Origin of the sequence: Pseudomonas sp. UYEF17 (genome assembly GCF_040546125.1) — a bacterium.
Taxonomy (GTDB): domain Bacteria; phylum Pseudomonadota; class Gammaproteobacteria; order Pseudomonadales; family Pseudomonadaceae; genus Aquipseudomonas; species Aquipseudomonas putida_Z.
The window spans coordinates 57672-172197 of sequence record NZ_JBEPNE010000010.1 but is presented as its reverse complement, the minus strand read 5'-3'; the positions used below and the strand labels follow the sequence as shown (position 1 = coordinate 172197).

Sequence of the window (114526 nt, the reverse complement as noted above, 5' to 3'; positions counted from 1 at the left end):
AGATCAAGATCAAGATCAAGATCAAGATCAAGATCAAGATCAAGATCAAGATCAAGATCAAGATCAAGAGCAAGAGCAAGAGCAAGAGCAAGAGCGGCGCAGCGCAGCGCAGCTCTAGGTTTGGGCCAGCACAGACAAAACTCTACAATCCGAGTAAAGTGCCGCCCCCCGCCGTTTTCAGCAAAAGGATCCCTTCCATGACACACCCTTTGGACATCGCCGTCGTCGGCGCCACCGGCAGCGTCGGTGAAGCCCTGGTGCAGATCCTCGAAGAGCTGGATTTCCCGGTCGCCACCCTGCACCTGCTGGCCAGCATGGAATCGGCGGGCAGCAGCGTGATGTTCGCCGGCAAGAAGCTGAAGGTGCGTGAAGTGGACAGCTTCGACTTCGCCCAGGTCAAGCTGGCCTTCTTCGCCGCAGGCGCCGCCGTCAGCCGCAGCTTTGCCAGCAAGGCGCTGCAGGCAGGCTGCACGGTCATCGACCTGTCCGCTGGCCTGGACGACGCCCTCGCCCTGGTGCCAGAAGCCAACGCCGAACGCCTGGCCGGCCTGGCATTGCCCGCCCGCATCGTCAGCCCGTGCTCGGCCGCAGTTGCCCTGGCCGTTGCCCTGGCACCGCTCAAAGGCCTGCTGGATATCGAGCGGGTGCAGGTAATGGCCGCGCTGGCAGTGTCCGCACAAGGCCGTGAAGCGGTCAACGAACTCGCCCGGCAAACCGCCGAGCTGCTCAATGCCCGCCCCCTGGAACCACGCTTCTTCGATCGCCAGGTGGCGTTCAACATGCTGGCCCAGGTCGGAGCCGCCGATGAGCAAGGCCACACGGCCCTGGAGCGCCGCCTGGTCAGCGAGCTGCGCGTGCTGCTGGGCCTGCCGGAACTGAAGATTTCCGTGAGCTGCGTTCAAGTCCCGGTGTTTTTCGGCGATAGCTTCAGTGTGGCGGTGCAGAGCCGTCGCCCGGTAGACCTGAACGCGGTCAACCAAGCCCTCGAGGCGGCCGACAGCGTGGAACTGGTGGAGCGCGATGATTATCCGACCCCGGTAGGCGACGCAGTAGGCCAGGACGTGGTCTATGTTGGTCGTGTACGGCACGGTGTTGATGAAGACCAGCAACTCAACCTCTGGCTGACCACCGACAACGTGCGCAAAGGCGCCGCGCTCAATGCCGTGCAAGTGGCGCAATTGTTGATTAAACACATGCCGTAAAAGATACTGGCGAGCACTATTGTCCTGCTCCGCATGCAGGTTTCAGGACGCTTCATACAAGGGAAGAGGTCATGCTTCGAATTCGCAAACTGGTTCTGGCCATGGCTGCAGCATCGGCGCTGTCGTCGGGCATGGCGAATGCCTTGGGCCTGGGGGAGCTGACCCTCAAGTCGGCACAGAACCAGCCCCTGGACGCCGAGATCGAGCTGCTCGACGTGCGCGACCTCACCGCCGCCGAAGTGGCGCCGAGCCTGGCGCCGCCGGAAGAGTTCAGCAAGGCCGGGGTGGCGCTGCCGACGTACCTCGAAGACCTCACCTTCACGCCGGTGATCAACCCCAACGGCAAGAGCGTGCTGCGGGTTACCTCCAGCCAGCCGCTGCCTGAACCGGTGGTAAAGTTCCTGGTCCAGGTGATGTGGCCGCAGGGCCGCCTGCTGCGTGACTACAGCGTGCTGCTCGACCAGGCCAAGGCCCAGGGCGACAAGCCGGCGGCAGGCAATGTCGCGCCAGCGGTGACCGCTGCCGGCAGCTACACCACCCAACGCCGCGACACCTTGTGGCAGATTGCCGCGCGCAACACCCAGGGTGGTTCGATCCAGCAGACCATGATCGCGATCCAGGCGCTGAACCCGGACGCCTTCATCGGCAACAACATCAACCAGCTGAAGGTTGGCCAGGTGCTGCGCCTGCCCGACCAGCAGCAGATCCAGAATATCGCGCAGGGCGAGGCGACCGCTGAGGTGGCCGAGCAGTATGCCGCCTGGCGTGAAGGCCGCCGCCTGGGCCCGCGTGCCCGCCAGCTGGACGCCACCCGTCGCGGTGCCGCCGAGGCAGCGCCGGCGCGTATCGCCCAGGGCGACAACCTGCGCCTGGTCAGCCCGGGCAACCAGGCCGGTGCCGACCAGGCCAAGGCCCTCAACGACAAGTTGGCGGTGGCCCAGGAAAGCCTGGACACCAGCCGTCGCGACAACGAAGAGCTCAAGAGCCGCATGGCCGACCTGCAGAGCCAGCTGGACAAGCTGCAGCGTCTGATCGAGCTGAAGAACAACCAGCTGGCCCGCCTTGAAGCCCAGGGTGCGGCGGCACCGGCCCAACCGGTCGCCAAGCCTGCGCCTGCCGCCGCCGATACCGCACCCAAGCCGGCGCCCGCCGCCGAGGCCGCACCTGCCGGCCAGCCTGGCAGCATGGTCGACGAAATCATGGGCAACCCGCTGCTGCTTGGGCTGATTGCAGGTAGTGCCTTCCTCGTACTGCTGCTTCTGCTGTTGCTGCTGGCGCGCAAGCGCAAGGCCCAGCAGGAGGCTGAAAAGCACCTGCGCATGGCGCGGGCGCTGGAAGAAGAGCAGGGCGCAGGCTTCGACAGCGATAGCGCAAGCTTCGATGGCGTCGAGGTCTCGGCCCCGAGCGTGACCCTGTCGCCGGCCGTGGTCGCTGCTTCGGCTGCCGCCGCCACCGCCGCGGAAAAAACATCGGCACCCGCCGTCGAAGCGCAACCTGAACCGCAAGCCGACCCCCACGCCGCACTGCTGGCGGAGGTCGAGCAATGCGTGGCCGAAGGCCGCCTGAACCGCGCTACCGACCTGCTGGAGCCTGCCGTGGCCGCCGCGCCGCAGCGTGACGACCTGCGCCTGAAACTGATGGATGTGTACGCCCGCCAGGGTGACCAGAGCGCGTTCGTCGAGCAGGAACGCAAGCTGCTGGCCAGCGAGCCGAACAGTGCAGCTGTTGCCGGGCTGAAGGAGCGCTACCCGGCCATGCTCGGCCTGGCCGCTACCGGCCTGGGCGCGGCGGCCCTGGCTGCCGAGATGGATGAACAGTACGTGCAGGAGCTGCTGCAAGATCAGCCTGAAACGCCAGTGGTTGCCGACGTGGCACCCGAGGAAGTGCCGGCGTTCGAGCCAGAGGAGGCGGTTGAACCAGAGGCCGTTGCCCAGGCGGAACCTGAGGCAGTGCTCGAGCCCGAAGTTGATCTGGATGCTGAGCTGGATGCCTTCGATGAAGTGCCGACCCTCGATGCGCCGGGCCTGGACGAGCAGGACCTGGACAGTGCCTTCGACCTGAGCCTGGGTGACGACTTGCCCGAGCAAGACCCGCTGGCGACGCCGCTGCTGGACGAATCGGTGGCCCAGCAACCTGTCGTCGACGAGCCGGTACTGGATGAACCGATGCTGGAAACGGCTCAGCCGGAAGACGAGCCGTTTGCCGTGGATGCCGAGCTGCAGGCCGACGCCGAGTTCGAGGCCATGCTGGCCCAGGCCGAGACACAGCCCGCTGTGGACCTGTCCGACTTCGACCTCGACGTCAGCGAACCGGTTGTCCCGGCCGCCCCGGCAGCGGTGGACGAAGCCCCGGTGGATGTCGCCGCCGAGCTGGCTGCCTTCGACAGCGAGCCAGCGTTCGACCCGCTTTCCGAGTTCGACCTGCCATCCGACTTCGATCTTTCGCTGTCGCTGGAAGATGATTCGCCGGCAGCCAAGAGCTTTGCCTCGGAGCTGAACGACGTCAACGCCGAACTGGACAAGCTGTCGCAGAGCCTCGAATCGCCGTCGCTGGAGCCGCACTTCACCAGTGAAGACGCGGTTGCCCAGCCAGAGCCCGAGCCACTGGACGACCTGGACTTCGACTTTTTCTCCGGTAGCGACGAAGTGGCCACCAAGCTTGACCTGGCCCGCGCCTATATCGACATGGGCGACAACCAGGGCGCGCGCGACATCCTCGATGAAGTGGTCAAGGATGGCGACGACAGCCAGCGCCAGGAAGCCGAGGACATGCTCTCCCGGCTGGTCTGAGGTTGCCTGCTCCGGCCTCTTCGCGGGTAAACCCGCTCCCACAGGTTCATCACAGGTCCGAATTCTGTGCGGGCCCTGTGGGAGCGGGTTTACCCGCGAAGAGGCCCTGAAAGGCAGTGCATATTCAACGGCAGCCCTACACGGCTGCCGTTGTCGTTATAATCCCCGCCATTCCGTACACCCCACAGGTTTCATGCTCTTGGACATCATCGACACCGCCGCCGCCGAGTCCGCGGCCGAAGGCTACTCCCGCATCGCCCTGGGCGTGGAATACAAAGGCGCGCGCTATCGTGGCTGGCAGCGCCAGGCCAGTGGCGTGCCCAGTGTCCAGCAGGCCCTGGAGCAGGCCCTGTCCAAGGTGGCCAACGAGCCGATCTCGGTAATCTGCGCCGGGCGCACCGACGCCGGCGTGCATGGCTGCGGGCAGATCGTGCACTTCGACACCCGCGCCGTGCGCGATGAGCGCGCCTGGACCATGGGCACCAACTTCAACCTGCCCCATGACATCAGCGTGGTCTGGTCGCGGCCGATGCCGGCCGACTTCCATGCCCGCTTCAAGGCCTGCGCCCGGCGTTACCGCTACGTCATCTACAACGACCCGATCCGCCCGGCGCACCTGGCCGAGGAGGTTACTTGGAACCACCGCCCGTTGGATGTCGAACGCATGGCCGAAGCCGCGCAGTCCCTGCTCGGCACCCATGACTTCAGTGCCTTCCGCGCCAGCCAGTGCCAGGCCAAGTCGCCGATCAAGCACATCTACCACCTGCGCGTCACCCGCCATGGCCAGATGATCGTGCTGGATGTGCGCGCCACGGCCTTCCTGCACCACATGGTGCGTAACATTGCCGGTGTACTGATGACCATTGGTGCCGGAGAACGCCCGGTCACCTGGGCGCGTGAGGTGCTGGAGGGGCGCAACCGCCGCGAAGGCGGGGTCACGGCGCACCCGTACGGGCTCTACCTGGTGCAGGTGGAGTACCCCGAGGAATACGCGCTGCCCAAGCGTTACATCGGCCCACACTTTTTGACCGGCTACGAGGCATTGGCAGACTGACGGGCGAAAAGTCATTTGCTAACATCCGGCCTTTCACCGTAACAACCAGGGTTCGCTGTCCATGAGCAATGTTCGCAGCAAGATCTGCGGGATTACCCGCATCGAAGACGCACTGGCCGCTGCCGAAGCGGGCGCCGATGCCATTGGCCTCGTCTTCTATGCCAAGAGCCCGCGCGCCGTGGACGTGCGCCAGGCGCGGGCGATCATCGCTGAGCTGCCACCGTTCGTGACCACGGTCGGGCTGTTCGTCAACGCTTCGCGCTGCGAGCTGAACGAGATCCTCGAAGTGGTTCCGCTGGACCTGCTACAGTTCCACGGCGATGAAACCCCGCAGGACTGCGAAGGCTACCACCGCCCCTGGATCAAGGCCCTGCGCGTGCGCCCGGGCGACGACCTGGAGGCGGCCTGCCAGCTTTACGCCGGTGCCCGCGGCATTCTGCTGGACACCTATGTGCCAGGCGTACCCGGAGGCACCGGTGAAGCGTTCGACTGGTCGCTGGTGCCGGCGCGCCTGAGCAAGCCGATCATCCTGGCGGGCGGGTTGTCTGCCGACAATGTCGGCCAGGCCATCGCCCAGGTGCGGCCGTACGCGGTGGATGTCAGTGGCGGCGTGGAGCAAGCCAAGGGCATCAAGGACGCGGCGAAGATCGAGGCATTCATGCGTGCGGTGAAACAGGCGTGATGGCAGATGTGACGGCTGGCTGCGCGCCATCGTCCATAGCTTTCGCAGCCCTGCGGGGCAGCCGCCTGCGCCTGTGGCGGCAAGACAACACATTAGCGGTGGGGTGGCGCGCTGGAAGTCCCGGCGGCCGGTCCATCATCGTTTCATAAAAGATTTTGAGCTCAAGGGCAGGGCAGGGCCGGCGACACCGGCCCACGCCTGCCAATACTGGAGAAAGAAAGCATGAGCAACTGGTTAGTCGACAAACTGATCCCTTCGATCATGCGTTCCGAGGTGAAGAAGAGCTCGGTGCCTGAAGGCCTGTGGCACAAGTGCCCGGCCTGCGAGGCCGTGCTGTATCGTCCGGAGCTGGAAAAGACCCTGGATGTCTGCCCCAAGTGCAACCACCACATGCGCATCGGCGCACGTGCGCGCATCGACATCTTCCTCGACGCCGATGGCCGTGCCGAACTGGGCGCCGACCTGGAGCCGGTCGACCGCCTGAAGTTCCGTGATGGCAAGAAGTACAAGGACCGCCTGACCGGCGCGCAGAAGCAGACCGGCGAGAAGGACGCCCTGATCTCCATGAGCGGCACCCTGATGGGCATGCCGATCGTGGTCAGCGCCTTCGAGTTCTCGTTCATGGGTGGTTCCATGGGTGCCATCGTCGGCGAGCGCTTCGTGCGCGCGGCCAACTATGCCCTGGAGCACCGCTGCCCGATGGTCTGCTTCTCCGCTTCGGGCGGTGCACGCATGCAGGAAGCGCTGATCTCGCTGATGCAGATGGCCAAGACCTCGGCCGTGCTGGCGCGCCTGCGCGAAGAAGGCATCCCGTTCATCTCGGTACTGACCGACCCTGTGTACGGTGGTGTTTCCGCCAGCCTGGCCATGCTCGGTGACGTGATCGTCGGCGAGCCAAAGGCACTGATCGGCTTCGCCGGCCCGCGCGTGATCGAGCAGACCGTGCGCGAGAAGCTGCCGGAAGGCTTCCAGCGCAGTGAGTTCCTGCTGGAGCACGGCGCCATCGACCTGATCATCTCCCGTGGCGAGCTGCGCCCGCGTCTGGCCCGCCTGCTGGCGCAGATGACCGGCCAGGAAACCCCGGAGCAAGCGCGTGAGGCGGCTGCCGTCGCGTGATGAAACAACGATCCCTGGGCGAATGGCTCGCCTACCTCGAGCAGTTGCACCCCTCGGCCATCGACATGGGCCTGGAGCGTTCGCAGAAGGTGCTTGCCCGGCTGGCGCTGGGCAAGCTGGCGCCACGCGTGGTGACGGTGACCGGCACCAACGGCAAGGGCTCGACCTGCGCCTTCGTGGCCTCGCTGCTGCGTGCCCAGGGGCTCAAGGTCGGCGTGTACAGCTCGCCGCACCTGTTGCGTTACAACGAGCGGGTGCTGATCGATGGCCAAGAAGCCAGCGATGAGGCCCTGTGCGAAGCCTTCGCCGCCGTCGAGGCGGCGCGAGGCGATATTTCCCTGACCTACTTCGAGATGGGCACCCTGGCCGCGTTCTGGTTGTTCTACCAGTCGCAGCTGGATGCCGTGGTACTGGAAGTGGGCCTTGGTGGCCGCCTGGACACCGTGAACGTGGTGGATGCCGACCTGGCCCTGGTGACCAGCATCGGCGTCGACCATGTCGATTACCTGGGTGATACCCGCGAGCTGGTGGCCTTCGAGAAGGCCGGCATCTTCCGTCAGGGCAAGCCGGCACTGTGCGGTGACCTGGATCCGCCTCAGCCGCTGCTGGACAAGGCCGCCGAACTGGCTGCGCCGCTGTTCCTGCGTGGTCGTGACTTCGACCTGGCCAGTGCCGATGGCAGCTGGAACTGGCGGGGTACTGCGGCTGATGGTGCGCAGGTAGAGCTGCGTGGCCTGCCTTTGCTCGACCTGCCCATGGAAAACGCTACGCTGGCCCTGCAGGCCTACCTGCTGATGGGCCTGCCCTGGGACGCCGGGCAGATTCGCCAGGCGCTGCTGGATACCCGCATCACGGGTCGCCTCGACCGCCGCCTGCTGAGCTGGCAGGGCAAGCCGGTGGAGCTGTTGCTGGATGTCGGGCACAACCCGCATGCCGCGGAGTACCTGGCCCGGCGCCTGGCGGCCCGGCCGCTGAAGGGGCGCCGCCTGGCGGTGTTCGGCCTGCTCGCCGACAAGGACCTGGACGGTGTTGTCGCGCCGCTGCAGGGGCTGGTCGACGACTGGGCAGTGGCGCCACTGGATACCCCGCGCAGCCGCCCGGCTGCGGAGCTGGCCACGGCCTTGACGAACGTCGGCGCCGCGGTGAAGTCTTATGCCAGCGTCGATGCTGCCCTTGAAGGGCAATGCGCGCAGGCAACGGCGGATGACCAGATCTTGCTGTTCGGTTCGTTTTTCTGTGTTGCCCAGGCACTGGAATGGCTGGAGCGGCACGCCCAGGAGGGTGGAGTAGATGGCAGTGCTGGATAAAGGGATTAAACAGCGCATGGTGGGTGCGTTGGTGCTGGTGGCGCTGGCGGTGATTTTCCTGCCGATGCTGTTCACCCGCGAGGACGAGATGCGTCAGGTGCGCGTCGAGGCCCCGCAGGCGCCGGCCATGCCAAGCCTGCCGGAAGTGAAGGTGGAACCGGTCGCCGTGCCGGAGCCGCAGGCCGTTGCGCAGGAGCCGCAACAGCCACCGGTGGTGGTGGACGAGTCCACCGCGCCGGCGAGCGCGCCCAGCCAGCCGATTACACCGTCACCGCAGACCCAGCCTCAGGCGCAGGTGCAGCCCCAGCCCCAGCCCCAGCCCCAGCCCGCCAAGCCGCAGGCGCCCGTGGCCAAGGTCGAGCCTCAGCCGGCAGCCAAGCCGGCCACGCCGGCGGCGCCATCGAAGATCGACGTCAACGGCCTGCCGGTCAGTTGGTCGATCCAGTTGGCCAGCCTGTCCAACCGTGCCGGGGCCGAAAAGTTGCAGCAAACCTTGCGTAGCCAGGGTTACAACGCCTATATCCGCTCGGCGGGTGGCATGAACCGGGTGTACGTGGGGCCGCTGATCGAGCGGGCCGAGGCCGAGCGCGTGCGTGACGCCATCAACCGCCAGAACAGCCTCAAGGGCTTCGTGGTGCGCTTCCAGCCTGAGCGCAGCTGAGTCTGGCTGACTCGGGCCCTTGTAGGAGCGGCCTTGTGTCGCGATCGGGCCGCATGGCGGCCCCAGCGATTTTGGCTGTGTCCGAGACCCTTGGGGCCGCTGTGCGGCCCGATCGCGACACAAGGCCGCTCCTACAGAAGTCCGCATGCTAATCCACCCGACATTCCGCTTACTCCCAGCCCGCCGCTCTGTTAAAATGCGCCGCCTCAAACGTCTGCAGGCAGCACCGTGGCATTTACCTTGGTTGATTGGGCGATCATCGCGATCATCGCCGTCTCCACACTGATCAGTCTCAAGCGCGGCTTCGTCAAGGAAGCCTTGTCCTTGCTCATCTGGATCATTGCCGGTGCGGTTGCCTGGATGTTCGGTGGTTCGCTCTCGGTGTATCTTGAAAGCTACATCCAGACGCCGTCGATGCGCGTCATCGCCGGCTGCGCCATTCTTTTCGTCGCCACCTTGCTGGTGGGGGCCATGATCAACTTCCTCATCGGCGAGCTGATCCGCGTGACCGGGCTGTCCGGTACCGATCGTTTCCTGGGCATGGCCTTCGGCGCCGCGCGCGGGGCCTTGCTGGTGGTGGTGGCCATCGGGCTGATCAGCCTGGGGCCGGTTCAACAGGACACCTGGTGGCAGGAATCACGCCTGATACCACAATTTCTCTTGGTCGCCGACTGGTCGAAAAACCTGATCCTGGGTTTTACCGGCCAGTGGACACCCAGTGGGCTGATCGGCACTCCAGCTGATCTTCCGTTCAAGGAACAGTTGCTCGGGCCGGCAAAGCCCTGAGCGCTATTCACTCAAGTTTCGTCAAAGTAGGGGTTGCGTCGCATGTGTGGCATCGTCGGTATCGTCGGTAAGTCGAACGTCAATCAGGCGCTGTATGACGCGCTTACGGTCCTCCAGCACCGCGGCCAGGACGCTGCCGGTATCGTGACCAGCCATGACGGCCGGTTGTTCCTGCGCAAGGATAATGGCCTGGTGCGCGACGTGTTCCAGCAGCGCCACATGCAGCGCCTGGTCGGCAACATCGGCATCGGCCACGTGCGCTACCCGACTGCGGGCAGCTCGACCTCGGCCGAGGCCCAGCCGTTCTACGTCAACTCGCCATACGGCATCACCCTGGCACACAACGGCAACCTGACCAACGTCGAGCAGCTGGCCAAGGAGATCTACGAGTCCGACCTGCGCCACGTCAACACCAACTCCGACTCGGAAGTACTGCTGAACGTGTTCGCCCATGAGCTGGCGGTGCGCGGCAAGCTGCAGCCGACCGAAGAAGACGTGTTCGCCGCGGTTTCCCACGTGCACAGCCGCTGCGTCGGCGGTTACGCCGTGGTGGCGATGATCACCGGCTACGGCATCGTCGGCTTCCGTGACCCCAACGGCATCCGCCCGGTGGTGTTCGGCCAGCGTCACACCGACGAAGGCGTGGAATACATGATCGCCTCGGAAAGCGTGGCCCTGGACGTGCTCGGCTTCACCCTGATCCGCGACCTGGCGCCCGGCGAAGCGGTATACATCACCGAAGAAGGCCAGCTGTACACCAAGCAGTGCGCCGAAGCACCGAAGCTGCAACCGTGCATCTTCGAGCATGTCTACCTGGCCCGCCCGGACTCGATCATGGATGGCGTGTCGGTGTACAAGGCCCGTCTGCGCATGGGTGAAAAACTGGCCGACAAGATCATGCGCGAGCGCCCCGAGCACGACATCGACGTGGTCATCCCGATCCCGGACACCAGCCGCACCGCGGCCCTGGAACTGGCCAACCGCCTGGGCGTCAAGTTCCGCGAAGGTTTCGTCAAGAACCGCTACATCGGCCGTACCTTCATCATGCCCGGCCAGGCCGCGCGCAAGAAATCGGTACGCCAGAAGCTCAATGCCATCGAGCTGGAGTTCCGCGGCAAGAACGTGATGCTGGTGGACGACTCGATCGTGCGCGGCACCACCTGCAAGCAGATCATCCAGATGGCCCGCGAAGCCGGTGCCAAGAACGTCTACTTCTGCTCCGCAGCCCCTGCGGTGCGCTACCCCAACGTCTACGGCATCGATATGCCGAGTGTCCACGAACTGATCGCCCACAACCGTACCACCGAACAAGTGGCCGAGTTGATTGGCGCCGACTGGCTGGTCTACCAGGACCTGCCGGACCTGATCGACTCGGTCGGTGGCGGCAAGATCAAGATCGACCACTTCGATTGCGCGGTATTCAACGGTGAGTACGTCACCGGCGATATCGACGAAGCCTACCTCGACCGTATCGAGCAGGCTCGTAACGACCTGGCCAAGGTCAAGAACCAGGCGGTCAGCGCGATCATCGACCTCTACAACAACTGATTTCGGGAGCGACGGCATGACGGATCAATGGGATGCCGGACGACTGGACAGTGACCTCGAGGGTGTCGGTTTCGACACCCTGGCGGTGCGTGCCGGTCAAAACCGTACACCGGAGGCCGAGCACAGCGAAGCGCTGTTCCTGACCTCCAGCTATGTGTTCCGCACGGCTGCCGATGCCGCCGCGCGCTTTGCCGGCGAAACGCCGGGCAACGTCTATTCGCGCTACACCAACCCGTCTGTGCGTGCTTTCGAGGAGCGCCTGGCGGCCATGGAAGGCGCCGAGCAGGCCGTGGGCACCTCCACCGGCATGGCGGCGATCCTCGCCGTGGTGATGTCGCTGTGCAGTGCCGGTGACCATGTGCTGGTGTCGCAGAGCGTGTTCGGCTCGACCATCAGCCTGTTCGAGAAGTACTTCAAGCGCTTTGGCGTGCAGGTGGATTACGTGCCACTGGTCGACCTCGCCGGCTGGGAAAAGGCCATCAAGGTCAATACCAAGCTGCTGATCGTCGAGTCGCCGTCCAACCCGCTGGCCGAGTTGGTCGATATCACCGCCCTCAGCGAAATCGCCCATGCCCACGGTGCCATGCTGGTGGTGGACAACTGCTTCAGCACCCCGGCGCTGCAGCAGCCGCTGAAGCTGGGTGCCGACATCGTGTTCCACTCGGCCACCAAGTTCATCGACGGCCAGGGCCGCTGCATGGGTGGCGTGGTTGCCGGCCGTGCCGAGCAGATGAAAGAAGTGGTGGGCTTCCTGCGTACCGCAGGCCCCACCCTCAGCCCGTTCAACGCCTGGATCTTCACCAAGGGCCTGGAAACCCTGCGCCTGCGCATGCGTGCGCACTGCGAAAGCGCCCAGGTACTGGCCGAATGGCTGGAGCAGCAGGAGGGCGTGGAGAAGGTGCATTACGCCGGCCTGCCGAGCCACCCGCAGCACGAATTGGCCAAGCGCCAGATGAGTGGCTTCGGCGCGGTGGTCAGCTTCGAGGTCAAGGGTGGCAAAGAGGGCGCCTGGCGCTTCATCGACGCTACCCGGGTGATTTCCATCACCACCAACCTGGGTGACAGCAAGACCACCATCGCCCACCCGGCCACCACCTCCCACGGTCGCCTGACGCCACAGGAACGTGAAGCCGCCGGCATCCGCGACAGCCTGATCCGCGTTGCCGTGGGCCTGGAGGATGTGGCCGACCTGCAGGCCGACCTGGCGCGTGGGTTGGCGGCACTGTGATCGAAATCCGCGGCGGTACGCCCGGCCATAACGGCCGGGTAGCCCTGGTGACCGGTGCCGCGCGCGGCATCGGCCTGGGCATTGCCGCCTGGTTGATCTGCGAAGGCTGGCAGGTGGTGCTCAGCGACCTTGACCGCCAGCGCGGCGCCAAGGTGGCCAAGGCCCTGGGTGACAATGCCTGGTTCATTACCATGGACGTTGCCGACGAGGCCCAGGTCAGCGCCGGGGTGTCCGAGGTGCTGGGGCAGTTTGGCCGCCTGGACGCGCTGGTGTGCAATGCGGCCATCGCCAATCCGCACAACCAGACCCTCGAAAGCCTGAGCCTGGCGCAGTGGAACCGGGTGCTGGCGGTCAACCTCAACGGCCCGATGTTGCTGGCCAAGCATTGTGCGCCGTACCTGCGTGCGCACAACGGGGCGATCGTCAATCTCACCTCCACCCGAGCGCGGCAGTCCGAGCCCGATACCGAGGCCTACGCGGCGAGCAAGGGCGGCCTGGTGGCCTTGACCCATGCCCTGGCCATGAGCCTTGGCCCGGAGATCCGCGTCAATGCGGTGAGCCCGGGCTGGATCGATGCCCGTGACCCGTCGCAGCGCCGTGCCGAGCCGTTGACCGAAGCGGACCATGCCCAGCACCCGACGGGCAGGGTAGGGACGGTGGAAGACGTGGCGGCCATGGTTGCCTGGCTGTTGTCTCGGCAAGCGGCGTTCGTCACCGGCCAGGAGTTCGTGGTCGATGGCGGCATGACCCGCAAGATGATCTACACCTGAGCCTTTGGCATATCCTGTACCGGCCTTTTCGCGGGTAAACCCGCTCCCACAGGTACTGCGCAGTTCTCAAGGCCTGTGCAGTACCTGTGGGAGCGGGTTTACCCGCGAAGAGGCCGCCACAGGCAACCGCACCGCTTTTGCGCTTTTCTGAAAAAAATTCAATGGGGCTATTGACTTAGCTTCGCCACCTGCGTAAATTTCGCGGCCTCAGCGAAGCAAACGCAACAAGCAACATCGCGAGGGTGATTAGCTCAGCCGGGAGAGCATCTGCCTTACAAGCAGAGGGTCGGCGGTTCGATCCCGTCATCACCCACCACTTCCTGAGATGTTCCTGGTGCTTCGGGTTTCGCAAGAAGCCGATAGCCAGAGAGGAACGCACTGCGCAGCGGTAGTTCAGTCGGTTAGAATACCGGCCTGTCACGCCGGGGGTCGCGGGTTCGAGTCCCGTCCGCTGCGCCATTTTTCAGTAACAGATGGGTGCATGGCACCGGTCTGAAGCCACAAGGCAAACGCCTTGGGCTGATCCCAGTTTCAATCGGGCGAAAGCCTGAACGATACGCAGCGGTAGTTCAGTCGGTTAGAATACCGGCCTGTCACGCCGGGGGTCGCGGGTTCGAGTCCCGTCCGCTGCGCCATCTTCGTTTCAAGGTCCCTTGAACACCTTGAAGCAAACACAAGAGAAGCGATCACGTTATCGCTTTTTTTGTGCCTGCCCTGAGGCCATCGCGCCGGAAGGGTAGACCCAGGTTTCAATCGGGCGCAAGCCTGAATGATACGCAGCGGTAGTTCAGTCGGTTAGAATACCGGCCTGTCACGCCGGGGGTCGCGGGTTCGAGTCCCGTCCGCTGCGCCATCTTCGCCTCGAGGCCCCTTGAACGCCTCGAAGCCACGAGAAAGCGACCTTCGGGTCGCTTTTTTCGTTTTTACGCCTGGCAATTGCCGCCCCTGACCCAGATTTACACGAACCTGACAGACTCTTCACCGATCAGCGGTTCCTGTGCCTGCCTGCTGTGTTGCACAATAGGCACCTTCTTGACTTACCCGGAATTCGCAATGACCAGATCTTCCGTCTTTGGTGCGCTCGGGCTGGCCCTGGTGCTGGCGGGCGTGACCGGTTGTTCCTCGAAAAAAGCCGCCGTCTACGAGCACGAGAACTTCGATGACTCGGGCACCTTCTCGCGCAGCTTCCCGGTGAGCGATGCCGGCTCCTGCGAGGCCGCCCGGCGCGCCTTGCTCAGCCAGGGCTACATCATCACCAGCAGCGGCGCCAACCAGGTGGTGGGCAACAAGAGCTTCCAGCAGAACAGCGAGAACCACCTGCAGATCAGCTTCAACGTCACCTGTGCGCCGGATGTGAGCGACGAGCAGCGTTCGACCATGTTCGCCAACGCCCTGCAGGACCGCTACGCCCTGAAAAAGTCCAACACCTCCGCCAGCCTGGGCGTTGGTGTACTGGGGTCGGTGTCGATGCCGATCGGCTCCAGCGACGACTCGATGGTCAAGGTGGCCAGCGAGACGGTGACAGCGGCGCAGTTCTATGACCGCTATTTCGCCCTGGTGGAGAGCTACCTGCCAAAGCCCAAGCCTAAACAGGAGAGCAAGGCCAAGGTCGAGGAGCCCGCGCCGAAGGTCGAAGCGCCCGCGGCTGCCCTGGGGCTGCCAGAGCAGGCCGCGGCAGCGCCGGTGGCGGCGCCTTTGGTTGAGGCGGCACCAGCCCCGGCCCCTGTTGCCCCGGCCAGCGAGGCGGTAGCCGCGCCGGTGGTGGATGACAGCCAAGGCTCGCAGCCGGTGGCACCGCCAGCGGAGGCGGCACCGATCGAGGTGCAGCAGGAAGCCCAGCCTGCCGAGGCCGCAGCGCCCGCTCTCTGATTTTCAGCCTGTACCGGCCTCTTCCCACCTGATCGGTTATCGCGAGCCCTTGTAGGAGCGGCCTTGTGTCGCGAAAGGGCTGCGAAGCAGCCCCGGCAATTTGTGCATCTGCGCTGAAACCCCGGGGCTGCTTCGCAGCCCTTTCGCGACACAAGGCCGCTCCTACAAGGGCCTGCGTGGGCTGGCTTGCCGGTGATAACTTCCTGAACACCTGCTACGTTTACCACTCAGGATTTCCGGAGCTCTTATAACGGTTAACTGGTATTTTTCATCTAGAAATCAGACGCTTAAGAAATCTAACTTTTTTTGAGATTTTTCGATAAAAGGACGATTTTTTGCGGACGGGGGACAGGTCCGCTTAGCAGTGCGATGTCATGGCAAAGCATTGACCCGCGCCCTGCGTCGGCTTGAACGTAACGGCGTCCTGGCAAGGCGTGTCATTCCGTCCTCGCATGTGGCGGTGGAGTACAGCATCACCCCACTGGGAACGACGCTTGAGCACCCGTTCAAAGCGTTGTATTTCTGGACGCTGGAGTACCTGGATACCGTCATGAAAGCCCAGGCAGATTTCGACTCCCGAGACGTGAAGACTGCATAGTTTCGCGTGGCAGAAAACTTTCAGCCGGGCACACGCTCGCGTAGGCTAGAAAGCTTGATCAGTCGTGTCAGTAACCCACCTCGCGAAAGCCACCCGAAGCACGGATGGATTCACCGGGTACCTAATGCGAATCTTCAGACGCCAAAAACACCCCCAACGGCGCGATGTCCTCGGGTTCTCCGAAGCGCCCTAGGGGAGTTCCAGCAAGCAATGTTTCACCGAATGCACCGGCGGAATTCCCTACGGTGGCTGGGGGAGAGGCTCGGAGCCTCTCTAGATCACTAGCCGAATCGGGTGATTGAGCGCTATTGTTGGCACAGTGCCACCCGTGAATGGACCTGAGTGCCATTGCGCTGCAAGCCGGTAAGGATGGCCAACAAGGAGAGACTATGAGTCAGGCTTGGCCATACGCCGGCGCCCGTTGGTGGAAATTCGATTTTCACACTCACACCCCGGCTTCAAAGGATACGAATGCTTGGCAAGCCGCGATTGGCACCTCCGATGAGCTGACTCCGCAAAAATGGCTGCTCAAGTACATGGCTGCCGCAATCGACTGTGTGGCGGTCACCGATCACAACAGCGGTGAATGGGTAGACCGGCTCAAGGCCGCTTACTCGGACATGAAGCGTCAGGCAGATGCCGGTAATCCACCTGAAGGCTTTCGCGAACTCCATTTATTCCCTGGTGTTGAGGTTTCTGTTCAGGGCGGCTTCCATTTGCTCGCTATCTTCGATCCTTCGGCCTCCAGCCAAACCATTAGTGATTTGCTGGCTAAAGTGCATTACTCGGGAACACGTGGGGATAGTGACGGAGTGACACGTGAGGGTGCTGCCAAGGTGATCGAGCATGTCATCGCCGAGGGCGGATTAGCGATTCCTGCTCATGTGGAAGGTGACAAAGGGTTGCTGCAGGTTGAGCAGGGAACCCGAAAATGTTTGCTCGATACGAACACGGTAAAGCAAGTTCTGCAGGAGCCGGGCATCTTGGCCCTGGAGTGGACTTCGGGAAGCATCTCATCACCCATCGTGCTTGAAGAACTGAAGCTTCGCTTTGCCAGTGTGGTTGGAAGCGATTGCCACAGTTTCAAAGGTTCTGCGGTTCCAGGCTCGCGCTTCACCTGGATCAAAATGGCCAAACCCAACATGGAAGGTCTGCGCCTCGCGCTTCTAGACGGGCAGGAGGTTTCAGTTCGCCGTAGCGACCAAAGCGATGGGTTTGCACCATTCACTACCCCTGACCACTTCATCGAATCTATTGAAATTCAAAATGCACGCTACATGGGACGCGGAAAAACGGTTGCTTCTCTACCCCTCAATCCGTATTTCAATGCACTGATCGGCGGTCGAGGAACAGGGAAATCAACCATCGTGCACGCCCTTCGCTTGGCCTATCGGAGGGAAAAGGAACTGTCGCAGGCTTCCGAGGCCGGACAAACCTTTAACAAGTTCAACGTTGTAGCGAAGTCCAAGAACGACAACGGCGGTTTGCTCGACGACACAGTGGTACGTGTGCAGGTTCTTCGCAATGGCTCCCCCCATCGCCTTACTTGGCGAAAAGACGACACCGAAAACGTGGTGGAAGAATGGGATATCTTATCTACTGATTTCACACCCTCCGACAGCCAGGTCATCAACGAGCAGCGCTTTCCCGTAAGACTTTTTAGCCAGGGGCAGATTGCTGCCTTAGCCGGCGACAGTCAGCAGGCTTTGCTGAAAGTGATCGATGATGCTGCTGACACTCGATCGCAGAGAAGCGCATTTGAAGACGCAAAAAGCGCATTTCTGGCGTCCCGGGCACGGATGCGCGAGATGGAAGGGAAGTTATCAGGGCTCGAATCCCTATCGCTAGCATTGCAAGACATAAAGCGAAAACTTGAACGGTTCGAAGGCTCGGACCACACGGTTGTTTTGAAAAACTACCAGCGCACCAGCCAACAAAATCGAGAGCTTGAACGTCAGTTTGACGCGGCGGCCAAGCTTGTTAAGGATCTGGAAAATGTCGCTGCGACTTTGCAGCCAGAGGATCTGCAAGCAGGGTTATTTGATGCCAATGATGACAGTCCGGCGCTGGCCTCCCTTCAGGCCTTGAACACGGTTATAGGAAAAGTAAAACAGGACGTCGAGGCATCCGCTGCCGAGTTGGCAATATTTGGACAAACGCTGAAAACAGACCTTGTGTCATCGCCTTGGTTTACCGGAATCGCAACTGCTAGAGAAGCCTACCATCAGCTGAAGGAGAGTCTTCAGCAGCAGGGTGTCAACGACCCGAGCGAGTACGGCCGCTTGGTTCAAGAAGCTCAGCGGCTGGAAACCGAGCTGAGGAACTTGAACACGTTGAAGTCGCAACATACTGACTTGCGCAATACTGCGATGTCACAGCTGGAGCAAGTCCAGGTGGCACGACGGGCAATCAGTCATCGACGCAGCGAATTCCTGCAGGCCACCTTACATGACAACCTCTACGTGAGGATCGAGCTCATTCCCTATAGCCGCGATACGCAGGGGATCGAGCGATCATTGCGCGAAGCGCTGGGTGTGGGAGACGGCAAATATGCGGATGACCTGTACCAAGAGCAGGAAGGCTCGACGCCAAAGGGGCTAATAGCGGACCTCATGTTGGCAGCCGAGTTACTTGGGGACACGCCCAGTTTTGAAGAATCGCTGAAGACGTTGAGGACACGGTTATCACAAGCCTGCCGTGGGAAGGTTGAGTTTGGGGGCTGGTTCAACAAATTCTTGAAAGGTGAAACCGACAGACGACCTGAATACATGGACCACCTGCTGTGCTGGTTCCCTGAGGATGGTCTACAGGTGGAATACAGTCGCAAAGGCAACGGACGGGACTTCCAATCCATCGGTCAGGCCTCCGCGGGGCAGCGCGCAGCTGCGATGCTGGCTTTTTTGCTGGCCCATGGAGGTGAGCCTTTGGTGCTCGACCAGCCTGAGGATGACTTGGACAACCACCTTATCTACGGACTGGTCGTTCAGCAAATCCGATCTAACAAGCAGCGCCGTCAGCTAATCATCGTCACCCATAACCCCAACATCGTAGTTAACGGTGATGCTGAGCTGATCCATGTACTGGATTTCAACAACCAGTGTCATGTGAAGCAGACCGGTTCCCTGCAGGAACAGCACATGCGGCAGGAGGTTTGCCAAGTGATGGAGGGAGGCTCGGAGGCGTTTGAGCGCCGTTACCAGCGCTTGGGAAGGGAGAATTGATTAAAGTCTTGAGCCCCCACATTGGGTGTGGAAGTCCAGAAAAACAAACCCCCTGGTGCGCAGTACAGGTCCTGAGATCTGCCCGAGGCGTGGGGGCTATTCCTACCGTGGAAAATAACACGGCATAGTCGATGGCGGCAGCCAGCTCTGACAACAGGTCATACGGCCGAGAGATCGCGTTGGGCTGCCGAGTCTTAAAAAAAAGCAGATTGGCCCCGCGAAAGCAGACTTGGACCGGACCGAGGAGACGGCTATCAAACTGAAACTCGAGGATTGGATTTATGCTTGAAGAGTTTGGCGCGCAGTTCAACAGCGGTTGGACCGCCGTTGCAGCGGTCGTAGGTGTTTTGTGTCTCGTACCAACGAGGGCAGTCCAGTTACTACACTTGTACGAAAGCCTGGTGAGGGCTGAGTAGATGTGCCTGGTCTGGTCCACAGGCCAGACCAGCATCACCATCAGCCGTTCTGAATGGATCGGACTCTCTCAGTGGTGATAGGCTCGCCACCGATGCCCCAGTCGCCGCTCTTCACTTCTTCGAAAATTACCCAAGTCACAGCACGCATTTTCTCTCCCTCGACGGAGACCATGGCGTCGGTAATCTTGCTGATGATCTCGGCTTTTTGCTCCGAAGAGAAAACACCTTCAATGCCTTTTACAGTAACCAGTGGCATGTCGGGACTCCTACAGTAGTTGAATAACACCGTGGATCAACCGAGATGGTTATCCCTGGTAGGTCTCATAATCGGTGTAACCCTTCGCGCCAATCACACCGTAATAGGTGGAGTGGTCACTGGTCGCGAGTGGCCAGCCATTCTGCATCCGCTCGACCAGGTCAGGGTTCGCGATGTACGAGGTTCCGAAAGCGATCAAGTCGTGGTCGCCGTTTTCCAGCTCAGCTTCTGCCAACTCAGCGGTAAAGCCTCCGGCGCCGATGACCGTGCCTTTGTAGAGCGAGCGGAAATGCTTGTAGAAGCCCTCTGGGAATGGAACCGCGTCCAGCGTTGGCTGGTAGTTCACGTGAACGAAAGCCACCTCGCGCTTGTTCAGTTCAGCGGCAACGCTGTTCCAGGTCGCCTCTTCTTCCGGGTAAGGGCGCAGGTCGTACAGACGCCCGAACGGAGAGATGCGCACACCAACGCGGAAGCCACCAATCGCGTCTGCGATCGCATCGACCGTTTCCAGCAGGAAGCGCTGACGGTTTTCGATCGATCCACCGTACTCATCGGTACGCGTGTTGATCTGGCTGCTCAGGAACTGGTCGAACAGGAATGCGTTGGCTGCCATGAGCTCCACGCCATCGAAGCCCGCGTCCACCGCGCGCAATGCGGCGGCAACGAAGTCGTCGGTGACACGGTGAATCTCGTCGACAGTCAGCGCACGCGGTACGCTCGGTGCAACCGGGCCAGCTACACCAGGGCCAGTCCAGGCGTAAACCGTGGTGCCTACAGCTGGCTCGGCACTTGCCGAAACGGGTGCAGCATTGCCTGGCTGCAGCGACACGTGCGACATGCGGCCCACATGCCACAGCTGGGCGAAGATCTTGCCGCCTTTGGCATGAACGGCATCAGTCACTGCGCGCCACGCGCGGGTCTGCTCGTCGGTGTAAATACCTGGGGTGTACAGGTAGCCACGCCCCTCGTCCGAGATCGGCAAGCCTTCAGTGATGATCAAGCCCGCCGAAGCACGCTGCGCGTAATACAGTGCGGTCAGCTCGGATGGCACGTTGTCTTCCGTCCGGGTACGGGTCATTGGGGCCATCACAACGCGGTTGGCCAGTTTGAGGCCGTCCAGGTCGTATGGGGAGAACAGCTTTTTCATAATCTACCTCTACAAACAAATACGTGAATCAGGCAACGGCTTGGCCAGTGATAACTTCCAGGTTGGGCACCATGCGGATGGCCCTCGAGAAGTTGGCGAGGTTCACGGAAGTCTTGGTGACGATGCGATGCAGCTCTTCCACCTTGTCGGCAGGCGCATCAGTGTGGATGCGTACCACGTAGCTCATCTCGTCGAAGCCTGGGTTGACGTTTTCGTCCAGGCCCAGGAAGCCACGCAGATCCAGTTCACCACTGGTCTCGATTTCCAGGCTGTGGATGGTGATACCCATGACTGACGCGTTCACCACATAGCCAACGGAAAGGCAGGCGTTCAGACCGGAGATCAGCAGTTCCTGTGGGTTGGGGGCAGAGTTATTACCCAACAGCTCCAGTGGTTCATCAGCTGCGATCTGGACATTTCGTGGGTAGTCGGTACCGCTCAAATGAAAGCGGTCGACGGTGGCCACGGTGCGGGTCTGATGCTCCCACTTGGTGTTGATTTTGAAACGTGCGTGACGCTTGGCAGGATCCTCAGCGACGCCCTGTGCAAAGGCTTGCAGAGCAGCGATATCGATACCGTTGAGATGCTTGTCCATTTTCAAATCCTCTTAAATTCGTGGATAAAAGATCAAAATCACGAGGCACCCGAAGGTGATCACTTGGTTAGTGCGAACAGCCAGTGATTGAACAGCTGGTGGCACTGATTGCCTCTTCATCACTCGAAAGTTCTTCCATCGCAGCACGGAGCACTTTGGTAAACACTGCCGGCTCCTGTGCACCGGAGATGTAGCGGTTGCCGTTGATCATGAACAACGGAATGCCGGTACCTAGTCCGTTCACTGCTGCTTCATCACTCAGGATTGCGGCTTCAGCCGAATCGAAACCAACGAGGTCGGTAGCACCCACCTCCGTCGCCAGGTCCCACAAGACCCGTTCGTTGAAGATATCCTTGCCCTCTGTCGTTCCAGCCAGATGAAGCCGTTCGACATAGCGCTCCTGCAGAGCCGGAGCAGAAATAGCCTTTACGTACTGGTGAGCAGCGGAGGTATCCCCGAAGCGCATGACGTGAAACTTGTACTCCAACCCTTCAAGCGCAGCACTTTCTCGCACGGCGTCCATGAACATGTCCGCTCGTCCTTGGCTACCGGTTTTCTGTACCAATGCCTGGTTGAAAGAGACCGGGGTCATGCCTTTTGCCAAGCGGTATGCACGCGGCACGATTTCAACTTCGACCTCATCCTTGAGATCATCAATGGCCTTCTCCAAGCGCTTCTTTGCTATCCAGCACCAGGGACAAACAAAGTCGGACCAGACCTCAACCGTAATTTTCTTCATGGAATCTCCTCTCTATCTGTCTCTGCTGGATAAGCTGCGAAAGCCACTCAGCTCTGAGGTTTGCTGTCCATAGCGTCCAGGACATGCGTGCTGTAAACCACCGCTGCACCGGCGTTCATGTTCACGGCCACACCAAGTGCCTCGGCAACTTCCTCGGTGGTGATGCCGAGCTTCTTGGCTTCCGCAGCGTGGAAAGCAATGCAACCATCGCAGCGCGTGGTGACAGCGACAGCCAGCGAGATGAGCTCACGGGTCTTGGCATCGAGGTGATTGGTTTTGTTTCCGGCATTACCGAGCATTGCCACTCCCCGCAGGGTGTCAGGCGAATGTGCGCCGAACTCTTTCAGGCGGGCGCTTACGTCGGTGACGGTTTGTTGCCAGTTAGGCATGCTAGACATGATTACCACCCTACTAGTTGATAGGTAAGACTTGCCAAAAAATGGGCCGAAACGGGTCGCGTATCGGCCCCCTTGTGCACAGAGATCAGTACTCTGCGATCATCCGAAGAACTGCCATATTTACCGTCTCACCATCCTTGGTAGCCCAGTTAATGAAGCTCGACCCTTCGAGGATGCTGAGCAACAAATAGGACTTCTCTCTGGACCCTCGCCCCTGGGCTAACTCACCAGCGGCAATGCCTTCGTCCATCACTCTGGTCAACCAGGACAACTGCACGTCGAAAAACCTTCGGGTTAGACGCTGGAGCCCATCGGGCAGGGCTGCCATTTCAGCCGCCAGCGCACCACACAAAGGCAAAAGACCACCTTCAGTGCTGGAATAGAAAAGCACATAGAACGCCTTGAGCCTTTCAACTGCACCTTTCTGGTTGATCTCGATGCGCTCGAACTCAGCTTGCACTCGCGAAACGTACTCTTCGACGATCGCAATCCCTAGATCTTCCTTGGTTGGGAAGTGATAGTGGATGCTTGCCTTGCGAATACCGACTACATCAGCAAGATCCGCATAGCTGAACGCTGCATAGCCTTTGGTCCGCATCAGTTCTTCAGCGGCTTGAATTAACGCGTCCCGTGTTGCCAGTGTCATACATTCTCCTGCCTTCATCGCCCGACCAGAAAAGAGCGATTCCGGCCACTACGCGGCCAGTTTACTTCCCTTGCTTACGAGCGGCCATGACCCCACCGTCTACGTCCCACACTGCGCCGGTCACCCAGGACGCTTTGTCAGAAAGCAAGAACACAATGGACTCAGCCACATCACGTGGGGTGCCGTTGCGACCCAGCGGGTGGAAGTTGTTGAAGTCCTTCAGCGCACCTTCCAATTGTTCACCAGGGATGAAACGCTCGAAGATCTTGGTTTCCACAATGCCCGGGCTGACCGAGTTCACGCGAATACCATGTTGCGCCAACTCGCCTGCAGCGTGCGTGGTCAGGGCATCGAGACCCATCTTGGCCATGGAGTACGCCGAGGCTGGAACACCTTCGACAGCTTGGCGCGCAGCCACAGCAGTGACGTTCACGATCGAGCCAGGTTTGCCCTGAGCTACCAGCTCTGCTGCTACCTGACGGGTCAGGAAGAAGACAGCACGGTTCAGGTTGAGGAAGTTGTCGTAATCCTCAAGCGAGTGCTCGATGAATGCTTTCGGGTAGTAGATACCCGCGGAATTGACCATCAGATCAATGTCCTTGTGGCTTGTGGCCAATTTCTCGATCAGTGCCTGGACACTGACAAAATCAGTCAGGTCAACCGCGTAGGCTGCAACCTTGTCTTCGCCGGCAACGGCAACCAGTTGTTGGCGTGCTGCTTCGGCTTTCTCGGGGCGGTTGCCGACGATCACCACCGAACCACCTTGCTCGGCGACCATCTGCGCGGTTTCCAGACCGATACCGCTCGTGCCACCTACTACCAAAAGCTTGCGACCTTTGAACTGCATGATGATGTCCTCTGTTCGTTTGTCTATCTACTAGTAGGTAGACTATGCCTCGAGCCGACGGGTGTCAAGCTACCGCTGATCGACAAGGCTAAGTGAAGGGAGCATCGGATGCCTTGGGGATGTGGTCGCGCTGTGCACTTCAAGGCCGTGGCTCAGCACATGGGTAGCGTTAACATCACATCCTCTTTCGGCCGTACCGAACTACAGGTACAGATACCGGTTACGCCTGCAGCGCTCGTAAAATATGCCTTGGCACACGGCCTGATCTCGATTTGAGCTAGCCCGGCTTAAAGGGATACCTAGAGTAGGGGAATCGTGTACGTGATAAACACTCGATTCTGGTCCTGGTTGCGCGAAACCTCGCTGTGATATTTCGCATTTCGCCAGCCAAGACCCACACCTTTCAGCACCCCACTCTGGATGGCATAGTCCAACGTGAAGTCACGCTCCCACTCGGACGCATTACTAGAGTCGCTGGTCCGTATCTGATCCCCCGTCACATACGCGACTGAGGCTTTCAAGCCCGGTATGCCCATGGCGACAAAGTCGTAGGCGTATTGGGCAAAAACCGTCTGCTCGCCGGCGCGGTTGAACGAATGAATGATTCTGTCAGTGGCCAGGTAGGTACTGGCACCTCCTGCTCCTTTACCTTCCAAACCGCTCTGGCTGGGCTGAACGAAGTCGCTGCCTGTCGAAACGCGTTGATAGCCCAACATCAAAGCGTGACCGCCATCAGCGTAGGTTCCGCTCAGAGACCACGTATCATTGTCAATCGCACCTGTCCCACCTTGGGTGTATCCGTTGACGCGGTATCCTGCAGCACGCCCATCGGCGGAACTGTTCGCGCCCGTCGCGTCGGTTTTGAAATAACGGAGATCCGTCGTGAACGATTTAGACTCATCGAGCGCTAACCGATGGACCATCCCAGCGAAATGCTGGGTGTAAAACTCGTCCAGCTTGGCAAAGTAATACTGCGCCTTGAGATCACCGGTTACCGCCCAATCGCCACCGGCGAAGTAAAATTTGTTTGATTCGCGGTTGCTTCCAGGGATTGAAAAGCCGGTGCTGTCCGTTGATCCGCGACCGACAACGTGCTCAAGTACACCACCAGTCAACGTAAGACTCTTGAAGGCGGTCGAGGTGATTTGCGTTCCCACAAAGGTCTGGGGGAGAACACGCCCATCATTGGCTACGAGAATCGGTAACTTTGGGATCAGAGTGCCGTAGCGAATCTCAGTTTTACCAATACGTGCCTTGGCGGTGGGGGCGAACCGAGTCCAGGTATCAGCGGCATGATCACCATCACTGGGAATCATCGTAGATTTCTGATGCCGCCCTTGCCCACTATCTAGCGTAACTCCAGTGAGCAACAGGGCGTCTATGCCAATGCCAAGCGTACCCTGTGTAAAGCCCGACTCATATTTCAGCAGAAATCCTTGAGCCCACTCCTCAGTTTTCGATGGTTCGGCCGCTCCGTCTCTATTGTCGTTCAGAAAACCAAATGTCCTTAGTCCAAGACTAGCCTTACCTCCCTGGATAAATCCTCCCTGCGTAGCATCATTGGCATTAGCCACCGAGCAGAGAGCCACAAATACGGTAGCGCCCGCTATATAACATTGCATGCAAGACATTCCTTATTTTTGTTTTAACACTGAAAATCGCTTAAAGCCCAAGCGCATACTCAGACACCTAGGCATCAGTCAGTCGAAAAGGTAAAAATTTAATACCCTTAGTTTCCGCAAGTCTTCCCCAGCCAGGAGCACAAGGGCGCTTGCTGCTTTCACTTCACATTCGAAGTGCAACGCGTCTGAGTTTTAAAACATCAGCTCCAACACTGATTGCGCTAGCTGGTATTTTCTCTCGCTTCCCAATAGGACAAGTGGGCAGTGATTTGAATTGATTACACCCAGCCATGGAGTCGGCGAAGAGGACCCGGTCGGGATCTACCGAACCTCTTCTCTCGAAATGCCGAGGCGCTGAGTCTACTGACTCAGTCGCCCAATGCAGTCCCCTCACGACGGGGATCAGCGCCGGCTGTCCATCCGTCCCCGTCCCTGACAATTATTTGGGTACCACTCGTCATCTCAATGGGAGTGACATTGTGCCCCTTATCCTTCAACTGCTGAATCAGGGTGTCACTCACCAGGCCAACCTCTACTTCTGTTCCGACATTTCGGCTTCCGAAGTTAGGCAGGTTGATCGCATCTTGTGGATTCAACTTCCAATCCAGCATCCCCACCAATGCCTTATTCACATACTCGATAATCTGGGAACCACCTGGCGAACCGACAGTGGCAATCAGCTTGCCGCTGTCTTGATCAAATACCAAAGTTGGTGCCATCGAGGAGCGAGGTCTTTTGCCGGGTTCAATTCGATTTGCTACCGGCTTACCGTTCTCGCTCGGGATAAAGGAGAAGTCGGTCAACTGGTTATTCAGAACGAAGCCGTTCACCATAATGTGAGAGCCAAACGCAGCCTCCACCGACGTCGTCATGGAAATCGCACCACCGTGATCGTCCACAGCAGCAATCTGCGAGGTAGAGATCCGTAGCGGTGAGCGGTCAGGGGCCAAGACGGTATTCATCCCTGGCGGTGCGCCGGCGGCAGCAATCCCAATGCTTTTGTCACTTATCAATGATGACCGTTCGGCAAGATAAGTTTTATTCGTGAGCCCCCAGATGTTGACTGGGACATAATCAGGATCGGCCAAGTAAAGTGCACGGTCTGCATAGGCCAGTCGCTCGGCCTCAGCGACCAAATGCACGGCCTGCGCATTCGGCTCGATGCCTACCCCGTCATGGGTGGTTTTAGGCAGCATCTTACTCAGATTGTGTGCCGGCGATTTGCGTTGCAAAGCTTCGAGAATGCTTAATGTCTGCAAGACTGCAACACCACCCGATGAAGGTGGCGGCATCCCACACACATTCCATTGTTTATACGTGCCGCAGACAGGCTCTCGCTCTTTAGCCTGATACCCACTGATATCACTCAGCGACAATGTTCCTGGGTTGGCGTGAGCATTGACTTTCTCAATCATCGCTCGCGCGTTAGCACCGTGGTAAAACGCATCCGCTCCTTGTGTAGCGATTGCCGTCAATGTCTCTGCGAGTTCTGGATTTTTAAGAGAGAAGCCCACGGGCACAGGTTGACCTGTTGCAGTCAGGAAATACTTGGCCATGTTGGGTGATTGGGCGATGAACTTATCCGCGGCAATCTGCGCGTGGAGCCGTTTTGAAACGGGGAAGCCTTCCCGGGCCAGCGATATAGCCGGCTGGAAGAGATCACGCCACGGAAGTTTGCCATGCTGCTGATGAGCCATCTCCATGGCACGCAATACGCCAGGCACACCTACAGAACGCCCCCCGATCTGTGCATCCGTGAATGCCATTGGAGTGCCATCTGGTTTCAAGAACGTACGATTGTGCGCACCACTCGGTGCTGTCTCACGTCCGTCAAAGGCCTGAACCCGCTTTCCGTCCCAATACATGATGAAAGCGCCGCCACCGATACCAGTGGCCTGGGGCTCAACCAGTGTCAAAACAGCTTGCATCGCAATCGCAGCGTCAATCGCCGAGCCACCTCTTCGCAGCATCGCCTGACCCGCTTGGGTCGCGAGGGGGTTGGCAGCTGCAGCCATGTGACGTTGAGCGTGGACAGGCACCATTCCCGAGCGATACCCAGAGGATATCTCCGGCGCTGGTGGCAACTCTGCGTGCTTGTGCTGCGGTGGTGCTTCAGTGCCACACCCAACGACTAACGCTGCAAGTGCAGTCAGACCAATTGCGCGAGCCCAGCGTTGTTTTATAGCATTATTATTCAAGACTAACTCCACGTTGTATGCAGCAACTCCCCTCAGGGATACGACGCTGACCGCCCGTATTTTGACTCAAACACTTAAGCCTTGCCCGCGCAGGCCAAGTGCTCCGACTATAAAGCACGCTAAATCAGCAGAGGTGTTATTGGCTAATTTGGCAAAGCCTTGGCGAACACCTACTCTTTCGAGTGTCTGGCACATTGAAAAACGGACTATGCTCCTCAGCATTCCGCACGACTGCCCCAACGTTTATCACAAAGCCATGATCAAGGCCTTGGGAGGCGATCGTACGTGGGATCGACACTTTGAATGCTGAATTATTAATGCCCGAATCGATACTAAAAGAATGCAAAGACGTAGGTGCTGCATTTTTTTCAGCCAATGATGAAGACTATGCATCCTACCCAGCAACGCCCCGATCTCAGCCTGCTGCAGCCATAGACGGTGAAGGCACAGCCTACGTCAACTGGCGAGAGTGATAGGCAAAAATGGCTTCCCCAAAGAGATCGGTCAAATGTAAACTCATTTTAGTTGAGTTTGTTTCAACCTCGTTCAGAATCAGTCGAACGCTCCCACTCAGACAGAATCAGAAGCACGACAGATAGGTGCGCTAATAGAAAATGAAAATCCTTGAGTTTCTGAAAACCCCATTTCAGGCCCTAATCCCTAGCCCAGCCAATCTCATTGATAAATGGTCTTCTCACCATCAACAGTATTTTTTCGGTCAGAACGGCAGGGAGCTAGATTGGACTACTGTATATGGGCTGGCCCCATTCAATCATCTGCCTGATACTCATGGGTACAGCACCATGCCCGACATGGTATGCCGATGTGGCGCGAGAGGGTATTCCATCGAAATCGGATGGGTTGAAGGGGTCACCATGTACGGGGGCGGCATTGCTCGGGTAAAGCATTTCGCTCTCAATACAAAATTGACACAGCGGGGGTTGGGGCGTCCCTTTCTAGAGTCCATCCTGTATTTCCTAAAACTACAGAATGCGATCCGAGTGGAGTTCCATGAGAACCATAGTGAAAAAATCGATCACTACAGGACTTTCTTCAAGAACATGGGAATCGCTGAGGTTGGAAAGGGTGTGTGGAGTGTCGATTTGTACCCTAGCTCCCTCGTTCCTAAATCAGTTTCAAATTTCCATGAGTCTTTGAGAAAACCTGTCGCAAGGCGTTCTAGCTCACTATAGGACTCTCCTGACTTCTCAAGGTCAATAGCCGCCCACCTAAAAGCGGCTTTTCCTCAGACCCAACCATTTCACTACTGTCCCCGATGCCTGGCGGTCTCATCCTTTAAGGACTTCAAAACGCTCGAGTCATGACCCGAGCGCCAGACGAGGTGCGTCTGTACGCGAGCCACTTTGGGTGGTAACGGCAATGACCGGACCAGGCTCTCGACCTGAACAGCCTTGAGTACCGACTGCGGCATGATCGCCACACCCGTTCCCGCGGCTACACAAGCAGAAATTGCATGGTAGGAAGCTAGTTCCAAAATCCGGGTCGGGACAACCTCGCACTGATGTAACCAGCTTTCGAGTATCCGTCGGTACGAGCAGCCACTGGCGAACGCGATAATGGTCGAACCCTGAAGATCCCGCGCACTCGACACTGTGCTGTTCTTAGCGACGATCAGCGCAAGCTCCTCGACGAAAGCCTCTTGGCTATCCAGGCCTGTCGCAGTGAAGGGGTCCGATACGAATGCAGCCTCAATATCGCCACGGTGTACCTTGGCAATCAGTGAATCAGATGAGCCAGACACCAGTTCGATTTGAACGTCGGGAAAGCGCCCATGGTAGCTCGAAAGCAGCGGCGGAAGCCTTGCCGCAGCGGTGCTTTCCAGTGTACCGATGCGCAGGGTGCCCTGAAGGACGCCACGTTTAAGCGAGGTCTCTGCCTCAGTGGAGAGGCGCAGCAGCTTCTCGGCATATTGATACAGCAGCCTACCCTCAGCGGAGGGAATGAGCCGCCCCCCATTGCGATGGAAGAGCGCTACACCTAAGCGCTCTTCCAGGTTCTTCACGCGGGTAGTGATGTTGGATTGCACACGATTGAGTTGGGCCGCAGCGTTTGTGATACCACCGTAGTCGACCACTGCTTTGAAAATCTGCAGAGAATCTAGGTCTAAGTTTCTCATTTGGAGAATCCGATATACCGATAAATCATTATTAGAGAATGCCTCAGCAGCATACACTCTCACGAAATGGGAGGCTGCAATCAACGCGGCCCACACGTCGGCAAACCTGCTAGTAGCTGGAGAGAGTCGTATGCGTAAGATTGGTCTGATAGGGGGCATGAGCTATGAAGGGTCAGCTGTTTACTATCGAGCGCTGAACCAAGGCATCAACAAGCGGCTTGGTGGCCTGCACTCAGCACAGATACTGCTGCACTCGGTGGACTTCCAGACCATTGTCGATAAGCAGAAGGCTGGCCAGTGGGTCGAAGCCGGACATCAGCTGGCCGATGTTGCCCGCAGCCTAGAAAAGGCAGGCGCTGACTGCCTGATGATTTGCGCTGTGACCATGCACTTAGTCGCCGACGCAGTGATCGCAGCAACCCCATTGCCCTTCATCCACATTGTCGACGTTGTGGCTGAACGCCTCAAGGCAACGGGCCATTGCAAGCCATTGCTGATAGCGACACGCTACACCATGGAGAATGGCTTCTATCCCGCCCGCATGGCGAAACATGGCATTGATGTCCTCGTTCCCGATGCCGAAGCGCGAGGCCTGATTCACGAAATCATTTTCAACGAGCTCAGCTTGGGTATTGTGCGGGAGGAATCTCGAGCCGTACTTGTTGCTCTGATCGAACAGGCGAAGGCCGAAGGTGCCGACTCCGTCATCTTCGGATGTACTGAGATTTGTTTGATATTGGAGACCGATGGACTCCCACTTCCAGGTTTTGACTCAACCACGATTCATGTTGAAGCGGGGATTGAGTTCGCGTTGCGTGAGGTACCCTAGCGCATCTCCATTGCCATATCCTAGTCGACAAGTGCTAGACATGGCTTCGTGACCAAGCCCAAGGCCGTCCTTAAGATAAGAATCAACGCTGCCGTACAATCGGTCCACCTCATCAAGGCTGGTCTGGAGATAAATTGCAGAACGGTGGACATCGAATCCATCTGTACGTTAATCCCCAGACCTACAAACGCTTTGGAATAAACGTTAGCGGGACAGATCGATGCCACCGCAACTAAGCTTTGCTGATAGCAAAGTTTGTTGTGCCGTCCATTTCAGCACACTCACAGCTGCATAATGCGTGGTCGACGGCAGCGCTTATTGATTTAAAGGCTGTCGGCCTCACCAGACTGAATCTTCTTCACTTGATCGGCGGTAATAGCGTTTCCGCCGATCCCCCAATCACCGCTTTTGACTTCTTCGAAGAGAACCCAGGTCACGGGTCGCATTTTTTCACCCTCAACGGAAACCATGGTGTCGGTAATCGCCTCGATGATTTTCGCCTTCTGCTCAGACGAGAAAACGCCTTCAATACCTTTAATTGTTACGAGTGGCATGAGCAACCTCCTTCAGTGCTGCAGTTAGTAAAAATGAATGCAGTGCCTTTCAGCTTTCGTATTCGTGTAAATGCATGAACGATGAGAGCCTGTCCAGACCCTTCCTGATGTCGTTTTTTAGATCGTTGAAATCCTCAAGGCCTATTTGCAATCTCAGACATAGGCCCTTCGGACGCCAGGGCGTGACGGTTCTGTAGTCAGAGCAGTCAAAAGGAATCATCAAACTTTCGAAACCGCCCCACGAAAACCCCATGCCAAAAATAGACATATTGTCCAGCATCGCTGCCAGTGCAGGTTTTGAGTACTCCGGCTTTAAAACCACCGAAAACAGTCCAGTGGAGCCACCAAAGTCTCGCTTCCAGAATTCATGTCCTGGGCAAGACTCCATTGCAGGGTGCAGGACAGCTGCAACCTCTGGTTGCAACAACATCCATTGCGCCATCTCCAGGCCCCGACGTTCGGCCTCCATTACACGCAGATGCATGGTGCGCAGGCCCCGCAGCGCAAGGAAGCAATCCTCAGCACCAGGCAGCATGTGCATGCTGTCATAGGTCATGCGCAGCGCAGGCCATGTTTCCGCGTTTGCGCTCACCAACCCCATCAGCAGGTCCGAATGCCCCCCCAGGTACTTTGTGCCAGCCTCGACAGAGAGATCGCATCCATGCGCATGTGCCTGGAAGAAAATGGGGGTTGCCCATGTGTTATCGATGATGGTCTTGATACCCAACTCTTTAGCCACAGCGGTAATGGCTGGAACATCCTGCACCTCGAAGGTTTGCGAGCCGGGCGACTCCAAGAATATGGTTGTCGTATTCGGCTCTATCCAATCCAGAATGCCTCGACCAATAAGAGGGTCGTAATAGGTGACCTTGACGCCAAATTTACCTAAGAAGTTCTCGCAGAACGCTCGCGTCGGCCTGTACACGCTGTCGGGCATCAGCAAATGATCACCAGCCTTCAGGGTTGTCATCAGCGCCAATGCGATCGCGCCGAGGCCCGACGGGGAGATAACGGTGCCTGCAGCACCCGTTAATTCGCTCCATGCATTCTCGAGATGCTCAATGGTTGGACTGCCGTAAGTGCCATATATATACCTGGCCCGTAAATTCTCAATGTCATCCATCGTCTTGAAAACAACGGTTGAGCCACGATAGACCGGTGCATTTACAAAGCCATACTGCGTATCGACATCTCGCCCGAGGCGCGTCAGCTTAGTAGCAACCCCCAAGCCTTCGTTTATTCCATTACTCATAAGAACCCCAGAAAAAGAAGCTCAACACGAACAGTCGAGGCAAACGTCACTTCACTCAAGTATCTTCAGCATTGGCGAAGCCAGAAGAAGCACACCATAGAAGGCTACATAGTAGTTGGATGGGCTTTTCAAGTTTTCAAGACTTTTCACCTTGAAGACCAGGTAGCATGGTACAAGGCATGCAGTAATGCCGAAGATGGGCACCATCAACTGCAGCATCAGCATTGATGAGAAGTTAGCCGCTACCCACCATACAAGAAATGCAACGATGCCTGCGGCTGCGAAGTAGTCCAATGCCTTCCCGCGGATGGTGTCCTCGTTGAGCACCCGACTCAGAAGGTTAACCAGCAAGCCCCTAACCGCTTCATGGAAGCCGAGGTAGACTCCAAAGAAGGCGCTCATGATGGCGAAAACATTGAGCAGAAGAGACATGACTTTGACCCACTCGCCGGGCATGACCTTTGCCACAATCGCCAACGCAGACACATTTTGCAGGACAGCCTCTTCTGCTTGTGACTTTGTAATAGAGAAGGAGAACGAAACAGCAAAGAACAGTATAGAAATCGCGAGAATGATGAAGGCGACTCGATTGGCGCGAACACTTCTGTACGCGGCCACAGCTGGATCGGACTCCAGTTTTCTGTAGGCAATGTTCATCGGATTGAGAATTTGCACATACAGGATAGAGAACAGGGCAAAGGGCAAGGTAACGAGGACATCTACCAGGAAGCTACCAATCTCTCCCACGGCATGTAAGTTACCCAAATCCCAGTAAGGGATCATTACCACGCCTAGCGCAACGACAACGCCAAACTTAATCGCTACCATTGGGCCTGCGACCTTGAACAGCACCCTCTCACCTTGAGAGGAAATCACGACAAGGGCCGTAATCAAAGCCAGGCCATACCACATGTGTTCGGACAACAAGCCATCAGTTACACCGAAGCTTTGCAGGTAGGAAGCACTGTCGTAGGTGATGGAGGTGGCGTAGGTAACAATCGCCGCCATCAACATGATCAGGTAGAGCACGCCCAAAAACACGCCCCAGTTCTTTCCCAGGTAGTGCGAAATGGTACTGACGTAGTTTTCGCACTCCTCAGACTGAATCAGTGTTCGGAGGAAAAGGTTTTGAAGGAAGTAGACTGCCGGGTAAGACAACGCGACAGCAGAAATGAACACCCATAACCCCTTCAGGCCAATCTGTATCGGCATAAATATGATGCCTGAACCAATGGCCATGCCGATGCATAGAAAAACCCAACCCACATCGTATCCAGTGAATGGGATTTTCTTTTTGGGGATGCTGTAAAGCCCCAAGCTTGCTTGGTTAATTGCCATAATGTCACCCTGTTGAATTTATTATTAGGCAGCAGACGCAATAACTGGCCGACCGAGCTGAGACAGCCGACGATTTTTAACTGAAGACGGGTTCGCCGTTCATTGTTTTTACGAGGTATTTGGCTTGCACTTTGCGGCACACGACTTTCACTGTTCCTGGCTACGTTGGCCTGTGAGTGCTGCAAATCGATACTAAAAGAAAGAAAAGGTGTAGGCGCTGCATTTTTTTCAGCCCATAATGCATGTTATGCATCCTACCCTACGACGTCTCGACCTCAATCTGCTGCTGGTTTTCGACGCTTTGTTTCGGAACCGCAGCGTGGCGGCGGCAGCTGACGAGCTAGCCATGAGCTCTTCAGCCTGCAGTCATGCTTTGTCACGCCTGAGAACAGCCCTCGGCGACGAGTTGTTCGTACGCTACGACAATGCAATGCAGCCCACAGCGCATGCCGAGCAGCTTGCAGGGGGCATCTCCCAAGCCCTGGGCCTTCTGTCTGAACGACTGGCCTGCTCCGGTCCATTCGTACCTGCCGAAAGCACCCAAACCTTCACCTTGGCTGCGATTGACTTCACCGCCTTCGCGCTTCTTCCCCCTCTCATCGCAAGACTGGAAAAACGGGCGCCGCACATTCACGTGAAAATGCTTTACGAGACCAAATTCGACTCGTTTGAAGATTTGACCGCTGGGCGAGTGCAATTCGTGCTGGGGTTTGGAGACAAGCTAGGTGGTGGCGGAGAGGGTATTGAGACCATGGACTGCCTCAAAGACGACTACGTGGTTGCCGCTCGCCATGGGCACCCACGCATTTCAGACAGCCTGACTCTCGAGCAGTACCTGTCTGAGAGGCATGTGGCAGCCACCCCGTGGAGTGATGTTGGCAGCGTGATAGACCATGCTTTAGCACAGCAGAACCTGACTCGGGATGTGGCGGTCCAACTGCCCAGCATCATGACAGCACCCTTCATCGTGGCTGGCACTGACTACCTGATGACACTGCCACGGAAAACGGCTCAACATTTCACCAAGGCCGTGCCGTTATCGATCTTTCCGCCACCATTCCCCATCCCGCACTACGTGCTCAAGGTCTACTTCCATGCACGGCATGCAGGGCAGGCGAGCCATCGCTGGATGAGGGAGCAAATGCTTCATGCGCTGAAGCCGAGCTCGACTGAATAACAGAGTCCCGCCGGGCACAGGCCTCATGACTTTTTAACAGGTTGAGATGAGGCCTACGCCTTAGCAGCAAGGAAAAGGCGATGAGTTTGCCGCACCCCTCAATCAGTCAGGGGCGCTGCAATCGTTTTCATTTCGTGAACACCGCCGAGCGCTACCGCCCCCCCTAATTGCCCTCTCAGGCCAAACAGGTCGTCGAGCCATCACCACAGCGACCAGGTGTAGCTAACGATCAGCCGGGTCTCATCTAAGTCATTGCCGAAGTTAGAGCGGACAGTGGCATTCCTTACCTTCATGCCAAGATTTTTGAGCGGTCCGGTCTGCACCACGTAGCCGATATCTGTGTTGCGCTCCCACTCCTTTCCAGAATGGGAACCACCAACCTGGACGTTGTCCCCGCTCACGTACCGTGTCATGAACGTCAGCCCAGGCACGCCCATGGCGGCAAAGTTGTAGTCATAACGGGCCTGCCATGAACGCTCATCGACGTTGGCAAAGTCACCGATCTGCACGAAGTTCACCAGGTACGGATCGCTGTTGGCAATGTACGGGAAAGGATCGTCACCACTCATGCGCTGATAGGCGACAGTGAACATGTTGCCACCCAGACTGTACGACACCTGGCCATTCGCCGCCCGGTTGTCCAGGTTTCGGAAATTGCCATCCTCATTGCTTTTTGAATAGCGGAGATCGAATTTCAGTGACTGTTTTTCGCCCAACGGAAGCTCGTAGATTACCCCGCCAAACACCTGCCGATATATGTTCTCCAGGTTTCCGTAGAACAAGCTGGTGCTGAGACCTTTGGTGACAGCATACGTACCCCCCGCAAACCGAAAATCGTCGCTCACCCCACCAATGCGGTTACCAGTGAAATCCTGATAGTCAGAGGAGCTGTTGATCTTGATTTGTCGGAGCTTTCCCGCTTGCAGTGAGAGGCCTTCGATGTCGCTGGAGGTGGCCATGCCCCCCTGAAAGGTCGACGGCAGCAGGCGCGTGTCGTTGCTCTGGACTACAGGGTTACGAAAGGCGAGCGAGCCGACCTTGAGAACAGTCTCAGAAACTTTTGCCTTGGCGGTGAGTTCCAGTTTGGAATATTCGTCCTGTGACCCTCGACCGTTCTTTGAGCTGCGATCAGCCGGTAGCAGGCCGGTCCCGCCAGTTCCGTCACCACCATCGAGTTTGAAGCCGAGCATCCCCAATGCGTCGACACCCAACCCCACAGTACCGGTTGTGTAGCCGGAGGCGAAACGGAACATTGCCCCCTGGGCCCACTCAGCGGCAGAGTCTCGCTGGGTGGTGGGAGGTCCATTGCGGAAGTCCCGATTGAAGTAGAAGTTCCGCAGTTCAATATTGGCTGTGCTGTCCCCGACGAAATCTGCACAAGCAAACATTGGGAAGAACAAAGCGCACGTGCTGAAGGTTGCAATAGTGGTTTTTGACGACATGCCTAGGGTGCTCCGTTGACTGGCAGAGGGTGTCGATTAACTTTCTTGTTTTACGTGCAACAGGGCCGGACACCTTTGTTCCGGCAACACGCAGCCCCTCGGGTCAAAGACCCGAGTGCGCGTGAAACTTCAAAACGAGCTAAAGAGAATCAGTCGGGGGAGTTGATTCGCCCGATCTTGGAGCCGGCTTCGTAGTAGCTGCCGGGCGTCTCCAGAATTTCCAACATGCCGGAGTACGGAGCTGTCAGAGACGTCTCCATCTTCATCGCCTCCATTACAGCAATCACCTGACCTGCTTCTACATTGGCCCCATCTTCAACCAGCCAGGTGTGCAGGTTGCCGGCGATTGGTGTCGTGACTGCTTGCGGGTCAGCTACTTGCGCAGATGCACCGCTGGCAGTCTCCGTTGCTGTAGCGCTCAGGCTCAAGCCCGATAACAGAGCCGCAGGCAGCCCAAGCTCATGCCGCTTGCCGTCGATCTCGACAAACGTACGCAAAACACCTGGATCAGCCGATGCGGCGTTACGCGGGGCAATGGTGATCTGCTCGGCGAAGTCGGTCTCAATCCAACGTGTATGTACTGCGAAGATGTCGTCGCCTGTGAAATCCTCATGGGCCATCACTGCACGATGGAACGGCAATACTGTCGCCACACCATCCACACGAAACTCGGCCAAAGCGCGACGAGCACGACGGATGGCCTGCTCGCGGGTGCTACCGGTGACAATCAGTTTGGCAATCATCGAGTCGAAGTTGGGCGATACGCGCGAGCCCTCGACGACACCTGTGTCCAGTCTTACCCCTGGGCCACTTGGCGGTTGAAAACGCTCAATCACGCCCGGTGTGGGCAGGAAGCCATTACCCGCATCTTCGGCGTTGATCCGAAACTCGAAGCTGTGCCCTCGTGGAACCGGGGTACCTTCAAACGACAACGGCAGCCCTTGAGCAACTCGGAGCTGCTCAATCACCAGGTCGATACCACTGGTTTCCTCTGTGACTGGGTGCTCCACTTGCAGACGGGTGTTCACCTCCAAGAACGACAAGGTGCCGTCTGCGCTAAGCAGGAACTCCACAGTACCTGCACCGACGTAACCTGCCTCGGCGCAGATGTCTCGAGCCGAATCGTGGATACGTTGGCGCAGTGCGTCATTGAGATATGGCGCTGGGGCTTCTTCAATGAGTTTCTGGTTACGGCGCTGCAGTGAGCAATCACGAGTCCCGACCACCACCACTCGACCATGGCGGTCAGCAATGATCTGCGCCTCGATGTGGCGAGGGCGATCCAAGAAGCGTTCAACAAAGCATTCACCGCGGCCGAATGCCGTGATTGCCTCGCGTACGGCGGACTCATACAAGTCACTGACTTCATCTAGTTGCCAAGCAACCTTCAAGCCGCGACCTCCACCACCGAAGGCCGCTTTGATGGCGATCGGAAGGCCGTGTTGCTCGGCGAATGCCAGCACCTCGCTCGCGTCCTTCACCGGGTCCTCAGTGCCAGCTACCAGTGGAGCGCCTACCTTCAACGCAATCCGGCGAGCCTGAACCTTGTCTCCCAAGGCATCGATAGTCTCAGGGTCAGGGCCGATCCAGGTCAGGCCTGCATCGATCACCGCACGAGCGAAATCGGCACGCTCGGACAAAAAGCCATAACCTGGATGCACGGCATCCGCGCCCGACTTGGCGGCAACTTCGAGCAGCTTTTCGATGTTCAGGTAGGTGTCAGTGGGACGCTGGCCGCTGAGTGCGTAAGCCTCATCGGCCTGGTGCACGTGCAGAGCGTCGATGTCGGTATCAGCGTAAACAGCCACTGAAGCGACACCATAATCACGACAAGCCCGCACGATGCGCACGGCGATTTCACCACGATTAGCGATCAGAACCTTTTTCATTAGTTTTGAATCTCGTCAGCAGGGGCTGGATGCACGGGCTCGAAAGCACCCAGCGGATTGAATCGAACGCGTGCGTTGACCGGGATCTGACCGGCCAAGTCCAGATGGTGAGGGGCTACCACCCCAATCACCGGGTAGCCGCCAGTCAGTGGGTGATCGGCGAGGAACAGCACTGGCTGACCACTCGGAGGCACCTGAATTGCGCCTACGGTGGTGCCCTCACTGGGTAGCTCCCCTTCAATGGCGCGTTTTAGGGTCTGTTCGCCCAATAGGCGAATACCGATGCGATTGGACTGAGGCGTCACCTGCCAGGTTTGCTCTGCAAGCAGGGCCTGGGCTTCGGGCGTGAACCAATCTGAACGCGGCCCCATCACCACATCGAGCGTGATGACCTGGTCAGCACGCGGCATGGTGAACGCCGGCTGCTCGTTGACCGACACCGCCGCACCGCCAATCCGTGCATGGAAACCGAGGCGCTGGCCTGCGCACAGCGGTTCGGGACCGACCTGTGCCAGTGTGTCCGTGGACAAGCTGCCGAGTACAAATTCTTTGGTGAAACCGCCGCGGATAGCTACGTAGTTCCGCAGTCCCGCAGAAGGCGGAGCGATGCTTACTCGATCCCCGTCCTGCAGATGGAAAGGTGTGTAACTCGCAGGGTGAAGCACCTGGCCCGAGGGCGTACGCACCTCGACCACCGCCTCAGCTCCCGTAACTGCCGCCACCGTCTGGCCTCGGCAGGTAAAGCTCAAACCACCCATAAGCACTTCAAGACAGGCAGTGGCCGGGGCATTGCCCACGGCCCGGTTGGCAGCACGCAAAGCACCGCGGTCCATGGCACCTGATGCAGACACCCCTTGTCCTGCACGCCCCGGACGGCCAAGGTCCTGCAACAACGTCTGCAGGCCGGTCGAATCGATCTCCAAGCAGTTTGTGGTGAGTGGCTCAACTGCCGGGCAAACGGGGGCGGCGATCACGACTCGATCAGCAGAGGCAGGCCCCGCATCGACAAAGCGCACTCGGTACCCCGGCTGGAGCAGCGCTGGCTCTTCGCGCGTCAGATCCCACATTTTGGTGTCAGTTACACCGATGATTTGCCAACCGCCAGGACTCGCCTGTGGGTAAACACCGCTAAATCCACCGGCCAGGGCGACTGCCCCCGCCGGGATACGCGTGCGTGGAGTGCTGCGCCGCGGCACAACAAACTCGGCGCCTCCGCTGAGATAAGCAAACCCAGGAGCAAAGCCACAGAATGCAACGTTGTAGTCTGCCCCCGTGTGGCGGCGGATCACTTCGTCAGTACTGATGCCGAGTTCCTGTGCCACTGCGGCCAGGTCTTCACCGTTGTAATGCACAGGAATTTCGACAAGCTTGCCCGCCTCACGCTTTTTACCGCTGACGTTGCAGGTGGCAATCTGCGCGGCCAAGGCCTCACGGCTGACGGTGCTGGGTCGAAAGTGAACAAGCAGCGTACGCGCTGCAGGTACGATCTCCTGCACGCCAGCAATGGGAGACTGCTGCAGGGCATCGAACAGGGCGAGGGTCTCGTCCAGATTCGCTAGCTCAACCAGCAGAGCATCCAGGCTGACCGGAAAGAAACGCATGATCCACTCCTATACGTGGTAGTAGCTGTCGGGTACGTCAGTGATGAACATATGGCCTGGTGCATGGGATATCGCAAAAGGCACACGTGAGGCCATGACCACCGATTGTGGCGTTACACCACAAGCCCAAAACACGGGGATTTCACCCGACTTAATCGTGACAGCGTCACCAAAATCTGGACGGCCAACGTCCTCAATACCAAGGAGGCTGGGCTCTCCGACATGCACCGGCGCACCATGGACACCGGGGTAACGTGCAGTGATCTTTGCAGCATCTGCCACCCGGTCGGCGGGGATAGGACGCATTGATACCACCATGTTGCCCTGCAAACGACCCGCAGGCCGGCAAGCACGATTGGTGCGATACATCGGCACATTGCAGCCTTCACTGATGTGACGCACATCGATGCCAGCGTTTAGCAAGTCGGTTTCGAAGGTGAAACTGCAACCGATCAGGAAGCTGACCAAGTCAGTGTGTTGAGCCCACAGCGCTCTTACATCGCTGACTTCTTCAGCCAACTGCCCATCGCGCCAAACCCGATACAGGGGCAAATCGGTACGCAGATCAGCGTCTTTGGCGAGGTAGGTGGAGTACTCTCCAGGTTCTGTTACGTCGAGCACCGGGCAGGATTGCGGATTCCGCTGAGCAAAGAGCAGAAAGTCATATGCCCACTCACGTGGCAGACAGATCATGTTGCACTGAGTCAGCCCAGGTGCATGACCTGCAGTTGGTGAAATCAATCCGTTGCGATAACGGGCACGTGCGGTTGCTGCAGCTTCTCGGGCTTTTTGGAATGCGTCCATGTTCAACCTCAAGTGAAAGCGCGCAGCTGAGCGCCGGCATCGAGCAGTCGTGTTTTGACAGCACGAGCAATGCCTACGGCGTCAGGGCTGTCGCCGTGCACACAGATGGAGTCAGCCTGCAGATTGATCAGTTGACCATCTTCTGTCTCGATCACACCCTCTCGGGCCAATCGCACCATGCGCTGTGCAATCAGTTCTACATCGTGCAGGACCGCACCAGGACGGTTACGCGACACCAATGTTCCTTGTGCGGTGTAGGCACGATCTGCGAACGCTTCGGCCACACAATTCAATCCTGCTTCACGAGCCCAACCGATCAGAGGCGAGTTTGCCAGGCACACCAACTTCAGCTCGGGATCGACTCGCAGCAAGGCATCAATCACCGCGCTCGCCTGGGCTTGATCACCAGCGATGGTGTTATACAGCGCACCATGCGGTTTGACGTAGGTCACTCGGGCCCCGACGGTGCCGGCCAACGCTTGTAGTGCCCCAATCTGGTAGATAACGTCGGCAGTCAGTTGCTCAGGAGCAACGGCCATGTTCCGTCGTCCAAAGCCAACCAGGTCGGGATAGGAAACGTGTGCACCAATCGCTACGCCGCGATGACTTGCAGCCTCCAGAGTGCGCAAGATGCCAAGAGGATCACCGCCGTGAAAGCCACAGGCAACATTGGCGCTGGTGACAATTTCCAGCATCGCCGCATCATCCCCCATGCTCCAGGCGCCGAAGCTTTCGCCCAAGTCACTGTTTAGGTCAATGGCACGCATTCAATTGGTCTCCGTTGCAATCAGGCTGCGTTGATGAAGGCGAAGATGGCGCCGGCCGACCGGTACGCCATGTACCAGGACAGTGCACAAGTCAGAACGCCAAGTACCAGCAACCAGCGTGGATAGTGATAGCCATCCATCAGGTCAGAACGACGCCAGCCAACGTACATAAAGATGCTCAGCCCCAGCGGTAGGATCAGGCCGTTGAATCCACCGGCAAATACAAGCAGTGCTGCTGGAGGCTTACCGGCCAAGAGGTAGATGGTCAGAGCGACCAGAATGAAGCCGACCGTGGCCAAGTGGCGTGCACGCTCGGTAATTCGTTTAGAGAACACAGTGATGAAGGACATCGAGGTATAAGACGCACCGATGACACTGCTGATACCCGCCGCCCAAAGCACAAGTCCGAACACCATCAGACCAGTCTCGCCAGCCGCTGCACCAAACGCCTGGGCCGCTGGGTTAGCCGCCTGGCCAGAAACGTCGATAACGACGCCGCTCGCCACAACCCCAAGAATCGCCAAGAACAAGACATAGCGAGCAATGCCAGTCACCAAGATGCCAGTCAGAGCAGCCTTGGAAACCACCTCGATGTTCTCAATCCCCACTGTGCCGCGATCGAGCAGTCGGTGTGCACCCGCGTACGTGATGTAACCCCCTACGGTACCGCCAACGATCGTTGTGATTGAGGCAAAGTCGATGAAGTCAGGCCATACCGCTTGGCGCAGGGCCTCACCGACCGGTGGATGAGAGGCAAATGCGGCAAACAGGATCAGCGCAATCTTGAACACGCCCAGAACGATCATGATGCGGTCCATGGCAACACCGGCACGGTGCGACGAGAAAATGCCGATGGCCACCAACGCACTCAGAGCTCCGCCCCATTTAGGGTCGAGGCCAATCAGGGCATTCAAGCCCAGGCCTGCCCCCGCAATGTTACCCAGGCTGAACACCAGACCGCCTGAAATCACCAATACAGCCAATACATAACCACTGCCTGGAATGGCCGTGTTCGCCAGGTCCGACGCGCGCATCCGGGTTAACGTAACGATTCGCCAAACATTTAGCTGTACGACGAAGTCGATGAGGATGGAAGCCAAGATGCCAAAGGCAAACGCAGCACCCAGCGTCGCGGTGAAGGTGGCGGTCTGGGTAAGGAAACCCGGGCCGATGGCCGAGGTTGCCATCATGAAAATCGCGGCGATCAAAGATGAACGTCGGGCTCTGCTGAACTCACAAGCGGTCTGTGTCACGGCATCATTCCTACAATGAGTAGTGGTGATCAGGTTGAGCAATAGATATGCCAAAAATCAACGATTCGCCTGGAAGTGAGTGGCAGCAAGGCACGGATTGTTCAACAATCTATTTCGTCTGAGTGATTCAAATGCACCAGATTGTTACCCTTTCACTCAGGCGTGCTACCTGATGAAGCACATTGCGTATTGCTTCTTGCCACGCACACTGCACTCGGAGAACATTCATCCGCCAACCTCATTTTGGATTGCCAATGAACGACGCTACCGCCGCCCATCCTCGTACACTGAGCGAGTCCATCACCCAGGAGCTGCGCAAAATGCTGGTTGAAGGCGAGCTGACACCTGGGCAGCGGCTTTCTGAAGCAGCCCTGGCTGAAAGTCTTCAGATCTCTCGAAACACGCTCCGGGAGGCCTTTCGGGTGTTGACCCGGGAGGGCCTGCTCAAGCACGAACCTAATCGGGGTGTCACTGTGGCCGAGCCAGATATGGCATCGATCATCGACATCTACCGAGTGCGTCGATTCATAGAATGCAAGGCCATCGCCCAGGGATTTCCCCTGCATCCAGGCACACTGAAAATGCGTGAAGCCGTCGAAGCGGGCATGCAGGCGCGAGAAGCGAAGGATTGGGTAGGCGTTGGTACCGCGAACATGCTTTTTCACAGGGCCATTGTTGAGCTCGCGGACAGCCCACGGCTAGTGGTGTTCTATGCACAGATATCGGCCGAATTGCGTTTGGCTTTCGGCGTGCTGAAAGACCCTGAGTTTCTGCATCTGCCATACCTAGACATGAATGCGGCTATCTTGCGCTGTGTTGAAGAGGGGAGAGCAGATGAAGCCACCCGTATGCTGGAGGGGTATCTGGTGCAATCGGAGCGAATTGTATTGGCTGCTTATGAGCGACGCATGAAACGGTAGCTTCAATACTTCCCACTGACCGCCGGCCCCGAGAGTGCTTCAAATACCTCCCGATTACCCGCCATTACTGGAGAAATGACTGCTGCTTGATTGGAACCTGCCATTGAAAGGCGCGCAATCCATACAAACCGAATTTCGATTTGAAAACGGAAAAGGCATTGCCACTTCGTGCGACATGCAATCTGGCAAAGAGCACTGTCCAATAGGCTCTATTAGGTAAGTGAGGCAAGGCTGAATTTTATTGAGCCTTGCCTGAAAACGGATCGTTTGTCACCGCTGCGCTGGATCGAGACCATGACGCCACCCCAAACAATAACCAGAGGTGGTAATCGTGGAATCGGTACTCAAACTTGACCCAACCGCAGGCGGTAAGAAACGTATTTCGATCTATCAGCCTGAACAGGAAGGGCTCATCTTCCCTGAGATCCCTGAGTTCAAGAACTTCGAAGAAGAGCGCCAGTACCGCAAGAAGCACCTGGTAGCTGCCTGCCGCGCATTCGCCGAGCACAGCCTCGATTACGGCTTCGCCGGTCACCTGACCGTCCGCGATCCAGAGTTCCCAGAGCTGTACTGGACGAACCCAATGGCCGTCCACTTTTCTCAGGTCAAAATTTCCAACCTGATCCTGGCCGACCACAAAGGCAAAGTGGTACAGGGCGACTATGCGATCAACCGTGCCGGTTTCGTGTTGCACGCTGCCGTCCATGAAGCGCATCCGGATATCGTCGCGATGTGTCACGCTCACACCATCTACGGTGGTGCCTGGGCCTCTACTGGGCGTCCGCTGCTGCCGATCACTCAAGACGCGGCAGTGTTCTTCGAGGACCACGTTGTCATCACTGCCGAGGCCGGCGCTGTCGCGGTGGAGACCAAGGCCGGCAATGCCGTCTGTGACTACTTCAAAGACGTGCGAGCCGCCATTCACCAGAACCACGGCCTGCTGACCGCTAGCCGTCACAGCATCGACGAAGCGGCATTCTGGTTCATCGCGCTGGAGCGCTGCTGCCAACAGCAGTTGCTGATCGAAGCTTCTGGTATCACGCCAAAGCTGGTGTCGCCAGAGCGGGCACGCTACAGCCGTGAAAACGTGGGTAGTCCGTTCATTGGCTGGCTGCACTTCCAGGCCCTGTACGACAAGATCGCGGCTGAACAGCCTGACATGTTCTCGTAATGCCTCAAGGCGCTGTCCGTCCGGGCGGCGCCTCTTCCTTACCGCCATACAATAACAATGACTGGAGATAGGCAGATGCCTAATGCTCTTGATGCTGCCTGCGTCCCCGATTCGCGTTCCACCCCGGACGAGACAAAGCTCTACGCGCGCTTAACCCTTCGACTGATTCCCTTTCTCTTTCTGTGCTACGTCTTCGCATACCTGGATCGGGTGAACGTGGGTTTTGCCAAGCTGCAGATGCTCGATGAGCTTAAGTTCAGCGAAACCGTGTACGGGCTTGGAGCTGGGATCTTCTTCTTCGGCTACTTCATCTTTGAAGTACCGAGCAACATGATGCTGCACAGGATCGGTGCCCGCCGTTGGATCGCCCGCATCATGGTCAGCTGGGGCGTGCTGTCGGCGTGCATGGTGTTCGTACAAACGCCTGCCATGTTCTACACGCTCAGGTTCCTGTTGGGCGTAGCGGAAGCTGGATTCTTCCCAGGTATTATCCTGTACCTGACCTACTGGTTCCCGTCCTCTCGACGCGGAAAGATCACTGCGATGTTCCTTACGGGCATTCCGATGGCGGGTGTCCTGGGCGGACCGCTTTCGGGGTGGATCATGTCGACCACGCACGGCTGGCATGGCTATTCAGCCTGGCAATGGCTATTCGCACTCGAAGCAATCCCCTCAATCGTTGCCGGCTTCGTCGTCCTCTTCTACCTTCGCGACAACCCGGACGATGCCAAGTGGCTGACCTCGGAAGAGAAGGCCATCCTCAAGCGTAACCTCCAAGGTGAAGACCAGGCGCACCACGGGCACTCTGCGTTCAGCGCCTTTACCAACCCCAAGGTTTGGCTACTGAGTGCGGGTTACTTCGGCGTCATGATGGGATTGAATGGGATCACCTTCTGGCTGCCTTCGTTGATCAAGAACTCGGGTGTTCAGAGCGCAGCCGAAGTTTCGCTGCTGACTACGATTCCGTATGCCCTGGCGACAATTGCGATGGTGATGACTGGTCGGCATTCAGACAACGTGCTGGAGCGTCGTTGGCATGCAGCGATACCTGCGGTGATCGGTGCACTGGGGTTGGTACTCGCCACCACCACTGAGCAGAACCCCATGATGACGGTGGCGTTTCTCTCGGTGGGTGCCATGGGCGTGATGACCGCGATGAGTCAGTTCTGGTGCTACCCGCCTGCATTTCTGGGTGGTGTAGCTGCCGCGGCAGGCATCGCCATGATCAACTCTATCGGTAACCTGGCAGGGTTTATCAGCCCGTACCTCATCGGATGGGTGAAAGATACCACCGGCTCTACCAGCTTTGCGCTGTACTGCATTGCAGCTGCGCTGGGGTGTGCTGCGGTGGTCTGCCTCTCGATGCCTAAATCGGTGGTGAATCGCTAATCAGCCAGCGTCGATGCCCGCCGAATGATCATGGTTGATCGAGGCGGGTTTCGACCGATTGAATGAAAGCTGTGAGGCATGGATTGGAGTTTTCCGTGTTCCAGACCATCCCCAGAGTGATTTCGGGTGCGTTGGCGATTCGAATGAATCGAACCGAGTCTGGGTTTGATTTCGACATTGAGGTTGGAATGATCGATACCCCGAGGCCCTCACCTACGAGGTTCACAATTGTCCCTTGCAGCTGGGTGTACATCCTCACGTGAGGTTCAAATCCACTGTCCCGGCACAGCTCGACGATCGTGTCGTGCAGGGCGGAGGCGGTGTCGCGTGGGCTCAAGATGAAGGGTTCATCGATGAGGTCTCTCACGGTCAATGATTTTCGGCGTGCAAGCGGATGTTCAGCCGGCACCGCGATACTGAGGGATTCGCGCTGCAACTCCCGGTATTGATACGGTGGCTGAACCGTGGCTTTGAAGGTGAGGCCAATGTCGCACTCACCGGTTTCGACTGCTTTCAACAAGGCGCTCGGTATCAGCTCGCTGAGATCCAGGTTTACGCCGGGAGCGCTCGCCGCGTAAGCCTTGATCATCTTGGGTAGGCCTGACCAGGCGATCATCGAGGTCAGCGCGATACGCAACTCTCCCTTTTCTCCTCGCGCGACAGCTTGAGTGGAGCGAATTGCCGAGTCCATCGCCTGCATGACCAGTTGCGCACTGCGTTGGAACTCCAAGCCTGCTGAGGTGAGCTCCACCGAGCGGGAGGTGCGTACAAACAGCCGGCAGCCGAGCAGAGCTTCCAGATCAGCGATCTGCCGACTCAACGATGACTGCGCCACGTTCACCTGCGCTGATGCTTTGCCGTAGTGCAGGTGGTCGGCCAGGGCAAGGAAGTAGCGAAGGTGGCGGTGTTCGATCATCGATGCTCCAGAGGTATCAATCAGCTACTTCATAGTCATTGGACTGCATTGGTCGGCGATTTTAATCTATGTAGGCCTAAAATCCCCTCCAAACGTGGAAGTCATGTACACCGTCCTTGCAATCGTTTTACCCATCTTCGCCCTCATCCTGGCAGGCTTCATCTGCCGCAAGACCAACCGACTTGGAGACCAGGCCGCCTCCGAGATCAACAAGATGGTGGTTTGGCTCTGCCTACCCGCACTCCTATTCAAGGTGACCGCTACCGCGTCGTGGGCTGAGATTTGGCAGCCGGGCTTCATAATCTCCTTCGGCGCCGGCACGTTGGCCATTTTTGTCGCCACATTGGTATGGCGCTTGTGTACCGGGCATAGCCTTGCCACCTCCAGCATTGATGGCCTGAGCGCCGGCTATGCGAACACCGGCTACATCGGTATTCCACTGTGTGCGATCGTCTTCGGCCATCCAGGTCTGCAGCCGGCGCTCATCTCGACCATCATCGTGGTCTGTATGCTCTTCGCCATTGCAGTGATCTGCATCGAGATCGGCCTCCAGGAAGAACGGCATGTTGGCAGAGCGGTCGCAGTCGTGGTGAAGGCGTTGTCGAAGAACCCGTTGGTCATCGCGCCCATTGCAGGCGCAGCTTGGGCAATGACCGGAATTCCATTGGCCCATCCTGTCACGAGCTTCCTGGACATGTTGGCGACGGCCACCACGCCCTGTGCACTCGTTTCGCTGGGCTTGTTTCTGGGTCAGAAAACCGTCAAATCGACTGCGGCCAAGAGCAACCCTTGGCCTCTGGTCACGATCAAGCTTGTGGGGCAGCCGCTGTTGACCTGGTTTCTGGCTTTCAAGGTATTCGCGCTGCAGTCGATGTGGGCCAACTCTGCACTGTTGCTCAGCGCGCTGCCCACCGGTACCGGACCCTTCATGTTGGCTGAATTCTATCGTCGGGAAGCAGGGCTGATTTCCCGCACCATCTTGATCTCCACCCTGGGTTCCCTGGCGACCCTTACTGGGCTGATGATCTGGATGAACGCGGGTATAGCCGGCGCTTGAGACAATACTAGTGGTGAAGGTTGAGCAGAGAGCTGCGGAGCCTCAGGCTTCGCGGATCTGATTCATGATCCACTCCTTGAACCGCTCAATCTTGCGGCTCCCTTTCATCGAACCACGGTAGCAGAGGAAATGCATCTCCCGCTGCAGCGGAGGCTGATGCCCATCCAGCACAACCAGTGAGCCCTGGCGTAGTTCTGTCTCGGCCAACCGGGTTGATTCCAAGGCTATCCCCAGCCCATCCGCGGCGGCAGAGAGGACGAGGGCGGCGCGGTCAAACGACAGCCCACCTAAGTCCGAGCGCTCGGCGACCCCTTCATGGCGGAACCAATCGCTCCAACGCACTGGGCTGAGTTGGGAGTCGATCAGGGAACCGGGTTTGAGCAAATGAGGTTCAAGCGTCTGAGAGGCGTCGAAGAACTGCTTTGAGCTCATCGGCGCGATGGTCTCCAGTCCCAGGGGTTCGGCAATCACACCTACGCGTTGTATCGGCGCGCCGTAGGTGATAGCAATGTCGATCTCCTCGTGACGGGTGAGCTCTGGTGGCGTGGCGCTGGAGGTGAGTCTGATGTGAAGCGGATTGGGCTCACTTACGAGGCGAGCCAGGCGAGGCGAGAGCCATTTGGAGGCAAAGCTTGGCGAGCAGTGAACGGCAAGATGCAACTGCTCGGCGTTTGGCATCCACATTGAAAGCGCGGACTCCAAGCCGTCGAGCGCGACAGTCAGGCGTTGAGCAAGTGCTCGTCCCTGGATCGTCAACTCCACTGAGCGAGGCTGCCTTTTGAAGAGCTCCATGCCCAAGGTGGCTTCCAGCTTTCTGACCTGGTGGCTCACTGCTGAGGCCGACAAGTGCAGCTCATCGGCGGCGGCAACAAAGCTCTCCAGGCGCGCAGCAGCTTCAAAAGCCTTGATTGCGGCGAAGTTAGGAATCTTTCTCATTATTGTTGGTTTAGGCTAAATTTAATTCAACCTTGGGTGAAAAGCCTTCGTTTGTCAATCCATACGCCTAAAGTCAAATATGGGTCTCCAAAAACAATAAAAGATGAGGTTGGCATTATGGATCCCTTGCTGCGGATTGAACCAGCATCTAACGAAAAACGCCGCATTTCGGTTTATCAACCTGAACAGCAGGGCCTGATCTTTCCGGAAATTCCCGACTTCAAAAGTTATGAAGAAGAGCGGCAATATCGTAAGAAACACCTTGTTGCAGCCTGCCGGGCATTTGCGAAACACAGCCTCGACTACGGCTTTGCTGGCCACTTGACTGTACGCGATCCGGAGTTCCCAGAGCTGTACTGGACGAACCCGATGGCCGTCCATTTCTCCCAGGTAAAACTGTCAAACCTGATCCTCGCGGATCATGAAGGCAAGGTCGTCCAAGGCGACTACGCGATCAACCGCGCCGGCTTCGTTCTGCATGCCGCAGTTCACGAAGCGCATCCCGATATCGTCGCCATGTGCCATGCCCACACCGTTTATGGCGGGGCTTGGGCAGCAACCGGGCGACCGCTGCCGCCAATCAGCCAGGATGCGGCAGTTTTCTTTGAAGACCACGTCGTCATCACTGCGGAGGCCGGCGCCGTTGCGGTCGAGGCGAAGGCCGGCAAGTCGGTCAGCGAATACTTCAAGGATGTGCGTGCCGCCATCCACCAGAACCACGGCCTGCTCACTGCCAGCCGGCACAGCATTGATGAAGCAGCTTTCTGGTTCATTGCGCTTGAACGATGCTGCCAGCAGCAATTGCTGATCGAAGCCAGCGGCATCACGCCGAAGCTGGTATCGCCTGAGCGCTGCCGTTACAGCCGTGAAAACGTGGGCAGCCCGTTCATTGGCTGGCTCCATTTCCAACCCATCTACGATCAACTCGTGGCAGAACAGCCGGACATGTTCTCCTGACCCCTCTCTGCAGCAGCGCCGAACCTGGAAAGGCGCTGCTGCACGATTCGACGCCTACAACTACAAAATCATTCGGAGATTGGCATCATGTCTAATACTCTAGAGGCACCCTATGCCGTCCAGGATTCAGCAGCTGAGTCCCAATTGTATACCCGTGTGGCCTTGCGACTTATTCCGTTTCTCTTTATCTGCTATGTCTTCGCCTACCTTGATCGCGTCAATATTGGCTTCGCGAAACTTCAAATGCTGGATGAGTTGAAGTTCAGCGAAACCATTTATGGTTTGGGTGCGGGGATATTCTTCCTCGGTTATTTCATCTTTGAAGTGCCCAGCAACATCATTCTGCACCGGGTAGGCGCAAGGCGTTGGATCGCCCGCATCATGATCAGTTGGGGCATCCTCTCGGCCAGCATGATCTTTGTTCAAACGCCGACGCAGTTCTACGTGCTTCGCTTTCTACTCGGGCTGGCAGAAGCAGGCTTCTTCCCCGGTATCATCCTGTACCTGACCTACTGGTTCCCGCCTTCCCGCAGGGGCAAGATCACCGCCATGTTCATGACCGGCATTCCGATGGCGGGTGTGATCGGCGGCCCGTTGTCAGGCTGGATCATGGCTTCCACACATGGCTGGATGGGCCACTCCGCTTGGCAGTGGTTGTTCTTTCTCGAAGCGCTGCCATCGATCATTGCCGGTGTCATCGTACTGTTCTACCTGCAGGACAAGATCGACGATGCCAAGTGGTTGTCAGCGAGCGAGAAGGAAACGCTGAAGCGTAACCTGGAGAAAGAGGGTGGGACGAAAGAAGTCCACTCCGTGTTTGGTGCCTTCCGGAACAAACGGGTCTGGGTGCTGAGCTCTGGCTACTTCGGCTTCATGATGGGGTTGTACGGCGTCAGTTTCTGGTTGCCGTCGCTGATCAAAAGCTCTGGTATCCAGGAGGCCTCGACGGTATCGCTGTTGACCACCATCCCTTACGCTTTCGCAACCGCAGCAATGATCTTCACGGGACGTAGTGCCGATCGTAGTAAGGAACGTCGTTGGCACGCAGCGGTACCGGCAGTGCTGGGGGCTACAGGGTTGGTGCTAAGTACCCTCACATCGGGAAATCCTGCTGTTTCGCTAATCTTCCTGTCATTGGCGACCATGGGAATCATGACCGGGCTGTGCCAGTTCTGGTGCCTACCCCCTGCGTTTCTGGGCGGGGCGGCTGCCGCCGCGGGTATTGCCATGATTAACTCGGTTGGTAACCTGGCAGGCTTCATCAGTCCATACATGATCGGCTGGGTCAAAGACGTCACAGCTTCCACTGACCTAGCGCTCTACTGCATCGCTGGCTCACTGATTTTCGCAGCGTTCATCTGCCTCATCATGCCCAAGTCCATCGTCAATCGATGAACTCCTCCAGGCGGGTGCCCGGTTTCCCGGGCGCCTGTCTTATGCTTGCGAGAGCAAATGACCAAGTCGGTCGATCAAATTCTCTCTCGCCTGCGTCGTGTGGACGTCTGTCAAAGCTCCCGCCGCTTCAATGTCGCCAGCTGCAATCGCATTAGCAATCTCTTCGTGCTGATCCCAGATGGCATCGCGCTGCGCTGAAGACTGCAACACAGCGCCCATGGCACGGCGCAAATGCACCCAGTAAACCTGCGCACTCTGCGCGATAAGCGGATTTCCAGATGCTTCGTAGATCGCGTTGTGGAAGGCCACGTCAGCATCGATCATTTCTTTGATGTTCTTGCCTTGCGAGGCCTTTCGACCACGCTTGATCAAAGCGGAGTCGAGCGGAATTTTCCGCGCCGCAGCCATCTTGGCTGCCAGATTATCCAAGGCTCCCCGGATCAGATACAGATTCCGAATTGAATCGGTCGTCAATGGAGTGACCAGCAGCCCACGACCTGGAGCGTCCTGCACAAGGCCGTCCTTCTTGAGCAACCTTAAGGCCTGCAGCACGGGCGACCGAGAGATGTTCATCTGCTCGGCAATTTCTTCCTGCGTCAGGCGTGCGCCGGGTGCCAGCGAGCCGTCGCTGATGGCATCGAGCAGTGCCTTGTAAACCTCATCCACGTAGTCCGTGCGCGACTGGATACGCTTGAGTGTGCTTGTCATCGATTGACCTTGCCGAAGCTCGGCTTCCCCTATTGAAAGCTGCATTGTCCACTTTCTCCTCTGTCATTCAAATTTTCCTTGACTCCTGTTCAGTGTAGGACAAGACTGTGAACTCTGTATACAGAGTACAGAGCACGAAATCCTGAACACGAAAACAAGAAGGTCTGACTGACATGAAGCTGTTCTACGATAAAGATGCTGATTTGAGCCTGCTGCAAGGACTCTGCGTGGCGATCATCGGTTATGGCGCTCAGGGGCACGCCCACGCCCAGAACCTGCGTGACAGCGGAATCGATGTCATCGTGGGGTTACGTCAGGGTTCGGCGTCGTCGAAGAAAGCGCTCAATGCCGGACTGGCGGTAAGCACGGTTGCCGAGGCGGTTGCCCAGGCTGACCTGGTCATGATGCTGATTCCTGACGAGCTGATCGCCGACGTCTACCGCAGTGACGTCGAGCCGCATCTACGCCGCGATGCCACTCTGGCATTCGCCCATGGTTTCAACATCCACTACGGCCAAGTGAAACCGCGTGCTGATCTCGATGTGATCATGATCGCGCCCAAAGCGCCCGGTCACACTGTGCGTTCGACTTATCAGGCCGGCCACGGTGTCCCGGCACTGATCGCGGTGGAGCAGAACACCTCGGGCCATGCCGTCGAACTGGCCCTGGCCTACGCCTCTGCCATTGGTTGCGGCAAGGCCGGCATCATCGAAACCAACTTCCGCGAGGAGACCGAGACTGACCTCTTTGGTGAGCAAGCCGTGCTCTGCGGTGGCACCGTCGAGTTGATCAAGCTCGGCTTCGAAACCTTGGTAGAAGGCGGCTACTCGCCTGAGCTCGCCTACTTCGAATGCCTGCACGAACTCAAGCTGATCGTCGACCTGATCTATGAAGGCGGCATCGGCAACATGAACTACAGCATCTCCAACAACGCCGAATTCGGCGAGTACGTCAGCGGACCGAGGATCGTGCCGGCTGAAACCAAGGACCGTATGCGTGAGCTGCTCTCCAGCATTCAGAGCGGTGAATATGCCAAAGACTTCATCCTGGAAAACAAGGCAGGCAATCCTACGCTCACTGCCCGGCGTAGCCTGCTGCAGCGTCACCAGATCGAGGTGGTCGGCGAACGCCTGCGCGACATGATGCCATGGATCAAGGCAGGCGCCCTGGTCGACAAATCCATCAACTGATCCCCGGAACACAAGCGGTACCAGTAGCAACATTGCGTTCGAACAATATGTATACAGAGTACGAATACCGTATCCCGTATCTAACAATAAGCCTGAGGCAATGAAAAATGACTGAGAAATTCGATAAACATGATGAGCAACGTGGCGCCGGTGGCACTTCCGTTCCGAAGAAGCTGATCGCCTACGGTGGCTACTACACCAACAACACCCCGAACCATGATCCAGAGCTGACCGAAACCGGCCCAGGCACACCTGCTGGCGAATACCTCCGTCGCTTCTGGCACCCGGTCTGCATGTCGCTGGAACTCACCGACACGCCTCGCTTCCTCAAAATCATGGGCGAAGAGTTGGTGGCCTTCCGTGACGGCAGTGGCCAGGTAGGTGTTCTGCATGCTCACTGCTGCCACCGTGGTGCATCTCTGGAGTACGGTGCCATCCAGGAGAAGGGCATCAAGTGCTGTTACCACGGCATGGTGTTCGACGTGGATGGTGCCTGCCTCCATGTCCCGTTCCCTGCCGGTGAGGAAAAGGAAGGCGAGAAGTATGCCTGCTCGATCCGCCAGGGCGCCTACAAAGCCTTCGAACGTCACGGGTTGGTGTTTGCCTACATGGGCCCGCCCGATGAAGAGCCGCCGTTCCCTGAGTGGGAGCAGAATTTCACTGTGATGGAAGGCGACGAGCTGGTTCCGTACAGCAACTTCCAGCACTGCAACTGGCTGCAGGTGCAGGACAACGCGGCGGACAACTTCCACCCGACGGCTCTGCACTCGGCGAAGAACGTCGTGGGTGGTCAGTTCCAAGGCACCACCTTCGACGAAGTGGGCGCGGCATCGATGGAAGTCGCTCCGGACATGCAGTTCATCCCGGTTCACCAGGGCCGCAGTCTGGCCTGTGCCGGCGCACGTCGTGTGAACGACGACCGCATGTTCCTGCGCATTCAGCACCAGGTATTGCCGAACCTCAGCCTGCATGCCTACACGTCGGAAGACGGTTCGGCGAAGAAGCTGTTCAGCCGCTTCCACATCGTCCGCTGGACTGTCCCTGTGGATGACGAGAACTCCAAGATGATCGGTTGGCGCGTCATGGGCCCAGGCATCGACACCCGTGGCGTCGGTGACAAGAGCATGGTCGGTTACGAGACCATCGACTTCTTGGAAGGCCAGGTGGCTATGCGTCGTCCAGAGCGCTTCGGCAAGTACAAGATCGATGACATCCCACCGATCCCGTCCAACCACCGTGAACGTCACAACTACAAGGAAGCTCAGTACGCCCCGGGTGACTACGAGGCCATCATTAGCCAACGTCCAATCGCGGTGCACTCGCTGGAGAACCCGACCAAGTTCGACGCCGGCCTGTATGCCTTCCGCAAAATGCTGCGCGATGGCATCCGTGGCACCAACCCTCAAGCTGCGGCAGCCGGTTTCGCCCAGTGGCTGCGTGACATGGGCGGAGAGCCGAACAGCTACTGCACCGGCAACGTATTCAACATGCCCAAAGCCGCAACTCCAGAGCAGGAGGTCATCAACCGCCGCAAGCTTGCCAGGGAGGCAGTGGCCATCCTAACCGAGGCAGACAAGCTCAAGGGAAAAGAGCGCGCAGAGTTCGTCACGGCCCGCTTCGAGCAGTTGGAGCAGAGCTTCAAAGAACAATAAGAAAAAAGCGCGGGCCCTGGGCTACCCAGGGCTCCCGTGCCTTGGTGAGAGGTGATGACGATGACATCTTTAACAAATCCCAACCCAGTATTGCTGGAACTGTTGATCCGTCGCGTTACCCGCGAAGCACAGGGGATCAACTCCTATGAATTCGTCGACCCGAAAGGTGGTGCATTACCGCCATTTACGGCAGGGTCACACATCGACATTCACCTGCCTAATGGAATGGTCAGGCAGTATTCATTGAGCAACTCGCCAGCCGAGCCCCACCGCTATGTCATTGGGGTGCTGCGTGACGAGAAAGGCACAGGCGGATCGATGGCGGTGCATGAGTTGCGGGTAGGCGAGACCGTGAGGGTCAGTGTGCCGCGCAACAATTTCATGTTGAGCAAAGATGCCCGCAAGACGATCCTGCTTGCCGGTGGCATCGGCGTAACACCGATGAAGTCCATGATGCACGCACTTGAGTTGGCCAGGCAGGAGTATGAGCTTCATTACTGCTGCAGAGGCCCCGAGTTCGCGGCCTTTTCGGAAGAGATGGAAGAGCTGATCGGTGAGGGAAAAGTCATTCTGCACTTTGACGGTGTGGATCCCTCCAAACGCCTGGATTTGAAGGCACTACTGAAGGACGCCAGCGACGGTTGCCACGTCTACTACTGCGGGCCCGCCGGCTTCATGAACGCTTGCAAGGAGGCCGCTGCCCATTGGCCTGCCGGTACGGTTCACTTCGAGCACTTTAAGGCTCCAGTGAAGGCACCTGAGCCGGCGAGCTTGGAGCAGAGCAATGGCTCGTTCGTGGCACGCATTGCCAGCACTGGCGAAGAAATTGTCGTCCAGGCGCATGAGAATCTCGCTCAGGTGCTCCAGGACGCGGGCTACCCAGTCGAGACCTCTTGCCAATCTGGGCTGTGTGGCACCTGCAAGATTCGTTATCTGGAAGGAGAAGTCGACCACCAGGACTACATTCTCGACGACTCCGAAAAAGGTAGCTGCCTGACCGCGTGCGTTTCGCGCGCGAAGTCCAAGCTTCTCGTCCTGGACCTGTAGGCCTGGTGGCGCGCATGAATGTGACGAAGCTGGAGAGCTTTCTGGCGACTGTCGAACTGGGCACAGTGAGCGCCGCGGCTATGCAGTTGGGCATTGGTCAGCCTGCTGTTACCAAGCATCTGAATGCGTTGGAGTCGGAACTGGGCGTGGAATTGTTCGTCAGTGCCTCACGGCGAACATTGCTCAGTCCTGCTGGGGTAAAAGTGTTAGCCACAGCGCGAGTGATCGTCGCGGCTGTGGATTCGCTGCGAGCCGAACTGGATACGGCTCCTAGCCATTAAAGGTTGCATATGGAACTTGGCCCCGGTGATGTATTGCCGGGGCATTTTTTTCCACCAGTTAGCACTGCCCGTTCAGCACTCGGGTAAGTCGGTAGCTTTCCTGCTTGCGTGAAAAGTCGTCATGCACGCAAACCATCCCTACGCAGTTCAGCCGGGACTACGTGCGCCTGTTTGGTTTAACCCCGGCAAAGGACGCGGCACGCATCGTGGAAGTGAGCAGGTCTCTAGGTCATTGACCCGTGGAGGATCACCTTGATCCACAGACGTAGCTCTCTACCAAGGTTGCTCGCCGGGAAGGTCTGCTTAGGGTCGATAGCGGCCTTTGTGGAGGTTGGTGTCTACGGAGCCGGTTTAGTCATTCTGAATCTCCAGGGTCACCTCTGTCAGGCCGGCACCGCCATGCATCAGTTCTTGATTGGCACGCATGCCTTGGATAATCTTGCAACTGAGGGCTGCAACTGCGCATTTGTCGGGCCTGGGTACCAGCATGAGCCCCCCCCGCAATTTTGGCAGCAGAGGAAGCTGGTTCCTCTGAAGTAGTGACGGCGGGCATTGCCGGTCGGATTCTGAACCCAAGGTCGCCAGACTGGGAGCTAAAGGATCGCTGCGACTACTCCTCATCCCTTACCGAAAAGGCACGCGTCGGTCGTGAAGTGTGAATCGACCCTGGTTTCGTAGACACCTCGAACGACTGCTCTGGGTCGACTCCTGCCGTTCAAGACGTCCCCATGCGCTGGTCACATTCGATGTAAATGCCTGGTCAAATCAGTGCAATTACCCAGATCTCAAACAGCAGACAAGCCTCGATGTTTGGCGATTTCATCTCGTATTGATTTCAGCATGCTTGAGGTGTGGCCGGAGCGCCAGATGAGATGAGTTTTAACCCGTGCTAACTTTGGTGGGAGTGGAAGTGCCCTGACGAAGGTGTCGATCCGTACAGCCTTCAAGACCGAGAGCGGCATTATTGCTACTCCTGTGCCGGCTGCTACACAAGCAGCAATGGCATGGTAGGAGGCCAGCTCCAGAAACTTGCACGGGACGATCTCACAGGTAGTCAGCCAGTCTTCCAGGATTCGTCGGTAAGAGCATCCGCTGGCAAACGCGATGATAGTCGAGCCTTCTAGTTGTCGCGCATTAGCGATGCCACTGTTCTTGGCCACGATCAGAGCGAGCTCTTCCACAAATGCTTCCTCGGCATCGAGGCCTGCATTGGAGAAGGGGTCCGAAACGAATGCTGCTTCTATGTCACCTCGGCGTACTTGTGCGATCAGCGCGTCGGATGAACCTGAAACCAGCTCCAGTTGTACGTCGGGGAACCGTTCGTGGTAGCTGGACAGCAGGGGAGGAAGCCTTGCCGCAGCAGTGCTTTCCAGGGTTCCTATCCGAAGCGTGCCCTGCAATGTGCCTCGTTTGAGCGCGGTTTCGGCTTCTGTTGACAGTCTGAGCAGTTTTTCCGCGTACAGATGGAGGACCTTGCCCTGTTCGGAAGGGATCAATTTGCCGCCTGTGCGGTGGAAGAGCGCTACTCCTAACCGTTCCTCCAGATTTTTCACCCGGGTGGTGATGTTGGATTGCACCCGATTCAGCTGGGCCGCTGCGTTAGTGATACCGCCGTAGTCCACCACAGCTTTGAAAATTTGCAGGGAATCCAAATCTAGATCTCTCAATTCAAGAATCCTGTATGCGGATTATTCATTTCTTGAGAACTTGTGTGCAGCATACACTCCTCCCCGGTCAGGGCGTAGCGCCCTATGCTTCCGTACGTCAGTGAGCCTGCTTGAGGCTGGAGAAAGTCCTATGCGTAAGATCGGTCTGATTGGTGGCATGAGTTACGAAGGTTCGGCAGTGTATTACCGGGCGTTAAACCAAGGCATCAACCGACGCCTAGGTGGGTTGCACTCTGCCCAAGTGCTGCTGCATTCGGTGGATTTTCAGACCATTGTCGATAAGCAGAAAGCCGGAGAGTGGGACCAGGCTGGACTGCAGCTGGCTGATGTGGCCCGCACCTTGGCAGATGCAGGTGCGGATTGCGTAATGATTTGTGCAGTCACTATGCATCTGGTCGCGGATGCGGTGGCTGCGGCCACGACGCTTCCTTTCATCCATATCGTTGATGTCGTGGCGGACCGTTTGAAGAAGGCGGGCCATCAAAAACCGCTGCTGATTGCTACCCGGTACACCATGGAGAATGGATTTTATCCCGATCGGATGACCAAGCATGGAATCGACGTCATCGTCCCTGATAGCGAAGGCCGAGGATTGGTCCATGACATCATTTTCAATGAGCTCAGCCTCGGAATTGTTCGTGACGAGTCCCGAGCGGTCCTTTTAACACTTATCGAAAAAGCGAAGAGTGAGGGCGCTGACTCCGTCATCTTTGGCTGCACCGAGATTTGCCTGATTCTGGAGACAGACAATGTGCCACTTCCGGGATTTGACTCGACGGCCATCCATGTCGAGGCAGGCATCGATTTTGCCTTGGGGTCGTGACTTGACCAACCGATCACCTGATCCCTCTAAAGTCTTTATGGAGCGCACTGTTGAGCCTACCGAAGATTCTCATCGTTCAGGTCGGTACACCCCCTGAGGATCTGTTTTCCTTGCTTGGTGATATCCCAGCTTGGTTCAGAGATGCTCTCGATGTATCGCCTGACGAGATCCTTGCCATTCGAGCGTTTGAGGGCGAACCGCTACCGGCCCCCCATAGCAACTGCGTTGCAATCATTACCGGTTCCTGGGCAATGGTTACGAACCGGGAGCTTTGGAGCGAGTACGTGGCAGAGTGGATTCGTCAGGCAATGGTCGTCGAGATGCCGCTTTTTGGCGTGTGCTATGGCCATCAGTTAATGGCTTACGCACTTGGAGGGGTAGTGGGTTACCACCCTGATGGACGTGAAATGGGTTGCGAGATCATCAATTTGCTTCCCGCTGCCAAACAGGATGGAGTCATAGGCAAGTGGCCTGAACGATTCAGGGCGCATGTGACTCACGAGCAGACGATTATCTCGCTTCCGGATGGGGCGGTATCACTGGCTTACTCTACGCATGACCCACACCAAATTGTCCGGTATGGCCGTAACGCCATGTCGACCCAGTTTCATCCCGAGTTCACGCCAAGACATCTCGTAGTCATGATCCGGCGACGCGAGGATCTCCTCATAAGCGAGGGACGTAATCCGACGCGAATGATAAGCGAGATTGAGCAGACCCCTGAAGCTCAAGGCGTTCTTCGTTGTTTTATTGAGAATGCGCTTGCTACTTTTTGAGCTCCGTGCGGTACGGCGAAGGGGTTGCTCAAAGGTGCGGGGCGGCGAGTATTTTTGCTCGACCATCCCAATGGTCGTTTTCCTCGTCCGAAAAACTGCTTGTGCTGATATAGGGGAGCTTCGCTCAATAGACGTAGCGCCGTCACAGCATCAGCTGCAAGCGCCTCGCAGTGCCATGCTGCGATGCGCACAGCATAACTAGAAAACTGCGAGGCTAACCTGTAGTTACGAATCTAGGTCAAGTGCAGAGCGGGCCGCCTCAGAAAATGTCGAGAGGGTATTGGGTGACGATTCGAACCTGGTCCATGTCGCCATCGGACTGTGCCGCGTTAGCACGGTGAGTGGTCTGCATTACCGTAAAGGAGAGGTCCTTCGCGGGTCCGCTCTGCACAACGTATTTCACCTGGATGTCCCGCTCCCAATGCTTGCCACCATCTCCCAGCGACGCGTAGTAAGCGTAAGCACCGTTGGGGTCGACCTTGGAGTTGTCGATGTTCGAGCCGCGGAGATAGCGCGTCATGAAACTCAGTCCAGGAACACCTACCGCCGCAAAATCAAAGTCGTATCGGGCTTGCCAGGAGCGTTCGTTAGGGGAGTTGAAGTCAGTGAGGAAGACCGAGTTCGCGAGGTAGATCGAGTCTCCGTCGCCCAGGTAGTCGAATGGTTGGTCGCCGTCGATACGTTGGTAGGCCAGCATGAACGCGTGTGGCCCAGTCCTGAATCGGGCATAGCTGCTCCAAGCGTTCGTATCGATCTTGCCAGCACGGGCGTTACCTTGATCCCGGGTGCGATAGAGGTTGGCACCAAGGCTTAAAGCGTTCTGCTCATCAAGCACGAATGTTTTAGCTAGGCTTACGTAAGTCTGGTCCCAGACATCATCAAATCGTGCATGGTACAAGCTCAGAAGCCCGTCGCCCGCAAAGGTATAGTCGCCGCCAAAGTAGCTAGCGGAGTCATATGTTGTGCCACCGTATTCCGTAGACAGCTCTCCGTCGTGGTTGGTGCTCGCCTTGTTTCGGGTGGAATGCATGCGGCCGCCCTGCAGCGTTAGGCCGTCGATGGATGTATTTTGTAAGGACACCCCACGGAAACTCTGAGGCAACAGGCGTGCATCGCCGTACTGGAATACAGGCGTGACCGGGAAAAGATCCCCGACTTTGAGTTCTGTGTCAAAGGCTCGAAGTTTGAGGGCTCCACCAGCGGAGGAATAGTCATCGTCGGCCTGCCTCTGGCCATTGAGTGGCAGTATCCCGGTGCCTGAAGTACCTCGGCCGCTGTCCAGCTTGATGCCCAGGAGAGCATGAGCATCTATGCCGAAGCCTACGGTGCCCTCTGTATAGCCGGATTTGAAGAATCCTTGGAAACCTTGCGCCCATTCTTCGCGATAGCTTTGCTGACGGCTGTTAAAAACGCCGTCGCCACGAGTTCGATAATCTCGATTGAAATAGTAGTTGCGGTTGATTATCTGGAGAGTACTTCCGTCAACAAAACCTTGTTCAGGTTTAGTTTCGGCGGCGAAAAGTGGAAGACTAATCATGAACAATGCGGCGCAAAGCCCGCGCTGAGTGTAAGCATGGGACACAGTGGTAAACCTCTGATTGTTTATTTTATTTTGAGGGAGTAGCAGTGTTATGAAAGTGCTTACTGTATTTGCTTTTCAAGTTCGAGGTTATGCCGCCACCAAGGGCGGCAATGACTCGTTTTAATCAATTTCCTTTATGAGAAAAGAGAGGTAGGCCGCTGTAGGCCATCTCAGCTTTGAGAATTCGGCCAGTTTCACTTTCAGTGATGTAGAGCGTATTGCGGTCGCCGTCTCGCACACCAAAAGCGCAATTGGTTGTCATGAGCCCAGCGCAGGACTGTATGCGGTGAATCGGTTGTCCCAGCCGATCGAAAACCCAGACCACGCCCAGGCCCGCATGGCAAACATAGAGATTACCTTCGGCATCTACGGCGATACCGTCTGGCCCGGCCAGGCCGCCTGAGAGTTGGACAAAAATCCCGACCTTGTTGATCGAGCCATCGGGCAGCACCGGTACCCTCCAGATCGCGTTTCCTCGTGTAGCGGCAACATAAAGAATGCGTTCGTCCGGGCTGAAAGCCAATCCATTGGGGCTTGGCACGGTACCGAGCATGCGCGTCAGCTCATGCCCTTGGTTCATGTACACACGCCCTGTCGGGTCATGCAGCCCGGTGAGACCTTGATCGGTGAACCACAGAGAGCCGTCCGAGTGGAAAGTCAGGTCATTACACCCTTTGAAGCCTTCCCCATGCGCTCTCTGGAGGTGAGGGCGGACATCCCCAGAGGAAGGGTCGAGAATCATGATTCCCTGGCGGTAGTCGGCGATATAGATGGAGCCGTCGGCATGGATCGCAAGGCCATTCGGCTCACCGTCGTACTCCGCCACTAACTCGATTACCCCTTCTGGAGAAGCGCGGAAAATCTGACCGTATGGAATGTTTACAAAGTAGAGATTGCCCTGGGTATCGAAGGCCGGGCCTTCGATGAAGTTAGGCGTCGGAGTGCCGTGACGCATGACGCGTACCCATTCAGACGAGCGCTCTTCAGTGCGGTAGCGGCTGGGTAGTTCTGCGAAAACCGTCGTCTCGATTACAGGGGGGGCAGCGAACATGGTGTGGTCTCCGATCTTAAAATTCTTGTGCGGTAACGGTGCAGCGGTTGACGAGTGTTTCAGCATGGTTGATCAGAACCAGGGCCCATGCTTTCAGATGACGACCCAGTCCGCTTGCTGCGTGCCGGGCCGTACAGCGTTACATAGGAATAGACACCTGTCCTTCAAGGATCAGCGATTGCATGGCTTTACCATGCCCGTCCACGCGCAATGAAACCGAGATGCCACCGCCAAGCGCTCCATGCATTACAAAGTTGAGCGCCCGGGTGCCAGGCAATTCATAGCGTTGAATCTCACCCGTAACCAACCCATCGTATAGGTCTCTGACCATTTCGATGGTGACCTGCTCGCGAATTACTTCCCAGTGCTCAGGCTCATAGGGAATGAGCGAGACATTGACGATGTCGCCTTTGTCACCAGAGCGGGAAAATGCAATTTCTCGCAGAGAAACCTTCCGGCTATTATCGTTGTTCGTCATCTCAGGTCTCCAGGTAGGTGATGCTGGTGCGGATTCGGTCGGCTGGCAGGTACACTGGATAAACACCAAGAACAGGCTCTACCCGGCGCATTACACCGCCCCCACCAGCAGGCCCCTCCAGGAAGAGTCGCTCTACTTCGAGAGAGATGTTTTCGGCTGCCTCACGTGTCTCACAGCGAGCGGCTACACGCAGGCGCACGTCCGCCGGCTCTGTAGCGTCGACTTGGCGGAAGCTCTCGCCGACCATCGTATTGATGCCGTGTTTGTCGGTGCGCAGCTCGTGCACTACGTCGCCCATCTGGGCAATACGCTTGTGAATGATCTGTTCAGCCAGTTCCGCTCGCTGCAGGCAACCCGCCGCCGCATAGGAGATTTCAGCTACAACCTTGAAGCCCATGTCGACGGCCACTAACACCTTGGCCATTTCAGGGCGTGGTTTGCCTTTTGCGCCCCTGACTTCGACACGATCGGGGCCAACCAGCTCTGCGGTGACTTCAGTGAAGTCCGCAACGATGTCCAGGTTTGTGTATGCAGCCGGATCGTGCACTTCATACGAGACTTGCGCAGCTACGATGTGTTCGTCGACGCGACCGCCAGTGCCCTCAAGCTTTGTCACGATCGCCGTTCCGTCGCGAACCTCTGCATACGGGAAGGGCAGATCGCCCAGACCGTCGACGACCCGATAGGGAGGATCAGCGAAGTATCCACCGGTCACATGCGTCGAACATTCGAGCAGATGACCTACCAAGGTGGCATGAGCCACTCGATCCCAGTCATCAAGTGACCAGCCGAGGGCATGACACACCGAGCCGACATAGAGTGCCGGGTCCGCCAGGCGCCCGCCAACGACCCAGTTTGCACCGTTCTGCAATGCCTCAAGGACTTCTTTGGAGCCCAAATAGGCGTTGGCAGAACTGACGCGAGATCCGAGCTCGCTAACACGTTGACCCAGCTCTTCGATCATTGGGTCAAGCTCACGGATTTGGCTGAGCACGTCATCGCCGGAAATTGCAGCGACCTTGAGGCCGCGATAGCCCATCGCAGTCAATTTCTCGTGGACGATTCGAGCGCCGGCATCCACGTTCGCAGCACCGAAGCTACCAACGATGCGCAAGCCTTCCGCTACAAATGGAGCGAATCGCTCAAGGATTTCCACAAGGCGGCTGTCGTAGCCCAGGGTTGGATCTCCAAGGCGACGCAGGTGCGCCATGGCAAGGGTTCGTTCGGCTAGGGCATCAAAGCACAGGTAATCAATCTTCCCGCTTCGGGCTAGCTCAAGCGCTGGCTCCAAACGGTCCATTGCAAAGCCAGAACCGCAGCCAATGCGAGCGACCCCGTCACTAATCTCATTCAGCATGTTCTTTTCCTTTATCAATGAAGAGACATGACCAAGGTCGTCGCGATAACGCGCAGCACTGGAGTGCCGACTGCCTTCGGAGGACGCGAAGTGCATGCAATATCGGGCTCTCTCTTGATCGACTTCAGACCTCAAGGCGATGATTGCATGCAATCAATGCGCTTACAAGCCATTTATGGCTCATTTTCTTACGAGATTGTATGCCATTTTATTTGATGGGCGACAAAGAGCATACAATCGAGCTATTGTGTGAAACCCCCTACGGGGCTTGGGAGGCACCTTGCACTGAGCCGCTAGGTGGAGCAGCGAACCGCTCTAGGGCATGACGCAGGCGTGTTGAGCTCTGGCCGCTGAACATCTCGGTCTGGTGAAATTACGTCGTGGCGAGCCAGCGGATATCCGACTTTTTCCGCTTCGAAATATCGGCTGACACGGTTCACTTGTCAGCGCTGCTGGGCAGGTTAGGATGAGCAAATTCATGGGGAGCCGACCACGAGGTCGATATCAAATGACACAGGAAATCATGGTGGAAGCGAGCATGTCTGAGGATCAGTCAGCGAGCGCCAACGATCCCAACATTGGGGCTCAGAACCTTTATGACAGCATTCGGAATTCGATCCTTCGCGAAGAGTTTCCAGCGGGTCACCACCTGGCAGAAGGCAAATTGGCTCGACAGTGGGGTGTCAGCAGAACCCCGGTCCGCGTTGCGCTTGCAAGACTCGAAGGTGACGGTCTGATCAAAACCATCCCTAACCGCGGCGCTTTTGTTACGGGTTGGACCAATGCAGATCTGGAAGAAATTTACGCGATACGCATTCGCTTGGAGCCGCTGGCTTGTCGGATGGCAGCTGGTCAGATGTCCACTGCAACCCTCGACCATTTGGATGGCATCGCAGCGAAAATGATTCGACTTGCTCAAGAGGCGCAGCCGGGGTGGGTGGACGAATGTACTCAGCTGAACGCGGAGTTACACGACACTATTCTGCAGGCGTCAGGTGCCAATCGTCTCATTTCGATCGTGCGTGCCATGACTGAAGTCTTGGTCGTGCGTCGCACAATAAAGTTGTACCCGCGTGAAGCGCTGCTGCTCAACTTTAACCAGCATATACAGATTCTGCAGGCGCTACGTGAAGGTGACGGCGCTTGGGCTGAGTCGTTGATGACCGCCCATATCCTGGGCGGTCGCCATGCCATTCTGAGTGGCAAGCAGATTCAGAACTGATCAGTGGCCATGTCCATGCTCAGGCTAGCTTTTTACGCCTAAAGCATCGCTTGTAAGAGCTACAAGCGATGCTTAGAGCTATCTCACGTCCTGGAGTCGATAGCAGTCGCCATGTGATCGGCGATGTAGTTCGCTATCACCGTGGCAATTCGCTCGTCCTGATCGAGTGGTCCGCCAGATACCCCAACTCCGCCGGCTATCTTTCCGCCGACGAAAACAGGCATCCCGCCCTTGAACATGACCAAGGGCTTGGTATGGCTGGTTTCCAGGCCATACAGCGGTTGACCGGGTACGATCAGGTGCAGCAGAGCATCTGACGCAGACTCAAGCGAAACGGCGGCATAGGCTTTACCGGCGGAAGCCTCGATGCTAACCAGGCGGGCTCCATCCAGTTTGGCAAACGCCACCATGTTGCGTCCGGCGTCGAGCACCGTAACGGTATAAGGCTCTTCTGTTTCGGGTAGCCATTGAGAGTGCGCGTGGCGGATGGCTTCTGCAGCGATCTTGTAGGGTATGTTCATTGGTGAGTCCTCTTGTAATTTCAGGCCAAATTGCATGCTGCGCGCGATACCAGGGCGCGATCATGGCGTTTGAACCAGCCGCAGGTTTCTCGCGTAAATAGAGCAGTGATGACGAAGCCCAGCAACATGAGCCCGGACATGAAATACAGCGCAGTGTGGTAACCGGCGATTTGCCCGAACCCTCCACCGAAGTCGATGATGGCACCAATCACGTAAGGCCCCACCCCTCCGAGATAAACACCCGCGTTTACGATTGAAATGGCGGTCCCTGCTGCACCCTCTTCAGCGGAGTCGAATGCAATGGCATAGATGACGGTATACGGTGCGTTCAAGACCAGGCCGGCTACCACCTGGATGAGGAGCAGGGTTCCCAGCCCAGTTGAGGCGAACTGGAAAAGCAGCAATGCGCCTGCCAACCAAACGAAGATCAGCATCAAACAGAACTTTCGGCCTATACGATCAGAGAGCCAGCCCCACGCAATTTGGCCAAGCCCGCCAGTGATTGTGAAGAGAACGCTGTAGGCGGCCGCGTCTGCGGCGCTGTAGTTGGCTACAAAGGTCAGATACTGGGGCAGCCAAAAGCTGAGGCCAAAGAAGCCTACGATAGCAAGCAGCGATGCCAACGAAATCGCCAAGATGTTGGGATTTCGGATGGTGTTCCTGAAGCGATTGGGTTGGTGGGTGTTGCTTACAGTCTCGGGCTTCAAGGGCGGCGTTTCGCCTGCTGCCTCGATGTCTGCATGAAGCTTTTCATACCGTTGCTTGGTGCAAAAGAGCCAGTAAGCACCAAAGGCGACGATCACTGGGATTGGGAAGAGAAGGAATACCAGTCGCCAGTTCTCATCCCCGTAGGTAGTAAGCACCCAGCTGATGGCGATCCCGCCGATCAGAGTGCCCCAAGGGGAGGCGGTGTGGTGAAGTCCCAGTGCGAAGCCGCGTCGCTGCTCTGACCACCACTCCCCGAGAGAAGTGACCTCCACAGATTCGCCCACGCCGCCAATCATGTGCGAGATGACCTGCAGAATCATGAACGACAACAGCGAAGCGCTCAGGAACGATACGCCGCTGAGGAATGTGAATAGGGTGTAACCGATGATAATCGTAAGGTGCCTGTACTTACGCTTCCAACCATGGCCGCCCTTATCAGCCCACACCATGCCGGGTACTGCAAGCAATGCTGTCGAGACTGTAACAATAGCGGTATAAAGGCCGGCGTCACTCGCGCTGAGACCAAATTCACGCGTCAACATTGGTAGCACGCCGTAGAACAGCATGCGTGAGTTCATGTCGAGAGCGAAGATGATCCATAGAAATATAAGCGCATGCCAAGAGCCTCTGGGTGCTGCACCTCGGGCTTTGAACGTGCTGACTGAAGATAGGCTTGTCATTGGCCTTCTCCTGGTACATAACTTGATTTTTTGTTGTTGTAAGTTTTTTTGGACACAGTCAGGCGCTCCTCGCATATAGCGTCAGGGCGATATTTGGTATATCTGATCCCACAGGTCGTGGGCAAGTGAGATCAGATCGTGCTAGCGGATAAAGCCGTCAGAGTTATGCTGCTGATCTATTGAGTTTGTAATCCTCCTTAATAAGGTCGGCGCATTTTTCACCGATCATGATTGAAGCCGCATTTGTATTGCCTGAAGTAATATTGGGCATAATTGACGCGTCAGCGACTCTCAGACCTTGTAGGCCATGCACGCGCAGCCTGCTATCGACAACTGCAGCGCGATCGCTCTTTGGTCCCATCCGGCAAGTACCACAGTGATGATATGCAGATACGGCTGTCTCTCGAATATGCTCCAAAATCTCTTGGTCAGTCAGGCAAGCTGACCCTGGGAAAGTCTCAGAGACAATGAAGGGTTTAACGGCCTCGGTGCTGAACAAGCGCCGCATATATTTGAAGCCTGCGATCGCGGCATCCTGGTCACCTTTTGTTGCCAGATAATTGACCTTGATCGCCGGCATGGCCATCGGGTCGGCACTGATGATGTGCACATAACCCGTGCTTTCTGGCCGATGCTGGTTGGAAATTGCCTGTACGCCAGGGAATTTCTGCAAGCTGCCAGTCGAGACGTCGTTGGAGAAGGCGCCAAAATGAATTTGGATGTCTGGTTGTTCCAGCTCGGGCTTGGTCTTGACGTTGGCGCCGATGGCGAAGGGAGGCCACGCAAATGGTCCGCCATGGTCGATTAAGTATCGAGCCATGCCGAATGCCTGCTGATAAAGCTTTCCGAGTTGATCATTGAGCGTGATCGGTTTATTCACACGATGCATGATCTTCGAACACATGTGGTCCTGAAGATTCTCGCCAACACCCGGAAGATCCACCTCGACTTTGATCCCCAGTTTGTTCAACCGCGTGGCTTCACCGATTCCGGAAAGCTCCAGCAATTGTGGGGATTTGATGGCTCCAGCACTGAGAATTGTTTCCCGCGCCCGGGCCTCATGGGCTCTTCCAGCACACTGATATCGAACGCCTTTTACTTGGCCGTTTTCGATGATAAGCCCGGTGGCCACCGCATCTGTTACAACGTGGAGGTTGTTTCGATTCCTGTTGGGTTGCAGGTAGGCCGTAGACGTCGAAACACGCTCCCCGTCGCAGGTGGAAACGTCGTAGTAGCCAATGCCCAGCTGCTCGGCGCCGTTGAATCCATCGTTGCGCGGAAGCCCGAGTTCCAGGCCACCGGCGACTACTGCTTCGGTTAACTCATTCCGCCATCCATTGGAGCGAATCTTCATAGGGCCAAAGTGGCCTCGGTATTCCGAGTCACCTTGATCATATGATTCCAATTTCTTCATGTACGGCAGGAGGTCGGCATACCCCCAGCCCGGATTGCCGGCGTCACGCCAATCGTCGAAGTCCTGACGATTACCGCGAATGAACACCATGCCATTGATCGAGCTGCTTCCACCGAGGGTTTTTCCTCTCGGCACGAAAGCTTTCCGGCCATTCATCCCTTCTTCTACTTCCGTTTCGTACATCCAGTTGTATTTCGGATTCTGGAACAAACGGACGAAACCGACAGGCATTTTCAGAAAGATGTTCTTGTCTTCAGGACCTGCTTCCAGAAGCAGGACCCTCCATTCAGGGTTCTCGCTAAGCCTTGCAGCGATGACTGCACCGGCTGAGCCAGCACCTACTACTACAAAATCGTAAATAAGCTTGCTCATGGCAGCCTCTTGATCGTGTCGTCGCAATAATTATTTTTGTCACTAATGCGCAACAGCAGCTTGTTTTTATTGAATCAAGTGTTTCTTAGATCAAACCGCCGTCTACAACGATGGACTGACCAGTGATGTAGCTGGACTCATCCGATGCCAGGTGTACGTTGACCTGGGCGATCTCTCGCGGATGAGCTTGACGCTGGAGCGGAACGCTGACGCTCAGCATGGCATCCCTGGCAGCTTCACCGCCGAGGGTTTCGATCACCGGGCCATTGAAAGAGGTGTCGGTCCAGCCAGGGCAAACGACGTTCACTCGAATTTTGAAATTGCCAAGCTCCATCGCCAGAGCACGCCCGAAGCTGACGATCGCCCCTTTGGATGCGGAGTAAGCAGTCATTTTTGGCCCGCCGCGGTGAGCAGCAGTCGAGGCGACCAATACGATGGAGCCGGCACCTGCTGCGCGAAGATGAGGAATCGCATACTTGGCCGTCAAAAACGCGCCGGCAGCGTTCACGGACATGATCCGGTTCCAGTCATCCAGATTCATCTCATCCGCGCAACCGGACAGCTGCATGCCTGCGCAGTTGATGACGGCATTGATGCCGCTTGCTTTTGCTGCCTGATCGAAGACGTTGCGGACATCGTCTTCTTTGGAGACGTCGCAGGGCACAAATGCGACCTGGCCAGAGAATTCAGCAGCTAAACCAGCGCCTTTCTCGGCGTTCAGGTCAGCTGCCGTGACATAGGCACCTTCTTCCACGAGCAATCGGACGGTTTCGTAACCGATTCCGGATGCTCCTCCGAACACAACCACGTGTTTGTCGCCCACTCGCTGAGACATCGCACCTTCTCCTGTGTATACCATTGTGAATGGTAGACCCCGATAAATAGGGCTAAATCGCCCGTGCATGCTCAGGATTGCATACCATTTTGAAAATGTACACGGGTTTTCCGCTTCCGATCTCACTCTGATCGATAAGCTGCAGACGCATGCTCGAATGGCTTCGGGCCGCCATCGGTGCGCGATGCCCGCTCACATTGGATGTGTGATACGCCATACGTGGTAGGGGTTAGCGGTCAAATCGGGTTCCATAGCCTTGGACGAGTAAGCGACGGGTGGCTTATCGCTTCTGATCCTTGGGCTCGGGCAACAGGCTGTTTGCACGATCGCGGGATTGCATACACACCGGGTAATGGATCTCAGCCTTCAATGGCAAGTCGTCTACGGCGCACCGTCTCATTAGAATCGTCGATCAGTTAACGCTTGTACTCAGTGGCGTTATTTAGGAGCAACGGCTTAGCAGGGGGGATGACCGGCACAGTGAGCTACCCGTGATCTACGGCTGGTCAGGTGGATCAAGTTGCAAGAACAGAGGTCTATGGATCTGCCGCTCTCAACGTAGCCCAGGCAGACCTGCAGTCCCTGGAAGCCCCGCAGGTCAACGCTTGGGGAAACGAAGACATAGTCGAGGCAGTGAGGATCAAGGAACAAAAGGTTCGTGACTTCACCTCAAGACCAGTTAAGCAGACCAGCGTGCAATGCTTATCTGATTGGGTAGCCCTGCGAGTGCAGCTTGGATAGATGTGACTTTGCCTCGCTGCACAAGGCGGGGGAGAAGACAGGCCATCGCTGATAGCCTGGTCAGAAGCCCTCAACGGCCCGACGCTGTCTAGACGTGTAAACCACTTTTTTTCACTGTAAACCACTGTGGTTTACAGTGAAAAAAAGTGGTTTACACCCTCAGGCTGAGGGCAATGGCCGTGGGGTCACAGATGAATCGGCTCACAGACATTTCAGGTAAAGTCATGCCGCAGAAATAACTAACCCCCCTGGTGCGCAGTACAGATCAACAAGACCTGCCCGAGGCGTGGGGGCTATTCTTGGATTGGAGTCTATTACGTCACGACGTCGGGCAGACAGCTGCTTAGGTGATGAGGCCACTCGTCTGTGAGTGCGCTAGCGCTTCCCTGGGAATGCCAAGCTCGGCTGCGCTTCTCAGGTTGGATGATCAGGTGGCGCGGTAGACCGTTCGTTTACCGCGAGGTAGCGTCATGCTCCTGGCCGATTCTTCATAATGTGTGCCGTCCGAGAGACAGATCATGAACCTTGATCGATCATCGCCCTCCTGCAGCTCGATAGCCTGAACGGGCACCATTGACCACGTACCAGAGGGATCGTTGCTGGGCCTTACGCTCATCACGCAAGTCACGCTTGCGTTAACCGGAAGGCTTTCCAGTAGCTGACGAAAGTGTTCCACGCAGGAGACGAGCATCATCCTCTGAAAATCGAATGTGCTATCCAGCTGCCTTATGGACACATACAGCCAGGGTACGGCTAGCTCCTGCTCAACGATCGCCCATTGCCTACTGCCGTCAGCGAAATGGAGGCTGCCGCGAAGCTCAGCGCCTGGATGAGTCACGAACATACAGGCCACCTCGTACCGAAAATGAACACTATAGATTGTAGTCCTTTAGTGTTCAATGACGCCTCATCGTTCCTTTTGCAGGAGTCGCAAATGGAACTGAATGACGCCATTGGCCAAGCACTACGAAATGCGCGTGTTCGTAAGGGTTTGACCCAGGAGGACTTTGGCAGCATCAGCAGTCGAACCTACATCAGCTCCTTGGAGCGGGGGATGAAAGCAGTAACAGTCAACAAACTGACCTCAATTGCCGACATGATGGGTGTGCACCCGCTTAGCATTTTGGCTGAGGGTTTTTTGCTGCAATCTGGGGTCAGTCTTGACGAGCTGCTAGCCCGCGTCCGAACCGAAATTAGTGGGGAGAGTTGACGCTTGCCAGCCTGGCCTGAGCTGGGCTTGCGCTTGGCTGCGGCTAAGGGCTCGCTAGCGCTGTGGTGAGCATCCAGAAACTTAATTCTGCCGCTTTCTGATAGGAAACTCAGCTACTTTGGAGTCAGCCATTACGGCTTTGAGTGCACGAATCTCCTCAAGCAATACTTCATTAATCGACGCGAGTTTGAAAACTTTGGCCCGCAGTTCCTCGATCTCCTGTCGGTAATCTGCGGATTTCCTTCGCTCGGATGTCAATTCCTGGTGCTTAGCTTCGCGCTTGGCGCGGCTTGAGCGGCCTTGCGCTTCGCGGATCGCTTCTGCGATCTTGGGGTAATGATTATGGATCAGCGCCGTTGATACACCTGCTTCGCGAGCTACTGCAGCAATAGTAACCTTGGCTTCTCCAGTACGGGTTCGACCTTTCTGAATACGAATGAGGGCTAACTTAAGCTCTTTTTCACGATCTTCAGCCGGTTTGTAGTTGCTTCGTGTTTTCTTGGATGTCATGCAATCACACCTCTGGGTCTATACCAAATTGAGAAAGTACTTCTCGGCTGCGACACAGGTCGCGCTCTACACGATTGCGACCTCCATCTCCGATGTCAGGGCAATTTCTCAATTCTTTAAGGTCATTATAAAGGCGCTGGTACATCGGCGCGTGAGATCGACCGATTACTGCGTGTTCACAACCATTGCAGCGGGTACGTTCGCTAGAATTTCCCACGCAGCCATCATTGTCTGCGGTACACCATGCATGGCCATTGCTGCGGATAGCAGTACTTTCAGATATAGACTTGAGCATGGAGGAGTGGTCTTTAAATATCAGAAGATTTTGTGGGTCACGCTGCCATTTTTTTAAAGCTCTTCCGTATCCTCCAGCCAGTAAATCGCTTTCCATCCAATTACCTACTGTGTCGACCTTGATGGTGCTCAATTCATTCAAGATTTCGTCGTACAGTTCAAGGTCAAAATGTTCTCCCCAGGTGTCATCCATCGCATAACCTAAGGTTACGTCAAGTGACCAGTGAGTAAAATGCTCGCGCAAATAACGAAGGTCGCCAAATTTACTATGTGCAACGTAATTGGCAAACTTTCGACGAAACTGATGGCTTGAAATTTTCCAGTTTAATCCGCAGTCTTTGGCGAAGGTGCGAAGGCTTTTGTGCCAATTGTTAATGCAAACTGTCCGCACTCTCATCCCCTTCGGCTTATCTATTCCTAGAAATAGCGAATCCCTATGCTTAGCGGCTTCTGCGATCTGTGGGTCGTACGGGCTGGTGCGCCGTAGTTGGGCAATTTCGTCAGCGATTTTTTTTCGGTATGGAGCGGACCAGCGCTCCATGATGCGTAGGGCACGGACTGCAGCCTCTGGAATCATCCATTTAAATGTCCCTTCGGATTTATCTGACTTTGAACGCATCCAGTGGTAGACCGTACCCTCATCATCCTCGGTTCGGTGGTGTGCACCCAGTTGTAGGTTAACTATTTCGTGATTTCGACAGCCTGAAGTACTCGCTAAAACTATGTAGCAAGCGGTTCGTAGGTTTATCAATGATTTAGATAATGCAGCTACACCGCCGCTCCAGTTCTTATCCTTAAGATGCCGATTTTTAATTTCATTTAGGCCGCCTAGGCTATAGTGCTTCCGCTCTATAGTTATGTGGTCTAGGTCGTCGCGAAGGGAAAGTAAATGATGCCCTTGTTCGACTTGCTTATAGGCTTGTTCGAACAGTGTGCAGAAGACTTCGTCAGGCATTAGCGGGGTTAATCCTAATCTGAAGATTCCGTGCCCCCCCGCGATTGCGTATGCTGAGGTTCCGGGCCACGGATGTTGTACCATTGGTTGGTGAGTGAATTGGCTCAGTTCGTATATTTCTTCTATAGATAAAAGTCGGCCGAAAAGAGCTTTTACAGAGAGTGGCTTGTTGGATTTGGTTGAGTTTTGTTTTTTACAGTTGGTTACGTAGGTTGATACTATTTCGGGTGTTACTTTGGCTAAGCTTTTTATATTAAGCTGCTCTAGGTATCTCAAGAAAGGGAGTGATTTAGTTACGAGTTCTCGCGTCGTACTACCCTTAGGTCGGGTACAGCCATGCCGCCCACGTCTCAGGTAGCGATAAACCATCATTTTCATCGTTATTCGAAATGCGGGAGGTACGTTGCGGAAGTTGATCTGTTGTCTACTGGTAGGCGTGTTTTTCGGAAAATCGTTAAGTTTCCAAATGTCGTCACCGAAGCGGCTAAGAATGATCCAAGTCCCGTCAATCTCGGCTGTAGTTACGATTAGTTTGTGTAGTTCCAGGTCAAAAATATTTTTTAAGTCGATGGGTTGTTTGGCGAAAGCTTCCAGGTTTAGCACTTCGGCGGTGTTATTGTTCACGAGAAAATCTCTAGGCTATCAATAAGGTCAACTGACCAGAATGGATGTGGTTGAGTCCTGGCCTGCTCACGAGCGGCATCAACAATTTCAGCTTTGAAAGTGCCGCGACGTATACCTTCTTTAATAATATAGTGTTCGATTAAACGAGGGATGTGATCATGCTCTCTTGCCCAGCGGCGTTTTTCTATGCGTGAGCGTTCAGTTAGTAAGCGAAAATAAAAGCTGAACAGTTTGTGTAAATCATCGGCTGTCACTGCGTAGTGTTTGCAGCGCAGGCAGTTGAGGAAATTAATACAGGTCGCGCCGTCACGTTTCGGAGCGTATTGACCATTCAATGGGTCGGTACAATTCCCCAGAGGTGTCTTGTAAGTGGCGCCGATGGTTGCGGTCAGTAACTCCCTCACCATTATCTCTCCCATGAATCGCCAATTTCTGCGGGCATTCTCTCCGGGGGCTAAATAGTTCTGATCGGTTACGCGCGCGGTGTTGCCGAGGGCTGCGGCAGTAGTCAATATATCGCCATTTGCTAATTCAAAGACACGGTTTGCAAAGGTTTTACGTAGACGTGAGATATTGATGCGCAATGGTTTCCCTTCACAGTCTTTCAGGGCGTACTCTTCTACTAGTTGATTTATTGCTGTCTTCACTACTTGTCCTGTTAAGGCTGTCACCTTACCTGACCAGGCACCTCTAGCGCGGCTGCGATACAACCACACACGCCCTTTAATGTCCTCAGGAGCCTCTGCGTTGAATGACTCAGTTATGGATATCACCCGGTTAATCAAGCGTTCAATGCTAACTCTTACAGTGGGGGTGTATTCAAATACGCTCTTTATGTCTGAGTCGCTATGGAGAGCAACTCTGCTTGTGCTATAGCCTCGTCGCTTCCACAGGACCAGGAAAACTTTGTCTTCTTTAGGATGCTTGCGCAAGCAATTGCGATCCATTTCCAGTAAGGGCGTGGTGTTACGTCCCGTATGGAGAGCTACGACCATTAATGCATACGCGAGCAATTCTGAGGTTATAGGGGTGGCATCCACCCATATGGGGGCGATGGCCTTTCGCAATGCAATGATGAATTCTTGCCGCTCATGTCTTGATAGCGATGTTTCTCCAGTCTCCTTGCGGTCGTTATGAGAGAAAGGGTTGCGTGGAAATGTAGCATCATCGCCGGAAAGGATCAGCGGAAATAGGCCGCGCATACCAATTGAATGAAGTACTGATTTGATATCTGAGTAATACCCCCGTTGGCTTTGGATCCCGAATTGGCCATTATTTAGATAGTTGAGAAATCCATCGATCAGATTTCGGTCCAAGTCCACCAAGGAAAGATCGCGCTCGATAGCTGTTGCGTGAAGTATACAATAGCTAAGAAACAATCGAAGCCCATTCGTGCAGTAGCCAGCCACCGTAGATATTGATAGGATCCTGTCTTGTCCGGCAACGTAACGCTCAATTTGGCGCTGGCACGTGTAGGTAATAGAATCTATTTTGTTGCCATACCATGGTGAGAAATCAAAGCTTCGCCTACAGGTAACGTTACGGTCAAACTGAATTACGGTATTTTTCGGAGGGTAAAATCCCGGCGTTATGGTGACATTACCTTCCATGTCGACATTGTGTTCAACTTGAGGGACGCTCAGGTCAGTTTTGGTAAATATTTTGCGCTTTCCCATCACGCTCTCCGCTATCCGTATTCAATTCATCGTCGTAAGCTAGTACCGCAGCGTCTGCTATTTCGTTTATCAGATGTAGGTATGTCGTAGTAGTTTGTATCCAGCTGTGACCAAGCTGTCTCTGAAGAAAGACTAAGGGGTCAATTCCGATCTGAGGGTTGCGTTGCAGATTGGCTAAGGTATGGGTCGCATAAGTGTGACGTAACATGTGTGCGTGTACTTTTACTCCAGCGCGCTTTCCGATGTCGGCGATGATCCTATTCAGGCTTTTTCCATCTTCGCTATAAGGTTTCCCCATCTGGTTAAGAAAGAGAGCCTTTTGTGGTTTACCAATGGCGATCCGTTCTCCTCGAAGTTTTGAGGCGTAGAAGTGGAGTTCGCTCATGATTTCTCGGCTGATAAATATTTCACGTACTCTATCGCCTTTTGTTTTCATGCCGCTGCCATCGGCGGGATCGAGTCGAATGCGAATATTTCGTTCGGTCCGTTTTTTTTGAACTGGGTCGAAAACATACGACCTTGGAAAGGTCGCAAGTTCGTTACGTCGGAGTCCGGTATGCAGCGCTAGGCGAATAATTATTCGGTGGTGAGGATTCTCTGCTGCGGACAGAAGAGACCTTATTTCGGTCAGTCCCAAATACTTAGGGAGGGTTTTGTGTTTTCGAGGTAAAGCATCGTTTTTTAACGTTTTACCACTATGGGCGTTGATGTGGCTCGGGAAAGAGCTGCTGAGCTGTTTTTTCTGCTCTTCATGGTTGAATGGAAGTCGATTGATCCAGCCCATTCTTAGAGAGAATTCGTAGAATTTGCAGATGTATATTAATCTTTGGCGAGTTGTATTTAATGCAAGTTTGCAGTTGTTCAAGCAGAAGCCGCGATAAGCGGCGATAAGGCTCTTGGCCTCACCGCGATCTACATCCCGCCAATCAAGTTTATGAGCTTGCAGAAAGCTGAAAAAGTCAAAAAGCGCTCGTCCAACGCTAGCCCAAGATTTTTCGGAGGCAATGTTGGCGCGAAGAAGGTAGTGGCGAAAGAACTGATTTGCTTCGGTGCAACTGGACATTGAGTCCCAAAGCAGAATAGGAAATCCTGGATAAGCCATTCCGGAAATGACCAAGTCTCTGGTGCTCCACAAAAGCTCCACCTGTCACCCTCCCCAGTCAGTCGCGTAGCACCTTGGGTTGCTTGGGCTACCGCTACTACCGCTTACGGTCCCACAGGCACGCTGTATATGGAGTAGCACACAGAGCTAACTGTTGCTACGCTCCAGAACATAAGCTTGTCATCATTCCTTCACTCCACCTGCTTAGGTTGAAGGCGACACCGATAAAGATCATGAGATGAGAGGACGCAGGGCTATGGACGAATACCAGGAAGAACTTCTCGAATTCCAGGCTTATGAACTGGACACCCCGGAACCGGCTGACGACGCTACCGAGCTCTAGCCCGCCCGCCGCTGGCTGCGGCGAAACTCCCCCGGTGTAAGGCCCGTCCAGCGCTTGAAGGCGCGCTGGAAGGCCTCGGCCGACGCAAACCCCAGCAGATAGGCAATCTCGCCAAAGGCCAGCTCCGTATCGCGGATGTAGGTTTCGGCAAGGTCGCGCCGTGTTTCGCTGAGCAGGTCGCGAAAGCGCGTGCCTTCCTCGGCCAGTTTGCGGCGCAACGTCCAGGTCGGCAGTTGCAGGTGCAGCGCCACTTCTTCCAGGTCCGGTTCACGGCCACCATTGAGCAACGGGCCCAGCAGGTGGGTGATGCGCTCACCCAGGCTGCGCACCCGCGTACGCTGCAGCATTTCCGCCTCGCACAGCTGCAGCAGGTGCTGCCAGGTGCTCGGGCAGTGCCTGGGGTTGGCCAGCTGCAGCGTGGCGCGGCTCAGGCGCAGCTGGTTGCCGTCGGCCGCGAACTGCACGGGCGCGCTGCACAGCGGCTGGTAGCGCGCGGCATAGGCGGGTGCGGCAAACTCGATGTCCATATGTTCGGCCTGCACCGCCGTACCGGCCAGGTCGGCAAGCTGGGCGAGCCAGCCGGCGAGTAGCGAATCGACCACGAAACGGTTGTAGGCGTTGTAGGGGCTGATGGAGTAGAAGCGTAGCCAGGCGCCCTGGGCATCTTCCTGAAAACTGGAGTGGCCGCGGTAGTTGGCGGCGTACAGCGGCTCGAAGCGCAACAGGGTGCGTGCCGCCTCGCCCAGGTTCGGTGCCTGGGCAGCGGTGACCCCGGCCAGGCCGGCATGCGCCAGGCGGCTCAGGCGCCCCATGTGCAGGCCCAGCGCGGCCTCGCCGCACAGTTCGATGGCGGCGTGCCCCAGGTGCATGTAGCGCGGGATCGACAAGCGCGCACCGGCTTCGCTCAGGCGCGCCGCATCCAGGCCATAGCGGCGTAGCAGCGGCTCGGGGTCGTGGCCCAGTTCGCGCAGGGCCTCGGTCAGCGGCTGGACAAAACCAACCGACAGGTCGCCCAGGCGCACGCGGGGGCGGGCCATGGGCTTACAACCACAGGTTCAGCAAGCGGGCGCCAGGGCTGGGGGTGCCCGCCAGCAATTCACCCGCCTGGTGGGCAAAGCCCTGGCCGTCGCTGCCCTGTTCCCAGAACTGCCCACGCATGAACACGCTCATGCTGCTGACGCCGGCCCCGGCCGCTTCGGTCAGGCGCTGCCAGGCCGCCTGTTCGCTGACTTCGCCGCGCTGCAAGGCCAGCCCGGCGCTGGCATCCTGATGGCGATTGCCGCGCCAGGGCGCTTGCCAGCTGCCCTTGCCGCTGAGGAATACTGGGTTGGCGATCAGTTGTACCGCCTGTCGTGCCAGTTGCTGGTGGTTTTCCGGGTACCAGCTGTCACTGCCCACCAGCACGCCCAGGCGCCCCGCAGGGGTTTGCAATACCTGCAGCGGGTGCTGGCGGCCATCGTGTACATAGCGGCGCATTTCGCTGTCGGGGAACTGCTGGCGTTGCGGTTGGCCCAGCAGCGAGCCGTCACCGGCGAATACCACGCTGCTGTTGAACAGCGGGCCGCTGCCGGCATGCAGCACACCCTGTTTCACGTAGGGGGCGGGCAGCACGATGGAGCCGGCCACCAGGGTGACGTTGAATTCCTTGGCCAGGCCGCCGAACAGTTGCTGGTAGTCCGCAGCCATCTGCTCGGCTTTCATGCGCAGGTGCGCGTCGGCGCGCCAGTCGTCCCCGTCGGCACGGAGCATGGCCAGGCCATAGCGCAGCGGGTTGCTCAGTTCCAGCCATTGCAGGGCTTCGCGGCTTTGCGTGACCTGGTACAGCTCGTTCTTTTCCCCGCGTGCCCACAGCCAGGTGCCGATGTGCTCCGGTAGCACCACCACCGTACGCGGGCCGACAAGCCCTTGGGTACGTGCCTGCTCCAGGTAGGCCGCGAGTTTGCGGTGCAGGCGTTGCAGGTTCTGGTAGTCGCCCGGGTAGAGCAGCGGTTCGACGCCGAGCAGATTGCCGTGCTCGCCCGGCACGCCGTGGTTCAGCGCCAGTTCGATGCGCAGGTCGGACAGGTAGTGGCCTTCCGGGCGCTGCTGGGTCCAGAAACCGTAGCCGCAGAGGGCGGCGATCATCACCAGCGCCAGGGCGCTTGCCAGGAGTTTTCGCATGAAGCAGGACAGCGCCTTGGAAACGAGAGTTTCCTAGGGTAGTCGTGCTGTGCGCGAGGATCAATAACTTGTCAGTTTCGATCATTGAGCCCGTTCAAACGGCTGTTTAATGTCGCAGGCAGACAAACGACGGGGCCCGCCAACCGGTGCGGCATCCGCATTCCGTGATCACGCCAACTGGGGACCTTTCCATGGCCGCCGACCGCTACCCGCACCTGCTCGCCCCGCTGGACCTGGGCTTCACCACCTTGCGCAACCGCACCCTGATGGGCTCGATGCACACCGGCCTCGAAGAGCGCCCGGGCGGCTTCGAGCGCATGGCGGCGTACTTTGCCGAGCGCGCCCGCGGTGGCGTCGGCCTGATGGTCACCGGCGGCATCGCGCCCAACGATGAGGGGGGGGTGTATTCCGGGGCGGCCAAGCTCAGCACCGAGGAAGAGGCCGACAAGCACCGTATCGTCACCGAGGCGGTACACGCTGCCGGCGGCAAGATCTGCCTGCAGATCCTGCATGCCGGGCGCTACGCCTACAGCCCGCGCCAGGTGGCGCCCAGCGCGATCCAGGCGCCAATCAACCCGTTCAAACCCAAGGAGCTGGACGAGGCGGGTATCGAGAAGCAGATCGCCGACTTCGTCAATTGCGCGGTGCTGGCCCAGCGCGCCGGTTACGACGGCGTCGAGATCATGGGTTCGGAAGGCTACTTCATCAACCAGTTCCTCGCCGCCCACACCAACCACCGCACCGACCGCTGGGGTGGCAGCTATGAAAACCGCATGCGCCTGGCGGTGGAAATCGTCAGCCGGGTGCGCGGCGCGGTCGGGCCGAACTTCATCATCATCTTCCGCCTGTCGATGCTCGACCTCATCGAGGGCGGCAGCACCTGGGACGAAATCGAGCTGCTGGCCAAGGCCATCGAGCAGGCCGGCGCGACCTTGATCAATACCGGCATCGGCTGGCACGAAGCGCGTATCCCGACCATTGCCACCAAGGTGCCGCGTGCGGCATTCAGCAAGGTCACCGCCAAGCTGCGTGGCGTGGTGAACATTCCGCTGATCACCACCAACCGCATCAATACTCCGGAAGTGGCCGAGGCGGTGCTGGCCGAGGGCGATGCCGACATGGTCTCGATGGCACGGCCGTTCCTGGCCGACCCGGACTTCGTCAACAAAGCCGCTGCCGGCCGCGGCGACGAGATCAACACCTGCATCGGCTGCAACCAGGCCTGCCTGGACCATACCTTCGGCGGCAAGCTGACCAGTTGCCTGGTCAACCCACGTGCCTGCCACGAGACCGAGCTCAACTACCTGCCCGTGCGCACCGTGAAGCGCATTGCCGTGGTCGGCGCTGGCCCGGCCGGCCTGGCGGCAGCCACGGTGGCGGCCGAGCGCGGCCACGCGGTAACCCTGTTCGATGGCGCCAGCGAGATCGGCGGGCAGTTCAATGTGGCCAAGCGGGTACCGGGGAAAGAAGAGTTCCATGAAACCCTGCGTTACTTCCGCAACAAGGTCAAAAGCACGGGCGTGGACCTGCGCCTGAATACCCGGGTCGATGTGCAGGCCCTGGTGGACGGTGGCTACGACGAGATCATCCTGGCCACCGGCATCGCCCCGCGCACGCCGGCCATCCCCGGTGTCGAGCATGCCAAGGTGCTCAGCTACCTGGACGTGCTGCTCGAGCGCAAGCCGGTGGGCAAGGCTGTCGCGGTGATTGGTGCGGGTGGCATCGGTTTCGACGTTTCCGAGTACCTGGTGCACCAGGGCGTGGCTACCAGCCAGGACCGTGAGGCGTTCTGGAGGGAGTGGGGCATCGACACCCATCTGCAGGCACGCGGTGGCGTGGCCGGGATCAAGGCCGAGCCGCATGCCCCGGCGCGGCAGGTGTACCTGTTGCAGCGCAAGAAATCCAAGGTGGGTGACGGCCTGGGCAAGACCACCGGCTGGATTCACCGTACCGGGTTGAAGAACAAGCGGGTGCAGATGCTCAACAGCGTCGAGTACCTGGGTATCGACGATGCCGGCCTGCACATTCGCGTGGCCGATGGCGAGCCACAGGTGCTGGCGGTGGACAACGTGGTGATCTGTGCAGGGCAGGAACCGCTGCGCGAACTGCAGGACGGGCTGGTGGCAGCGGGGCAGTCGGTGCACCTGATCGGTGGGGCCGATGTGGCGGCCGAGCTGGATGCCAAGCGGGCGATCAACCAAGGATCGAGATTGGCGGCTGAGCTCTGAGATCGCCGGGGCCGCTTTGCGGCCCTTCGCGGGCTTGCCCGCTCCCACAGGGGTAGCGCACTCCTGACTGTGGGAGCGGGCAAGCCCGCGAAGGGCTGCAAAGCAGCCCCGGGATTTCACTGGTAAACTCGCAGCATGCTCCTCCACCTCCCCCAAGCTCCCCTGCAGCCCCTGAACCTGCCCTGGCTGACAGCAGCGCAGATCAAAGCCGCCATCCTGCGCCTGGACCTGATCGACCCGCTGATCAGCGGCAACAAATGGTTCAAGCTACGCCACCACCTGCAGCAGGCCAGCGCCAGCAACGCCCCGGGCCTGATCAGCCTCGGCGGCAACCATTCCAACCACCTGCACGCCCTGGCCGCTGCCGGCAAGCGCTTCGGCTTCGCCACCGCCGGCCTGCTGCGTGGCCACGCCCAGGACACGCCAACCGTGCGTGACCTGCAGGCGCTGGGCATGGAACTGCACTGGCTGGGCTATGGCGGCTATCGCGCACGAAACCAAGCGGGTTTCTGGGAGCCTTGGCAGGCACGCTACCCGGACTGGCACTGCATCCCCGAAGGGGGCGGCGGGCTGGCCGGTGCACAGGGCTGCGCGCTGATCATGCAGCAGGCGCGCGCGCAAATCGCGGCACTGGGCTGGTCGGGCTACGATGCCTGGTGGCTGGCTGCCGGAACGGGGACTACCTTGGCCGGCCTGGTAATGGCCGAGGCGGGCGGACATGTGGTGCATGGCGCATTGGCGATACCCAGGGACCATGGTGTGCCGGAGGTGGTAGCGACATTGGCCGGCGCGCATGGCTACCAGCTGCACGACGCCTGCCGTGGCGGTTTCGGCAAATTCGACGCTGAGCTGCTGGCGTTCATCACCGATTGCGAGCGGCACACCGGCGTGCCGCTCGAAGCCCTCTACACCGGCAAGGCCCTGCTGGCCCTGCGTGAGCAGGTCGAGGCCGGGCTGTTCGCGCCCGGCACCCGCCTGATCGTGGTGCACACCGGCGGCCTGCAGGGCCGGCGCGGTTACTTGTAGGGCAGCATGCGCAGCAGCGTGTTGTCGCGCTTCACATAGTGGTGATACAGCCCGGCCAGAGCATGCAGGCCGATCAGCCAGTAGCCCCAGCTGCCGATGCGTTCATGCCAGCCTTTGATGAACTTGGCCTGGTCCGGGTTCGGGCCGATCAGGTGCGGCAGCTCCAGGCCGAAGAACGGCACTGGTTTGTCGGCGGCGCTGAGGATCAGCCAGCCGGCCAGCGGCAGGATGATCATCAGCAGGTACAACGCCAGGTGCATCAGGTGCGCGAGGCCGGTCTGCCAGGCCGCAGGTTTGGGCACGATGGGTGGAGTCGGGCGGCTCAGGCGGATGGCCAGGCGCAACCAGACCAGCACGAACACGCTGAGCCCGAGCATGAAGTGCAGGTCCTTCATCAGGTTGCGTTCGACGCTGTCCTTGGGGAACAGGCCACGCAGTTCGATTAGGGCATAGACAGCGGCCAGCAGCACCAGCATCAGCCAGTGCAGGGCGATGGACAGGCGCGCGTAATGGGTCGCGGGGGTGGATGAAACCATGATCGGTCCTCGTCATCAGGTCGGAATGGCGCTCTTGCCGGCGCTCAGGAAGTACTGTAATGGCTACGGGGGAACAAATCTTTGCGCCAGGTCTGTGAAAATTGTGTTGTCTGCACCGGCCTCTTCGCGGGCTTGCCCGCTCCCACAGGTACTGCACAGGTTCTGAATGCTGTGCAGTCCCTGTGGGAGCGGGCAAGCCCGCGAAAGGGCCGGTACAGCTGGCATCATGCCTCGGGTGTAAATGGCCAACTGTCAGCCACCAGAAACACCCGCTCGGCCTCCTGCCACGCCCCGTCAGCCTCTTGCTCCAACCTCACCAGCAACTGCGCCGGAGCCTGCCGCTCCAGCACGTGCAGCCACGCCGCAAACTGCTCCACCGCCCAGCACTCCTGCGCCTCGACCCGCGCCGGCGCCAGCCAGGCATGCCGTTGCAGCGGCTGCCATCGCTCACCTTCGCCCATGACCCAGTCCCGCCGCCGCAGCCAGCGCCCGCGCAAGTGCTGCGGGTTGGCGCCCTGTGGTGGCTGCGCATGCCCAGGCCACGGGTAGAACAGATAGCCACCCAGCCACACATGCGCCTGCACCTGCTCCACCCCCAGCTGGGCCAGCACCTCGCGGCTGTGCGCGCCCGCCGACATGGGCAGCTGGTGTCGCGCCAGGTGCGCCAGTTTGCTTCCCAGTCGGTCATGGCAGCCCGGCCCCAGCCAGGCGGCGGGGTCGTGCCCGGGATGCTCCGGGCCCAGGTACAGCTTGATGGCCAGTTCCAGGTGGTGCACACCATCGCGGTCGCGCAGCACCACATCCAGCTCGCCCAGGGTGCGCCCGCCTTCGCGAATCGCCAGGTTGGCCGCCAGCAGTTCGATGCCCGGGGCCTGGCCCAGGGCGAATTGCCACAGCCGTTCGTAGTAGTGCCCCAGGCGCCGGCTGCCCAGCTGCGCCAGCCAGTCGCGCAATGGGCGGTCATCGTCATCCAGCGCCCGCAGCCAGTCTGCCAGGCGCTGTGGCTGGTCCGCCCACAGGCTGCCCGCCAGCGGGTGGCGCTGGGGGCAGGGCGGGGCGCTGAGCAACGGGGGCGACAGAAGGGCCCAGGCCAGGTCGCGCACGTTGGGGCGGCGTAGCTGCCGGGGCAGGTCGTGGAGCAGGGCGAATGGCATCATCCTGCGAGCATAGCCGGTTTGCCGCTACCCGGTGGTTTCGCCCATAATCGCGGCATAGTCACCCGCCGCAGAGCCTCGCAGGAGCCCCATGGAGCAATTTCGCAATATCGGTATCATCGGCCGCCTTGGCAGCTCGCAGGTGCTCGACACCATTCGCCGACTGAAAAAATTCCTCCTCGAGCGCCACCTGCACGTGATTCTCGAGGACACCATCGCCGAAGTGCTGCCCGGCCATGGCCTGCAAACCTCTACCCGCAAGCTGCTGGGCGAGGTCTGTGACCTGGTCATCGTGGTCGGCGGCGACGGCAGCCTGCTGGGCGCCGCCCGCGCCCTGGCCCGGCACAACATTCCGGTGCTGGGCATCAACCGTGGCAACCTGGGCTTCCTCACCGACATCCGCCCCGACGAGCTGGAAGAGAAAGTCGCCGAAGTGCTCGACGGCCACTACCTGGTGGAAAACCGCTTCCTGCTGCAGGCCGAGGTACGCCGCCACAACGAAGCCATCGGCCAGGGTGATGCGCTGAACGACGTGGTGCTGCACCCGGGCAAGTCGACGCGCATGATCGAGTTCGAGATCTACATCGATGGCCAGTTCGTCTGCAGCCAGAAGGCCGACGGCCTGATCGTCGCCACCCCCACCGGCTCCACCGCCTACGCGCTGTCGGCCGGCGGCCCGATCATGCACCCCAAGCTCGACGCCATCGTCATCGTGCCGATGTACCCGCACACTCTGTCGGGCCGGCCGATCGTGGTCGACGGCAACAGCGAGCTGAAGATCGTGGTGTCCAAGGACCTGCAGATCTACCCGCAGGTATCCTGTGACGGCCAGAACCACTTCACCTGCGCCCCTGGCGACACCATCACGGTGAGCAAGAAACCGCAGAAGCTGCGCCTGATCCACCCGCTGGACCACAATTACTACGAGGTCTGCCGCACCAAGCTAGGCTGGGGCAGCCGCTTGGGAAGCAGGGACGACTGATGCTCGATCCGGCGCGTAGTTTCGACATCATCGGTGACGTGCACGGTTGTGCGCTGACCCTTGAACGCCTGCTCGACGCCCTCGGTTACAAGCGTGTGGCAGGTGTATGGCGCCACCCGCGGCGCCAGGCGCTGTTCCTTGGCGACATCGTCGACCGCGGGCCACGCATTCGCGAGGCGCTGCACATCGTCCACGACATGGTCGAGGCCGGCCAGGCGTTCTGCATCATGGGCAACCACGAGTACAACGCGCTGGGCTGGGTTACCCCGGCACTGCCTGGCAGCGGCAAGGCCTTCGTGCGCGAGCATACGCCGCGCCACGCCCGGTTGATCGACGAAACCCTGACCCAGTTTGCCCACCACCCCGCTGACTGGCACGACTTCGTCAACTGGTTCTACGAATTACCGCTGTTCGTCGACGCCGGGCGCTTCCGCCTGGTGCATGCCTGCTGGGACCCGCGGCTGATCGAGCCGCTGCGCCAGCAGTACCCCGACGGGCGTATCGACGAGCACTTCATCCAGGCCTCGGCGGTGAGCGGCAGCTTTGCCGCCACCGTGTGCAACCGCCTGCTGCGCGGCACCGACATGCGCCTGCCGGACGGCCTGACCCTCACCGGTGGCGACGGCCTGACCCGTGCCTTCTTCCGTACCAAGTTCTGGGAAGAAGACCCGCAAACCTACGGCGACATCGTGTTCCAGCCAGACGCCCTGCCCGCGGAAGTGGCCAGCACCCCGCTCAGTCACAGCCAGAAGAACGCCTTGCTGCGCTATGCCGAAGACGAGCCCATGCTGTTCGTCGGCCATTACTGGCGTAGCGGCCGCCCGGCGCCGATCCGCTCCAACCTGGCCTGCCTGGACTACAGCGCCGTGCTCTACGGCAAGCTGGCCGCCTACCGGCTGGATGATGAAACCCGCATCGACCCGCACAAGTTCGTCTGGGTCGATGTCGACCGCCCACAGGCCAACCAATGAACATTATCGAAGTGATGCGCCTGCCGCTGTCGGTCGACCTCAGCGGCTTCGTTCACCTGCTGCAGCGCCTGCAGGTGCCGCACCGGGTCAGCGAGGAGGGCGATGCCCAGGTGCTCTGGGCCCCCGACACCCTGGCCGCAGACGTCCGCGAGCTCTACCAGCGCTACCCCGACGGCAACGCCGACCTCGAACTTGCACAGGACCCTGTGGGAGCGGGTTTACCCGCGAATAGCCCCACACAACCCTCCCTGGCAGAACAGGCCAGAGCCTGCAAAGTCACCACTATCACCCTGCTGCTGTGCTTCATCGTCGCCGGCCTCACCGGCCTGGGCGACAACTTCACCACCATCAGCTGGTTCACCTTCCTCGATTTCCGCGTCCAGGGCGACTACCTGTACTTCAGCCCGCTGGCGCAAAGCCTGGACGAAGGCCAGTGGTGGCGCCTGGTATCGCCCATGCTGCTGCATTTCGGCGTGCTGCACCTGGCCATGAACAGCTTGTGGTACTGGGAACTGGGCAAACGCATCGAATTGCGCCAGGGCCCATGGGCGCTGCTGGGCCTGACCCTGCTGTTCAGCCTGGTGTCCAACCTGGCCCAGCACTACAGCAGCGGGCCGAGCCTGTTCGGCGGCCTTTCCGGCGTGCTGTACGGCCTGCTCGGGCACATCTGGCTGTACCAGTGGCTGGCACCCGACCGTTACTTCAACCTGCCCAAGGGCGTGCTGGTGATGATGCTCATCTGGCTGGTGGTGTGCCTGAGCGGCGTGATCGACACCCTGGGCCTTGGCCAGATCGCCAATGCCGCCCACGTCGGCGGGCTGCTCATCGGATGCCTGACCGGGCTCTTGGGTGGGGCGCTGGCCCGGCGTAAACTGTCGGCTTGAATCAGGAGACACTATGTCCACTTTCGCGCAAATGATTGAAAACATCACCCCGGAAATCTACGAGAGCCTGAAACTGGCCGTGGAAATCGGCAAATGGTCGGATGGCCGCAAGCTCACTGCCGAGCAGAAAGAGCTGTCGCTGCAGGCGGTAATCGCCTGGGAGATGAAAAACCTGCCCGAAGACCAGCGTACCGGCTACATGGGCCCGCAGGAATGCGCCTCGAAGTCCGCGCCGATCGCCAACATTCTGTTCAAGTCGGACTCGGTACATTGATCGAACTCGCTCGTGGCTCGTTGAGCAAGATGGCGGTAAGCCTGCAGGCGCCAGTGGTGCAGTACAGCTTCCGTCTGGATGACACGCAGGTGCCGGTCAACCCGCTGATCGGCCAGCGCCTGCGCCTTGAATACCTCGGCGCCATTCACTGCAGCCATTGTGGCAAGCGCACCAAGACCAGCTTCAGCCAGGGTTACTGCTACCCGTGCATGACCAAACTGGCCCAGTGCGACGTGTGCATCATGGCCCCGGAAAAGTGCCACTACGACGCTGGCACGTGCCGCGAACCGTCGTGGGGCGAACAGTTCTGCATGACCGACCATGTGGTCTACCTGGCCAACTCGTCGGGGATCAAGGTCGGAATCACCCGCGCCACCCAGCTGCCCACCCGCTGGCTCGACCAGGGCGCCAGCCAGGCCCTGCCGATCGTGCGCGTGGCCACCCGCCAGCAGTCCGGCCTGGTCGAAGACTTGCTGCGCAGCCAGGTGCCGGACCGCACCAACTGGCGCGCCCTGCTCAAGGGCGATGCCGAGGAGCTCGACCTGGTCGCCATTCGTGAACAGGTGTTCGACGCCTGTGCCGATGGCCTGCGCGAGCTGCAGGGGCGCTTCGGCCTGCAGGCGATCCAGCCGCTGGCTGACGCCGAAGTGGTGCAGATGAAGTACCCGGTCGAGGCCTACCCATCGAAGATCGTCAGCTTCAACCTCGACAAGGACCCGGTAGTGGAAGGCACGCTGCTGGGCATCAAGGGCCAGTACCTGATCTTCGACACCGGTGTGATCAATATTCGCAAGTACACGGCCTACCAGTTGGCCGTGCTCCAGTAAAAAGGACCTGCACATGCGTACCGAACAACCGCAAGTGATCTACCTCGAGGATTACCAGGCGCCCGAGTACCTGATCGACGAGACGCACCTGACCTTCGAGCTGTTCGAGGACCACACCCTGGTTCACGCGCAACTGGTCATGCGCCGCAACCCGGCACGCGGTGCCGGCCTGCCGCCACTGGAGCTCGATGGCCAGCAGCTGGAACTGCTGCGCGCCTCGCTGGATGACCAGGAGCTGCAGCCGGGTGACTACCAGCTCGATACCGATAGCCTGACGGTGCAGCCCAAGGCCGAGCGCTTCACCCTCGACACCAGCGTGAAGATCCACCCCGAGAGCAACACCGCACTGGAAGGCCTGTACAAGTCGGGCAAGATGTTCTGCACCCAGTGCGAGGCCGAAGGCTTCCGCAAGATCACCTACTACCTCGACCGCCCGGACGTGATGAGCACCTTCACCACCACGGTCATCGCCGAGCAGCATCGCTACCCGGTATTGCTGTCGAACGGCAACCCGATCGGCAGCGGGCCGGCAGACGATGGTCGCCACTGGGCGACCTGGGAAGACCCGTTCATGAAGCCGGCCTACCTGTTCGCCCTGGTGGCCGGTGACCTGTGGTGCGTCGAGGACAGCTTCACCCGCCAGTCCGGCCGTGACGTGACCCTGCGCATCTACGTCGAGCCCGAGAACATCGACAAGTGCGACCACGCCATGGTCAGCCTGAAGAAGTCCATGCGCTGGGACGAAGAAGTCTATGGCCGCGAGTACGACCTGGACATCTTCATGATCGTCGCGGTCAACGACTTCAACATGGGCGCCATGGAAAACAAGGGCCTGAACATCTTCAACTCCAGCTGTGTGCTGGCCCGTGCCGAAACGGCCACCGATGCCGCACACCAGCGCGTCGAAGGCGTGGTCGCCCACGAGTATTTCCACAACTGGTCGGGCAACCGCGTCACCTGCCGTGACTGGTTCCAGCTGTCGTTGAAGGAAGGCTTCACGGTGTTCCGCGATGCCGAGTTCAGCGCCGACATGAACTCGCGCACGGTCAAACGCATCGAAGACGTGGCCTACCTGCGTACTCACCAGTTCGCCGAAGACGCTGGCCCCATGGCTCACCCGGTGCGCCCGGACAGCTTCATCGAGATCTCCAACTTCTACACCCTGACCGTGTACGAGAAGGGCGCCGAAGTGGTGCGCATGGTTCGTACCCTGCTGGGCGCCGACGGCTTCCGCAAGGGCAGCGACCTGTACTTCGAACGCCACGATGGCCAGGCGGTGACCACCGACGATTTCATCAAGGCCATGGAAGACGCCAACGGCGTCGACTTCACCCAGTTCAAGCGCTGGTACAACCAGGCCGGCACCCCGCGCCTGGAAGTCAGCGAGGCCTATGACGCGGCCGCGCAGACCTACAGCCTGACCTTCCGCCAGAGCTGCCCGCAGACCCCGGACAAGGCCGAAAAACTGCCGTTCGTGATCCCGGTGGAGCTTGGCCTGCTGGATGCCGCAGGCAACGACCTGCCGCTGCAACTGGCCGGCGAAGCGACGGCGCAGGGCACCAGCCGCGTGCTGTCGGTGACCGAGGCCGAGCAGACCTTCACCTTCCAGGGCATCCAGGCCAAGCCGCTGCCGTCGCTGCTGCGTGGCTTCAGTGCACCGGTCAAGCTCAGCTTCCCCTACGACCGCGACCAGCTGATGTTCCTGATGCAGCACGACAGCGACGGCTTCAACCGCTGGGAGGCGGGGCAGCAGTTGTCGGTGCAGGTGCTGCAGGAGCTGATCGGCCAGCATCAGCGCGGCGAAGCACTCAAGCTCGACCAGCGCCTGATCAGCGCCCTGGGCACCGTGCTCGGCAACGAGTCGCTGGACCCGGCCATGGTTGCCGAAATGCTCTCGCTGCCGGGTGAGGCCTACCTCACCGAAATCAGCCAGGTGGCCGACGTGGACGCCATCCACGCCGCCCGCGAGTTCGCCCGCCAGCAGATCGCCGAGCAGCTGTTCGACGCCCTGTGGGCGCGCTACCAGGCCAACCGCGAAGTGTCGCGCAGCACCGCCTACGTGGCCTCGGCCGAGCACTTCGCCCGCCGCAGCCTGCAGAACATCGCGCTGTCGTACCTGATGCAGAGCGGCAAGCCGCAGGTGCTGCAGGCGACCCTGGAGCAGTTCGAGCACTGCGACAACATGACCGAGCGCCTGACCGCCCTGGCCGTGCTGGTCAACTCGCCGTTCGAGGCCGAGCGGGCCAAGGCGCTGGAAGCCTTTGCCGAGCACTTCAAGGACAACCCGCTGGTCATGGACCAGTGGTTCAGCGTGCAGGCGGCCAGTACGCTGCCGGGCGGGCTGGCGCGGGTCAAGGCGCTGATGCAGCACCCGGCGTTCACCCTGAAGAACCCGAACAAGGTACGTGCGCTGGTCGGCGCCTTTGCCGGGCAGAACCTGGTCAACTTCCATGCGGCGGATGGCTCCGGCTATCGCTTCCTGGCGGACCTGGTGATCGAGCTGAATGCGCTGAACCCGCAGATCGCCTCGCGGCAGCTGGCACCGCTGACCCGCTGGCGCAAGTATGACGATGCGCGTCAGGCCCTGATGAAGGGCGAGCTGGAGCGGATTCTGGCTTCTGGTGAGCTGTCCAGTGATGTGTATGAGGTTGTGAGCAAGAGCCTGGCTTGAGGGCCGGTGGGGCTGCTTTGCAGCCCATCGCGACACAAGGCCGCTCCTACAGAGACCCGCGCGGCCCCCTGTAGGAGCGGCCTTGTGTCGCGAAGGGCCGCACAGCGGCCCCGGCTTTACAAGGCCGACAACAAAACATAACACCCCGCCCGTTGTGTTCCCGCAAATATCCCCGCTACGATCCCCTCAAGCTATTGCAGGCCTCTAGATCAGGCTTTTCGCAGTACCTGCAGTGCATTGACCCACCACACAAGAACACAACAGGGGGACAGTCATGAGGGAACAGAACAGGCGCTTTGCCTGGCCATTGGCAGCCGGCGCGGTACTGGCGCTGGGGCTTGGCGTGTGGGCTGACAGCGTGCAAGCCGCTGCCGCCGACGAGTATTCCACCGAATCGGCCAAGGCCAGCCAAAGCCTGCTGATCGACGCCACCCATGCCGGCAAGCGCCTGGTGGTGGTGGGCGATCGCGGTCATATCCTGTTCTCCGACGACCAGGGCAGCACCTGGACCCAGGCGCGGGTGCCCACCCGGCAACTGCTGACCGCGGTGTTCTTCCTCGACGACAAGCGCGGCTGGGCCGTCGGCCACGATGCGCTGGTGCTCGCCAGCAGCGATGGTGGTGCCACCTGGAGCAAGCAGTTCGAAGACCTGTCCCGCGAAGCACCCTTGCTCGATGTCGCCTTCCTCGACGCCCGGCACGGTTTTGCCGTAGGTGCCTATGGCGCCTTGCTGGAAACCACCGACGGCGGCCAGCACTGGCAGGACGTCGCCGAGCGCCTGGACAACCCCGACCAGCTGCACCTGAACGGTATCGCCCAGGTGCGTGACGCGGGCCTGTTCATCGTCGGCGAGCAGGGTGGCATGTTCCGCTCCGCCGACAACGGCCAGACCTGGGCCAAGGTCGAGGGCCCTTACGAGGGCTCGCTGTTCGGCGTGATCGGCACTGCCCAGCCGAACACCCTGCTGGCCTACGGCCTGCGCGGCAACCTGTTCCGTTCCGCCGATTTCGGTGACAGCTGGCAGCCGATCGAGCTCAAGGCCGCACGTGGCAACCTCGAATTCGGCCTGGCAGGCGCTACGCTTGTCGAGGACGGTAGCCTGGTGCTGGTCGGCAATGGTGGCAGCGTGCTGCGCAGTACCGATGATGGCCAGACCTTCAGTGTCTACAACCGTGCCGACCGCATTGCCCTGGCCGGCGTCAGCGGCCTGGCCGATGGCGGCCTGCTGCTGGTAGGGCAGGGTGGCGTGCACCTGGCTGACCCACAGGGTGCTGACCAGGAGGTGCGTCCATGACCAGCAGGGAGAGCATCACCATGCACCCGCATCACCAGGACAAGGCCACGCTGCTCGAACGCCTGATCTTCAACAATCGCCCCGTGGTCATCGCCCTGTGCGTACTGGTCAGCATCTTCCTGTTCTGGCAGGCCACGCAGATTCGCCCGTCCACCAGCTTCGAGAAGATGATCCCGCTGCAGCACCCGTTCATCGAGCAGATGATGGAGCACCGCAACGACCTGGCCAACCTCGGCAACACCGTGCGCATTTCGGTGGAGGCCGTGAATGGCGACATCTTCGACAAGGACTACATGGAGACCCTGCGGCAGATCCATGACGAAGTGTTCTACATCCCTGGCGTCGACCGTGCCGGGCTGAAGTCGCTGTGGAGCCCCAGCGTGCGCTGGAGCGAGGTCACCGAGGAAGGCTTCTCCGGTGGCGAGGTGATCCCCAACACCTACAACGGCTCGCAGGACAGCCTCGACACCCTGCGCGACAACGTGCTCAAGTCGGGCCAGGTGGGGCGCCTGGTGGGCAACAACTTCAAGTCCAGCATCGTCGACGTGCCGCTGCTGGAGAGCTACCCAGACCCGCAGGACCCGGGCAAGCAGGTGAAGCTGGACTACCAGCAGTTCTCGCACCAGCTGGAAGAAAAGATCCGTGACAAGTTCCAGGCGCAGAACCCCAACGTGAAGGTGCACATCGTCGGCTTCGCCAAGAAGGTCGGCGACCTGATCGACGGCCTGGTGATGGTGGCGATGTTCTTTGGCGTCGCCCTGGCCATCACCTGGGTGCTGCTGTACTGGTTCACCTGGTGCATCCGCAGCACCATCGCCGTGCTCATCACCACCCTGGTGGCGGTGGTCTGGCAGCTGGGCCTGATGCATGCGGTGGGCTTTGGCCTGGACCCGTACTCGATGCTGGTGCCGTTCCTGATCTTCGCCATCGGCATTTCCCACGGGGTGCAGAAGATCAACGGTATCGCCCTGCAGTCGAGTGACGCCGACAACGCCCTGACCGCTGCCCGGCGCACGTTCCGCCAGCTGTTCCTGCCGGGGATGATCGCCATCCTCGCCGACGCCGTGGGCTTCATCACCCTGCTGATCATCGACATCGGGGTGATTCGTGAACTGGCCATCGGTGCTTCCATCGGTGTGGCGGTGATCGTGTTCACCAACCTCATCCTGCTACCGGTAGCCATCTCCTATGTCGGCATCAGCAAGAAGGCCGTCGAGCGCAGCAAGCAGGACGCCACCCGCGAGCACCCGTTCTGGCGCCTGCTGTCGAACTTCGCCAGTGCCAAGGTGGCGCCGGTGTCGGTGGCCCTGGCGCTGGTCGCCTTCGCCGGTGGCCTGTGGTACAGCCAGAACCTGAAGATCGGCGACCTCGACCAGGGCGCGCCGGAACTGCGCCCCGACTCGCGCTACAACCAGGACAACAACTTCATCATCAGCAACTACTCGACCAGTTCCGACGTGCTGGTGATCATGGTCAAGACCCCGCCGGAAAGCTGCTCGATCCACTCGACCATGGCGCCGATCGACGAGCTGATGTGGACCATGCAGAACACCCCGGGCGTGCAGTCGGCAATTTCCCTCGTGACCGTCTCCAAGCAGGTGATCAAGGGCATGAACGAGGGCAGCCTGAAATGGGAAACCCTGTCGCGCAACCCGGACATCCTCAACAACTCCATCGCCCGCGCCGATGGCCTGTACAACGGCGACTGCTCGCTGGCGCCGGTGCTGGTGTTCCTCAACGACCACAAGGCCGAAACCCTGGAGCGGGTCACTGCCGTTGCCAAGGCGTTTGCCGACAGCCACAACAAGGAAGGCCTGCAGTTCCTGCTGGCGGCGGGCAATGCCGGGATCGAGGCGGCGACCAACGAGGTGATCAAGTCGGCCGAGCTGACCATCCTGATCCTGGTGTACATCTGTGTGGCGGTGATGTGCCTGATTACCTTCCGCTCGTTCGCCGCCACCCTGTGCATCGTCCTGCCGCTGGTGCTGACCTCGGTGCTGGGCAACGCGCTGATGGCCTACATGGGCATCGGGGTCAAGGTGGCGACCTTGCCGGTGGTGGCGCTGGGTGTGGGCATTGGCGTGGACTATGGCATCTACATCTACAGCCGGCTGGAAAGCTTCCTGCGTGCCGGGTTGCCGTTGCAGGAGGCTTATTACGAGACCCTGCGCTCGACTGGCAAGGCGGTGCTGTTCACCGGGTTGTGCCTGGCCATCGGCGTGTGCACCTGGATTTTCTCGGCGATCAAGTTCCAGGCGGACATGGGGCTGATGCTGACCTTCATGCTGCTGTGGAACATGTTCGGTGCGCTGTGGCTGTTGCCGGCGCTGGCAAGGTTCCTGATCAAGCCGGAGAAGATGGTGGGTAAGGAGGGGGGCTCCATTTTCGCTCATTGAATTGCTGGGGGCCGCTTTGCGGCCCATTCGCAGCACAAGGCTGCTCCTACAGAAGGTTCGCGGTCCCCCTGTAGGAGCAGCCTTGTGCTGCGAATGGGCTGCAAAGCAGCCCCAGGGCTATAATGCCAACTCATTTCAGATTGGTACCCCCATGTCCCCCCTCGCCACCGCCCTGCAGTCCTGCGACATGCTCCTGATCGACGGCCTGCACGCCTTCGACTTCACCTCCGATGAATCCGGCCTCACCATCGAATGCATGGACGGCCGCCAGCTCCGCCGCTGGTCCTTCACCCCCGAGCAGATCACTGCCGCCATCGCCGTGGGTGACGAGTGGCAACTCGACGATGCCAACGGCGAGCATCGACTAGTCTGTATGAGTGCCTTTCGTGCCCCGGATGATGACGAAGATGAATCGGATCTGGACGAGCCTGCTGACCGCTAGCCTGATGAGCATGACCCTCCACGCCCACGCCGCCACCTTGCTGGTGGGCAGCTACACCGATGGCGCCAGCCAGGGCATCTACCGCTATCAGTTTGACGAAAAGACCGGTCATATCGACCCTGCGCCGCAGCAGGTGGTGAAGAGTGTCAGCCCTTCGTGGCTGGTATTGTCGGCCGATCAACGCCAGCTGTTCGCGGTCAATGAAACCCCGAACGGCCATGCCAGCAGTTTCAGCGTCAGTGCAAAAGGCGAGATCAAGCCCATCAACCAGGTGGCCAGCCAAGGTGACGAGCCGACTCACGCCAGCCTCAGCCAGGACCAGCGTTATCTGTTCGTGGCCAACTACGCAGTCAAGCCCGACCCTGGCGGCAGCCTGGTGGTAATCCCGGTGGCCAAGGACGGCAAGCTCAAGCCGGTGGTGCAACAGGCCCGGCACAAGGCGAGCGGGGTCAACCCCGAGCGCCAGGCTGGCGCCCATGTGCATTCGCTGGTGCTGTCACCCGACGGCCGCCACCTGTATGCCAGCGACCTGGGTGCCGACAAGGTGTTCATCTACCGCTACGACGGTGCCAGCGCAGACCACCCGTTGACGCCGGCGATCCCCGCGTCGGTGGACCTGCCGCCGGGCAGCGGGCCGCGCCACCTGTTGTTCGACGCCAAGGGCCGGCACGCCTACCTGACCCTGGAAATGAGTGCCGAGGTGGTGATGTTCGATGTGCAGGAGGGCAACCTGGTCGAACGCCAGCGCCTGCCCCTGACCGAGAGCAAGGAAGCTGCGGCGAAAGCGGCAGGTGGCTTGCACCTGTCGGCAGATGGGCGCTTCCTGTATGTGAGCAACCGAGGCACGGCCAACGAGATCGTGGTGTTCAGCGTGGGCAAGCAGGATGGCCTGCTGACATTCCTGCAGCGCCGTTCGGTGGAGGGGGATCATCCCCGCGAGTTCGCCCTCGATCCGAGTGACAACTTCCTGCTGGTGGCCAACCAGAAGAGCAACCAGATCGTGGTGATCCGCCGCGATCCGCGCAGCGGCAAGCTGTTGGAGACGGTGCAGACGCTGAAGCAGGATGCGCCGTCGGACCTGAAATTCATCGAGTGATATCGATCGGCGTGATAATCGATACTGCCGCAATGAATTTTTGCCTGCGGCTTCGGCGGCGTAAGTTTGACCCAAGGCCCAAACGGGCCAACGTCAAACCACCGCCGTCGAGGTCAGCCCAGATGAACTTCAATCTCTTCCCGGTCATTGCCGCATCCGCCATTTCCGCTTCGGTCGTATTGCCGACGCATGCCCATGCCGACAGCAGCGGCAAGGCGTCCGCCACCCATAGCTACACCGAACAGTACCTGCGCCAGAGTGCCAACTTCCATGCGGCATTGAGTGGCAAGCACAACCACTGAATCCTGTACTGGCCCTATCGCCGGCAAGCCAGCTCCCACAGGGGTTGAGCAGGCCTCAGGTCCAGCGCCGTACCTGTGGGAGCTGGCTTGCCGGCGATAGGGCCAGTACAGGAAACAGGGTTCATTTGGCCATTACGGCCTTGAACAGCTCCGAAGCCAACCACCCCTCCAGCCAGCTCCGCACCCGCGGATAAGCCGCCTCGGCGAACCACTGCGGTTCGACCCCGGCAAACTGGCGCATCAGGGGCAGCAACGCGGCATCGGCAATGCTCGGGTGCGTGGCCAGCAAGTAGGGCCTGCCTGCCAGCAGGCCTTCGAGCTCCGCCAGCCAGGCCTCGGCCTGCTGGCGGTAATGCTCGCGGGTATGCTCGGGGTAGCGCTCGGCATACTTGTACAGGTTCACCTGCGCCTTGAACGTGCTGTCGTTGCGCGCAATCAGTGTTTCAGCCTGCTGCGCCGCCACTGGGTCGGCCTGCAGCCGCCAGTCCTGTGGGTCGTTTTGCTCCAGCGCCCAGCGCATGATGTCCAGGCTTTCTTCGAGCACCCCGGCACCGGTATCCAGTACCGGCACCGTGCCCTTGGGTGACAAGGCCAGCAGTTCTGCCGGCTTGTTCTTCATCGCTACCTCGCGAATCTCCACCTCGCACCGCGCATAGCGCAGGGCCAGGCGCGCGCGCATGGCCCAGGGGCAGCGGCGGAACGAGTAGAGAATCACCCGCACACCTCCACGTCACTCAGGCCATTGCCTTGGCGGCGCACCTGGATCTGCACCGGGATGCGTTCGTGCATTTCCTGCACGTGGGAAATCACCGCCACCTTGCGGCCCTGGGCCTGCAAACCGTCGAGTGCATCCATTGCCAGTTGCAGCGACTCGGGGTCGAGGCTGCCGAAGCCTTCGTCGATGAACAGCGATTCGATGCGCAGCGTGCTGGAGGCCATCGAGGCCAGGCCCAGGGCCAGGGCCAGCGACACCAGGAAGGTTTCTCCGCCAGACAGCGAGTGCACCGAACGCAGTTCGTCACCCATCTCGGTGTCCAGCACCAGCAGGCCGAGGGCGCTGCCGCCGCGCTTGAGGCGGTAGCGGCGGGCCAGCTGGCGCAGCTGGGCGTTGGCGTGGTGCAGGAGCAGGTCGAGGTTGTAGCCCTGGGCGATCTTGCGGAACACATCGCCCGAGGCCGAACCGATCAGGGCGTTCAGGCGAGCCCAGCGTTGCCACTGCTGGTGGGCCTGTTCGATTTCCGCCGCCAGCGCCTGGTGCGCCTGTTGGCGACGCTGGTCATCGGCCTGCTGTGCACGCAGTTCGGCGCATTGCTGCTCATGGCCGGCCAGGCGTTCACGCAGTTCGGTCAGGGCCTGTTCCAAGGCGTCGGCCGAGGTGTCCACAGTCATTTGCGCGGCATGTTGCTGCAGGCGTTGTTCACGTTCCTGCAGCAGCACGCGGCCCTGTTCGATGGCCTTTTCGGCGCCTTGCAGGCGCTGGCGCAGCTCATTGACTTGTACGTCCTCCATGCCCAGCAGGCGATCCAGGCCGGCGTCGTCCAGTTCCGGGTGTTCTGCGCGCCACTGGGCGATCTGGCCCTGCAACTGCTGGCACTCGGCGTCCAGCGCCTGCTGCTGCTGGGTGTTGGCCTTGAGTTCGCTGGCCAGTTGCACGCCTTGGGTACGCAGCTCCTGCAGGCGCTGGGCAGTGTCGGCGTCCAGGGCGCGGGCCTGCTCCAGCGTGGCGTCCATGTGCTGTTGCCAGGCTTCGGCGCTTGCGTGCTCGCCAAGCAGTTCGCCAAGCGAAGCCTGGGCCTGTTGGCGCTGCTCGTCGAGGGCGGCAAGTTTCTGCTGCAGCTGCTGCTGGGTCTGCACGCGTGCCTGCTGCTGGTCGCGCAGCTTGTCCAGCTGGGCCTGGCGGGCTTGCTGTTCTTCCTGTTCGTCCTTGCGCTGCTCCAGTTGCTGCAGGCGTTGGGCGATCTGCTGATCCAGGGCGAGGAAGGCATTGGCCGGGTCGTCGTTCAAGGCCTTGAGGGCCTCTTCGGGCAATACGCCGGCAAGGTCCTCGAGGCCTTGCTGCAACTGCTGCTCGTCGCTGGCCAGGGCCTGGTGCTGTTGCTCCAGGTGGCGTTGGGCTTGCTGTTGCGCCTGCTGGGCGGCCTGCAGTTGCTGGTTGAGACGGGCTGCATCTTTTTGCAGGGCGAGCAGGGCGCTCTGGCGTTTCTCGTCCTGGCCGATTTCTTCGTCCAGGCGCCGCAGCTGGCTGTCGAGCCAGGCACTGCGGGCCTTGTCGTCCTGCGGGGCCAGGGCCGGCCACAGGCTGTGCGCCTGCACCTGGGCCACCAGCGGTTGCAGCTGTTCGCCCAGTTGCTGCTGTTGCTGCTGGAAGTCCTTGAGCTGGGCGTTGACCACGCCCAGCTGGGTGCGCAGCTCCACCAGCTTGCTGTTGAGGGTTTCGACCTGCTTCTGCGCGGCATCTTCTTCGGCCTGGTCATGGCGACCCAGGCTTTGCAGCAGCGCTTCAGGCTGGTGGAACGGGTGCTCGGCGCTGCCGCACACCGGGCAGGGTTCGCCGTCGCGCAACTGGCCGCGCAACTCTTCGACGCTGGTATTGCGTGCCAGGCGCTGGCGTTCCAGCAACTGGCGGGTGAGGTTGAGCGCTTGCTCGGCGGCTTCCAGCTCGGCCTTGGCGGCGGTGCCTTCGGTAATCAGTTGCTGGCGCTGCTGCATGGCCTGCTGCTGACGCACGCGCACGGCCTCCAGCTGCTGGCGCAGTTCCAGTTCACGGCCATGCAGGCGTGACAGCTCTTCCACGGCGCGCTGCTGCTTGCGGTTGTCCTGCAGCATGCCGCCCAGCAGGTCGATCTGTTCTGCCAGGGCCTGGGGTTCGGCCTTGGCTTCGCGGAACAGCAGCTCGAAGGCATCGCGCTCGGCCTGCAAGTGCGCATTGGCCTGGCTGGCCTGGGCCTGCAGGCCGGGCAGCTCTTCACGGCCCTTGGCCAGGCGGCCACCGATCAGCATCACTTGCTTCAGTTGCGGCAGGTAGGCGTGCCAGGCATTGGCCAGGCCCGCCAGGTGCTGGCTGTCGGCGAGCGCGGTATCGATCTGCGCCAGTTGCTGCAGGCTGCGCTGCTGGTTGTCTTCCAGCTGCTGCAGGTGCTGCTGGCCTTCGGCGACCTGCTGCTCGGCCTGCTGGCCGGCGCTGCGCTGTGCTGCCAGCTCCTGCTCCAGACGGGCCAGGTTGTCCTGGGCGGCGAAGGCCTGGCGCAGGCGAGGGGCGTTCTCGCTGTGTTGGGCCTGGCTATCGGCAAGCGCCTGACGCGCGGCGTCCAGCGCCTGTTCGAGCTCGCTGGTGCGCACTTGCAGCTCGGCTTGCTGCTGCTGTTGCTCGGCGATCTTCGCTGCCAGCGGTGCCAGTTGCGCGGTCAGTGTCTGCTGGCGGTGGAACTGGTGACGTTGCGGGGCCAGGCGCTCCAGGCGCACGAGGTCCAGGCGCTGCTCAGCCAGTTGTTGCCAGCCCTGTTCGGCGGCCTGCAGCGCGGTGCCGGCTTCGGCGTGCTGGGCCTGCAGCTGGCGCTGCTCGTTCAGCCAGTTGCGTTGCTGCTCCAGCTGGCGCTCGCCGGCCTGGTCGGCCTTGAACTGCTGCTGCGCCTGTTCCAGGCGCTGGTCGAGCTCGGCGCGGGCTTCGGCGGCCATCGGCAGCAGGTGGCTGGCACGGTCCTTCAGGGCATTGTGGGCCTCGCCGGCTTCGCGTGCCTTGCTGAAGGCCCGCTGGCCCAGGCGGGTGTAGATGGCGGTGTTGGTGAGCTTTTCCAGCAGCTCGCTGCGTTCTTTGTCGTCGGCCTTGAGGAAGGCGCCGAATTCGCTCTGGGCCAGCATCACCGCGCGGGTGAACTGTTCGAAGTTCAGGCCCAGGCGGGCTTCGACCAGTTGCTTGTATTCGTTCTTGCCGCTGCCCAGTACCTGCTCGCTGTCCAGGTCATAGAAGCTCTGGCGGCTGTGCTGCAGCTTGCCGTTGGCCTTGTCGCGGGCGCGGTTGGCTTCCCAGCGGGCGCGGTAGCGGCGGCCATCGATGCCGACGAAATCGACTTCGGCAAAGCCGCTGCCGGTGCCGCGGCGCAGCAGGTTGCGCGGGTCGGAGGTAGGGATCTCGCCGTCTGCATCCGGTACCTTGGCCTCGCGGCCAATGTCGTTCAACCGTGGCACGGTGCCGAACAACGCCAGGCACAGGGCGTCGAGCAGGGTACTTTTACCCGCCCCGGTAGGCCCGGTGATGGCGAACAGGCCGGCGCTGGCCAGCGGTTCGGCAGTGAAATCGATATCGACTGGGCCGGCCAGGGATGCCAGGTTCTTCAGGCGGATGGCAAGAATCTTCATGGCTGTTCCTCTTCCTGCTGCACGTCCTGCAACAGCAGGGCGAAGTCGGCCAGCGCCTGTTCGTCGGCGGGGTTGCCATAGGCCTGCTCCCAGGCGCGGCTGAACAGGTCCTGCGGGGTCATCTGGGCCAGTTCGACAAAGGCCAGGTCATCGTCTTCGGCATTGTTGCGGCCGGCGTATTCGGCGCTGATGCGGATCAAGCGCACGGCCTTGCCTTCCAGTGCGGTTTCGATCTGCTGGCGCAGGTCGGGTTGCGGCTCGTCCAGTATCACCCGCACCTCCAGCCAGGGCTGGCGGTTGGGATCTTCGAGCAGGTCGATCACTGGCAGCTCGGCCAACTGCTCCAGCAGTTCGCCCAGTGGTGCCGGGCCGACCCGTTGCAGGGCCACGGCGCGCGGTACCGGGCGCGGTTCGACGCTGACCAGGCCGGTGCCGTCCAGCTCCACTTCCAGCACCTGGTGCGGGTAGTTGATTTCGGCGAACGACAGCGGGATCGGCGAGCCGCTGTAGCGGATGCGTTCTTCGCGGTTGACCTTCTGCGGCTTGTGCAGGTGGCCGAGGGCGACGTAGCTGATGGCCTTGTCGAACAGCTTGGCCGGCAGCGCCTCGGCGTTGCCAATGATCAGGCTGCGCTCGGAGTCCTCCGACACCGCGCCACCGGCCATGTGCGCGTGGCTGATGGCAATCAGCGCCTGGTCCTTCTTGCGCTTCTTTTGCGCGGCGGCGATCAGCTGCTGGTGCACCTGGGTGATGCCTTGCAGGTAGTCGTCGCCCAACTGCGGGCCGGTCACCTCGGCCGGGCGCAGGAAGGGCAAGGCCAGACACCAGGCGGCGACTTTGCCACGGCCGTTGGTCAGCGGAATCAGCAGGCGCTCGGCGTCCAGCTGGCCCTCGTCCAGCCAGTGCACACGGCCCAGGGCATGGGTGCGCAGGCGGCGCATCAGTGCCGCGGGCAGCTCGATGCGCGAGCCGGAGTCGTGGTTGCCGGCGATCATCACGATGTCCAGCTTCGGCTGTTGTTCGTGGGCCTGGACGATGAAGTCGTAGAGACGTTCCTGGGCTTTGACCGGCGGGTTGACCGTGTCGAAGATATCGCCGGCGATCAGCAGCGCATCCGGCTGGCGCAGGCGCAGCTGGCCGAGCAGCCAGTCGAGGAAGCAGGCGTGTTCGAAGTCGCGTTCCTGGCCGTGCAGGCTTTGGCCCAGGTGCCAGTCGGAGGTATGAAACAGACGCATGGATGACCTGTTGGTGTCGAGTCGAGCAAGCGGGGGCTTGGCTTGGGTGATGGGCGTTGCGCAAGGGCGGTATGGTAACCCAAGCTGGGTTCGGGGTGCAGGGCGGGGAAGGGGTTAGGGCGGGCAGGTGTTCGTCGGTGGATTTTCGGTGCATGCAGGTGTTTGTCGATATATTTCCGGCGCCTGCAAGATCGAGCGCCGCCCGCGCGGCGCTTCGCAGCACAAGGCTGCTCCTACATCTGTTTCTGGCCAGTAACGCCTGTGCCAATGCACGCGACCGCCTTGTTTGTCTGACACGATATCGAGGTGGACGCCAAAGGGGCGCGCGCCTCTGTCACAGGAATTATTGGCCCGAAACAGATGTAGGAGCAGCCTTGTGCTGCGAAGCGCCGCGCGGGCGGCGCTCGATCTCACAGGCGCCGGAAATGTGGTGACGAACACCTGGCAGCCATGACGCGATAACGCTTTTTGTAGGACCGTAGTCAGTGCCAGGTGATATCCCCGGCCTGCCGATGTAGCAGCAACTCGGCCAGGGCCTTGGTCATCTGTACGTGATGCACCGCGTTGACCAGCATGTTGATGCCGGGCTCGCCGGCATTGGCGCAGATGTATTCGTCCAGCGAGTCTTCGATGCCGGCCATCAGCTGGAGGGTGTGGATCAGGGCGTCAACCGAGGGTGTGTCCTGGTTGATGGTGTAGAAGGGGCGGGCCGTTAGTTTTACGGGTGGATCGGGGACGAGTTTCTTCATGGCGTATTCCTCTGAAGGAGAAGGGAACTGCCACCTGAATCTTTCTCACGGATTGAGGGTGGCAGCCGTACGCGGGGTGAGAAACCGAGGAGAAATACGCAAAGACTCGGCCAGGCCAAGGCCCGCCCACGTACGGCCACCATAAGAGGTGCTGCGTAAAATCTCTGTCGGGTTCTCACACCCGGTCACCGAAGCGACCCGGAAACGTTATCCGTGAGGTGTTTGCCCGACAACAGCGATAGTTCGGCAGCGCGCGTAGGATAATTCCTAAGCGGGTTGATTCTGAAGCATTGGTGGGCAGGTTCAGAAATATCTTACGGTGGCACCGGCTACGCCGGTGTTCGCGAGCACGCCCGCTCCCACAGGTACAGCGCAAGGTTCTCGGCGGGCGCGGTCACTGTGGGAGCGGGCATGCCCGCGAAGAGGCCCGCACAGGCAACCACTTACTTGGGATAGAGCGGCGGCAGGCTGCCGTTCTCGCCGGTCGGCAGCAATACCTGCTCAGCCGGCGGAATCGTACCGATCGCCCGCCACAAATCTTCACCCTGCCAGTACTGCCCGCTCTCGCTATACAGCGCCCCGTTCAACCCATCCAGTGCATCCGACAACGGTACGAACCGCGCCGCCATCTCGGCCAGGGTCTCCGGCTGCTGGCGGGCCCAGGCGTCCAGCGCCTGGCGGGTTGCCTGTGGGTCGTTGGCCTGGCACGCGCGCTTGAGATCATCCAGCAAGGTACGCGGGCTCGGCCCGGCCTGCGCGGCGCGCAGCACCGCTGGCTGCGAGCGGGCGCGCCACCACAGGGCAAAGCCCAGCAAGGTGGTGAGGGCGAACACCAGGGTGGTCAGCTGCCACGGCCACAGCAAGCTGCTGGCACTGCTGTTGTCGCCAACCGGGGTGTCGGCGCTCAGTGCCGGGTTGTCCTGCACGTTCAGCGTGCGCGCCGGCAGGCTGCTGTGCTCCAGGTGGTCTTCGCGGGTGTTCCACCAGGCCACTTCCAGCGCCGGCAGGGCCAGCGCACCGCTGTGGGTCGGCACCAGGGCTTCGCGCTCTTCGCGGTTGGCGGTCATGCCGCGCTCGCTGATTTCGTTGCGCAGCAACGGCTGGTCGGGATAGCGGCGCAGGCCGGTGATTTCGGTGGCTGGCAGCGGCGGCAGCTGGGTGCTGGACAAGCCTTCGGCACGCAAGGTGATGTTGCGGGTCAGCGAGTCGCCAATCTGCACCTGCTGGTTGCCAGGGTCGGGGTTCCAGTGCTCTTCCAGGGTCAGGCTGCGGGCCGGTAGCCACGGTACGCCAGCAGGCCAGGCCGCCGGAATCGGCCGTACGGCCAGGCGCAATGGCAGCGAGCTGACCTGCACCTGGTGGCCGGCCCGGGCCGTACCGTTGGCTTGTGGGGCTTGGTCCGGGCTGGCGGCGGCGGTGGCGGTGAAGGTCAGTGGCGGGATTTCGAGGGTGCCGCTTTGCTGGGCATACACGGCATAGCGGGTTTCGATCACGCCGTGGCGGACGCCGTTGATTTCCTTTTCATAGGTGCGCGATTCACCCAGCGGTTCGACTTTGGCGTTTTCCAGTTGCAGCGGGCTGAGGCTGCTGTCGTCGTACAGTGCCACCGAATGGTAGATGCGCAGGGTGAGCACGGCCTGGGCCTGGACGTAGACCTCGCTGCTGTCGAGCGTGGCTTCGATGAACACCTGCGAGGCACTGTCCTGGCGGCTGGCATCGGCCTGCAGCACTTGCAGTTCGATGGCCTGGCTGTGCGACTGGCCCAGTTGCAGTTCGGGGATGTGCAGGCTGCCGCTGCGCCGCGGCAGCAGGGTGATGATCCAGCGGGTGCTGGCGCGGGTTTCGCCGTCGAGGCTGTGCAGGCTGTTCAGCTGGCGCGTGCCGCGCACTTCGAAGTCACCCTCCAGCGCGCGCAGGTCGGGCTTGCCGAACTGGGTGACGTCCTGGCTTTCCAGGGTCAGCTCCAGGCTTTCGCCGGCTTCCAGGCGGGTACGGTCGACGCTGGCTCGCAGCAACGGTTCGGCCTGGGCCAGCACGGCCCACAGCAGACTGAGGAGAAAGACGCCGAAGCGACTCATCGTGGGGTTTCCTGATGCAATTGCTGTTCATACCAGAATTTGCGCCGCAGCAGCTCCGCCGGGTTGTCGGGGATCTCCCGCAGCCATTGTTCCAGGGCCTGGCGCTGTTCGGCATCGAGGCTGGTCGATACCGGGCGCTGCGGCGGCTGGATGACGCTGTCATCCGCGCCCGCCTGGTTGCCGGGCGCTACCTGGCTGTTGCTGCTGCCTTCGCCGGGCTGTTCGGCGCTGGCTTGTTCGTCGTTGCCGGGCGTGCCCTGGGCCGGGCTGCTGGCCGAGCTGCTGTTGCCTTCGGTTTCGCTGCCGGGCGTGCCTTGGGCATCGCTGCTGGCTGGTTGTTCCTCGGCCTTGGCTTCGCGCTGTTGCAGCAGTTGCTGCACCAGTGCCTGGTTGTCCAGCGCCACTTGCAGGTCGGGCTGGCGTTCCAGGGCTTGTTCGTAGGCGTCCAGGGCGGCTTCCAGTTCACCGCTATGGGCCAGGGCATTGCCTCGATTGTAGTGGGCGGCGGCAGTGTCGCCTTGGGAAAAGGCTTCGGCGGCGCCAGCATAGTCGCCCGCCTGGTACAGGGCCATGCCGCGCCATTGCGGGTCCTGGAACTGGCGCGCGGCACTGGCCGGGCGGTTCTGCTCCAGCAGGCGCTGGCCTTGCTGGTCGGGGCGCAGCCACAGGTCGTTGAACTCGAAGGCCTGGCTGGGCTGGGGCAGGGCCAGCAGCAGCGGCAGGCAGAACAGCCAGCCGCGTCGGCCGGCACAGGCGGCCAGCAGCAACAGCGGCAGCAGCAGCCAGTAACCCTGGTCGGCCCAGCTGTCCAATTGCAGGGTCTGGCCGTCATTGCGCCCGGCGCGCGGGTTGTCGAACAGGCCCAGGCCACGCAGGTCGAGGTCGTCGATGCGGGCATGCCGGTAGCGCCCGCCGGTGCCGCTGATGAAGCCCTTGAGGCTGGCGCTGTCCAGGCGTGGCAACAGGATGCCGCCCTGGTCGTCCTTGAGGTATTCGCCATTGGCCTGGCGCACCGGTGCGCCTTCGCGGCTGCCGATGCCCAGCATCAGCAGGCTCGGGCCCTGGCGGCCGAGGGCCTGGGCGATGCCTTGGCGCTCCGGGGCGCTGAGCGACGAGCCGACCAGCAGCAGGCGGCCCTGGCCCAGGCCGCTCTGGGCCAGCAGGGCCAGGCCTTTTTGCACGGCCAGGTCGGCGCGCTGGCCGGGTTTGGGCATGATCGACGGGTCGATCGCCTCGAGCAGGTTGCGGCTGGTGGCCAGGTCATCGGACAGTGGCACCAGGGTGTGCGCGGAGCCAGCGTAGACCACCAGCGCGGTCTGGCTGTCGCGGCGGTGCTCCAGCAGGTCGAGGATCTTGCGCCGCGCCTGCTCCAGGCGGTTGGGCGGGCTGTCCTCGGCGAGCATCTGCGGGGTCAGTTCGAGCAGGATCACCAGCGGGTCGGCCGGGCGCTGGCGGCTTTCTTCCACGCGCTGCCAACTGGGCCCGAGCAGCGCCAGGATCACCAGCACCCAGGCCAGGCCCAGCGCCACCCACGGCAGCTTGCTGGTGCTGCCGCTGCCACCGCCGAGCAGGACGCCATGGAACGCCGGCGGCAGAATCATCTGCCAGCGCCCGGCGCGCTTGCGCCGGTGCCATAGTTTGTACAGCAGCCAGGCGAGCAGGGGCACGGCCAGCAGCCAGAGCGGGCGCAACCATTCGGGCCACAGTTCGATCATCGCCGCCTCCTCAGGCGCAGGCGCTTCAGGCGCTGGCGCCATTCCGGGTGCGGTTGCAGGAAGCGCGGCTTGCGCAGCAGGCGGTGCAGCAGGTTGTCGGGCCATTGCACGGCCAGCACCAGCAGCACGCTCAGCAGCAAGGCCAGGGCCAGGGGCCAGGCATACAGGGCCTTGGCCGTGCGCGCCTGGGTCGGTTGCTGGGCCACCGGTTCGAGCTGGTCGAGGGTGTCGCCGATGGCGTCCAGTTCGGCGCCGTCATGGGCGCGGAAGTAGGTGCCGTGGGTGATGTCGGCAATTTCCTTGAGCGAGGCTTCGTCCAGGTCCAGGCTCGGGTTCAGGCCGAGCAGGCCAGGGGTGCCACTGGCTTCGGGGTTGGCACCGATGCCGATGGTGTAGATGCGCACGCCTTCCTGGGCGGCCAGGCGGGCGGCAGTCAGCGGGTGGATCTGCCCGCCGTTGTTGGCGCCGTCGGTGATCAGCACCAGCACCCGGCTTTGTGCCGGGCGTTGGCGCAGGCGCTTAACCGCCAGGCCAATGGCGTCGCCGATGGCGGTATTCTTGCCGGCGATGCCGATCTGCGCTTCGTCGAGGAAGGTGCGCACGGTGCGCCGGTCGAAAGTGAGCGGCGCCTGCAGGTAGGCCTGGCTGCCGAACAGGATCAGGCCCACGCGGTCGCCCTCGCGGTCCTGCAGGAAGTCACCGAGCAGCGCCTTGACCAGGTCGAGGCGGCTGATTTCTTCGTTCTGCCACTGCATGTCGGGGAAGTCCATCGATCCGGACACATCCACCGCCACCAGCAGGTCGCGGCCGCTGGCAGCCACTGGCACCGGCTCGCCCAACCATTGCGGGCGGGCGGCGGCGCACAGCAGCAACAACCAGATGACGACAAAGGGCGCCTGCTGGCGCCAGGTCGGCAGGTTGAGCCGCGCGCGGCGCCCGGCCAGGCCTTCCAGTTCGTCGAGGAAGCCCACCTTGAGCACCGGTTCGCCGCTGTCGGCGGCCGGCAGCACCAGGCGCGCCAGCCACGGCAGCGGCAACAGGGCGAAGACCCACGGCCAGGCCAGTTCAAACATGCTTGCGAATCCAGGTTTCGACGGCTTGGCTGAGCCCGGCGATGGCCTTGTCGTCGAGCTTGCACTCGGGTTTGTAGGCGCCTTCGACCAGTACCATCCAGCGGGTCAGGCCGGCGGCCGGGCAGCGGTTGTCAAGAAACGCCAACCACTGGCGACCGTTCAGGGTATGGCTGTTGGCACCCGGGTAGTGGCTGCGGCACAGGCGCTTGAGCAGGGCGTTGATCTGTTGCAGCCAGGCCCCGGCCGGGGCGCCGTCGTAGGGGCGCGGCAGCCGCGCCAGTTCGGCCAGCGCTTCCACGCGCACCGGGTCCAAGGGTTGTTCGGCACGCACGATGCGGCGTTTGCCCGGGCGCCAGTGGCGCACCCGCCACAGCCCCCAGGCCAGCAGCGGCAGCACGGCCAGCAGCAGCCACCAGCCGGGTGCCGGTGGCCACAGGCCGATCGGCGCGGGGGCGATCAGCGGCTGCAGTTGGTCAAGCGGGTTCATTGGCCGCTGCTCTTCATGACGCGCTCCGTGGCCGCTGGGCGTTCAGGTACTCGCGCAGTTGCTCGATCATTTCGCTTTGGGTGCTCAGTGGCATCAGCAGCACGCGCAGCTTTTGCGCCATCAGCTCCCAGCGCTCGATGCGCGCTTCGGCCTGCTGGCGGTAGGCCTGGCGCAGGTTGGCGTCCAGGGTGTCGAGCTCCAGCTGCGCGCTGCGCTGGGCGAAGCGCAGCAGGCCGGCGGCGGGCAGGGCGTGGTCGAGCGGGTCGGACACCGGCATCAGCAGCAGGTCGCAATGGCGCGAGAGCATGGCCAGGTGCTGCTCCACTTGGGCAGTGAGCGAGCGCTCATCGCAGATCACGATGGCCAGGCTGCCGGGGCGCAGCACTTCGCGGGCGCGGCGCAGGGCCAGGCCCAGGCTGTCGGCCCCGGGCGTGGCCTCGGTGTGCAGCGCCTGGTTGACCTTGGCCAGGCGGTTGAGCAGTTGCAGCAGGCTCTGCTTGCTGCGCCGGGGCTTGATTTCGTGGTGTTCGTTGTCGCCGAACACCAACCCGCCGATGCGGTCGTTGTGGCCCAGCGCGGCCCAGCCGAACAGCGCGGCGGCCTGGGCGGCCAGCACCGACTTGAACATCAGCCCCGAGCCGAAGAACAGCCGTTGGCTCTGCTCGACGAGGATGAAGATGGGCCGTTCGCGCTCTTCGTGGAACAGCTTGGTGTGCGGCTCCTGGGTACGCGCGGTGACCCGCCAGTCGATGTTGCGCACATCGTCGCCGGCCTGGTAAACGCGCACCTGGTCGAAGTCCACGCCGCGCCCGCGCAGCTTGGAGTGGTGCAGGCCCACCAGCGGGCTGCGCTGGCCGGGCCGGGAAAACAGCTGGATTTCGCGCACGCGGTGGCGCATGTCGATCAGCTCGGCAAGGCCGATGCGGATGCCGGGTTCGGCCAGCGACGCTGTGGGCATGGGCTCAGGCAACGGCGACGACGTCGAGGATGCGCTGGACCACGCGGTCCTGGTCGATCCCTGCCGCCTCGGCCTCGAACGAGAGGATGATGCGGTGGCGCAGCACGTCGAACAGCACCGCCTGGATGTCTTCGGGGCTGACGAAATCGCGCCCGGCCAGCCAGGCGTGGGCGCGCGCGCAGCGGTCCAGCGAAATGGAACCACGCGGGCTGGCGCCGTAGGCGATCCAGTCGGCCAGTTCGGCATCGAACTTGGCTGGGGTGCGGGTGGCCATCACCAGTTGCACCAGGTATTCCTCTACCGCGTCGGCCATGTACAGGCCGAGGATTTCCTTGCGGGCGGCGAAGATCGCCTGCTGGCTGACCCGGCGCTCTGGCTTGGTCTCGCCGCCCAGGGCTTCACCACGGGCCTGCAACAGGATGCGCCGCTCTACCGCAGCGTCGGGGAAGCCGATTTTCACGTGCATCAGGAAGCGGTCGAGCTGGGCTTCGGGCAGCGGGTAGGTGCCTTCTTGCTCGATCGGGTTCTGCGTTGCCATCACCAGGAACAGCGGCGACAGGTCGTAGGTGCTGCGCCCCACGCTGACCTGGCGTTCGGCCATGGCTTCGAGCAGTGCGGACTGTACCTTGGCCGGGGCGCGGTTGATTTCGTCTGCCAGCACCAGGTTGTGGAAGATCGGCCCCTGCTGGAACACGAAGCTGCCGGTTTCCGGGCGGTAGATTTCGGTGCCGGTGATGTCGGCCGGGAGCAGGTCGGGGGTGAACTGAATGCGATGGAACTGCGCCTCGATGCCTTCGGCGAGCTCTTTGATGGCCTTGGTCTTGGCCAGGCCCGGCGCGCCTTCGACCAGCATGTGGCCGTCGGCCAGGAGCACGATCAACAGCCGCTCGACCAGTTTCTCCTGGCCTAGGATCTGGGAAGAAAGAAAGGTGCGCAGCGCGATCAGCGCTTCACGGTGTTCCATCGGTGACGGTTCCTGGTATGGGGCCGTAGGCGGCTGGAAGCAGCTGCCCTGGCAAGGGGTGATACTTTAATCCATCCGGGGGGGTGGCGACCAATGGCGGCAGGGAAATTTAGGTGCGTTTTACATAATGTATCGGGCCGCCAGGTGCTCGCCGTGGCATTTTCAGGGCCTGTGAGATCGAGCGCCGCCCGCGCGGCGCTTCGCGGCACAAGGCCGCTCCCACATCTGTTTCGGGCCAGTCATTCCTGTAAGGTCTCCTCTGTCCGCCTTGTTTGTTCCATTCGATATTGAAGGGCGCAGTTGCTCTTCATCCATCTCCAGTCATGCACCAAGGCTGCAACCCACCTGGCACAGGAATAACTGGCCCGAAACAGATGTGGGAGCGGCCTTGTGCCGCGAAGCGCCGCGCGGGCGGCGCTCGATCTCTGCATCACCTCAACGTTCAAGACAAACATCTGGCAGCGTTGCAGAAATGTCCTGTAAAGGAATGGCCATTGCCTGATGTTCCGCGGCGGTGTGCTGGCGCCTGCTTGTGCTTTTTGTACAAGCAGGAGGCAGGACAATGGACCTGAACAGCTGTAGCACTGCACGCATCACGCCGGTCACTCTGCGTTTTGGCGTGTTCTTCGATGGCACCGGTAACAACCTGAACAATGTGATGCCGGTGGATGCACCGGTGGGTAAAGGGGGCAGTTATGGCAATGCCTTGAGCAACGTGGCCCTGTTGCATGCGCTGTACCCGGCGCAGGGGGCCAATGCTGACGGGACCATGGCGTTTCTGAAGCGCTATGTCGAGGGCGTGGGCACCCTGGCGGGGGAGGCGGATCATGCCTATGCCTCGGCCACCGGGTGTGGGCGCTGGGGGGCCGAGGCGCGGGTCGCCGAGGCCTTGGCGGGGATTGCCGGGCAGTTGCGGGACTGGGGCGAGGCGCATCCGCAGGCAAGGCTCGAGCGGGTCGAGTTCGACCTGTTCGGTTTCAGCCGGGGCGCGGCGGCTGTGCGGCATCTGGCCAACCTGCTGCATGATGGCGGCGGCAGTCTGTTGGCGGTGTCCTGTGGCATCGTCATCAATTTCATCGGCCTGTTCGACACGGTGGCGGCGATCATCGCGCCGCTGCAGGGCGACTTCGACCCCGCCGACGACCGCCATGGTGGCTTGCGCCTGGGCCTGGGCGCGGGCATTGCCCGGCAAATGGTGCAACTGGTGGCGGGGGACGAGCAGCGGCACAACTTCCCGCTGGTGCGCAGCGGCCATGACATCGTGTTGCCGGGCGTGCACTCGAACATTGGCGGTGGTTACCCGGCTACCACGCAGGAGCAGGTGCTGCTGTGCAAACCGCAGTCACAGCGAGTACCGCGGGGTATGCGCGCCGAGCAGACTCGCGTGCATGCCACCGTCAGTGCCTTGCTGGCGTCGTCGTTTGGTGAAATGGGCGCGCCCAGGCCGCGTGTGCTGGCCTGGGAGGAGCCGATTGCCGGTGGCCTGCCTAGCGAGGCGCAAAAGCAGGTTTATGCGGCGGTGTACCGCGAGCGGGAAGTGGCGGGGCAGCTGTCCCGGGTGTACCTGAGCATCATGCGTGAGTTGGCGGTGCGGGCGGGTGTTCCGTTTGCGCCATTGGGCGGGCAGGCTGAGCATCGGTTGCCGGAGGAGTTGCTGGGCATCAGCCGCAAGTTGCACGAGTTTGCCTTGGGTGAGAGTGAGCAGCCTGGCTTGACCGAGGATGAGCTGCGTTTGTTGCGCGACAGGTATGTGCATGCGTCGGCGAACTGGAATGCGTTGAAGGGGTTGCGTAACAGTGTGCTGGATGTGCTGTTCGTCGATCGGCCGGGGGTAGGGGGGCGGGTGAAGCATGCCAACCCGGTCGCGTGAGTCGTCTGTGGGCGTGGGTTTGCATGGCACCGGCTGCGCCGGTGTTCGCGGGTGAACCCGCTCCCACAGGTCCTGCGTCAACCCTGAGAGCGGCGCGATACCTGTGGGAGCGGTCTTGCGGCTGCGATGGGTCAGTCAGCCGCGCTCAGGGCGTCCAGCAGGCCCTTCAGGTACGCGCTGCCTTGCGCATCCAGCGGCTGTAGGGGCAGGCGTGGAGCGCCGACATCCTGGCCGAGCATCTTCAAGCCGGCCTTGATGGTGGTGGGCAGGCCACGGCGGGTGATGTATTCCAGCAGTTCGTACTGGCGGTAGAACAGCGCGCGGGCTTCGGCCAGGTTGCCTTGCTGCACCGCGTCCCACAGCGCCAGGTTCAGCGCCGGGATCAGGTTGGGCGCGGCAGTGCACCAGCCAGTGGCGCCGGCCACCAGGGCTTCCAGGGTGAGCGGGTTGCAACCGTTGTAGAAGGCCACCTGGCCATCGGTGGCCTTGAACAGGCGGTGCATGCGCTGGATGTCTCCGGTGCTTTCCTTGACCATCGTCACATTGGGCACTTCGCCGAGGATGCGCAGGATCAGCTCCACCGACAGGTCGGTGCCGCTGGTGCCCGGGTTGTTGTAGAGCATGATCGGAATGTCGATGGCCGCGCCCACCGCCTTGTAGTGGGCGACCACTTCGGCTTCGGTGAGCTTCCAGTAGGAGATGGGCAGCACCATCACCGCCGTGGCGCCGCAGGCCTGTGCCAGGCGGGCGCGTTGCACGGTGCGTGCGGTAGTCAGGTCGGAGACGCTGACCACGCTGGGTACGCGGCCGGCAATGCGTGCCAGGCTGAAGCGCACCACCGTTTCCCATTCGCTGTCGGACAGGTAGGCGCCTTCGCCGGTGCTGCCCAGTGGTGCGATGGCGTGTACGCCGTTTTCTATCAGGCGGTCGATGGACAGGCCCAGGGCATCCAGGTCGAGCGCGCCGTCTGCCGTGAAGGGAGTGATGGTGTAGCCGATAACGCCGCGAATTACAGGTGTAGACATAACCAGGCACCTCTGCCGTTGTTGGGGAAAGAGTACAGCTTCAGTCAGCCCAGGCAGTCGCCATGGGCACGCAAGGCACGGCGCGCGTAATAGCTGAAGGCGGCGCCATGACGTTTGGGGGTGGAGATCCAGTCGTGGGCTTCCTTGCCCAGGGCATCCGGGATGGGGCGGATGTCACCGGCACCCATGGCCAGCAGCTGCATCTTGGCTGCGCGCTCGAACAGCAGGGCGAGCACGCAGGCTTCCTCGATCGAGCGGCCGGCGATCAGCAGGCCATGGTGGGAAAGCAGGATCGCGCGCTTGTCGCCGATCGCCCTGGAAATGATTTCACCTTCTTCGTTGCCCACCGGTACGCCGGGCCATTCCTTGAGGAACGCGCAGTCGTCGAACAGCGGGCACAGGTCCATGTGCGAGATGGCCAGTGGCACTTCCAGCATCGACAGGGCGGCGCTGTGCAGCGGGTGGGTGTGGATGATGCAGTTGACGTCGGGGCGTGCGCGGTACAGCCAGCTGTGGAAGCGGTTGGCCGGGTTGGCCATGCCGCGGCCTTGCAGCACGGTGAGGTCTTCGTCGACCACCAGCAGGTTGGAAGCGGCGATCTCGTCGAAGCCCAGGCCGAGTTGTTGCGTGTAGTAGGTGCCAGGCTGCTCGGCGCGGGCGGTGATCTGCCCGGCCAGGCCGGAATCGTGGCCGCCGTCGAACAGGATGCGGCAGGTGAGGGCGAGTTTTTGTCGAGGGGTGTAGGTGTTGTCGGCCAGCGCCGTCAGCATCTGCTGCTGGGCGAGTTTGACCAGCTGGTCCTTGGGGGTCTGCATGGTGGTCGTCATGGGCGGTACCTGCATGGGGAAGGGCGATGGGATTGCTGATCGGCGAGGACGCCGTCAGGACACAATCGCGATATTAATGACACAAAGTGTCATATGCAAGCGATGTGTCATCGCCAGCGCCAGTCATCTGAGACTGCGAGGGGGGAGGTATGGCGGGGTTGTCAAAGGTGGTGCAGGCAACGATCGGCAGGCCAGCCCTGGTCACAGGGCTGGCACGTGCCCTTCAAGGCGCGCCGAACAGCATCGTCCAGTAAACGCCGTTATCGCTACGCGAGTTCTCGGCAAAGGCCGCACCCACCTGGGTAAACATCGGGTTCATCAGGTTGGCGCAATGCCCGGGGCTGGCCAGCCAGCCTGCCATCGCTTTGCTCGGCGAGCCCTGGCCTGCGGCAATGTTCTCGCCGATCTGTCGCCCACGGTAGCCGGCATCCCATGCCCGATCCGCGGGTAAATCACCGTCGAGGTCGCGGTGCGCGAAGAAATTGTCGTTGGCCATCGCCCGGCTGTGGCGCTGCGCCGCCGTTCCCAGGGCGGTGTTCCAGGCCAGCGGGCGTGCAGCGGCAAAGCGCTTGCGACCACACAGGCGTGGTTTCGCCCGTGCAGCGTTCACCTGTGCCAGCAACGCGTTGCTGGCCGATCGCCTATCGC

Annotated in this window: 95 protein-coding genes, 4 tRNA genes and 1 pseudogene (1 of these 100 running past the window's edge); 48 read left to right on the top strand and 52 right to left on the bottom strand. The window is 59.7% G+C overall.

What is annotated here, in order from left to right; genetic code table 11:
• Positions 1–197: 197 nt before the first annotated feature.
• The 18 genes and pseudogenes from ABIB24_RS16840 (at position 198) to ABIB24_RS16755 (ending at position 18831) form a co-directional block, all read left to right on the top strand.
• Positions 198–1202 (top strand): aspartate-semialdehyde dehydrogenase, encoded by a 1005-nt coding sequence (locus tag ABIB24_RS16840; RefSeq protein WP_137163292.1) that lies wholly within the window; start codon positions 198–200, stop codon positions 1200–1202.
• A gap of 71 nt (positions 1203–1273) precedes the next feature.
• Positions 1274–3991, top strand: coding sequence for a motility hub landmark protein FimV (locus ABIB24_RS16835; protein ID WP_354316922.1), 2718 nt, complete (start codon positions 1274–1276; stop codon positions 3989–3991).
• Between the two features lie 193 nt (positions 3992–4184).
• Positions 4185–5045, top strand: a complete 861-nt coding sequence (gene truA, locus ABIB24_RS16830) for a tRNA pseudouridine(38-40) synthase TruA (protein ID WP_420793916.1) — start codon at positions 4185–4187, stop codon at positions 5043–5045.
• A gap of 61 nt (positions 5046–5106) precedes the next feature.
• Positions 5107–5727, top strand: coding sequence for a phosphoribosylanthranilate isomerase (locus ABIB24_RS16825; RefSeq protein ID WP_025338242.1), 621 nt, complete (start codon positions 5107–5109; stop codon positions 5725–5727).
• A 222-nt stretch (positions 5728–5949) separates the two neighbouring features.
• A complete protein-coding gene (accD, locus tag ABIB24_RS16820) occupies positions 5950–6843 on the top strand; it encodes an acetyl-CoA carboxylase, carboxyltransferase subunit beta (protein WP_025338243.1) in 894 nt (297 codons plus the stop codon).
• On the top strand, positions 6843–8150 hold the full coding sequence (gene folC, locus ABIB24_RS16815; RefSeq protein ID WP_289515166.1) for a bifunctional tetrahydrofolate synthase/dihydrofolate synthase: 1308 nt from the start codon (positions 6843–6845) through the stop codon (positions 8148–8150). Before accD ends, folC begins: the two co-directional genes overlap by 1 nt.
• Positions 8134–8811: an SPOR domain-containing protein gene (locus ABIB24_RS16810; RefSeq protein ID WP_354316921.1), complete on the top strand. Its 678-nt coding sequence runs from the start codon at positions 8134–8136 to the stop codon at positions 8809–8811. The genes folC and ABIB24_RS16810 overlap by 17 nt, the downstream gene beginning before the upstream one ends.
• A 228-nt stretch (positions 8812–9039) precedes the next feature.
• Positions 9040–9597: a CvpA family protein gene (locus tag ABIB24_RS16805; protein WP_013971612.1), complete on the top strand. Its 558-nt coding sequence runs from the start codon at positions 9040–9042 to the stop codon at positions 9595–9597.
• Between the two features lie 42 nt (positions 9598–9639).
• Positions 9640–11145: an amidophosphoribosyltransferase gene (gene purF / locus ABIB24_RS16800; RefSeq protein ID WP_025338246.1), complete on the top strand. Its 1506-nt coding sequence runs from the start codon at positions 9640–9642 to the stop codon at positions 11143–11145.
• 16 nt (positions 11146–11161) lie between these two features.
• On the top strand, positions 11162–12373 hold the full coding sequence (locus ABIB24_RS16795) for an O-succinylhomoserine sulfhydrylase (protein WP_274078920.1): 1212 nt from the start codon (positions 11162–11164) through the stop codon (positions 12371–12373).
• A complete protein-coding gene (locus ABIB24_RS16790; RefSeq protein ID WP_075044161.1) occupies positions 12370–13143 on the top strand; it encodes an SDR family oxidoreductase in 774 nt (257 codons plus the stop codon). The genes ABIB24_RS16795 and ABIB24_RS16790 overlap by 4 nt, the downstream gene beginning before the upstream one ends.
• A gap of 240 nt (positions 13144–13383) precedes the next feature.
• Positions 13384–13459 (top strand) — tRNA-Val (locus tag ABIB24_RS16785).
• Positions 13460–13525: 66 nt separating this feature from the next.
• Positions 13526–13602: transfer RNA gene (locus ABIB24_RS16780), tRNA-Asp, on the top strand.
• A gap of 99 nt (positions 13603–13701) precedes the next feature.
• Positions 13702–13778, top strand: a tRNA-Asp gene (locus ABIB24_RS16775).
• Positions 13779–13919: 141 nt separating this feature from the next.
• Positions 13920–13996, top strand: a tRNA-Asp gene (locus ABIB24_RS16770).
• Positions 13997–14196: 200 nt separating this feature from the next.
• On the top strand, positions 14197–15012 hold the full coding sequence (locus tag ABIB24_RS16765) for a DUF2242 domain-containing protein (protein ID WP_274078921.1): 816 nt from the start codon (positions 14197–14199) through the stop codon (positions 15010–15012).
• Positions 15013–15391: 379 nt separating this feature from the next.
• Positions 15392–15610, top strand: a pseudogene (locus tag ABIB24_RS16760) (winged helix-turn-helix transcriptional regulator); the annotation flags it as partial.
• Positions 15611–15999: 389 nt separating this feature from the next.
• Positions 16000–18831, top strand: coding sequence for a TrlF family AAA-like ATPase (locus ABIB24_RS16755; protein WP_286101272.1), 2832 nt, complete (start codon positions 16000–16002; stop codon positions 18829–18831).
• 456 nt (positions 18832–19287) lie between these two features.
• On the opposite strand, the gene ABIB24_RS16750 is transcribed toward ABIB24_RS16755, so the two are convergent.
• The 10 genes from ABIB24_RS16750 to ABIB24_RS16705 all read right to left on the bottom strand — a co-directional run bounded on the left by ABIB24_RS16750 (position 19288) and on the right by ABIB24_RS16705 (position 29832).
• Complete coding sequence (locus ABIB24_RS16750) at positions 19288–19503, bottom strand: tautomerase family protein (protein ID WP_354316919.1); 216 nt, start codon at positions 19501–19503, stop codon at positions 19288–19290.
• Between the two features lie 49 nt (positions 19504–19552).
• Positions 19553–20650: an alkene reductase gene (locus ABIB24_RS16745; RefSeq protein WP_354316917.1), complete on the bottom strand. Its 1098-nt coding sequence runs from the start codon at positions 20648–20650 to the stop codon at positions 19553–19555.
• Positions 20651–20678: 28 nt separating this feature from the next.
• The gene (locus ABIB24_RS16740) at positions 20679–21245 is read right to left on the bottom strand and encodes an OsmC family protein (RefSeq protein WP_286101278.1); all 567 of its coding nucleotides are present in this window, start codon (positions 21243–21245) and stop codon (positions 20679–20681) included.
• Positions 21246–21312: 67 nt separating this feature from the next.
• Positions 21313–21984: a DsbA family oxidoreductase gene (locus tag ABIB24_RS16735; protein ID WP_286101279.1), complete on the bottom strand. Its 672-nt coding sequence runs from the start codon at positions 21982–21984 to the stop codon at positions 21313–21315.
• A 47-nt stretch (positions 21985–22031) separates the two neighbouring features.
• The gene (locus ABIB24_RS16730) at positions 22032–22373 is read right to left on the bottom strand and encodes a carboxymuconolactone decarboxylase family protein (RefSeq protein WP_047595886.1); all 342 of its coding nucleotides are present in this window, start codon (positions 22371–22373) and stop codon (positions 22032–22034) included.
• A gap of 94 nt (positions 22374–22467) precedes the next feature.
• Entirely contained in the window at positions 22468–23028 is a 561-nt protein-coding gene (locus ABIB24_RS16725) for a TetR/AcrR family transcriptional regulator (RefSeq protein ID WP_354316916.1), read from the bottom strand.
• Positions 23029–23089: 61 nt separating this feature from the next.
• On the bottom strand, positions 23090–23875 hold the full coding sequence (locus tag ABIB24_RS16720) for an SDR family NAD(P)-dependent oxidoreductase (protein ID WP_354316915.1): 786 nt from the start codon (positions 23873–23875) through the stop codon (positions 23090–23092).
• A gap of 299 nt (positions 23876–24174) precedes the next feature.
• The gene (locus ABIB24_RS16715) at positions 24175–25497 is read right to left on the bottom strand and encodes an OprD family outer membrane porin (protein ID WP_502945829.1); all 1323 of its coding nucleotides are present in this window, start codon (positions 25495–25497) and stop codon (positions 24175–24177) included.
• Between the two features lie 368 nt (positions 25498–25865).
• Positions 25866–27680, bottom strand: a complete 1815-nt coding sequence (gene ggt, locus ABIB24_RS16710) for a gamma-glutamyltransferase (RefSeq protein ID WP_502945830.1) — start codon at positions 27678–27680, stop codon at positions 25866–25868.
• 1279 nt (positions 27681–28959) lie between these two features.
• The gene (locus tag ABIB24_RS16705) at positions 28960–29832 is read right to left on the bottom strand and encodes a LysR family transcriptional regulator (protein ID WP_354316913.1); all 873 of its coding nucleotides are present in this window, start codon (positions 29830–29832) and stop codon (positions 28960–28962) included.
• A 130-nt stretch (positions 29833–29962) separates the two neighbouring features.
• Here ABIB24_RS16705 and ABIB24_RS16700 point away from each other — a divergent pair, with 130 nt between their 5' ends.
• On the top strand, positions 29963–30661 hold the full coding sequence (locus tag ABIB24_RS16700) for an aspartate/glutamate racemase family protein (protein WP_354316912.1): 699 nt from the start codon (positions 29963–29965) through the stop codon (positions 30659–30661).
• A gap of 323 nt (positions 30662–30984) precedes the next feature.
• On the opposite strand, the gene ABIB24_RS16695 is transcribed toward ABIB24_RS16700, so the two are convergent.
• Genes ABIB24_RS16695 through ABIB24_RS16685 form a run of 3 tightly spaced genes read right to left on the bottom strand, consistent with a single transcriptional unit; the run spans position 30985 to position 33805 of the window.
• Positions 30985–31215: a tautomerase family protein gene (locus tag ABIB24_RS16695; protein ID WP_047595881.1), complete on the bottom strand. Its 231-nt coding sequence runs from the start codon at positions 31213–31215 to the stop codon at positions 30985–30987.
• Between the two features lie 49 nt (positions 31216–31264).
• A complete protein-coding gene (gene metC / locus ABIB24_RS16690; protein ID WP_354316911.1) occupies positions 31265–32467 on the bottom strand; it encodes a cystathionine beta-lyase in 1203 nt (400 codons plus the stop codon).
• 51 nt (positions 32468–32518) lie between these two features.
• Positions 32519–33805, bottom strand: coding sequence for an amino acid permease (locus ABIB24_RS16685; protein ID WP_354316910.1), 1287 nt, complete (start codon positions 33803–33805; stop codon positions 32519–32521).
• 238 nt (positions 33806–34043) lie between these two features.
• Here ABIB24_RS16685 and ABIB24_RS16680 point away from each other — a divergent pair, with 238 nt between their 5' ends.
• Positions 34044–34982, top strand: coding sequence for a LysR family transcriptional regulator (locus tag ABIB24_RS16680; RefSeq protein ID WP_354316909.1), 939 nt, complete (start codon positions 34044–34046; stop codon positions 34980–34982).
• A gap of 200 nt (positions 34983–35182) precedes the next feature.
• On the opposite strand, the gene ABIB24_RS16675 is transcribed toward ABIB24_RS16680, so the two are convergent.
• From ABIB24_RS16675 to ABIB24_RS16650, 6 genes are all read right to left on the bottom strand, one after another.
• On the bottom strand, positions 35183–36424 hold the full coding sequence (locus tag ABIB24_RS16675) for an OprD family porin (RefSeq protein ID WP_286101286.1): 1242 nt from the start codon (positions 36422–36424) through the stop codon (positions 35183–35185).
• Between the two features lie 149 nt (positions 36425–36573).
• On the bottom strand, positions 36574–38313 hold the full coding sequence (locus tag ABIB24_RS16670) for an acetyl/propionyl/methylcrotonyl-CoA carboxylase subunit alpha (RefSeq protein WP_354316908.1): 1740 nt from the start codon (positions 38311–38313) through the stop codon (positions 36574–36576).
• The gene (locus ABIB24_RS16665; protein ID WP_354316907.1) at positions 38313–39914 is read right to left on the bottom strand and encodes a 5-oxoprolinase subunit B/C family protein; all 1602 of its coding nucleotides are present in this window, start codon (positions 39912–39914) and stop codon (positions 38313–38315) included. The genes ABIB24_RS16670 and ABIB24_RS16665 overlap by 1 nt, the downstream gene beginning before the upstream one ends.
• Positions 39915–39923: 9 nt before the next feature.
• Positions 39924–40718 (bottom strand): putative hydro-lyase, encoded by a 795-nt coding sequence (locus ABIB24_RS16660; RefSeq protein WP_354316906.1) that lies wholly within the window; start codon positions 40716–40718, stop codon positions 39924–39926.
• An 8-nt stretch (positions 40719–40726) separates the two neighbouring features.
• Positions 40727–41485: a LamB/YcsF family protein gene (locus ABIB24_RS16655; protein WP_354316905.1), complete on the bottom strand. Its 759-nt coding sequence runs from the start codon at positions 41483–41485 to the stop codon at positions 40727–40729.
• A 20-nt stretch (positions 41486–41505) separates the two neighbouring features.
• Entirely contained in the window at positions 41506–42738 is a 1233-nt protein-coding gene (locus tag ABIB24_RS16650) for an NRAMP family divalent metal transporter (RefSeq protein WP_047595873.1), read from the bottom strand.
• Positions 42739–42992: 254 nt separating this feature from the next.
• On the opposite strand from ABIB24_RS16650, the gene ABIB24_RS16645 reads away from it, so the two are divergent.
• The 3 genes from ABIB24_RS16645 (at position 42993) to ABIB24_RS16635 (ending at position 46218) form a co-directional block, all read left to right on the top strand.
• Entirely contained in the window at positions 42993–43658 is a 666-nt protein-coding gene (locus tag ABIB24_RS16645) for a GntR family transcriptional regulator (RefSeq protein WP_286101290.1), read from the top strand.
• Between the two features lie 331 nt (positions 43659–43989).
• A complete protein-coding gene (locus tag ABIB24_RS16640) occupies positions 43990–44829 on the top strand; it encodes a class II aldolase/adducin family protein (RefSeq protein WP_286101291.1) in 840 nt (279 codons plus the stop codon).
• Between the two features lie 75 nt (positions 44830–44904).
• Positions 44905–46218, top strand: a complete 1314-nt coding sequence (locus tag ABIB24_RS16635) for an MFS transporter (protein WP_354316903.1) — start codon at positions 44905–44907, stop codon at positions 46216–46218.
• Between the two features lie 28 nt (positions 46219–46246).
• Here ABIB24_RS16635 and ABIB24_RS16630 read toward each other — a convergent pair whose 3' ends face one another.
• The gene (locus ABIB24_RS16630; protein WP_354316902.1) at positions 46247–47134 is read right to left on the bottom strand and encodes a LysR family transcriptional regulator; all 888 of its coding nucleotides are present in this window, start codon (positions 47132–47134) and stop codon (positions 46247–46249) included.
• Positions 47135–47237: 103 nt separating this feature from the next.
• On the opposite strand from ABIB24_RS16630, the gene ABIB24_RS16625 reads away from it, so the two are divergent.
• The gene (locus ABIB24_RS16625; RefSeq protein ID WP_353455628.1) at positions 47238–48191 is read left to right on the top strand and encodes an AEC family transporter; all 954 of its coding nucleotides are present in this window, start codon (positions 47238–47240) and stop codon (positions 48189–48191) included.
• 42 nt (positions 48192–48233) lie between these two features.
• Here the strand turns inward: ABIB24_RS16625 and ABIB24_RS16620 are convergent, their stop codons facing one another.
• The gene (locus ABIB24_RS16620) at positions 48234–49127 is read right to left on the bottom strand and encodes a LysR substrate-binding domain-containing protein (RefSeq protein ID WP_354316901.1); all 894 of its coding nucleotides are present in this window, start codon (positions 49125–49127) and stop codon (positions 48234–48236) included.
• Positions 49128–49244: 117 nt separating this feature from the next.
• Between ABIB24_RS16620 and ABIB24_RS16615 the strand changes: the two genes are divergently transcribed.
• Positions 49245–50084: a class II aldolase/adducin family protein gene (locus ABIB24_RS16615; protein ID WP_354316900.1), complete on the top strand. Its 840-nt coding sequence runs from the start codon at positions 49245–49247 to the stop codon at positions 50082–50084.
• 87 nt (positions 50085–50171) lie between these two features.
• Positions 50172–51479: an MFS transporter gene (locus ABIB24_RS16610; RefSeq protein WP_286101297.1), complete on the top strand. Its 1308-nt coding sequence runs from the start codon at positions 50172–50174 to the stop codon at positions 51477–51479.
• Positions 51480–51518: 39 nt separating this feature from the next.
• Here ABIB24_RS16610 and ABIB24_RS16605 read toward each other — a convergent pair whose 3' ends face one another.
• Positions 51519–52232, bottom strand: a complete 714-nt coding sequence (locus ABIB24_RS16605) for a GntR family transcriptional regulator (RefSeq protein ID WP_354316899.1) — start codon at positions 52230–52232, stop codon at positions 51519–51521.
• A 128-nt stretch (positions 52233–52360) separates the two neighbouring features.
• Between ABIB24_RS16605 and ilvC the strand changes: the two genes are divergently transcribed.
• The 4 genes from ilvC to ABIB24_RS16585 all read left to right on the top strand — a co-directional run bounded on the left by ilvC (position 52361) and on the right by ABIB24_RS16585 (position 56357).
• A complete protein-coding gene (gene ilvC / locus ABIB24_RS16600; RefSeq protein WP_354316898.1) occupies positions 52361–53377 on the top strand; it encodes a ketol-acid reductoisomerase in 1017 nt (338 codons plus the stop codon).
• A 107-nt stretch (positions 53378–53484) separates the two neighbouring features.
• Positions 53485–55029 carry a Rieske 2Fe-2S domain-containing protein gene (locus tag ABIB24_RS16595; protein ID WP_354316897.1) on the top strand — a complete coding sequence of 515 codons (1545 nt, stop codon included), beginning with the start codon at positions 53485–53487 and terminating at the stop codon, positions 55027–55029.
• Between the two features lie 54 nt (positions 55030–55083).
• Complete coding sequence (locus tag ABIB24_RS16590; protein WP_354316896.1) at positions 55084–56076, top strand: PDR/VanB family oxidoreductase; 993 nt, start codon at positions 55084–55086, stop codon at positions 56074–56076.
• A gap of 14 nt (positions 56077–56090) precedes the next feature.
• The gene (locus ABIB24_RS16585; RefSeq protein ID WP_354316895.1) at positions 56091–56357 is read left to right on the top strand and encodes a LysR family transcriptional regulator; all 267 of its coding nucleotides are present in this window, start codon (positions 56091–56093) and stop codon (positions 56355–56357) included.
• 785 nt (positions 56358–57142) lie between these two features.
• Here ABIB24_RS16585 and ABIB24_RS16580 read toward each other — a convergent pair.
• Positions 57143–58024, bottom strand: coding sequence for a LysR family transcriptional regulator (locus tag ABIB24_RS16580; RefSeq protein WP_354316894.1), 882 nt, complete (start codon positions 58022–58024; stop codon positions 57143–57145).
• Between the two features lie 130 nt (positions 58025–58154).
• Here ABIB24_RS16580 and ABIB24_RS16575 point away from each other — a divergent pair, with 130 nt between their 5' ends.
• Complete coding sequence (locus ABIB24_RS16575) at positions 58155–58847, top strand: aspartate/glutamate racemase family protein (RefSeq protein WP_354316893.1); 693 nt, start codon at positions 58155–58157, stop codon at positions 58845–58847.
• A 50-nt stretch (positions 58848–58897) separates the two neighbouring features.
• Positions 58898–59623: a glutamine amidotransferase gene (locus ABIB24_RS16570; protein WP_354316892.1), complete on the top strand. Its 726-nt coding sequence runs from the start codon at positions 58898–58900 to the stop codon at positions 59621–59623.
• A gap of 259 nt (positions 59624–59882) precedes the next feature.
• Here ABIB24_RS16570 and ABIB24_RS16565 read toward each other — a convergent pair whose 3' ends face one another.
• The 4 genes from ABIB24_RS16565 to ABIB24_RS16550 form a co-directional block, all read right to left on the bottom strand.
• Complete coding sequence (locus ABIB24_RS16565) at positions 59883–61205, bottom strand: OprD family porin (RefSeq protein WP_354316891.1); 1323 nt, start codon at positions 61203–61205, stop codon at positions 59883–59885.
• A 124-nt stretch (positions 61206–61329) separates the two neighbouring features.
• On the bottom strand, positions 61330–62256 hold the full coding sequence (locus tag ABIB24_RS16560; protein ID WP_353455648.1) for an SMP-30/gluconolactonase/LRE family protein: 927 nt from the start codon (positions 62254–62256) through the stop codon (positions 61330–61332).
• A gap of 139 nt (positions 62257–62395) precedes the next feature.
• Positions 62396–62734, bottom strand: coding sequence for an AtuA-related protein (locus tag ABIB24_RS16555; protein WP_354316889.1), 339 nt, complete (start codon positions 62732–62734; stop codon positions 62396–62398).
• A 1-nt stretch (position 62735) separates the two neighbouring features.
• Positions 62736–64187 carry an acyclic terpene utilization AtuA family protein gene (locus ABIB24_RS16550; protein WP_354316888.1) on the bottom strand — a complete coding sequence of 484 codons (1452 nt, stop codon included), beginning with the start codon at positions 64185–64187 and terminating at the stop codon, positions 62736–62738.
• 412 nt (positions 64188–64599) lie between these two features.
• On the opposite strand from ABIB24_RS16550, the gene ABIB24_RS16545 reads away from it, so the two are divergent.
• The gene (locus tag ABIB24_RS16545; RefSeq protein ID WP_354316886.1) at positions 64600–65313 is read left to right on the top strand and encodes a GntR family transcriptional regulator; all 714 of its coding nucleotides are present in this window, start codon (positions 64600–64602) and stop codon (positions 65311–65313) included.
• A gap of 83 nt (positions 65314–65396) precedes the next feature.
• Here ABIB24_RS16545 and ABIB24_RS16540 read toward each other — a convergent pair whose 3' ends face one another.
• The 4 genes from ABIB24_RS16540 to ABIB24_RS16525 all read right to left on the bottom strand — a co-directional run bounded on the left by ABIB24_RS16540 (position 65397) and on the right by ABIB24_RS16525 (position 69843).
• On the bottom strand, positions 65397–65834 hold the full coding sequence (locus tag ABIB24_RS16540) for a GlcG/HbpS family heme-binding protein (RefSeq protein WP_354316884.1): 438 nt from the start codon (positions 65832–65834) through the stop codon (positions 65397–65399).
• A 20-nt stretch (positions 65835–65854) separates the two neighbouring features.
• A complete protein-coding gene (locus tag ABIB24_RS16535; RefSeq protein WP_353455653.1) occupies positions 65855–67222 on the bottom strand; it encodes an MFS transporter in 1368 nt (455 codons plus the stop codon).
• A gap of 163 nt (positions 67223–67385) precedes the next feature.
• A complete protein-coding gene (locus ABIB24_RS16530; protein ID WP_354316881.1) occupies positions 67386–69008 on the bottom strand; it encodes a GMC family oxidoreductase in 1623 nt (540 codons plus the stop codon).
• Between the two features lie 85 nt (positions 69009–69093).
• Positions 69094–69843 (bottom strand): SDR family NAD(P)-dependent oxidoreductase, encoded by a 750-nt coding sequence (locus ABIB24_RS16525; protein WP_354316879.1) that lies wholly within the window; start codon positions 69841–69843, stop codon positions 69094–69096.
• Between the two features lie 1675 nt (positions 69844–71518).
• On the opposite strand from ABIB24_RS16525, the gene ABIB24_RS16520 reads away from it, so the two are divergent.
• Entirely contained in the window at positions 71519–71794 is a 276-nt protein-coding gene (locus ABIB24_RS16520) for a helix-turn-helix domain-containing protein (protein WP_286101317.1), read from the top strand.
• Between the two features lie 81 nt (positions 71795–71875).
• On the opposite strand, the gene ABIB24_RS16515 is transcribed toward ABIB24_RS16520, so the two are convergent.
• The 6 genes from ABIB24_RS16515 to ABIB24_RS16490 form a co-directional block, all read right to left on the bottom strand.
• Entirely contained in the window at positions 71876–72304 is a 429-nt protein-coding gene (locus ABIB24_RS16515; RefSeq protein ID WP_354316878.1) for a TetR family transcriptional regulator, read from the bottom strand.
• Positions 72305–72308: 4 nt separating this feature from the next.
• The gene (locus ABIB24_RS16510; RefSeq protein ID WP_354316876.1) at positions 72309–74177 is read right to left on the bottom strand and encodes a site-specific integrase; all 1869 of its coding nucleotides are present in this window, start codon (positions 74175–74177) and stop codon (positions 72309–72311) included.
• Positions 74174–75853 (bottom strand): site-specific integrase, encoded by a 1680-nt coding sequence (locus ABIB24_RS16505; RefSeq protein WP_354316875.1) that lies wholly within the window; start codon positions 75851–75853, stop codon positions 74174–74176. Before ABIB24_RS16505 ends, ABIB24_RS16510 begins: the two co-directional genes overlap by 4 nt.
• Positions 75822–76997 (bottom strand): tyrosine-type recombinase/integrase, encoded by a 1176-nt coding sequence (locus ABIB24_RS16500; protein ID WP_354316874.1) that lies wholly within the window; start codon positions 76995–76997, stop codon positions 75822–75824. The genes ABIB24_RS16505 and ABIB24_RS16500 overlap by 32 nt, the downstream gene beginning before the upstream one ends.
• 297 nt (positions 76998–77294) lie before the next feature.
• Complete coding sequence (locus ABIB24_RS16495; RefSeq protein ID WP_085589229.1) at positions 77295–78335, bottom strand: AraC family transcriptional regulator; 1041 nt, start codon at positions 78333–78335, stop codon at positions 77295–77297.
• 4 nt (positions 78336–78339) lie between these two features.
• Complete coding sequence (locus ABIB24_RS16490; RefSeq protein WP_085589231.1) at positions 78340–79458, bottom strand: nitrilase-related carbon-nitrogen hydrolase; 1119 nt, start codon at positions 79456–79458, stop codon at positions 78340–78342.
• 191 nt (positions 79459–79649) lie between these two features.
• Here ABIB24_RS16490 and ABIB24_RS16485 point away from each other — a divergent pair, with 191 nt between their 5' ends.
• Together ABIB24_RS16485 and ABIB24_RS16480 are read left to right on the top strand one after the other, a co-directional pair.
• Positions 79650–81686, top strand: a complete 2037-nt coding sequence (locus ABIB24_RS16485) for an oxidoreductase (RefSeq protein ID WP_354316873.1) — start codon at positions 79650–79652, stop codon at positions 81684–81686.
• Between the two features lie 135 nt (positions 81687–81821).
• On the top strand, positions 81822–82712 hold the full coding sequence (locus ABIB24_RS16480) for a 1-aminocyclopropane-1-carboxylate deaminase/D-cysteine desulfhydrase (RefSeq protein ID WP_354316872.1): 891 nt from the start codon (positions 81822–81824) through the stop codon (positions 82710–82712).
• On the opposite strand, the gene ABIB24_RS16475 is transcribed toward ABIB24_RS16480, so the two are convergent.
• Both ABIB24_RS16475 and ABIB24_RS16470 read right to left on the bottom strand, forming a co-directional pair.
• The gene (locus ABIB24_RS16475) at positions 82703–83248 is read right to left on the bottom strand and encodes a cytochrome b (RefSeq protein ID WP_274078924.1); all 546 of its coding nucleotides are present in this window, start codon (positions 83246–83248) and stop codon (positions 82703–82705) included. The genes ABIB24_RS16480 and ABIB24_RS16475 overlap by 10 nt on opposite strands.
• A 224-nt stretch (positions 83249–83472) precedes the next feature.
• Positions 83473–84405, bottom strand: a complete 933-nt coding sequence (locus ABIB24_RS16470) for a DUF1853 family protein (RefSeq protein ID WP_289515169.1) — start codon at positions 84403–84405, stop codon at positions 83473–83475.
• 88 nt (positions 84406–84493) lie between these two features.
• Between ABIB24_RS16470 and ABIB24_RS16465 the strand changes: the two genes are divergently transcribed.
• From ABIB24_RS16465 to ABIB24_RS16415, 11 genes are all read left to right on the top strand, one after another.
• Complete coding sequence (locus ABIB24_RS16465) at positions 84494–85384, top strand: NAD(+) kinase (protein WP_025338255.1); 891 nt, start codon at positions 84494–84496, stop codon at positions 85382–85384.
• Positions 85384–86355 (top strand): metallophosphoesterase, encoded by a 972-nt coding sequence (locus ABIB24_RS16460; protein ID WP_274078926.1) that lies wholly within the window; start codon positions 85384–85386, stop codon positions 86353–86355. Before ABIB24_RS16465 ends, ABIB24_RS16460 begins: the two co-directional genes overlap by 1 nt.
• Positions 86352–87239 (top strand): rhomboid family intramembrane serine protease, encoded by an 888-nt coding sequence (locus ABIB24_RS16455; RefSeq protein ID WP_137163304.1) that lies wholly within the window; start codon positions 86352–86354, stop codon positions 87237–87239. Before ABIB24_RS16460 ends, ABIB24_RS16455 begins: the two co-directional genes overlap by 4 nt.
• A gap of 13 nt (positions 87240–87252) precedes the next feature.
• Positions 87253–87513: a YeaC family protein gene (locus tag ABIB24_RS16450; protein ID WP_003260154.1), complete on the top strand. Its 261-nt coding sequence runs from the start codon at positions 87253–87255 to the stop codon at positions 87511–87513.
• A complete protein-coding gene (locus tag ABIB24_RS16445; protein ID WP_075044170.1) occupies positions 87510–88340 on the top strand; it encodes a DUF2797 domain-containing protein in 831 nt (276 codons plus the stop codon). The genes ABIB24_RS16450 and ABIB24_RS16445 overlap by 4 nt, the downstream gene beginning before the upstream one ends.
• A gap of 13 nt (positions 88341–88353) precedes the next feature.
• The gene (gene pepN, locus ABIB24_RS16440; protein ID WP_137163305.1) at positions 88354–91011 is read left to right on the top strand and encodes an aminopeptidase N; all 2658 of its coding nucleotides are present in this window, start codon (positions 88354–88356) and stop codon (positions 91009–91011) included.
• A 274-nt stretch (positions 91012–91285) separates the two neighbouring features.
• Complete coding sequence (locus tag ABIB24_RS16435; RefSeq protein WP_137163306.1) at positions 91286–92305, top strand: WD40/YVTN/BNR-like repeat-containing protein; 1020 nt, start codon at positions 91286–91288, stop codon at positions 92303–92305.
• Between the two features lie 20 nt (positions 92306–92325).
• Complete coding sequence (locus tag ABIB24_RS16430) at positions 92326–94701, top strand: efflux RND transporter permease subunit (protein ID WP_024086538.1); 2376 nt, start codon at positions 92326–92328, stop codon at positions 94699–94701.
• Positions 94702–94852: 151 nt separating this feature from the next.
• A complete protein-coding gene (locus tag ABIB24_RS16425) occupies positions 94853–95143 on the top strand; it encodes a DUF5629 family protein (protein ID WP_025338261.1) in 291 nt (96 codons plus the stop codon).
• Complete coding sequence (locus tag ABIB24_RS16420; protein WP_354316870.1) at positions 95109–96239, top strand: lactonase family protein; 1131 nt, start codon at positions 95109–95111, stop codon at positions 96237–96239. Before ABIB24_RS16425 ends, ABIB24_RS16420 begins: the two co-directional genes overlap by 35 nt.
• Before the next feature lie 122 nt (positions 96240–96361).
• Positions 96362–96541 carry a hypothetical protein gene (locus ABIB24_RS16415; RefSeq protein WP_025338263.1) on the top strand — a complete coding sequence of 60 codons (180 nt, stop codon included), beginning with the start codon at positions 96362–96364 and terminating at the stop codon, positions 96539–96541.
• A 121-nt stretch (positions 96542–96662) separates the two neighbouring features.
• On the opposite strand, the gene ABIB24_RS16410 is transcribed toward ABIB24_RS16415, so the two are convergent.
• From ABIB24_RS16410 to ABIB24_RS16365, 10 genes are all read right to left on the bottom strand, one after another.
• Positions 96663–97256, bottom strand: a complete 594-nt coding sequence (locus ABIB24_RS16410) for a glutathione S-transferase (protein WP_274078928.1) — start codon at positions 97254–97256, stop codon at positions 96663–96665.
• Entirely contained in the window at positions 97253–100897 is a 3645-nt protein-coding gene (locus ABIB24_RS16405; protein WP_354316869.1) for an AAA family ATPase, read from the bottom strand. Before ABIB24_RS16405 ends, ABIB24_RS16410 begins: the two co-directional genes overlap by 4 nt.
• The gene (locus ABIB24_RS16400) at positions 100894–102132 is read right to left on the bottom strand and encodes an exonuclease SbcCD subunit D C-terminal domain-containing protein (RefSeq protein ID WP_025338266.1); all 1239 of its coding nucleotides are present in this window, start codon (positions 102130–102132) and stop codon (positions 100894–100896) included. Before ABIB24_RS16400 ends, ABIB24_RS16405 begins: the two co-directional genes overlap by 4 nt.
• Before the next feature lie 482 nt (positions 102133–102614).
• Positions 102615–102881 (bottom strand): hypothetical protein, encoded by a 267-nt coding sequence (locus tag ABIB24_RS16395; RefSeq protein WP_137163310.1) that lies wholly within the window; start codon positions 102879–102881, stop codon positions 102615–102617.
• A 443-nt stretch (positions 102882–103324) separates the two neighbouring features.
• Positions 103325–104959, bottom strand: coding sequence for a BatD family protein (locus ABIB24_RS16390; protein WP_274078930.1), 1635 nt, complete (start codon positions 104957–104959; stop codon positions 103325–103327).
• Positions 104956–106674, bottom strand: coding sequence for a vWA domain-containing protein (locus ABIB24_RS16385; RefSeq protein WP_354316867.1), 1719 nt, complete (start codon positions 106672–106674; stop codon positions 104956–104958). Before ABIB24_RS16385 ends, ABIB24_RS16390 begins: the two co-directional genes overlap by 4 nt.
• A complete protein-coding gene (locus ABIB24_RS16380; RefSeq protein ID WP_015269460.1) occupies positions 106671–107747 on the bottom strand; it encodes a vWA domain-containing protein in 1077 nt (358 codons plus the stop codon). The genes ABIB24_RS16385 and ABIB24_RS16380 overlap by 4 nt, the downstream gene beginning before the upstream one ends.
• On the bottom strand, positions 107740–108234 hold the full coding sequence (locus tag ABIB24_RS16375; RefSeq protein ID WP_015269461.1) for a DUF4381 domain-containing protein: 495 nt from the start codon (positions 108232–108234) through the stop codon (positions 107740–107742). Before ABIB24_RS16375 ends, ABIB24_RS16380 begins: the two co-directional genes overlap by 8 nt.
• A gap of 13 nt (positions 108235–108247) precedes the next feature.
• Entirely contained in the window at positions 108248–109192 is a 945-nt protein-coding gene (locus tag ABIB24_RS16370; RefSeq protein ID WP_041506176.1) for a DUF58 domain-containing protein, read from the bottom strand.
• A gap of 4 nt (positions 109193–109196) precedes the next feature.
• Positions 109197–110156 carry an AAA family ATPase gene (locus ABIB24_RS16365; protein ID WP_013971644.1) on the bottom strand — a complete coding sequence of 320 codons (960 nt, stop codon included), beginning with the start codon at positions 110154–110156 and terminating at the stop codon, positions 109197–109199.
• Between the two features lie 562 nt (positions 110157–110718).
• Here ABIB24_RS16365 and ABIB24_RS16360 point away from each other — a divergent pair.
• Entirely contained in the window at positions 110719–112026 is a 1308-nt protein-coding gene (locus ABIB24_RS16360) for a T6SS phospholipase effector Tle1-like catalytic domain-containing protein (RefSeq protein ID WP_354316865.1), read from the top strand.
• 131 nt (positions 112027–112157) lie between these two features.
• Here ABIB24_RS16360 and ABIB24_RS16355 read toward each other — a convergent pair whose 3' ends face one another.
• The 3 genes from ABIB24_RS16355 to ABIB24_RS16345 form a co-directional block, all read right to left on the bottom strand.
• Complete coding sequence (locus tag ABIB24_RS16355; RefSeq protein WP_137163316.1) at positions 112158–113051, bottom strand: dihydrodipicolinate synthase family protein; 894 nt, start codon at positions 113049–113051, stop codon at positions 112158–112160.
• 44 nt (positions 113052–113095) lie between these two features.
• Positions 113096–113878, bottom strand: coding sequence for an aldolase (locus ABIB24_RS16350; RefSeq protein ID WP_075044181.1), 783 nt, complete (start codon positions 113876–113878; stop codon positions 113096–113098).
• A gap of 223 nt (positions 113879–114101) precedes the next feature.
• Positions 114102–114526, bottom strand: the 3' end of a protein-coding gene (locus tag ABIB24_RS16345; protein ID WP_274078933.1) for a CAP domain-containing protein. Its footprint extends 436 nt past the window's final position; only the last 425 of its 861 coding nucleotides appear in the window; its start codon lies beyond the right edge, outside the window; its stop codon occupies positions 114102–114104.

Bases quoted from the DNA above. Each gene is read 5' to 3' on its own strand.
- ABIB24_RS16840 (WP_137163292.1), top strand. From the start codon at position 198: ATGACACACCCTTTGGACATCGCCGTCGTCGGCGCCACCGGCAGCGTC.
- ABIB24_RS16835 (WP_354316922.1), top strand. From the start codon at position 1,274: ATGCTTCGAATTCGCAAACTGGTTCTGGCCATGGCTGCAGCATCGGCG.
- truA (WP_420793916.1), top strand. From the start codon at position 4,185: ATGCTCTTGGACATCATCGACACCGCCGCCGCCGAGTCCGCGGCCGAA.
- ABIB24_RS16825 (WP_025338242.1), top strand. From the start codon at position 5,107: ATGAGCAATGTTCGCAGCAAGATCTGCGGGATTACCCGCATCGAAGAC.
- accD (WP_025338243.1), top strand. From the start codon at position 5,950: ATGAGCAACTGGTTAGTCGACAAACTGATCCCTTCGATCATGCGTTCC.
- folC (WP_289515166.1), top strand. From the start codon at position 6,843: ATGAAACAACGATCCCTGGGCGAATGGCTCGCCTACCTCGAGCAGTTG.
- ABIB24_RS16810 (WP_354316921.1), top strand. From the start codon at position 8,134: ATGGCAGTGCTGGATAAAGGGATTAAACAGCGCATGGTGGGTGCGTTG.
- purF (WP_025338246.1), top strand. From the start codon at position 9,640: ATGTGTGGCATCGTCGGTATCGTCGGTAAGTCGAACGTCAATCAGGCG.
- ABIB24_RS16795 (WP_274078920.1), top strand. From the start codon at position 11,162: ATGACGGATCAATGGGATGCCGGACGACTGGACAGTGACCTCGAGGGT.
- ABIB24_RS16765 (WP_274078921.1), top strand. From the start codon at position 14,197: ATGACCAGATCTTCCGTCTTTGGTGCGCTCGGGCTGGCCCTGGTGCTG.
- ABIB24_RS16755 (WP_286101272.1), top strand. From the start codon at position 16,000: ATGAGTCAGGCTTGGCCATACGCCGGCGCCCGTTGGTGGAAATTCGAT.
- ABIB24_RS16750 (WP_354316919.1), bottom strand. From the start codon at position 19,503: ATGCCACTGGTTACTGTAAAAGGCATTGAAGGTGTTTTCTCTTCGGAG.
- ABIB24_RS16745 (WP_354316917.1), bottom strand. From the start codon at position 20,650: ATGAAAAAGCTGTTCTCCCCATACGACCTGGACGGCCTCAAACTGGCC.
- ABIB24_RS16740 (WP_286101278.1), bottom strand. From the start codon at position 21,245: ATGGACAAGCATCTCAACGGTATCGATATCGCTGCTCTGCAAGCCTTT.
- ABIB24_RS16735 (WP_286101279.1), bottom strand. From the start codon at position 21,984: ATGAAGAAAATTACGGTTGAGGTCTGGTCCGACTTTGTTTGTCCCTGG.
- ABIB24_RS16730 (WP_047595886.1), bottom strand. From the start codon at position 22,373: ATGCCTAACTGGCAACAAACCGTCACCGACGTAAGCGCCCGCCTGAAA.
- ABIB24_RS16725 (WP_354316916.1), bottom strand. From the start codon at position 23,028: ATGACACTGGCAACACGGGACGCGTTAATTCAAGCCGCTGAAGAACTG.
- ABIB24_RS16720 (WP_354316915.1), bottom strand. From the start codon at position 23,875: ATGCAGTTCAAAGGTCGCAAGCTTTTGGTAGTAGGTGGCACGAGCGGT.
- ABIB24_RS16715 (WP_502945829.1), bottom strand. From the start codon at position 25,497: ATGCAATGTTATATAGCGGGCGCTACCGTATTTGTGGCTCTCTGCTCG.
- ABIB24_RS16705 (WP_354316913.1), bottom strand. From the start codon at position 29,832: ATGAGAAACTTAGACCTAGATTCTCTGCAGATTTTCAAAGCAGTGGTC.
- ABIB24_RS16700 (WP_354316912.1), top strand. From the start codon at position 29,963: ATGCGTAAGATTGGTCTGATAGGGGGCATGAGCTATGAAGGGTCAGCT.
- ABIB24_RS16695 (WP_047595881.1), bottom strand. From the start codon at position 31,215: ATGCCACTCGTAACAATTAAAGGTATTGAAGGCGTTTTCTCGTCTGAG.
- metC (WP_354316911.1), bottom strand. From the start codon at position 32,467: ATGAGTAATGGAATAAACGAAGGCTTGGGGGTTGCTACTAAGCTGACG.
- ABIB24_RS16685 (WP_354316910.1), bottom strand. From the start codon at position 33,805: ATGGCAATTAACCAAGCAAGCTTGGGGCTTTACAGCATCCCCAAAAAG.
- ABIB24_RS16680 (WP_354316909.1), top strand. From the start codon at position 34,044: ATGCATGTTATGCATCCTACCCTACGACGTCTCGACCTCAATCTGCTG.
- ABIB24_RS16675 (WP_286101286.1), bottom strand. From the start codon at position 36,424: ATGTCGTCAAAAACCACTATTGCAACCTTCAGCACGTGCGCTTTGTTC.
- ABIB24_RS16670 (WP_354316908.1), bottom strand. From the start codon at position 38,313: ATGAAAAAGGTTCTGATCGCTAATCGTGGTGAAATCGCCGTGCGCATC.
- ABIB24_RS16665 (WP_354316907.1), bottom strand. From the start codon at position 39,914: ATGCGTTTCTTTCCGGTCAGCCTGGATGCTCTGCTGGTTGAGCTAGCG.
- ABIB24_RS16660 (WP_354316906.1), bottom strand. From the start codon at position 40,718: ATGGACGCATTCCAAAAAGCCCGAGAAGCTGCAGCAACCGCACGTGCC.
- ABIB24_RS16655 (WP_354316905.1), bottom strand. From the start codon at position 41,485: ATGCGTGCCATTGACCTAAACAGTGACTTGGGCGAAAGCTTCGGCGCC.
- ABIB24_RS16645 (WP_286101290.1), top strand. From the start codon at position 42,993: ATGAACGACGCTACCGCCGCCCATCCTCGTACACTGAGCGAGTCCATC.
- ABIB24_RS16635 (WP_354316903.1), top strand. From the start codon at position 44,905: ATGCCTAATGCTCTTGATGCTGCCTGCGTCCCCGATTCGCGTTCCACC.
- ABIB24_RS16630 (WP_354316902.1), bottom strand. From the start codon at position 47,134: ATGATCGAACACCGCCACCTTCGCTACTTCCTTGCCCTGGCCGACCAC.
- ABIB24_RS16625 (WP_353455628.1), top strand. From the start codon at position 47,238: ATGTACACCGTCCTTGCAATCGTTTTACCCATCTTCGCCCTCATCCTG.
- ABIB24_RS16620 (WP_354316901.1), bottom strand. From the start codon at position 49,127: ATGAGAAAGATTCCTAACTTCGCCGCAATCAAGGCTTTTGAAGCTGCT.
- ABIB24_RS16615 (WP_354316900.1), top strand. From the start codon at position 49,245: ATGGATCCCTTGCTGCGGATTGAACCAGCATCTAACGAAAAACGCCGC.
- ABIB24_RS16610 (WP_286101297.1), top strand. From the start codon at position 50,172: ATGTCTAATACTCTAGAGGCACCCTATGCCGTCCAGGATTCAGCAGCT.
- ABIB24_RS16605 (WP_354316899.1), bottom strand. From the start codon at position 52,232: ATGCAGCTTTCAATAGGGGAAGCCGAGCTTCGGCAAGGTCAATCGATG.
- ilvC (WP_354316898.1), top strand. From the start codon at position 52,361: ATGAAGCTGTTCTACGATAAAGATGCTGATTTGAGCCTGCTGCAAGGA.
- ABIB24_RS16595 (WP_354316897.1), top strand. From the start codon at position 53,485: ATGACTGAGAAATTCGATAAACATGATGAGCAACGTGGCGCCGGTGGC.
- ABIB24_RS16590 (WP_354316896.1), top strand. From the start codon at position 55,084: ATGACGATGACATCTTTAACAAATCCCAACCCAGTATTGCTGGAACTG.
- ABIB24_RS16585 (WP_354316895.1), top strand. From the start codon at position 56,091: ATGAATGTGACGAAGCTGGAGAGCTTTCTGGCGACTGTCGAACTGGGC.
- ABIB24_RS16575 (WP_354316893.1), top strand. From the start codon at position 58,155: ATGCGTAAGATCGGTCTGATTGGTGGCATGAGTTACGAAGGTTCGGCA.
- ABIB24_RS16560 (WP_353455648.1), bottom strand. From the start codon at position 62,256: ATGTTCGCTGCCCCCCCTGTAATCGAGACGACGGTTTTCGCAGAACTA.
- ABIB24_RS16555 (WP_354316889.1), bottom strand. From the start codon at position 62,734: ATGACGAACAACGATAATAGCCGGAAGGTTTCTCTGCGAGAAATTGCA.
- ABIB24_RS16550 (WP_354316888.1), bottom strand. From the start codon at position 64,187: ATGCACTTCGCGTCCTCCGAAGGCAGTCGGCACTCCAGTGCTGCGCGT.
- ABIB24_RS16545 (WP_354316886.1), top strand. From the start codon at position 64,600: ATGACACAGGAAATCATGGTGGAAGCGAGCATGTCTGAGGATCAGTCA.
- ABIB24_RS16540 (WP_354316884.1), bottom strand. From the start codon at position 65,834: ATGAACATACCCTACAAGATCGCTGCAGAAGCCATCCGCCACGCGCAC.
- ABIB24_RS16535 (WP_353455653.1), bottom strand. From the start codon at position 67,222: ATGACAAGCCTATCTTCAGTCAGCACGTTCAAAGCCCGAGGTGCAGCA.
- ABIB24_RS16530 (WP_354316881.1), bottom strand. From the start codon at position 69,008: ATGAGCAAGCTTATTTACGATTTTGTAGTAGTAGGTGCTGGCTCAGCC.
- ABIB24_RS16525 (WP_354316879.1), bottom strand. From the start codon at position 69,843: ATGTCTCAGCGAGTGGGCGACAAACACGTGGTTGTGTTCGGAGGAGCA.
- ABIB24_RS16520 (WP_286101317.1), top strand. From the start codon at position 71,519: ATGGAACTGAATGACGCCATTGGCCAAGCACTACGAAATGCGCGTGTT.
- ABIB24_RS16515 (WP_354316878.1), bottom strand. From the start codon at position 72,304: ATGACATCCAAGAAAACACGAAGCAACTACAAACCGGCTGAAGATCGT.
- ABIB24_RS16505 (WP_354316875.1), bottom strand. From the start codon at position 75,853: ATGGGAAAGCGCAAAATATTTACCAAAACTGACCTGAGCGTCCCTCAA.
- ABIB24_RS16495 (WP_085589229.1), bottom strand. From the start codon at position 78,335: ATGGCCCGCCCCCGCGTGCGCCTGGGCGACCTGTCGGTTGGTTTTGTC.
- ABIB24_RS16490 (WP_085589231.1), bottom strand. From the start codon at position 79,458: ATGCGAAAACTCCTGGCAAGCGCCCTGGCGCTGGTGATGATCGCCGCC.
- ABIB24_RS16485 (WP_354316873.1), top strand. From the start codon at position 79,650: ATGGCCGCCGACCGCTACCCGCACCTGCTCGCCCCGCTGGACCTGGGC.
- ABIB24_RS16480 (WP_354316872.1), top strand. From the start codon at position 81,822: ATGCTCCTCCACCTCCCCCAAGCTCCCCTGCAGCCCCTGAACCTGCCC.
- ABIB24_RS16475 (WP_274078924.1), bottom strand. From the start codon at position 83,248: ATGGTTTCATCCACCCCCGCGACCCATTACGCGCGCCTGTCCATCGCC.
- ABIB24_RS16470 (WP_289515169.1), bottom strand. From the start codon at position 84,405: ATGATGCCATTCGCCCTGCTCCACGACCTGCCCCGGCAGCTACGCCGC.
- ABIB24_RS16465 (WP_025338255.1), top strand. From the start codon at position 84,494: ATGGAGCAATTTCGCAATATCGGTATCATCGGCCGCCTTGGCAGCTCG.
- ABIB24_RS16460 (WP_274078926.1), top strand. From the start codon at position 85,384: ATGCTCGATCCGGCGCGTAGTTTCGACATCATCGGTGACGTGCACGGT.
- ABIB24_RS16455 (WP_137163304.1), top strand. From the start codon at position 86,352: ATGAACATTATCGAAGTGATGCGCCTGCCGCTGTCGGTCGACCTCAGC.
- ABIB24_RS16450 (WP_003260154.1), top strand. From the start codon at position 87,253: ATGTCCACTTTCGCGCAAATGATTGAAAACATCACCCCGGAAATCTAC.
- pepN (WP_137163305.1), top strand. From the start codon at position 88,354: ATGCGTACCGAACAACCGCAAGTGATCTACCTCGAGGATTACCAGGCG.
- ABIB24_RS16435 (WP_137163306.1), top strand. From the start codon at position 91,286: ATGAGGGAACAGAACAGGCGCTTTGCCTGGCCATTGGCAGCCGGCGCG.
- ABIB24_RS16430 (WP_024086538.1), top strand. From the start codon at position 92,326: ATGCACCCGCATCACCAGGACAAGGCCACGCTGCTCGAACGCCTGATC.
- ABIB24_RS16425 (WP_025338261.1), top strand. From the start codon at position 94,853: ATGTCCCCCCTCGCCACCGCCCTGCAGTCCTGCGACATGCTCCTGATC.
- ABIB24_RS16420 (WP_354316870.1), top strand. From the start codon at position 95,109: ATGAATCGGATCTGGACGAGCCTGCTGACCGCTAGCCTGATGAGCATG.
- ABIB24_RS16415 (WP_025338263.1), top strand. From the start codon at position 96,362: ATGAACTTCAATCTCTTCCCGGTCATTGCCGCATCCGCCATTTCCGCT.
- ABIB24_RS16405 (WP_354316869.1), bottom strand. From the start codon at position 100,897: ATGAAGATTCTTGCCATCCGCCTGAAGAACCTGGCATCCCTGGCCGGC.
- ABIB24_RS16400 (WP_025338266.1), bottom strand. From the start codon at position 102,132: ATGCGTCTGTTTCATACCTCCGACTGGCACCTGGGCCAAAGCCTGCAC.
- ABIB24_RS16395 (WP_137163310.1), bottom strand. From the start codon at position 102,881: ATGAAGAAACTCGTCCCCGATCCACCCGTAAAACTAACGGCCCGCCCC.
- ABIB24_RS16390 (WP_274078930.1), bottom strand. From the start codon at position 104,959: ATGAGTCGCTTCGGCGTCTTTCTCCTCAGTCTGCTGTGGGCCGTGCTG.
- ABIB24_RS16385 (WP_354316867.1), bottom strand. From the start codon at position 106,674: ATGATCGAACTGTGGCCCGAATGGTTGCGCCCGCTCTGGCTGCTGGCC.
- ABIB24_RS16380 (WP_015269460.1), bottom strand. From the start codon at position 107,747: ATGTTTGAACTGGCCTGGCCGTGGGTCTTCGCCCTGTTGCCGCTGCCG.
- ABIB24_RS16375 (WP_015269461.1), bottom strand. From the start codon at position 108,234: ATGAACCCGCTTGACCAACTGCAGCCGCTGATCGCCCCCGCGCCGATC.
- ABIB24_RS16370 (WP_041506176.1), bottom strand. From the start codon at position 109,192: ATGCCCACAGCGTCGCTGGCCGAACCCGGCATCCGCATCGGCCTTGCC.
- ABIB24_RS16365 (WP_013971644.1), bottom strand. From the start codon at position 110,156: ATGGAACACCGTGAAGCGCTGATCGCGCTGCGCACCTTTCTTTCTTCC.
- ABIB24_RS16360 (WP_354316865.1), top strand. From the start codon at position 110,719: ATGGACCTGAACAGCTGTAGCACTGCACGCATCACGCCGGTCACTCTG.
- ABIB24_RS16355 (WP_137163316.1), bottom strand. From the start codon at position 113,051: ATGTCTACACCTGTAATTCGCGGCGTTATCGGCTACACCATCACTCCC.
- ABIB24_RS16350 (WP_075044181.1), bottom strand. From the start codon at position 113,878: ATGACGACCACCATGCAGACCCCCAAGGACCAGCTGGTCAAACTCGCC.